Annotated in this window: 99 protein-coding genes, 1 tRNA gene, 2 pseudogenes and 2 riboswitches (1 of these 104 running past the window's edge); of the genes and pseudogenes, 37 read left to right on the top strand and 65 right to left on the bottom strand. The window is 63.2% G+C overall.

What is annotated here, in order from left to right:
• Nucleotides 1–813 carry the 3' portion of an AraC family transcriptional regulator gene (locus tag EN859_RS15140; RefSeq protein ID WP_127853699.1) on the top strand. 195 nt of this gene lie to the left of the window's left edge, so the window shows 813 of its 1,008 coding nt (coding positions 196–1,008); the start codon falls outside the window, past its left edge; it ends in the stop codon at nucleotides 811–813.
• 165 nt (nucleotides 814–978) lie between these two features.
• Here the strand turns inward: EN859_RS15140 and EN859_RS15145 are convergent, their stop codons facing one another.
• From EN859_RS15145 to EN859_RS15175, 7 genes are all read right to left on the bottom strand, one after another.
• The gene (locus tag EN859_RS15145) at nucleotides 979–1,764 is read right to left on the bottom strand and encodes an ABC transporter ATP-binding protein (protein WP_127853700.1); all 786 of its coding nucleotides are present in this window, start codon (nucleotides 1,762–1,764) and stop codon (nucleotides 979–981) included.
• Nucleotides 1,761–2,537, bottom strand: coding sequence for an ABC transporter permease (locus tag EN859_RS15150; RefSeq protein WP_127853794.1), 777 nt, complete (start codon nucleotides 2,535–2,537; stop codon nucleotides 1,761–1,763). Before EN859_RS15150 ends, EN859_RS15145 begins: the two co-directional genes overlap by 4 nt.
• A gap of 70 nt (nucleotides 2,538–2,607) precedes the next feature.
• Nucleotides 2,608–3,558 carry an ABC transporter substrate-binding protein gene (locus EN859_RS15155; protein WP_127853701.1) on the bottom strand — a complete coding sequence of 317 codons (951 nt, stop codon included), beginning with the start codon at nucleotides 3,556–3,558 and terminating at the stop codon, nucleotides 2,608–2,610.
• A 255-nt stretch (nucleotides 3,559–3,813) separates the two neighbouring features.
• Nucleotides 3,814–4,662 carry a DUF1194 domain-containing protein gene (locus EN859_RS15160; RefSeq protein ID WP_189501978.1) on the bottom strand — a complete coding sequence of 283 codons (849 nt, stop codon included), beginning with the start codon at nucleotides 4,660–4,662 and terminating at the stop codon, nucleotides 3,814–3,816.
• A 107-nt stretch (nucleotides 4,663–4,769) separates the two neighbouring features.
• Nucleotides 4,770–7,331, bottom strand: a complete 2,562-nt coding sequence (locus EN859_RS15165) for an FAD-dependent oxidoreductase (RefSeq protein ID WP_127853703.1) — start codon at nucleotides 7,329–7,331, stop codon at nucleotides 4,770–4,772.
• A 239-nt stretch (nucleotides 7,332–7,570) separates the two neighbouring features.
• Nucleotides 7,571–7,834: a hypothetical protein gene (locus EN859_RS15170; protein ID WP_189501986.1), complete on the bottom strand. Its 264-nt coding sequence runs from the start codon at nucleotides 7,832–7,834 to the stop codon at nucleotides 7,571–7,573.
• 155 nt (nucleotides 7,835–7,989) lie between these two features.
• Complete coding sequence (locus tag EN859_RS15175) at nucleotides 7,990–10,479, bottom strand: mechanosensitive ion channel family protein (RefSeq protein ID WP_127853705.1); 2,490 nt, start codon at nucleotides 10,477–10,479, stop codon at nucleotides 7,990–7,992.
• Between the two features lie 195 nt (nucleotides 10,480–10,674).
• On the opposite strand from EN859_RS15175, the gene EN859_RS15180 reads away from it, so the two are divergent.
• The 4 genes from EN859_RS15180 to EN859_RS15195 are packed head-to-tail and all read left to right on the top strand — an operon-like array spanning nucleotide 10,675 to nucleotide 15,856.
• Nucleotides 10,675–11,934, top strand: coding sequence for a sarcosine oxidase subunit beta (locus tag EN859_RS15180; protein ID WP_127853706.1), 1,260 nt, complete (start codon nucleotides 10,675–10,677; stop codon nucleotides 11,932–11,934).
• A gap of 10 nt (nucleotides 11,935–11,944) precedes the next feature.
• Nucleotides 11,945–12,241, top strand: coding sequence for a sarcosine oxidase subunit delta (locus tag EN859_RS15185; protein WP_127853707.1), 297 nt, complete (start codon nucleotides 11,945–11,947; stop codon nucleotides 12,239–12,241).
• Complete coding sequence (locus EN859_RS15190; protein WP_127853708.1) at nucleotides 12,238–15,231, top strand: sarcosine oxidase subunit alpha; 2,994 nt, start codon at nucleotides 12,238–12,240, stop codon at nucleotides 15,229–15,231. Before EN859_RS15185 ends, EN859_RS15190 begins: the two co-directional genes overlap by 4 nt.
• Nucleotides 15,224–15,856 (top strand): sarcosine oxidase subunit gamma, encoded by a 633-nt coding sequence (locus EN859_RS15195; RefSeq protein ID WP_127853709.1) that lies wholly within the window; start codon nucleotides 15,224–15,226, stop codon nucleotides 15,854–15,856. The genes EN859_RS15190 and EN859_RS15195 overlap by 8 nt, the downstream gene beginning before the upstream one ends.
• A gap of 53 nt (nucleotides 15,857–15,909) precedes the next feature.
• Here EN859_RS15195 and EN859_RS15200 read toward each other — a convergent pair whose 3' ends face one another.
• The gene (locus tag EN859_RS15200; RefSeq protein ID WP_127853710.1) at nucleotides 15,910–16,608 is read right to left on the bottom strand and encodes a nitroreductase; all 699 of its coding nucleotides are present in this window, start codon (nucleotides 16,606–16,608) and stop codon (nucleotides 15,910–15,912) included.
• A 285-nt stretch (nucleotides 16,609–16,893) separates the two neighbouring features.
• On the opposite strand from EN859_RS15200, the gene EN859_RS15205 reads away from it, so the two are divergent.
• From EN859_RS15205 to EN859_RS15220, 4 genes are all read left to right on the top strand, one after another.
• On the top strand, nucleotides 16,894–17,481 hold the full coding sequence (locus tag EN859_RS15205) for an XRE family transcriptional regulator (protein ID WP_127853711.1): 588 nt from the start codon (nucleotides 16,894–16,896) through the stop codon (nucleotides 17,479–17,481).
• Between the two features lie 121 nt (nucleotides 17,482–17,602).
• Complete coding sequence (locus EN859_RS15210) at nucleotides 17,603–20,056, top strand: FAD-dependent oxidoreductase (RefSeq protein WP_127853712.1); 2,454 nt, start codon at nucleotides 17,603–17,605, stop codon at nucleotides 20,054–20,056.
• A complete protein-coding gene (locus tag EN859_RS15215; protein WP_127853713.1) occupies nucleotides 20,056–21,237 on the top strand; it encodes a pyridoxal phosphate-dependent aminotransferase in 1,182 nt (393 codons plus the stop codon). Before EN859_RS15210 ends, EN859_RS15215 begins: the two co-directional genes overlap by 1 nt.
• Nucleotides 21,234–23,693, top strand: coding sequence for an FAD-dependent oxidoreductase (locus EN859_RS15220; RefSeq protein WP_189501988.1), 2,460 nt, complete (start codon nucleotides 21,234–21,236; stop codon nucleotides 23,691–23,693). The genes EN859_RS15215 and EN859_RS15220 overlap by 4 nt, the downstream gene beginning before the upstream one ends.
• Before the next feature lies 1 nt (nucleotide 23,694).
• Here EN859_RS15220 and EN859_RS15225 read toward each other — a convergent pair whose 3' ends face one another.
• Genes EN859_RS15225 through EN859_RS15255 form a run of 7 tightly spaced genes read right to left on the bottom strand, consistent with a single transcriptional unit; the run spans nucleotide 23,695 to nucleotide 30,291 of the window.
• Complete coding sequence (locus EN859_RS15225) at nucleotides 23,695–24,282, bottom strand: NAD(P)H-dependent oxidoreductase (protein ID WP_127853714.1); 588 nt, start codon at nucleotides 24,280–24,282, stop codon at nucleotides 23,695–23,697.
• Entirely contained in the window at nucleotides 24,282–24,863 is a 582-nt protein-coding gene (locus EN859_RS15230) for an NAD(P)H-dependent oxidoreductase (protein WP_127853715.1), read from the bottom strand. The genes EN859_RS15225 and EN859_RS15230 overlap by 1 nt, the downstream gene beginning before the upstream one ends.
• 9 nt (nucleotides 24,864–24,872) lie before the next feature.
• A complete protein-coding gene (locus EN859_RS15235; protein ID WP_127853796.1) occupies nucleotides 24,873–26,270 on the bottom strand; it encodes an FAD-binding oxidoreductase in 1,398 nt (465 codons plus the stop codon).
• Nucleotides 26,270–27,571 (bottom strand): cytosine deaminase, encoded by a 1,302-nt coding sequence (locus EN859_RS15240; RefSeq protein WP_127853716.1) that lies wholly within the window; start codon nucleotides 27,569–27,571, stop codon nucleotides 26,270–26,272. The genes EN859_RS15235 and EN859_RS15240 overlap by 1 nt, the downstream gene beginning before the upstream one ends.
• 34 nt (nucleotides 27,572–27,605) lie before the next feature.
• Nucleotides 27,606–28,457 carry an ABC transporter permease gene (locus EN859_RS15245; RefSeq protein ID WP_127853717.1) on the bottom strand — a complete coding sequence of 284 codons (852 nt, stop codon included), beginning with the start codon at nucleotides 28,455–28,457 and terminating at the stop codon, nucleotides 27,606–27,608.
• On the bottom strand, nucleotides 28,444–29,271 hold the full coding sequence (locus tag EN859_RS15250; protein ID WP_127853718.1) for an ABC transporter ATP-binding protein: 828 nt from the start codon (nucleotides 29,269–29,271) through the stop codon (nucleotides 28,444–28,446). The genes EN859_RS15245 and EN859_RS15250 overlap by 14 nt, the downstream gene beginning before the upstream one ends.
• Before the next feature lie 15 nt (nucleotides 29,272–29,286).
• Nucleotides 29,287–30,291: an ABC transporter substrate-binding protein gene (locus EN859_RS15255; RefSeq protein ID WP_127853719.1), complete on the bottom strand. Its 1,005-nt coding sequence runs from the start codon at nucleotides 30,289–30,291 to the stop codon at nucleotides 29,287–29,289.
• Between the two features lie 264 nt (nucleotides 30,292–30,555).
• On the opposite strand from EN859_RS15255, the gene EN859_RS15260 reads away from it, so the two are divergent.
• Nucleotides 30,556–30,939 (top strand): RidA family protein, encoded by a 384-nt coding sequence (locus EN859_RS15260; protein WP_127853720.1) that lies wholly within the window; start codon nucleotides 30,556–30,558, stop codon nucleotides 30,937–30,939.
• Between the two features lie 54 nt (nucleotides 30,940–30,993).
• Entirely contained in the window at nucleotides 30,994–31,797 is an 804-nt protein-coding gene (locus EN859_RS15265; protein WP_127853721.1) for a creatininase family protein, read from the top strand.
• On the opposite strand, the gene EN859_RS15270 is transcribed toward EN859_RS15265, so the two are convergent.
• Nucleotides 31,798–32,307 carry a tyrosine phosphatase family protein gene (locus EN859_RS15270; protein WP_127853722.1) on the bottom strand — a complete coding sequence of 170 codons (510 nt, stop codon included), beginning with the start codon at nucleotides 32,305–32,307 and terminating at the stop codon, nucleotides 31,798–31,800. It lies immediately after the preceding gene.
• Nucleotides 32,304–33,359, bottom strand: a complete 1,056-nt coding sequence (cobD, locus tag EN859_RS15275; RefSeq protein ID WP_127853723.1) for a threonine-phosphate decarboxylase CobD — start codon at nucleotides 33,357–33,359, stop codon at nucleotides 32,304–32,306. The genes EN859_RS15270 and cobD overlap by 4 nt, the downstream gene beginning before the upstream one ends.
• On the opposite strand from cobD, the gene cbiB reads away from it, so the two are divergent.
• Nucleotides 33,358–34,329 carry an adenosylcobinamide-phosphate synthase CbiB gene (cbiB, locus tag EN859_RS15280; RefSeq protein ID WP_127853724.1) on the top strand — a complete coding sequence of 324 codons (972 nt, stop codon included), beginning with the start codon at nucleotides 33,358–33,360 and terminating at the stop codon, nucleotides 34,327–34,329. The genes cobD and cbiB overlap by 2 nt on opposite strands.
• Before the next feature lie 16 nt (nucleotides 34,330–34,345).
• Here cbiB and cobO read toward each other — a convergent pair whose 3' ends face one another.
• The 6 genes from cobO to EN859_RS15310 form a co-directional block, all read right to left on the bottom strand.
• Nucleotides 34,346–34,969, bottom strand: a complete 624-nt coding sequence (gene cobO / locus EN859_RS15285) for a cob(I)yrinic acid a,c-diamide adenosyltransferase (protein WP_127853725.1) — start codon at nucleotides 34,967–34,969, stop codon at nucleotides 34,346–34,348.
• Between the two features lies 1 nt (nucleotide 34,970).
• Nucleotides 34,971–35,468, bottom strand: a complete 498-nt coding sequence (gene cobU, locus EN859_RS15290) for a bifunctional adenosylcobinamide kinase/adenosylcobinamide-phosphate guanylyltransferase (RefSeq protein WP_127853797.1) — start codon at nucleotides 35,466–35,468, stop codon at nucleotides 34,971–34,973.
• Between the two features lie 22 nt (nucleotides 35,469–35,490).
• Nucleotides 35,491–36,270 (bottom strand): CbtA family protein, encoded by a 780-nt coding sequence (locus EN859_RS15295; protein WP_127853726.1) that lies wholly within the window; start codon nucleotides 36,268–36,270, stop codon nucleotides 35,491–35,493.
• A 15-nt stretch (nucleotides 36,271–36,285) separates the two neighbouring features.
• Nucleotides 36,286–36,465, bottom strand: coding sequence for a CbtB domain-containing protein (locus EN859_RS15300; protein WP_127853727.1), 180 nt, complete (start codon nucleotides 36,463–36,465; stop codon nucleotides 36,286–36,288).
• A 36-nt stretch (nucleotides 36,466–36,501) separates the two neighbouring features.
• Nucleotides 36,502–36,701: riboswitch (cobalamin riboswitch) on the bottom strand.
• A gap of 68 nt (nucleotides 36,702–36,769) precedes the next feature.
• A complete protein-coding gene (locus tag EN859_RS15305) occupies nucleotides 36,770–37,462 on the bottom strand; it encodes a gamma-glutamylcyclotransferase (protein WP_127853728.1) in 693 nt (230 codons plus the stop codon).
• Between the two features lie 101 nt (nucleotides 37,463–37,563).
• Complete coding sequence (locus EN859_RS15310) at nucleotides 37,564–38,766, bottom strand: MFS transporter (RefSeq protein WP_127853729.1); 1,203 nt, start codon at nucleotides 38,764–38,766, stop codon at nucleotides 37,564–37,566.
• A 250-nt stretch (nucleotides 38,767–39,016) separates the two neighbouring features.
• On the opposite strand from EN859_RS15310, the gene EN859_RS15315 reads away from it, so the two are divergent.
• Both EN859_RS15315 and EN859_RS15320 read left to right on the top strand, forming a co-directional pair.
• Complete coding sequence (locus tag EN859_RS15315; RefSeq protein ID WP_127853730.1) at nucleotides 39,017–40,021, top strand: DUF1624 domain-containing protein; 1,005 nt, start codon at nucleotides 39,017–39,019, stop codon at nucleotides 40,019–40,021.
• Nucleotides 40,018–40,494: an isoprenylcysteine carboxylmethyltransferase family protein gene (locus EN859_RS15320; RefSeq protein ID WP_127853731.1), complete on the top strand. Its 477-nt coding sequence runs from the start codon at nucleotides 40,018–40,020 to the stop codon at nucleotides 40,492–40,494. Before EN859_RS15315 ends, EN859_RS15320 begins: the two co-directional genes overlap by 4 nt.
• A gap of 36 nt (nucleotides 40,495–40,530) precedes the next feature.
• Here EN859_RS15320 and EN859_RS15325 read toward each other — a convergent pair whose 3' ends face one another.
• The 5 genes from EN859_RS15325 to EN859_RS15345 form a co-directional block, all read right to left on the bottom strand.
• Complete coding sequence (locus EN859_RS15325) at nucleotides 40,531–40,917, bottom strand: MerR family DNA-binding transcriptional regulator (protein ID WP_127853732.1); 387 nt, start codon at nucleotides 40,915–40,917, stop codon at nucleotides 40,531–40,533.
• A gap of 159 nt (nucleotides 40,918–41,076) precedes the next feature.
• On the bottom strand, nucleotides 41,077–42,495 hold the full coding sequence (mgtE, locus tag EN859_RS15330) for a magnesium transporter (protein WP_127853733.1): 1,419 nt from the start codon (nucleotides 42,493–42,495) through the stop codon (nucleotides 41,077–41,079).
• A 284-nt stretch (nucleotides 42,496–42,779) separates the two neighbouring features.
• Nucleotides 42,780–44,330 (bottom strand): SpoVR family protein, encoded by a 1,551-nt coding sequence (locus tag EN859_RS15335; RefSeq protein WP_127853734.1) that lies wholly within the window; start codon nucleotides 44,328–44,330, stop codon nucleotides 42,780–42,782.
• Nucleotides 44,331–44,340: 10 nt separating this feature from the next.
• Nucleotides 44,341–45,651 carry a YeaH/YhbH family protein gene (locus tag EN859_RS15340; protein ID WP_127853735.1) on the bottom strand — a complete coding sequence of 437 codons (1,311 nt, stop codon included), beginning with the start codon at nucleotides 45,649–45,651 and terminating at the stop codon, nucleotides 44,341–44,343.
• 19 nt (nucleotides 45,652–45,670) lie between these two features.
• A complete protein-coding gene (locus EN859_RS15345) occupies nucleotides 45,671–47,620 on the bottom strand; it encodes a PrkA family serine protein kinase (protein ID WP_127853736.1) in 1,950 nt (649 codons plus the stop codon).
• A gap of 801 nt (nucleotides 47,621–48,421) precedes the next feature.
• Between EN859_RS15345 and EN859_RS15350 the strand changes: the two genes are divergently transcribed.
• The 7 genes and pseudogenes from EN859_RS15350 to EN859_RS15375 all read left to right on the top strand — a co-directional run bounded on the left by EN859_RS15350 (nucleotide 48,422) and on the right by EN859_RS15375 (nucleotide 55,031).
• Nucleotides 48,422–49,147, top strand: coding sequence for a GntR family transcriptional regulator (locus tag EN859_RS15350; RefSeq protein ID WP_127853737.1), 726 nt, complete (start codon nucleotides 48,422–48,424; stop codon nucleotides 49,145–49,147).
• 39 nt (nucleotides 49,148–49,186) lie between these two features.
• Nucleotides 49,187–50,065: pseudogene (locus EN859_RS15355) on the top strand (ADP-ribosylglycohydrolase family protein); the annotation flags it as partial.
• A gap of 87 nt (nucleotides 50,066–50,152) precedes the next feature.
• Nucleotides 50,153–51,181: a PfkB family carbohydrate kinase gene (locus EN859_RS39265; protein WP_348632925.1), complete on the top strand. Its 1,029-nt coding sequence runs from the start codon at nucleotides 50,153–50,155 to the stop codon at nucleotides 51,179–51,181.
• 40 nt (nucleotides 51,182–51,221) lie between these two features.
• Nucleotides 51,222–52,283, top strand: coding sequence for an ABC transporter substrate-binding protein (locus EN859_RS15360; RefSeq protein WP_127853738.1), 1,062 nt, complete (start codon nucleotides 51,222–51,224; stop codon nucleotides 52,281–52,283).
• A gap of 23 nt (nucleotides 52,284–52,306) precedes the next feature.
• Nucleotides 52,307–53,176, top strand: coding sequence for an ABC transporter permease (locus EN859_RS15365; protein WP_127853739.1), 870 nt, complete (start codon nucleotides 52,307–52,309; stop codon nucleotides 53,174–53,176).
• Complete coding sequence (locus EN859_RS15370; protein ID WP_127853798.1) at nucleotides 53,176–53,964, top strand: ABC transporter permease; 789 nt, start codon at nucleotides 53,176–53,178, stop codon at nucleotides 53,962–53,964. Before EN859_RS15365 ends, EN859_RS15370 begins: the two co-directional genes overlap by 1 nt.
• Nucleotides 53,964–55,031 carry an ABC transporter ATP-binding protein gene (locus EN859_RS15375; RefSeq protein ID WP_127853740.1) on the top strand — a complete coding sequence of 356 codons (1,068 nt, stop codon included), beginning with the start codon at nucleotides 53,964–53,966 and terminating at the stop codon, nucleotides 55,029–55,031. Before EN859_RS15370 ends, EN859_RS15375 begins: the two co-directional genes overlap by 1 nt.
• A gap of 57 nt (nucleotides 55,032–55,088) precedes the next feature.
• Here the strand turns inward: EN859_RS15375 and EN859_RS38115 are convergent, their stop codons facing one another.
• The 10 genes and pseudogenes from EN859_RS38115 to EN859_RS15425 form a co-directional block, all read right to left on the bottom strand.
• Nucleotides 55,089–55,241: a hypothetical protein gene (locus EN859_RS38115; protein WP_189501990.1), complete on the bottom strand. Its 153-nt coding sequence runs from the start codon at nucleotides 55,239–55,241 to the stop codon at nucleotides 55,089–55,091.
• Between the two features lie 321 nt (nucleotides 55,242–55,562).
• Nucleotides 55,563–56,279, bottom strand: a complete 717-nt coding sequence (locus tag EN859_RS15380; RefSeq protein WP_127853741.1) for an ABC transporter ATP-binding protein — start codon at nucleotides 56,277–56,279, stop codon at nucleotides 55,563–55,565.
• A complete protein-coding gene (locus EN859_RS15385) occupies nucleotides 56,276–57,022 on the bottom strand; it encodes an ABC transporter ATP-binding protein (protein ID WP_210237696.1) in 747 nt (248 codons plus the stop codon). Before EN859_RS15385 ends, EN859_RS15380 begins: the two co-directional genes overlap by 4 nt.
• Nucleotides 57,019–58,005, bottom strand: a complete 987-nt coding sequence (locus tag EN859_RS15390) for a branched-chain amino acid ABC transporter permease (RefSeq protein ID WP_127853742.1) — start codon at nucleotides 58,003–58,005, stop codon at nucleotides 57,019–57,021. Before EN859_RS15390 ends, EN859_RS15385 begins: the two co-directional genes overlap by 4 nt.
• A gap of 8 nt (nucleotides 58,006–58,013) precedes the next feature.
• The gene (locus EN859_RS15395) at nucleotides 58,014–58,886 is read right to left on the bottom strand and encodes a branched-chain amino acid ABC transporter permease (protein WP_127853743.1); all 873 of its coding nucleotides are present in this window, start codon (nucleotides 58,884–58,886) and stop codon (nucleotides 58,014–58,016) included.
• A 163-nt stretch (nucleotides 58,887–59,049) separates the two neighbouring features.
• Complete coding sequence (locus tag EN859_RS15400) at nucleotides 59,050–60,321, bottom strand: amino acid ABC transporter substrate-binding protein (RefSeq protein WP_127853744.1); 1,272 nt, start codon at nucleotides 60,319–60,321, stop codon at nucleotides 59,050–59,052.
• Nucleotides 60,322–60,673: 352 nt separating this feature from the next.
• On the bottom strand, nucleotides 60,674–61,015 hold the full coding sequence (locus EN859_RS15410; RefSeq protein WP_245525584.1) for an RES domain-containing protein: 342 nt from the start codon (nucleotides 61,013–61,015) through the stop codon (nucleotides 60,674–60,676).
• A pseudogene (locus tag EN859_RS15415) lies at nucleotides 61,016–61,589 on the bottom strand (XRE family transcriptional regulator). It lies immediately after the preceding gene.
• A gap of 270 nt (nucleotides 61,590–61,859) precedes the next feature.
• Nucleotides 61,860–63,242 carry a DUF6538 domain-containing protein gene (locus tag EN859_RS15420; RefSeq protein WP_127853746.1) on the bottom strand — a complete coding sequence of 461 codons (1,383 nt, stop codon included), beginning with the start codon at nucleotides 63,240–63,242 and terminating at the stop codon, nucleotides 61,860–61,862.
• Nucleotides 63,243–63,379: 137 nt separating this feature from the next.
• Nucleotides 63,380–63,464, bottom strand: a tRNA-Leu gene (locus tag EN859_RS15425).
• 283 nt (nucleotides 63,465–63,747) lie between these two features.
• Between EN859_RS15425 and lipB the strand changes: the two genes are divergently transcribed.
• Nucleotides 63,748–64,491: a lipoyl(octanoyl) transferase LipB gene (gene lipB, locus EN859_RS15430; protein WP_127853747.1), complete on the top strand. Its 744-nt coding sequence runs from the start codon at nucleotides 63,748–63,750 to the stop codon at nucleotides 64,489–64,491.
• 119 nt (nucleotides 64,492–64,610) lie between these two features.
• On the opposite strand, the gene EN859_RS15435 is transcribed toward lipB, so the two are convergent.
• The 24 genes from EN859_RS15435 to EN859_RS15550 form a co-directional block, all read right to left on the bottom strand.
• Nucleotides 64,611–65,861: a site-2 protease family protein gene (locus EN859_RS15435; protein WP_127853748.1), complete on the bottom strand. Its 1,251-nt coding sequence runs from the start codon at nucleotides 65,859–65,861 to the stop codon at nucleotides 64,611–64,613.
• Nucleotides 65,862–66,378: 517 nt separating this feature from the next.
• On the bottom strand, nucleotides 66,379–67,062 hold the full coding sequence (locus EN859_RS15440) for an ABC transporter ATP-binding protein (RefSeq protein WP_189501992.1): 684 nt from the start codon (nucleotides 67,060–67,062) through the stop codon (nucleotides 66,379–66,381).
• Nucleotides 67,059–68,345, bottom strand: a complete 1,287-nt coding sequence (locus EN859_RS15445; RefSeq protein WP_127853750.1) for a lipoprotein-releasing ABC transporter permease subunit — start codon at nucleotides 68,343–68,345, stop codon at nucleotides 67,059–67,061. The genes EN859_RS15440 and EN859_RS15445 overlap by 4 nt, the downstream gene beginning before the upstream one ends.
• Nucleotides 68,338–69,669 carry a proline--tRNA ligase gene (gene proS, locus EN859_RS15450; RefSeq protein WP_127853751.1) on the bottom strand — a complete coding sequence of 444 codons (1,332 nt, stop codon included), beginning with the start codon at nucleotides 69,667–69,669 and terminating at the stop codon, nucleotides 68,338–68,340. Before proS ends, EN859_RS15445 begins: the two co-directional genes overlap by 8 nt.
• Nucleotides 69,670–70,293: 624 nt before the next feature.
• A complete protein-coding gene (locus EN859_RS15455; protein ID WP_127853752.1) occupies nucleotides 70,294–70,578 on the bottom strand; it encodes a DUF1467 family protein in 285 nt (94 codons plus the stop codon).
• Nucleotides 70,575–70,979, bottom strand: coding sequence for a methylmalonyl-CoA epimerase (gene mce / locus EN859_RS15460; protein ID WP_127853753.1), 405 nt, complete (start codon nucleotides 70,977–70,979; stop codon nucleotides 70,575–70,577). The genes EN859_RS15455 and mce overlap by 4 nt, the downstream gene beginning before the upstream one ends.
• 18 nt (nucleotides 70,980–70,997) lie before the next feature.
• Entirely contained in the window at nucleotides 70,998–72,668 is a 1,671-nt protein-coding gene (locus EN859_RS15465) for a ribonuclease J (RefSeq protein ID WP_127853754.1), read from the bottom strand.
• A 30-nt stretch (nucleotides 72,669–72,698) separates the two neighbouring features.
• Nucleotides 72,699–73,520, bottom strand: a complete 822-nt coding sequence (locus EN859_RS15470; RefSeq protein WP_127853755.1) for a biotin--[acetyl-CoA-carboxylase] ligase — start codon at nucleotides 73,518–73,520, stop codon at nucleotides 72,699–72,701.
• A 3-nt stretch (nucleotides 73,521–73,523) separates the two neighbouring features.
• Nucleotides 73,524–74,957: an NADH-quinone oxidoreductase subunit NuoN gene (nuoN, locus tag EN859_RS15475; protein ID WP_127853756.1), complete on the bottom strand. Its 1,434-nt coding sequence runs from the start codon at nucleotides 74,955–74,957 to the stop codon at nucleotides 73,524–73,526.
• A 16-nt stretch (nucleotides 74,958–74,973) separates the two neighbouring features.
• Complete coding sequence (locus EN859_RS15480) at nucleotides 74,974–76,479, bottom strand: NADH-quinone oxidoreductase subunit M (RefSeq protein ID WP_127853757.1); 1,506 nt, start codon at nucleotides 76,477–76,479, stop codon at nucleotides 74,974–74,976.
• Entirely contained in the window at nucleotides 76,479–78,452 is a 1,974-nt protein-coding gene (nuoL, locus tag EN859_RS15485; RefSeq protein WP_127853758.1) for an NADH-quinone oxidoreductase subunit L, read from the bottom strand. The genes EN859_RS15480 and nuoL overlap by 1 nt, the downstream gene beginning before the upstream one ends.
• A gap of 10 nt (nucleotides 78,453–78,462) precedes the next feature.
• Nucleotides 78,463–78,771 carry an NADH-quinone oxidoreductase subunit NuoK gene (gene nuoK / locus EN859_RS15490; protein ID WP_023676620.1) on the bottom strand — a complete coding sequence of 103 codons (309 nt, stop codon included), beginning with the start codon at nucleotides 78,769–78,771 and terminating at the stop codon, nucleotides 78,463–78,465.
• A 1-nt stretch (nucleotide 78,772) separates the two neighbouring features.
• A complete protein-coding gene (locus EN859_RS15495; protein WP_127853759.1) occupies nucleotides 78,773–79,393 on the bottom strand; it encodes an NADH-quinone oxidoreductase subunit J in 621 nt (206 codons plus the stop codon).
• A gap of 127 nt (nucleotides 79,394–79,520) precedes the next feature.
• On the bottom strand, nucleotides 79,521–80,012 hold the full coding sequence (nuoI, locus tag EN859_RS15500; RefSeq protein WP_127853760.1) for an NADH-quinone oxidoreductase subunit NuoI: 492 nt from the start codon (nucleotides 80,010–80,012) through the stop codon (nucleotides 79,521–79,523).
• Nucleotides 80,012–81,055: an NADH-quinone oxidoreductase subunit NuoH gene (gene nuoH, locus EN859_RS15505; RefSeq protein ID WP_127853761.1), complete on the bottom strand. Its 1,044-nt coding sequence runs from the start codon at nucleotides 81,053–81,055 to the stop codon at nucleotides 80,012–80,014. Before nuoH ends, nuoI begins: the two co-directional genes overlap by 1 nt.
• Before the next feature lie 2 nt (nucleotides 81,056–81,057).
• Nucleotides 81,058–83,139 carry an NADH-quinone oxidoreductase subunit NuoG gene (gene nuoG, locus EN859_RS15510; protein WP_127853762.1) on the bottom strand — a complete coding sequence of 694 codons (2,082 nt, stop codon included), beginning with the start codon at nucleotides 83,137–83,139 and terminating at the stop codon, nucleotides 81,058–81,060.
• A gap of 74 nt (nucleotides 83,140–83,213) precedes the next feature.
• The gene (locus EN859_RS15515) at nucleotides 83,214–83,915 is read right to left on the bottom strand and encodes an NADH-ubiquinone dehydrogenase (protein ID WP_127853763.1); all 702 of its coding nucleotides are present in this window, start codon (nucleotides 83,913–83,915) and stop codon (nucleotides 83,214–83,216) included.
• An 82-nt stretch (nucleotides 83,916–83,997) separates the two neighbouring features.
• A complete protein-coding gene (nuoF, locus tag EN859_RS15520; RefSeq protein ID WP_127853764.1) occupies nucleotides 83,998–85,302 on the bottom strand; it encodes an NADH-quinone oxidoreductase subunit NuoF in 1,305 nt (434 codons plus the stop codon).
• 10 nt (nucleotides 85,303–85,312) lie between these two features.
• Entirely contained in the window at nucleotides 85,313–86,605 is a 1,293-nt protein-coding gene (locus EN859_RS15525; protein WP_127853765.1) for an NADH-quinone oxidoreductase subunit E, read from the bottom strand.
• On the bottom strand, nucleotides 86,606–87,796 hold the full coding sequence (locus EN859_RS15530) for an NADH-quinone oxidoreductase subunit D (RefSeq protein WP_127853766.1): 1,191 nt from the start codon (nucleotides 87,794–87,796) through the stop codon (nucleotides 86,606–86,608).
• 51 nt (nucleotides 87,797–87,847) lie between these two features.
• Nucleotides 87,848–88,243 (bottom strand): four helix bundle protein, encoded by a 396-nt coding sequence (locus tag EN859_RS15535; RefSeq protein ID WP_127853767.1) that lies wholly within the window; start codon nucleotides 88,241–88,243, stop codon nucleotides 87,848–87,850.
• A 17-nt stretch (nucleotides 88,244–88,260) separates the two neighbouring features.
• A complete protein-coding gene (locus tag EN859_RS15540) occupies nucleotides 88,261–88,860 on the bottom strand; it encodes an NADH-quinone oxidoreductase subunit C (RefSeq protein ID WP_127853768.1) in 600 nt (199 codons plus the stop codon).
• A gap of 5 nt (nucleotides 88,861–88,865) precedes the next feature.
• Nucleotides 88,866–89,447: an NADH-quinone oxidoreductase subunit B gene (locus EN859_RS15545; RefSeq protein WP_127853769.1), complete on the bottom strand. Its 582-nt coding sequence runs from the start codon at nucleotides 89,445–89,447 to the stop codon at nucleotides 88,866–88,868.
• Nucleotides 89,438–89,803 carry an NADH-quinone oxidoreductase subunit A gene (locus EN859_RS15550; protein ID WP_127853770.1) on the bottom strand — a complete coding sequence of 122 codons (366 nt, stop codon included), beginning with the start codon at nucleotides 89,801–89,803 and terminating at the stop codon, nucleotides 89,438–89,440. Before EN859_RS15550 ends, EN859_RS15545 begins: the two co-directional genes overlap by 10 nt.
• A gap of 324 nt (nucleotides 89,804–90,127) precedes the next feature.
• On the opposite strand from EN859_RS15550, the gene EN859_RS15555 reads away from it, so the two are divergent.
• The 8 genes from EN859_RS15555 (at nucleotide 90,128) to EN859_RS15590 (ending at nucleotide 100,241) form a co-directional block, all read left to right on the top strand.
• Nucleotides 90,128–91,327, top strand: a complete 1,200-nt coding sequence (locus EN859_RS15555; RefSeq protein ID WP_127853771.1) for a winged helix-turn-helix domain-containing protein — start codon at nucleotides 90,128–90,130, stop codon at nucleotides 91,325–91,327.
• A 29-nt stretch (nucleotides 91,328–91,356) separates the two neighbouring features.
• A riboswitch (cobalamin riboswitch) is annotated at nucleotides 91,357–91,563 on the top strand.
• A 37-nt stretch (nucleotides 91,564–91,600) separates the two neighbouring features.
• Nucleotides 91,601–92,035 (top strand): DUF1636 family protein, encoded by a 435-nt coding sequence (locus EN859_RS15560; protein WP_127853772.1) that lies wholly within the window; start codon nucleotides 91,601–91,603, stop codon nucleotides 92,033–92,035.
• Nucleotides 92,032–93,069, top strand: coding sequence for a cobalamin biosynthesis protein CobW (gene cobW / locus EN859_RS15565; protein WP_127853773.1), 1,038 nt, complete (start codon nucleotides 92,032–92,034; stop codon nucleotides 93,067–93,069). The genes EN859_RS15560 and cobW overlap by 4 nt, the downstream gene beginning before the upstream one ends.
• Nucleotides 93,070–93,084: 15 nt before the next feature.
• A complete protein-coding gene (gene cobN, locus EN859_RS15570) occupies nucleotides 93,085–96,756 on the top strand; it encodes a cobaltochelatase subunit CobN (protein WP_127853774.1) in 3,672 nt (1,223 codons plus the stop codon).
• Entirely contained in the window at nucleotides 96,753–98,078 is a 1,326-nt protein-coding gene (cobG, locus tag EN859_RS15575) for a precorrin-3B synthase (protein WP_127853775.1), read from the top strand. Before cobN ends, cobG begins: the two co-directional genes overlap by 4 nt.
• A gap of 2 nt (nucleotides 98,079–98,080) precedes the next feature.
• Nucleotides 98,081–98,713, top strand: coding sequence for a precorrin-8X methylmutase (locus EN859_RS15580; protein WP_127853776.1), 633 nt, complete (start codon nucleotides 98,081–98,083; stop codon nucleotides 98,711–98,713).
• Complete coding sequence (locus EN859_RS15585) at nucleotides 98,710–99,480, top strand: precorrin-2 C(20)-methyltransferase (protein ID WP_127853777.1); 771 nt, start codon at nucleotides 98,710–98,712, stop codon at nucleotides 99,478–99,480. Before EN859_RS15580 ends, EN859_RS15585 begins: the two co-directional genes overlap by 4 nt.
• A complete protein-coding gene (locus tag EN859_RS15590; RefSeq protein ID WP_127853778.1) occupies nucleotides 99,477–100,241 on the top strand; it encodes a precorrin-3B C(17)-methyltransferase in 765 nt (254 codons plus the stop codon). Before EN859_RS15585 ends, EN859_RS15590 begins: the two co-directional genes overlap by 4 nt.
• Here EN859_RS15590 and EN859_RS15595 read toward each other — a convergent pair.
• On the bottom strand, nucleotides 100,205–100,969 hold the full coding sequence (locus EN859_RS15595) for a cobalt-precorrin-6A reductase (protein WP_127853779.1): 765 nt from the start codon (nucleotides 100,967–100,969) through the stop codon (nucleotides 100,205–100,207). The two genes, EN859_RS15590 and EN859_RS15595, sit on opposite strands and share 37 nt — an antisense overlap.
• A 157-nt stretch (nucleotides 100,970–101,126) precedes the next feature.
• Between EN859_RS15595 and cbiE the strand changes: the two genes are divergently transcribed.
• Genes cbiE through cobT form a run of 7 tightly spaced genes read left to right on the top strand, consistent with a single transcriptional unit; the run spans nucleotide 101,127 to nucleotide 107,413 of the window.
• Nucleotides 101,127–102,353, top strand: a complete 1,227-nt coding sequence (gene cbiE, locus EN859_RS15600) for a precorrin-6y C5,15-methyltransferase (decarboxylating) subunit CbiE (RefSeq protein WP_127853780.1) — start codon at nucleotides 101,127–101,129, stop codon at nucleotides 102,351–102,353.
• Nucleotides 102,350–102,736: a cobalamin biosynthesis protein gene (locus EN859_RS15605; RefSeq protein ID WP_127853781.1), complete on the top strand. Its 387-nt coding sequence runs from the start codon at nucleotides 102,350–102,352 to the stop codon at nucleotides 102,734–102,736. The genes cbiE and EN859_RS15605 overlap by 4 nt, the downstream gene beginning before the upstream one ends.
• Nucleotides 102,733–103,497: a precorrin-4 C(11)-methyltransferase gene (gene cobM, locus EN859_RS15610; RefSeq protein ID WP_127853782.1), complete on the top strand. Its 765-nt coding sequence runs from the start codon at nucleotides 102,733–102,735 to the stop codon at nucleotides 103,495–103,497. Before EN859_RS15605 ends, cobM begins: the two co-directional genes overlap by 4 nt.
• Entirely contained in the window at nucleotides 103,494–104,312 is an 819-nt protein-coding gene (gene cobA / locus EN859_RS15615) for a uroporphyrinogen-III C-methyltransferase (protein WP_127853783.1), read from the top strand. The genes cobM and cobA overlap by 4 nt, the downstream gene beginning before the upstream one ends.
• Nucleotides 104,309–105,622 carry a cobyrinate a,c-diamide synthase gene (locus tag EN859_RS15620; RefSeq protein ID WP_127853784.1) on the top strand — a complete coding sequence of 438 codons (1,314 nt, stop codon included), beginning with the start codon at nucleotides 104,309–104,311 and terminating at the stop codon, nucleotides 105,620–105,622. Before cobA ends, EN859_RS15620 begins: the two co-directional genes overlap by 4 nt.
• Nucleotides 105,619–106,380, top strand: coding sequence for an adenosylcobinamide-GDP ribazoletransferase (gene cobS, locus EN859_RS15625; RefSeq protein WP_127853785.1), 762 nt, complete (start codon nucleotides 105,619–105,621; stop codon nucleotides 106,378–106,380). Before EN859_RS15620 ends, cobS begins: the two co-directional genes overlap by 4 nt.
• 22 nt (nucleotides 106,381–106,402) lie before the next feature.
• The gene (gene cobT, locus EN859_RS15630) at nucleotides 106,403–107,413 is read left to right on the top strand and encodes a nicotinate-nucleotide--dimethylbenzimidazole phosphoribosyltransferase (protein WP_127853786.1); all 1,011 of its coding nucleotides are present in this window, start codon (nucleotides 106,403–106,405) and stop codon (nucleotides 107,411–107,413) included.
• A 24-nt stretch (nucleotides 107,414–107,437) separates the two neighbouring features.
• Here the strand turns inward: cobT and EN859_RS15635 are convergent, their stop codons facing one another.
• Together EN859_RS15635 and EN859_RS15640 are read right to left on the bottom strand one after the other, a co-directional pair.
• Nucleotides 107,438–107,887: a hypothetical protein gene (locus EN859_RS15635; RefSeq protein WP_348632926.1), complete on the bottom strand. Its 450-nt coding sequence runs from the start codon at nucleotides 107,885–107,887 to the stop codon at nucleotides 107,438–107,440.
• A gap of 14 nt (nucleotides 107,888–107,901) precedes the next feature.
• The gene (locus tag EN859_RS15640; protein ID WP_127853788.1) at nucleotides 107,902–108,159 is read right to left on the bottom strand and encodes a glycosyltransferase family 25 protein; all 258 of its coding nucleotides are present in this window, start codon (nucleotides 108,157–108,159) and stop codon (nucleotides 107,902–107,904) included.
• Nucleotides 108,160–108,253: the final 94 nt, after the last annotated feature.

The following is a 108,253-nucleotide window of genomic DNA, read 5'->3' on the forward strand; positions in this document are numbered from 1 at the left end:
GACTCCGTGCCCCCAGTGCTCGTGAACGCCGGTGATGTCGTTGTCTTCCCCGGTGGTGTTCCGAATGTCTTGGGCTCCTCGCCCGGGGCGCGGGGCGAACCCAACATGGCAATGTATTATCGGCCGATAGACGAGCACCTGCCATTCGCGGTGATTCATGGTGGTGGGGGAGAGGAGCGGACCCGGTTCATTTGCGGGTACCTTGGTTGCGATGCGCGTCCCTTCAATCCCCTCCTTGCCACGTTGCCGGCCATACTATGCGCCCGCAAACCCGCCGATGGAAGCAGCTGGGTTATCGATCTCTTTCGGCTGGCGCTAGCAGAGGGTGGCAGCGGGCGGGCGGGCGGTGAAACGATCCTCGCCAAGCTGAGCGAGCTGATGTTTGTCGAAATTATCCGCAGACATCTCGAGACCCTCCCCCACGATTCGCGCGGGTGGCTATCAGGCCTTCGGGATCCACACGTCGGCGAAGCGCTCCGGCTCATTCATGCACGCCCCAGGGAGGAATGGACATTGGACCGACTCGCCCGCGAAGTAGGGCTCTCGCGCACCGCATTTGCGGGCCGCTTTACCCACTATGTCGAGGTCTCGCCGATGCACTATCTTGCTCGGTGGCGTCTGCAGCTGGCGGGACGCCTGCTCGAACGGCCCAATGTGAGCATCGCGCAAGCGGGTGCTGAGGTCGGCTATGAGTCGGAGGCCGCCTTCAATCGCGCCTTCAAGAAGTTTGTCGGCGTTCCACCTGGCACTTGGCGCAAGGGACGTTCGGCATTGCCGGAGGCCCAAAGGTTGCCCACTATCGTCGTCCAATAGGAAAAAAATGGCACCGGCGTTCACGCTTCAGTCTGCGTGCCGCGCCGACGTTGCCCAGAACTCGAAAGTCTGCTCCTGGCGTGCTCGTTGCCACCTACCGATTCAAACGGCAAGGTCCCACGTCTCTCGGCCGTTGGCGGCAGCCGGTCTGATAGAGTTCTGACCCTAATGCGCTTGCGCGGTGCGCATCGCCTCAACGCGGATATCTTCCGTCAGCTGCGCCTTCAGCGCCGAGAACTCCGGGCTGGTCTTCAGCGTGTAATGGCGCGGATGCGGCAGATCGACCGCCACGTCGGACTTGATGCGACCGGGCCGGGCCGTCATCACCACCACGCGCGAGGCCATGAAGATCGCCTCCTCGATGTCGTGGGTGACGAACAACACCGTCTTTTGCCGGCGTTCCCAGATGCCGAGAAGAAGCTCCTGCATCAGCCCGCGGGTCTGGTTATCGAGCGCGCCGAACGGTTCGTCGAGCAGCAGGATCTCCGGGTCGTTGGCCAGTGCCCTGGCGATCGCCGTGCGCTGCTGCATGCCGCCGGAAATCTGCTTCGGCCAATGGTTCTCGAAGCCTTTCAGCCCGACCAGATCGACATAGGAGGCGACGATCTCGTCCCGCTCCCGCTCGGCCATGCCCCGTTCGCGCAGGCCGAAGGCGATGTTCTCGGCGACGGTCAGCCACGGGAACAGCGTGTAGGACTGGAAGACCATGCCGCGATCGAGGCCTGGCCGGCTCACCGCCTTGCCGTCGAGCAGCACGCGGCCCTCGCTTGGCGCCTCCAGGCCGGCGACGATCCTGAGCAGTGTCGACTTTCCGCAGCCGGACGGCCCCAGGATGGTGATGAAATCGTTGGCGGCGACCGCCAGTTCGACCGGCATCAGAGCCTGGACAGGCTGCCCGCCCCTGACGCCGGCGAAAGTGCGAGAGACGTGCTCGATGAGAAGCTTGCTCACGCCTGGCTCCATGGAAAGAGCCAGCGGTTGAGCGCCTTGAAGGCGGAGTCCGACAGCAGGCCGATCAGCCCGATGACGATGATGCCAAAGATGATCTGCCCCGTCGCCAGCCGCGACTGGCTGTTGATGATCATGTAGCCGATGCCGGACGACGAGCCGATCAATTCGGCGACGATGACATAGGTCCAGGCCCAGCCGAGCACTAGGCGCAATGTTTCGGCGATCTCCGGCGCATTGGCCGGCATGATCACCCGCCGCACGATGCTGTTGTCCGACGAACCCAGCGTGTAGGCCGCTTCGACCAGGTCGCGCCGTGTGCTGCCGACCTTGACCGCGATGATCAGGATGATCTGGAACACCGAGCCGACGAAGATGACCAGCAGCTTCTCGAGCTCGCCAACGCCCGCCCATAGGATCAACAGCGGAATGAAGGCCGAGGCTGGGAGATAGCGGGCGAAGGAGACGAACGGCTCCAGGAACGCTTCCACCGGCTTCCAGGCGCCCATCACGATGCCAAGCGGCACGGCGACGACCGACGCCATCAGAAAGCCGCCGAAGACCCGCCAGATGGTGATGAGGATGTCGAGCCAGAAGCGGTCCTCGACCAGCAGCCGCCAGCCGTCCCCAACCATCGACAGCGGATCGGCAAGGAAGATGCGATTGACATGGCCGCCAAGCGTGATCCAGGCCCAGAACGCCACGAACAGCACGAAGAAGGAAATGCCGAGCACAGTTCGGATGCCCGGCGAGACCGGATGCAAGGGGCGCGGCATCTTGAAGTCCTTGGTCACGGAGGAAAATGGCGGCGCCTGGCGCCGCCGCGAAGCGTTGCAATCCTGCCGGTCAGTCGGATACGGCGCTGGTGTCGGCCAGCGTCGAGACATCAGGCGCCTCCTTGATCAGCCCCATCTGCAGCAGGAGCTCGCCGGCAGTCTTGGAAAACTCCTGGAATTCCTTGGTAAAGAACTGCTTGTTTTCGGCCTTGTCAGCCCACTTCAGATATTTGGCCGACTCTTCGAACTCCTTGGCCGACTGCTTCACGTCGGCGCCCATGGTTTCGTACGATTTCGCCGGATCGCTCTTGATCAGTTCGAGCGCCTCGAAATAGCTGTCGGCGAGCGCCTTGGCAGCATCGGGATTGGCCTTGAGGAAGTCCGGCGTGCAGCCGACCGTGTCGAGCACCATCGGGTAATCGAGAGTGGTCGCGAGGATGTGGCCCTGGTCGGACTTGCCGCGCACCGCCGAGATGAACGGCTCATAGGTGACCGCCGCATCGTTCTGGCCGGCTAGGAACGCCTGTGCGGCCGCATCCGGCTCCAGGTTGACGACCGTCACATCCTTGGTCGACATGCCGTTCTTGTTGAGCACCCAGGCGAGCATGAAATAGGGCGAGGTGCCCGGAGCCGACGACGCGACCGATTTGCCCTTGAGGTCGGCGACCGTCTTGATGTCGTTGCGGGCGACGATGCCGTCCGCACCATAGGATTTGTCGAGCTGGAATATCTGCTTCGTCGTCACGCCATTGGCGTTCCAGACAAGCCAGGTCTCGACGGTGGTTGCGGCGCATTGCAGATCGCCGCTGGCGATGGCAAGCGGCCGGCTCGCCTGCGGCACCTTCTTCAAGGTCACGTCGAGGCCGTGCTTTTCGAAAATGCCAGCCTGCTTGGCAAGTGTCAGCGGCGCGAAACCAGTCCATCCGCTGATGCCGATGGTGACCGATGTGGCGGCCATCGCCGGCGCGGACAATCCCGCCGCAAGCGTCAGTGCCGCGGCAAAAACGGTGGTCCTGTTCATGTCGGTTCCCCTTGTTTTTTCGGATGGGGAATTGTGTCACAGACGCCAATGGGCTTGTCAATGAAGCAGATGCTGCACTGCAATATTCGCCCAACTTTGGATCCTGTTCTTGACCTCAGTATCGGTCGCAATAGCATTCGGCCGAAGAGATACGATCGTTCCAGCCGCTGCCCTGAAAAATAGCGATCCTGCGCGCGGCAAGTAGGCGAGTGCTCGGCCCAAAGTCGGCCGACTGGGCGTATGAGGTCGTTGTTGCTAACGGCTGTCGAACATCCAGGTGCGGTCGCGCCACATTTTCTCGCCGACCTGGCAATCGGTGGCGGGCTTGTCCTGCGCCAGCACAACGAGCGGATGCGACACCTCCTCCGCCGCCCATTGCGGCGAAGCCGGACCAGCAAGCTCCAGCACAAGCTTGCGGCGGATCGCTTCGGGAAACTGCGTCCAGTCGTTGACCGGGATCATGAAGGCACCGGGTCCGCCGATGACGCAGTCGCTGTAGTACCGGTCAAGATAGTTGACGTCGTAAGCGCTGGTGAAGCCGCCCCGGGTCATCAGCGGCAGGCCATTGATGGTGATGCCTTGCTTCACCACCTGGTCGCGGATGAGGTCGACGGGCGCGCCCTGGTTGTTGGGCCCGTCGCCCGAAACATCGATGACGCGCTTGACGCCCTGGAAGCTGCTTTCGGCGAAGAGATCGCTGGCGAATCCCAGGACGCCTGAAATCGAGGTGCGCCTGGCGCTGCCCGGCGGCTGGGCGGAGAGTTGATTGACCACTCGCTCGGCGTCGGCGCGATCGGCGATCACCGTCCACGGCACGACGACGTGTTGGGTGCTCTGCCCCGCCCATTCGACGTAGGTGACGGCGATCTTGCCGTAAGCGCCGTCGGCGATCGCTTCCAGCACGCGATCATGCGTCAGCGCGGCGGCATAGCCCTGCCGCTGGATTTCCAGCTCGGCCGGGGACATGGAGAGCGACACATCGACGGCCAGCACCAGCTCGACATCGACGCGCTCGGCAGCGGTGGATCGCGGGGTCAGGCCGAGCAGGAGCGCGAGTGCGGCAGCGCCAGAAAACAAATGTCCTGCATGGCCAAGAGCAGACATGACACAACGGTAAGCGAGAATCGTCCTGCCACAAAGCGAAAAGCCCGGTGCCAGGCCGGGCCTTTGCATTCACATTTTTGCGAACCGGTCATTTAGAGCAAGGATGCTCAGCTGCGCGGATTGAGATTCTCCGGGTCGTAAAGCGGCTTGTAGCCGACAGCGGCCACTTCGACCGGGTACGTTTCGCCGAAATATTCGACGTTCAGCTTGCGGCCCTCCTGACAATACGCCCAGGGCAGGTAGGCGAGCGCGATGTTCTTGCCGATGGTCGGGCCATAGGCAACCGAAGTGGTGAAGGATCGGCGGCCGAGTTCGTCGACGAGCGTATCGCCCGTTTCCGGGTCCATCACCGGCATAATGCCGACCGGATAGCGGGCAATACCCCTCGAATCGATGTTGTCGGTCATGACGAGCGTGCAAAGCATGGCCGGCTGATGTGCGCGGGCGCGGTATTCCAGGTGCTTTGCCTTGCCGCTGAAATCAGCCTCCTTGACTTTCGGGCGGGCAAGATCGGCCTCCAGCAGATTGTACTCGGTGAAGAGATCCGCGTTCTGCAGGCGCAGGCTCTTCTCCATGCGGCGGCTGTTGGCATAGGTCTCGACGCCAAAGGCCATCACGCCGGTCGAACGCAACGCGTCCCAGACGGCCAGGCCGTCTTCGTATCGCATATGCAGTTCCCAGCCCTGCTCGCCGACATAGGAGATGCGGAAAGCGGTCACGTCCTTGCCGGCGATCCTGACTGGCTTGATTGCGGCGAAGGGAAAATTCTCCGGCGTCAGCCCGTCCGGGTCCTCCACGACCTTTTGCAATGTAGAGCGTGCGTTCGGACCCCAGATGCCGATGGTGACATACTTCTCGGTCACGTCAATGACGGTGACGTCGAAACCTTTGTCTTGTGCCGTCCGCCGCATGTATTGAAAGTCGCGCGGTCCGGCATCGGCGCCGTCGATGACGCGGCAGCGGTCGGCCATGCGGATGACGGTCAGGTCGGCGCGCACCATGCCCTCGTCGTCGAGAAAGTGGGTATAGATGCCTTTGCCGATATTGGTATCGCCACCGATCTTTGCCGCGCACAGCCATTCCATCAGCGCGACATGATCCGGACCTTCCACGTCGTACATGGCGAAATGCGACAGGTTGACGATACCGCAGTCCTCGCTCATGGCGAGATGCTCGGCATTGGAGACGCGCCAGAAATGGCGGTTGTCCCATTCGCCTTCGCGCACCGGCACCCGGTTTCCGTATTTCTCGAGCAGATGTTCGTTGGCGGCGTAGCCATGGGCGCGCTCCCAGCCGCCCAACTCCATGAAATAGCCGCCGAGTTCCTTCTCACGTTCCCAGAACGGCGAGCGGCGGACATTGCGGCCCTTGGAGAAAGGCTCGCGTGGATGGACCGCTGGATTGTAGACCTTCATCGCGGTTTCGGTGCAGCGGTCCCAGATGAACTGCTCTTTCGTCTGGTGCGGATAGAAGCGCGAGTAGTCTATGGCGTGGTGGTCGATCGATGTCCGGCCGTCCGTCATCCAGTCGGCGATGAGCTTGCCCATGCCGGGACCGTCCTTGACCCAGATCGCGACGGCATACCAGAGGCCCCTCACCTTCTGGCTTTCGCCCATCGAGGGGCCGCCGTCCGCTGTCACCTGCAGAAGCCCATTGAAGGAATGGCTCTCATTGTAGCCCAGTTCGCCCAGGATCGGCGTCAGTTCCATGGCGCGCTCGAGCGGCGCCAAGATCTGGTCCATGTCGAGGTCGCGCTGCGAGGGCGAGAGACGGGCCTGGTTCTTCTCCAAAAGGTCGCGCGGATGGCAAAGGCGCGGGTTGGTCTCTTCGTAATAGCCCCACTCGATCTGCCCGCCTTCGGCGGTCCTGGGATCGCCGGTGTCGCGCATATAGGCCGAATTGCCCTGGTCGCGCAGCAGCGGCCAGCCGATCTCCTTGCCGGTGCCGGCGAACTCCGTGTACGGTCCGAAGAAGGTGAGCGGATGGTCGATCGGCATGACCGGCAGGTCCTCGCCGACCATTTCAGCGATCAGCCGGCCCCATATCCCTGCGCAGACCACCACGTAGTCGGCTTCGATAGTGCCGCGGTCAGTCACCACGCCCGTGATGCGGCCGTCCTTGATGACGAGCGACCTGGCCGGCGTATTTGCGAACGCCCTGAGCTTGCCGGCAGCTTCCGCCTGGTCGACCAGCTTGCCGGCGACCGTCTGCGAGCGCGGGATGACGAGACCGGCATCGGGATCCCACAGGCCGCCCTGCACCATATTCTCTTCGATCAGCGGGAACTTCTCCTTGATCTCGGCGGGCTCGATCAGGCGAGCGCGCGTGCCAAAGGCCTTTGCCGAGGCGATCTTGCGCTTGATTTCCGCCATGCGGCCGTCGTCGCCGACGCGGGCGACCTCAAGGCCGCCGATGCGCGCGTAGTGGCCCATCTTCTCGTAGAAATCGATGGAGTAGAGCGTCGTCCAACAGGACAGGAAGTCATGACTGGTCGTGTAGCAGAAGTCGGATGCGTGCGCCGTCGAGCCGATGTCGGTCGGGATACCGGACTTGTCTATGCCGACGATATCGTCCCATCCACGCTCGATCAGGTGATGGGCGACCGATGCGCCGACAATACCGCCCAGCCCGACGATGACGACCTTCGCCTTTTCCGGAAATCCTGCCATTACCCGCGACTCCAAGTGGTATTGCGGGCGCGCCTGGCGCCCGTCTGATCGGCGCACAATATGCAGGCGATGGCGAGCGCGCTACCGCCTGTTTGCGACACGCTGCAGGTACGGCGCGACCCCCCGGCGCATGACCCCGAAAATAGGCTTGGCTAGGCCCTGCGTGGCAGTTAACAATTCTACCAGAAACAATAAAAGGCCGGGCAGTTGCCCGGCCTCCGGAAATCATGTCGCCGACTTTACTTGATACGGCCGACGCCGCCCGAAATCTCCACCGTTTCCGATCCGGTCAGGGCCTCGAGGTCACCATTGGGCAAGGTGACGAAACAGCCATTCGGGCAGAATTCCACGGTTTCGCCGGCAGCCAGCGCCAGTTCCGTCTTGCCGCCGCCTTCCGTCACGATCAGCGTGCGGGTCTCGGTGTCCTTGTTGACCGCGCTGGCGGCAAAAGCCGAACCACCCACGGCAAGAAAAGTGATGGCGGCGACGAGAGACTTCCACATTTGCAATATCGGTGTTTCACACCGCCTCTGTTGCATTTCGCAAGGCATTCTCGCCCTTTGCATGTGAGCTTATATGACATGGAAGCTGAACCGCAACTGAATGCCGCATTCATGCCGCAATTGGCCTTCGCGCGACAAAGCTTGCCTCAAGGCGCCTAATCCGGGTCGGGCTTGCGGGCCTTGCGTCCGGATTTGGCCAGGCGTTTCTTCTCGACTGCGGCTTCAGCCTCCGCCAGTTCGCGCTCGGCGAATTCGGCTTCGATCTTGTCGTCGTCGATCGGCCATGCCTCATGCTTCTTGGTTTCGACGACGGCGCGCGGCGTCGACGGAATCTCAATGTGCTCGCTGCTGAAAATATCAAGGATGGCGAACCGTATGTCGTTCTGCACGACGTTGCCGTTCAGCACATCGGCGAGGAACACGCGGATTTCGAAATCAAGCGCCGCTGCTCCGAAATTGGCGAACAGCACGAAGGGTTCGGGGTTCTTCAGCACCAGGGGGTGGCTGCGCGCGATCTCCAGCAGGAGCGCATGCACCCGCTTGACGTCGCTGCCATAGGCAACGCCGACCTTGATATCGACGCGACCAAGCTTGTTGCGGTGGGTCCAGTTGCCGACGGCGTTGTTGATCAGGTTTGAATTGGGCAGGATCACCGATTGCCGCTGGAAAGTCTCGATCTCGGTGGCGCGCACGCTGATCTTCTTAACGGTGCCGGTGGTATCGCCGGCGACGATCCAGTCGCCGACCTTGAACGGCCGCTCGGCCAGCAGGATCAGGCCCGAGACGAAGTTGGAGACAACGTTCTGCAGGCCAAAGCCGATACCGAGGGAAAGAGCGCCGGCGACGAGCGCCAGGTTGGAAAGATCGATGCCGGCGGCCGAGACGCCGACCAGCGCGGCAACCGCAACGCCGGCATAGCCGACCGCCAGCCGGATCGAGTTGCGCACGCCGGTGTCGACCTTGCCGCGCGCCATGACCGAGCCATCGAGCCAGCCCTGGAACCAGCGCGTCAGGAAATAGCCGATGATGAAGACGACGACACCGGTGAGGATGCCGGTAACCGAGATGGTGACCGAGCCGATCGTTAGGCCGGTTGCCAGCTTGTAGCCCCAAGCCTGGATGTCGCCGGGCTGGAACCCCCACATCAACAGGATCAGCGGCAGGAACACCAGGACGATCATCAGGTTGATGGCGACGCCGACGACCAGTCCGAGCTGGTCGAGCGCAGTCTCGTCATAGCTTGAATTGGCCGACAGCCAGCGCCCGATCGAGGTATCGGCAAAGCCGCCTTCCTCGCCGATCGCCCGCGCCGACAGGAAGCCGATATAGGCGGTGACCAGAATAGTGCCGGTGACCACGACCTGCAGCGAGACGAAAATGGCAAGGCCGATATAGCCGAGCAACGCCGCTGCGATGGTGAAGAGGCCTAGCGCGACCGAGGTGTAGCGCAGCCATGTCGGCCACGGGCGCCAGGTTCCGTCGGAGGCCTTGAACGGTTTCAGCAGCCCCATCAGGATCAGGATGACGCCGACGACGATGGTGGCGACAAAACTTCTGGCGATGGTCACCGACAGTGGCGAGCCCATCTTGTCGTTGACGACCGACAGGAAATTGTTGACGCCGATGACGACAGCCATGGCGGTAGTCAGCCGCACCAGCCAGCGTGCCGGGCCCGTTTCGACGGGAATGAGACGCCAGTTCGGCAGCTGCGGCTCCAGCGCCGCATTGGTCAGCCGATTGACGCAGAACACCACTGCGATGACGGCAACCAGAGCGTTAAGAAAGACGCCGATGTCGCCGCGCAAAACGTTGTAATAGTTGAAAAAGAAAACGGTCGAGACAAGGAAGGCACCGACCGCCAGCGTCGGCAGCAATGTCGACCAGAACGCCACCGACAGCCGGCTGAGATAGGACGGGTCCTCGACGCCAGGGTCGGCCTCGAACACACGCCCAAACAGGCGCCGGCCGCCGACCAAAAGCACCGCTGCCAGAACGAGCGCCATCAGGGTCGCGGCGAGCACGGCCTGGAATTTGAATTTGAAGGCGAAGATCAGCCAGGATGACACGGCCTTGTAGAAACCGGTGAACTCCTCGTGGGCATCGGAGACGACCTCGGGGCTCAGCGCGTCGGATAGCACGTAGCGCTTGGTGAGCAGATTGCGAAACAGCTCGCTGCGCATGTTGCCGATCCGGTCGATCAGGCCGCTGACGCGGATCGACAGGTTTTGCGCCGTGGCAATGACCGCATTGATCTCGGCCTTTTCGGATGCCAGCGCCTGGCGTTCGGCGGTTACGATATCGGGCTCCGGCGGCTGGCCCGCAGCCGGCGGCGCACCGAGTTGGTCGAGCCTTGCATTGATCTCAGCAAGGCGCGGACGGAAAGCTAACGCGCTGTTCAGCGAGTTCCGTGACAACTCCTCGAGCTGCAGGCGGATATCGACAAGGCTGGCGTCGTCCTCGCTGTCCTGCTGGATTTTCTTCTCGAGATTGTCGGTCTTTGTCGTCAGGTCCTGCAGGATTTTCTGCTGATCGGCGACCAACCCGGCGGGGGCCTGGGCGAGCCCTTGCGCGGCGGCGCCGAACGACAGCGGCGCCGAGACGACAAGCGCCAGGAGCAGGACGAGACGGAGCAAGCGGAAGAACATGATGTGTCTGACGACTCGCGGACAGCTAAGGCGGGTTCTAGCCTGTCCTTGATAAAGACGCTCATACCACGGGGCAAGCCGTCCCGAGCGGCCGGCTTTCAGCGTCGGCCAGTCGAAAAGCGATGGCGCAATATTGGCTTTGGGGCGGCAGCCTGCTCTATAGTCTGCCGCATCGCCCGCAACGGATGGCAATACATGGCGGAATATTCGGCCTTTTCGCTTCTCAAAAACGCGTTCAACGGCAACAAGGACTGGAAGCCGGCCTGGCGCAAGCCGGACCCCAAGGCCTCCTATGATGTGATCATCATCGGCGGTGGCGGACACGGGCTGTCGACCGCCTATTATCTCGCCAAGGAGCACGGCATCACCAACGTCGCGGTGCTGGAGAAAGGCTGGCTGGGCTCCGGCAATGTCGGCCGCAACACCACCGCTGTCCGCTCCAACTACCTTCTGCCTGCCAACACGCGCTTCTACGAACATTCGATGAAGCTGTGGGAGAACCTTTCGCACGATCTCAACTACAACGTCATGTTCTCGCAGCGCGGCTGCCTGAACCTTGCGCACACGCCCGCCCAGTTGGACGATTATGCCCGGCGCGGCAACGCCATGCGCCATCTTGGCGTCGACGCCGAACTGATGACGACGGCCGAGATCGCGCGCCTGGTGCCGACGCTGGACGTCTCAGGCAACGCACGCTTCCCGATTGTCGGCGGCCTAATGCAACGGCGCGCCGGCACCGCCCGCCACGACGCCGTAGCCTGGGGTTATGCGCGCGGCGCCGATCGCCGCGGCGTCGACATCATCGAGAACTGCGAGGTCACCGGCTTCCTGCGCGACGGCGACCGCATCACCGGCGTGTCGACGACGCGCGGCGAGATCCGCGCCAGGAAGGTGGCGGTCGCCGTGGCCGGCAGCACCGGGCAGGTGATGCAGCTTGCCGGCATCGAGACGATGCCGATCGAGAGCTATGTGCTGCAGGCCTTCGTCACGGAATCGCTGAAACCGTTCATCGATACCGTCCTGACCTTCGGCATGGGTCATTTCTACATGTCGCAGTCGGACAAGGGCGGCCTTGTCTATGGCGGCGATCTCGACGGTTACAACAGCTACGCCCAGCGCGGCAGCCTGCCGATCGTCGATGAAGTGATGAGCGAGATGCTGGCGCTGTTTCCGGGCCTCGCCCGTGTCCGAATGCTGCGCTCATGGGGCGGTGTCTGCGACATGTCGATGGATGGCTCACCGATCATAACCACCGGCCCGCTGCCGGGCATGTATCTCAACTGCGGCTGGTGCTACGGCGGCTTCAAGGCGACGCCAGCCTCCGGCTGGTGCTTTGCCTGGACCATCGCCAAGGACGAGCCACACGATCTCAACGCGCCCTTCACGCTCGACCGCTTCTACAGTGGCCTGTTGATCGACGACAAGGGCCAGGGCGCGACCCCGCGGCTGCATTAGGTAGGATACCATGCTCATCACCTGCCCCTATTGCGGCCCGCGCGACGTCATCGAGTTCACCTATCAGGGCGACGGCAACCGCCAGCGCCCTCAACCTGCCTCACAGGACCTCGACGCCTGGAACGCCTATGTCTACGAGCGGCTAAACCCGGCCGGCGACCACAACGAGATCTGGCAGCATTCCGGCGGCTGCCGCGCCCATCTCAAGGTCGTGCGCAACACGCTGACGCACGAGATTTCCAGCGCCGCCTTCGCGCGCGGCGACCATAAATCCGGTGCGCGCCACAAGGCGGAGGGCAAGTCGTGAGCCCGCGCCGCACCGAGACCGGCGGCCGGATCGATCGGCTGCGAACCATTCGCTTCACCTTCGATGGCGCGTCCTATACCGGCCATGCCGGCGACACGCTTGCTTCGGCGCTGCTCGCTAGCGGCGTCACCCTGTTCGGACGCTCGTTCAAGTATCACCGGCCGCGCGGTCTGCTGACCGCAGGCGTCGAGGAGCCGAACGCCCTGGTGACGGTACTGCGGGGCGAAGTTCGCGAACCGAACATCCCCGCGACCATGGTGGAAATCTATGACGGGCTGACGGCTGTCAGCCAGAATCGTTTCCCGTCGCTTGCCTGGGATGTCAGCGCCGTCAACCAGCTCGGCGGCAAGCTGCTGTCGGCCGGCTTCTACTACAAGACCTTCATGGGGCCGGCGATCGGGCCGCTGAAGGGCACACGCTTCTGGATGTTCTGCGAGCATTTCATCCGCCGCGCCGCCGGACTTGGCAGGGCCGGGCTCGCTCCCGACACGGCACGCTACGGGCGCATGAACGCCTTTTGCGACGTGCTGGTTGTGGGCTCCGGTCCGGCCGGGCTGATGGCCGCCAAGGCTGCCGCCGATCAGGGTGCCCGCGTCATCCTTGCCGAGCTCGAACCGCATTTCGGCGGCTCGGCCAACTGGTCAGGCGAGACGATCGACGGCATGCCGGCCGCCGACTGGGCAGCACGCACCGCCGGCCAGTTCGAAGGTCATGACAATGTCCGCCTGCTGCCGCGCACCACGGTGTGGGGCTATTATGACGGCAACACCCTTGCCGCGCTCGAGCGGGTCACCGACCACAAGGAAATTCCAGGCAGGGGCGAACCGCGCCATCGCTATTGGGCCATTCGCGCCAAGTCGGTGGTGCTGGCCACCGGCTCCTTCGAGCGGCCATTGGTGTTCCCGGGCAATGACCGGCCGGGTGTCATGCTGGCGCATGCCGCCGAACGCTATGCCAACGAATATGGCGTGCTGCCAGGCGAGCGGATCGCGCTGTTCACCAACAATGACAGCGCCTATCGCTCAGCCGTTGCATTGAAGAAGGCGGGCGCCGCCATCGTCGCGATCATCGACGTGCGCCCGGAGCTTTCGAGCGAGATGCGCAAGCTGGCCACTAAGGCCGAAGCGGAGATTTTCTCTGGTCACGCCGTGGTCGCCACCGAAGGGGGTAAAGCGCTTTCCGGCATCAAGCTGCAACGCTTCGACATGACCAGCGGCGCACTGAGCGGCGAGGCGCGCAGCGTCCATGCCGACTGCCTACTGATGTCGGGCGGCTGGTCGCCGACCATCCACCTGGCCAGCCAGGCCGGCGCCAGGGCGGTATGGGATGCCGCCCGCCAGGCCTTCCTGCCACCCAAGCCGACGCAGCGCTGGATCGGCGCTGGCGCCTTCACCGGCAGTTTTTCCACGACCGAGGCAATTGCCGAAGGCCGTGCAGCCGGTCTTTCCGCAGCAGGTGGGACAAACACCCAGTCTACTGTGCCGGTCGTCGAGGCAGCACCTGGCGATCCTGATCCGGCGCCAGTGTTCGAGATCAAGGCTAGTGGCAAAAGCTTCGTCGACTTCCAGCACGACGTGACGGCGGAGGATGTGCGGCTTGCCCATCGCGAAGGCTTCGTCTCGGTCGAGCACCTGAAGCGCTACACCACGCTCGGCATGGCGACCGACCAGGGCAAGAGTTCCAATATACCGGGCCTCGCAATCATGGCCGAGGCGCTGGGCAAGCCGATCCCGGAAGTCGGCACGACGCGCTTTCGCCCGCCGTTCACGGCAGTGTCAATCGGCTCGCTGGCGGCCGAGCGCTTCGGCGACCTGAAGCCGGAGCGGCTGACGCCGATGCACGACTGGCACGTTGCCAACGGCGCGACCATGTATTCCGCCGGGCTCTGGTATCGGCCGATGATCTACGGCCTGGCCGGCGAGACCATCGAGCAGGCTTATGTGCGCGAAGCCAAAGCGACGCGCGAGAGCGCCGGCATTGTCGATGTCTCGACGCTGGGCAAGATCGCCGTGCAGGGTCCGGACGCGGCGGAATTCCTCGACCGGGTCTACACCAACATGTTTTCGACACTGCCCGTCGGCAAGGCGCGCTACGGGCTGATGCTGCGTGAGGACGGTATCGCTTTCGACGACGGCACCACCTGGCGGCTTGGCGAACAGGATTTCCTGATGACCACCACCACGGCCAATGCCGGCAAGGTGATGCAGCATCTGGAATATTTCCTCGACGTCATCTGGCCAGAGCTGAAGGTCCATGTCACCTCGGTGACCGATCAATGGGCCGGGGCGGCGATCGGCGGGCCGAAGGCCAGGGCAATTCTTGCCACCTGCGTCACCGGCACGGCCGTCGACAACGCCGCACTGCCGTTCATGGGCATCGTGCACGGCAAGGTCGCCGGCGTGCCGGTGATGATCTGCCGGCTCTCCTTCTCAGGCGAAATGGCCTTCGAGGTCTATTGCGGCGCCGGCTACGGTACCCATGTCTGGGAAGCGCTGATCGATGCCGGCAAACCGTTCGGGTTGGTGACCTACGGCCTTGAGGCGTTAGGTACCCTGCGCATCGAGAAGGGCCATGTCACCGGCGCCGAGATCGACGGCCGCACCACGGCGCGCGACCTCCATCTCGACTGGATGCTGTCCAAGAAAAAACCCTTCATCGGCTCGGCGATGATGGATCGCGAGGGCCTGATTGCCCCCGACCGCCTGCAGCTCGTCGGTCTGATTTCGCTGGACAACCGGCCGCCCAGCGGCGGCGCGCATGTCGTCGAGCAGCTTGATGAGGCCAATCCGCACGATTCCATCGGCCATATCACCGCCTGCTGCTATTCGCCGGCGCTCGGCAAGTACATCGCGCTTGCCTTGGTCAAGGGCGGCAAGCAGCGGCACGGCACACGCGCCTATGTCTCCGACCCGCTGCGCAACCGGTTCGGGCCGATCGAGATCGTCTCCAACCACTTCTTCGACCCAGACGGGAGCCGTATGCATGGCTGAACGCCAATCACCTGAACGCCAATCACCTGAGCGCCAGTTACCTGAGCATTTATCACCGCTTGAGCCGGCACTGCATCCCGGCTCGCATGGCAATTTCGAGCACGGCGTCGACGTGATCCTCTCCGAAACCAAGCCGGGGTCGATCCTGCAGCTTGCCGCTTGGCCGGGCGAAGAGAAGCAGCTGATATCTGGCATCCGCACCGTTACCGGTCTCACCTTGCCCGATGGCGCCGGCGGCGGCAGCACCAACGGCGTTAGATCGGTATTTGGCTTTGCGCCGGGAAAATTCACCGTAGTCGATGAGGCCGAGGGCCTTGCCTTGGCCTTTGCCGATGTCGTCACCCCGGCTATCGGCACCCTCACCGACCTTTCGCATGGACGCACCGCGATCCGCATCGCCGGGCCAAAAGCCGAATGGGTGTTGGCAAAGTTCTTCGCCATAGATTTTGCGCTGCCGGCCTTCCCGTTGGGCGCGGGCCGCTCCACCAATCATCACGACATTTTCGCCCAAATCCAGCGCACCGGCGCCGATCAGTTCGATATCTACGTGTTCCGCTCGTTTGCACGCTCGTTCTGGAAGGCGCTCTGCCATGCCAGCGAGGAAGTCGGCTACGAAGTGCAATAGACGGCAGACGATTGGTAGCACAGGACAGAGGCAGTTGACTGGCCGCGGTTGCCTCACTTGGCGAACGTCACCCACTCTTCCAGCGGCGCGCGGTCGGTGCGGAACTCGTTTTCCGGCTTGGACGTGTCCTCATGGCCGAGCGCCATGCCGCAGACGACGATCTCCTCGTCGGGGATGTTGAGCACCGGCCTTATCTGCCGGTGATAGGGTGCGAAGGCGGCCTGCGGGCAGGTATGCAGGCCCCTGCCCCGCGCCGCCACCATGATGTTCTGCAGGAACATGCCGTAGTCGATCCACGACCCCTTGTTCAGCCGCCGGTCGACGGTGAAGATCATGCCGACCGGCGCGTCGAAGAAGACGAAGTTGCGGTCGTGCTGGGCGCGCATCCTGTCGACCTCACGCCGGCCGATGCCGAGCACGCCGTAGAGGCCGAAGCCGTTCGCCCGCCGCCGGGTGAGATAGGGCTCGAAGAACTGGTCGGGGTAGTAGCGATACTCGTCCCACTCTGCCTTTTCGGCGCGAATGCCGGAGTTGAGGATGGCGTCGGTGATCCGCTGCTTGACCTCGCCCTTGGTCACGTAGACCCGCCAGGGCTGCATGTTGGTGCCCGAAGGTGCACGCGCGGCAACAGAAAGAATGGCGCGGATCGTGTCGTCGTCGACCATGTCGGGCAGGAAGGCCCGCACCGAACGGCGCGACGTGATCGCCTCCTCGACGATCGCCGTGGCTATCCGGGAGTTGTTGTCCAGCATGGGGTTGTCCCTTGGCGCGATCCCTGAAACCGGAATCGGTTCCGGGAAGGGATCATGGCGCGGATTCTAGCGTGATAGAGCGTGCTTTGCGCGTCCGATTGTGCGCGCCGCACTCTATCGTGGGTGTCGACCGGACGCCCCCACTCGCCGTTCGTGGCCGAGCCTTTGCATCAACCATCAAAACGGCGCAAGCAAATCTTGTGGTCGCATGAAAATCCTCTTGATTTTTTCACGAGCCTGGCATCTCATGAAATTTATCTGAGATTTTTCATCGAGAAAAAGGGCATGCCCTCAACCGCTATCAGGTCGGAGCAGGAAAACGGTGAACGGCTGCTGGCCGGCGATATCAGGGCGCTGCGCAAGGCTCGCGGATTGACGCTTGCCGAAATCGGTCTGAAGCTCGGCCGCTCGGTCGGCTGGGTCAGCCAGGTCGAGCGCGGCCTGTCGATACCATCGCTCGGCGATCTCAGAGCCTTCGCTGAATTGTTCGGCGTGCCGGTCAGCCTGTTCTTTAGCCACGACGTGCCGGTCGAGAAGGAGCGCGGCGTGGTCGTGCGCGCCGGCAGCCGCCGCTCGCTTGGCACAAGCGAATCCGGACTGGTGGAGGAGCTTCTGTCGCCCGATCTCGGCGGTAGCTTCGAGATGCTACGTTCGGTCTTTGCACCGGGCGCGGAGCTGAAGACCGAAGCGCAACGGCCAACGGAGGAAGCCGGATATGTCGCTTCCGGTACCTTCGACATCGAGATATCGGGCATCTGGCACCGGCTTGGCGAAGGCGACAGTTTTCGCTTCGAAGGCAAGCCGTTCCGCTGGCGCAATCCGGGCGCCGAGCCGGCGGTCGTCATCTGGGTGGTTTCGCCGCCTGTTTATTGAACGAATGCATGTCGCCCAAAAGTGCGCTGCGGTTTGGGACAACGACATGCATCAAAACAAAATTTGAAGCGCGTCGCATGAACCTCATTGATGCAACGCGCTTCAAGGGCTGGAGAAGAACATGGCCGGTTTGCCGACCGCGGCACGCGTGGTGATCATCGGAGGCGGTGTCGTCGGCGCCTCCTCGCTCTACCATCTCGCCAAGGCGGGCTGGACCGACTGCGTGCTTCTGGAAAAGAACGAGCTGACCTCCGGTTCGACCTGGCATGCGGCCGGCAACGTGCCGACCTTCTCCTCATCATGGTCGCTGATGAACATGCAGCGCTATTCGACCGAGCTCTATCGCGGGCTGGCCGACGAGGTCGGCTACCCCATGAACTACCACGTCACAGGTTCGCTCAGGCTCGCCCATACGGCCGAGCGGATGCAGGAGTTCCAGCGCGCCAAGGGCATGGGCCGCTACCAGGGCATGGATATCGACGTGGTCGGGCTCGACGAGATCAAGCGTCGCTACCCGTTCATCGAGACACACGACCTCAAGGGTGCGCTCTACGATCCGAGCGACGGCGACATCGACCCGGCGCAGCTGACCCAGGCGCTGGCCAAGGGCGCCCGCGATAGGGGTGCGAAGATCATCCGTTTCTGCCCGGTTACCGGTGTGCGCTGCGACAACGACGAGTGGGTGGTCGAGACGGCGCAAGGCGAGATCCGCTGCGAGATCGTCGTCAACGCCGCCGGCTACCGCGCCGCCGAAGTCGGCAAGATGTTCGGTCGTGACGTGCCGATGGTGGTGATGAGCCACCAATACATCCTGTTCGAGGAAATCCCCGAACTGGCCGCATGGTCGAAAGAGCATGGCAGCAAGCTGCCGCTGCTGCGCGATGTCGATACCTCCTACTATCTGCGTCAGGAAAAGAACGGCATGAATCTCGGCCCCTATGAACGCAATTGCCGCGCCCACTGGGTCGGCCACAACGACCCGATGCCGGACGATTTTTCATTCCAGCTGTTCCCCGACGATCTCGACCGGCTGGAGCACTATCTGGCGGATGCCGTCGCCCGCGTGCCGATCCTCGGCACCGCCGGACTGTCCAAAGTCATCAACGGACCGATCCCCTATGCGCCGGACGGCAACCCGCTGATCGGGCCGATGCCCGGCGTGCCGAACGCCTTCGAGGCCTGCGTCTTCACCTTTGGCATCGCCCAGGGCGGCGGCGCCGGCAAGGTGCTGGCCGAATGGGTGACGCAAGGCCAGACCGAATGGGACATGTGGTCCTGCGATCCGCGCCGCTTCACCGCCTTTGCCTCGGCCCCGGATTACTGTGTCGCCAAGGGCATGGAAATCTACGGCAACGAATACGCAATCCAGTTTCCGCGCCATGCCTGGCCCGCTGGGCGCGACCGCAAACTGTCGCCGATCCATGATCGCATCAAGGCGCTCGGCGCCCGCTTCGATGCCTATAATGGCTGGGAGCGTGCGACTTGGTATGCGCAAGCCGGCGACGATGTGTCCGAACAGTCCACTTTGACCTTCCGCCGCGACGGGCCGTGGCAGCATCGTGTCCGCGAGGAGTGCCTCGCGGTGCGCGACGCCGCCGGCATTCTCGACCTGCCGGGTTTTTCCCGCTTCAACCTCGACGGTCCGAATGCTGCCGAATGGCTGAGCCGGCAGGTCACCGGTCTGGTGCCGAAACCCGGCCGCATCGGCCTCGTCTACTTTGCCGACGACAAAGGCCGCATCGTCACCGAAATGTCGGTGGTGCGCCACGACGAGAACCTGATGACGTTGATCACTGCCGCAGTGGCGCAATGGCACGATTTCGAGTGGCTGCAATCGCGCATACCCAAGGACGCGACTTTCAAGCTGATCGACCGGACGGAGGAATACTCCACCCAGATCCTTGCCGGACCCAATTCGCGAAAGATCCTCGCCGAACTTTGCAACGCCGATCTCGCTTTGCCCTGGCTGACGCATCAGGAGACGGCAATCGCCGGCCGCTGGGCGAAACTGGTGCGCGTATCCTTCGCCGGCGAGCTTGGCTGGGAAATCCACAGCAAGGTCGAAGACACCGCCGCCATCTTCGATGCCATCTGGGCGGCCGGCCAGAAGCACGGACTGAAGCCGTTCGGCATGTTCGCGCTGGACTCGCTCCGGCTCGAAAAAGGCTACCGCGCCTGGAAGGGCGACCTTTCGACCGACTACTCGATCCTGCAGGGCGGGCTCGAGCGTTTCGTCAAATGGGACAAGCCCGATTTCCGCGGCAAGGCGGCGCTGCAGAACGAGAAGCAGCAGGGCGTGAAGAAACGCTTCGTCACGTTGACCGTCGAAAACCCCGGCGATTGCGACGCGCCTTACATGTCGACGCTGTGGCATGACGGCCAGATCGTCGGCGAGACGACGTCCGGTGGCTGGGGTCACCGCATCGACAAGTCGATCGCGCTAGGCATGCTGCGCGCCGACCTCACCGAGCCGGGAACCGCGGTCGAAATCGAGATCTTCGGCGACCGCTTCAAGGCGGTCGTACAGAAAGACGAACCCCTGTGGGATCCGAAGAACGAGAGGCTAAGAGCATAATGCCCCAACCATCATCGCGCATTTCCGGCATCGTGCCTTCGGGCAAGGACGGCTGGGAGGTTCATTTCGCTGCCTGGACACGCAGGGAGGCCGGCGAGGACATCATCCTGCTGTCGGTCGGCGACCATGATTTCGATACGCCGACGCAGACGATCGAGGCCTGCGTGACGGCGGTTCGCGCCAGCAATCACCACTACACCCCGCTTCCCGGCATTCCGCGCCTGCGCAAGGCGATGGCAGCAGCTTCCACTGCATGCACCGGCATTGCGACAAATCCCGATCAGGTCATCGCCACACCGGGCGGCCAGGCAGCACTCTATGCGGCGGTGCAAGCCGTTCTCGACCAAGGCGACCATGCAATCGTGGTCGCGCCTTACTACGCGACCTATCCCAACACGTTCAGTGCAGCGGGCGCCGATTTCACCATCGTCGAGACACCCGCCGAGGACAGCTTCCAGCCGCGAGCCGCCGACATCCGCGCCGCACTTCGACCCAATACGCGCGCCATCCTCATCAACACGCCGAACAACCCGACGGGTGCGGTCTATTCGCGCCAGCGGCTGGAAGAGTTGGCGCAGATCTGCAGGGAGCATGACCTCTGGCTGTTGACGGACGAGGTCTACTGGACGCTGGGCGGCGGCGAGCACATTTCGCCGCGTTCACTGCCTGGCATGGCGGAACGCACGCTGGTCATCAATTCGATGTCGAAGAGCCACGGCATGACCGGCTGGCGCATGGGCTGGCTGACCGGGCCCGAGGAGATGATGTCGCTGCTGGTCAACCTCAATCTGGTGACGACCTACGGCCTGCCCGCCTTCATCAGCCTCGCTTGCGCAGAGGCGCTCGAAAACGGTTACGGCGTCAAGGAGATCGCCGAACGCTATGCCGCGCGGCGCACCGTCCTGCTCGATGCCATGCGCGGCATGAACAACGTCACCGTGCGCGGTTCCGAAGGCGGCATGTATGTCATGCTCGACATATCAGCCATCGAGCCGGACGACGAGAAATTCGCCTGGGCCTTCCTCGACAAGGAAAAGGTCGGCGTCATGCCTGGTTCCAGCTTCGGCGAGGCCGCCGCCGGCCACATCCGCGTCAGCCTCTGCCAGCCCGAGCCGGTGCTGACGGAAGCAGCCCTTCGCTTGCGCCGCTTCGCGTCCAACTATCGCCGCGAGGCCGCATGAGCGCCCTGCCCGCAAAAGCCATTCCTACCAAGGCAAGGGCGGTCATCATCGGCGGCGGCGTCTCCGGCTGCTCGGTCGCCTACCATCTGGCCAAGCTCGGCTGGACCGACATCGTGCTGCTCGAGCGCAAGCAGTTGACCTCAGGCACGACATGGCACGCCGCCGGCCTGATCGGCCAGTTGCGCGGCTCACAGAACATGACGCGGCTGGCCAAATATTCGGCCGACCTCTACGTCAAGCTCGAAGCCGAGACCGGTGTCGGCACTGGCATGCGGCAGGTCGGCTCGATCACCGTGGCGCTGACCGAGGAGCGCAAGCACGAGATTTATAGGCAGGCGTCTCTCGCCCGCGCGTTCGATGTCGACGTGCGTGAGATTTCGCCTTGGGAAGTCAAGGAGATGTATCCGCATCTCAATGTTTCCGACGTTGTCGGTGCAGTGCATCTGCCGCTCGACGGCCAGTGCGACCCAGCCAACATCGCCATGGCGCTGGCCAAGGGTGCCCGCCAGCGTGGCGCGACGATCATCGAGAATGTGAAGGTCACCAAGGTCCACACCAAGAATGGCCGCGTCACCGGCGTTTCCTGGGTACAGGGCGAAGCACAAGGCACGATCGATACCGAAATCGTCGTCAATTGCGCCGGCATGTGGGCGCGTGAGCTCGGGGCACAGAACGGCGTCACCATTCCCCTGCATGCCTGCGAGCATTTTTATCTCGTCACCGAGCCGATCCCAGGGCTGACCCGCCTGCCGGTGCTGCGCGTGCCGGACGAGTGCGCCTACTACAAGGAAGACGCCGGCAAGATGATGCTTGGCGCCTTCGAGCCGGTGGCAAAACCCTGGGGCATGAACGGCATCCGCGAGGACTTCTGCTTCGACCAGTTGCCGGAGGACATGGACCACTTCGAGCCAATCCTCGAAATGGGCGTCAACCGCATGCCGATGCTGGCGACGGCGGGCATCCACACCTTCTTTAACGGCCCCGAAAGCTTCACGCCGGACGACCGCTACTATCTCGGCGAGGCGCCGGAGCTTTCCGGCTACTGGATAGCGACCGGCTACAATTCGATCGGCATCGTTTCTTCCGGTGGCGCCGGCATGGCGCTGGCGCAATGGATCAACGATGGCGAAGCGCCTTTCGATCTCTGGGAGGTCGACATTCGCCGTGCCCAGCCGTTCCAGAAGAACCGCCGCTATCTCAAGGAGCGTGTCTCCGAAACGCTCGGCCTGCTCTATGCCGATCATTTCCCCTACCGCCAGATGGCGACCTCGCGAAACGTCAGGCGTTCGCCGCTGCACGAACATCTGAAGGCGCGCGGCGCCGTATTCGGCGAAGTCGCCGGCTGGGAGCGTGCCAACTGGTTCGCCCGTGACGGCCAGGAGCGCGAATACCGCTATTCGTGGAAGCGGCAGAACTGGTTCGACAACCAGCGCGAGGAACATCTGGCGGTCAGGAACGGCGTCGGCCTGTTCGACATGACCTCGTTCGGCAAGATCCGTGTCGAGGGCCGCGACGCCTGTGCCTTCCTGCAGAGGCTCTGCGCCAACGACATGGACGTGGCGCCGGGCAAGATCGTCTACACGCAGATGCTCAACGCCAGGGGCGGTATCGAGAGCGACCTCACCGTCTCGCGGCTGTCGGAAACGGCCTTCTTCCTTGTCGTGCCCGGGGCGACGTTGCAGCGCGATCTGGCCTGGCTGAGAAAACATCTCGCCGACGAGTTCGTCGTCATCACCGACGTCACCGCTGCTGAGGCCGTGCTTTGCCTGATGGGACCGGATGCGAGGACGCTGATTCAGAAGGTGAGTCCCAACGATTTCTCCAACGAAGCCAACCCTTTCGGTACCTTTCAGGAGATAGAAATCGGCATGGGGCTGGCCCGCGCCCACCGCGTTACCTATGTCGGCGAGCTCGGCTGGGAGCTTTATGTCTCGACCGACCAGGCCGCCCATATCTTCGAGGTGATCGACGAGGCCGGGACGGAAACTGGCCTAAAGCTGTGCGGTCTGCATACGCTGGATTCCTGCCGCATCGAAAAGGCCTTCCGCCATTTCGGCCATGACATCACCGACGAGGACAATGTGCTGGAAGCAGGATTGGGCTTCGCGGTGAAGACGGCAAAAGGCAGCTTCGTCGGCCGCGATGCCGTCCTGAGGAAGAAAGAAACCGGATTGGACCGGCGGCTGGTCCAGTTCCGCCTGAAAGACCCGCAACCGTTGCTGTTCCACAATGAGGCGATCCTGCGCGACGGCAAGATCGTCGGCCCGATCACATCAGGCAATTACGGCCACCACCTGGGCGGCGCGATCGGGCTCGGCTACGTGCCGTGCAAAGGCGAAAGCGAGGCTGACGTACTGTCTTCGTCCTACGAAATCGAGATCGCCGGCGAACGCTTCGCCGCCGAAGCATCGCTGAAGCCGATGTATGATCCGAAGTCGGAACGGGTGCGGATGTAACTCAAAACCGCTCCAGCGTCCTCCGCACCCTCTCCAGAAACGCTGCCCTCGTCTTCGGAGTGGACGAATCCATCAGATAGTGCGCCAGGAAGAACGTCCTGCAGCGGGTGGCGCAGAGCGCCCGCATGCCGCGCAGGATGGTCTTGCGGCCGGGCTGGCCGACGACGACGCTCCACCAGGTCGGCGCGCCGCAGGTCGTGATCACGCCGAGCCTCGTCACATGCGTCATCAGCGATTTGATCCGCCCCTTGCCCGCCGGCAGCCGGAAGGCGACATCCGTTGCCCACACCCGGTCGAGCCAGCCTTTCAGCATCGCTGGCAGCCCGTACCACCATGTCGGATAGATGAAGAGGATCGCCTGGGCCCAGGCGAGGTGATCGAAATGCGGCTTGAGCGCCGGATCCTGCGGCGCGCTGCCATTGTACGAGCGTCGCTCGTCGCAGCTCATCACCGGATTGAAATTTTCCGCATAGAGGTCGAGCAGCCGCACTTCCCAGCCCCGCGCCTTCAATACCTCGACGGCACTATCGCGGATCGCCGCGCAAAAGCTATCGGGCACTGGATGGCAATAGACCACCAGGACCCGCATCAGAATGCGTCCATCCTGGCTGCGACCTTCGCCATGAATGCCTTCCGTGCTTCGTCGGTCGACAGGTTCATCGAATAATGCGCGAGGTAGGACACGGATGCACCGGGCTTTATGGTGGCGCGCAACACGCGGTTGACCAGCTTGCGCGGCGGGTCGCCCATCAGCACGGCACGGAACCGGCTGCCGCCATAGGTGGTGACCGCCGCCAGCTTGCGAATATTGTGCAACGACGGCTGCACCTTGCCGTCGACCAGCTTGAACGATACGCCGGGCAGGAAGACGCGATCGAAAAAGCCCTTCAGGATCGCCGGATAGCCGAAATTCCACACCGGGAACGACAGCACCAGCGCCTCGGCCCTTTGCAGCCTCGCGACATAAGCGGCTGCTGCATCATCGGCCCTGCGCTCATCGTGATAGCCAAGCCGTTCGCCCCGCGTCAGCCGCGGATCGAAATCCTCGGCATAGAGATCGCAGTCATCGACAGCGTGGCCGGCTGTCGTCAGTCGCTCGACGATCGTCCGGTGCAGACCGGCGTTGAAGCTGGTCTCGACCGGGTGAGCGTAGAGGACGAGGATGTCCATGGGAGGTCTTCAGCTCACCCTCTCCAGCCCCTTGAACAGGAACGACTTGTCCGAGCGATAGTCGTAGTCCGGATTTTCCCAGGCGATCATCTTGCCGGGATTGAGCAGTCCTTGCGGATCGGTCTCTCGCTTGAACGCGAGCTGCACTTCGTCCGTCCGCTTCATGCCGCCTTCTTCCAGCGTGTAGCGGTGCGGGTTGAAGATCCAACAGCCATTGTCCTCATGGATGCGGATGATCTCATCAAGCCGCTCCGCTGTGGTGAAGCGGACCAGCGGCAATCCGGCCACGCCGATCGCGCCGTCGAAGCGGATGAATTCGAGATGCGCCGGCACTTCGTCACCGAAGCGGTCGACCATCGCCTTGACGTGAGCGAGATGATCCGGCGACGGGTAGCGGGTCTGCAGGTAAGTTATCGTCGGATCGACCCTGATGGCGCGCAGTGTCGTGTGGTTCCAGGTCAGCTCGTAGGCCGGCGGCAGGCCCTTGAGATCGGCTTCCTTGTCGGCGCGGAAGACGATCTCGCCCTTGCTGTGCGCGGTGAAGGCAACAAATGCATCCATCGCGTGCGGCGCGATCATCAGGACGACGATGCTTTGCTCGCGCCGGAAGAATTTCTGATGGCGCTTGAAATAGTCGTAAGGGATGGGAGCAGCGATCGGCGTGATCAGTTTCGCCAGAATGCCGTCCTGGACGGCAAGGTCGTTGCCGAAGCCGGCCGCGTCCATGAAGTCGTCGAAGCCGACGATGACGTCGACCCAGTCATAGCTGGCGGTCAGCGGCATCTCGACCTCGGTGATGATGCCGTTGGTGCCGTAGGCGTGCATGACCTTCAGCACGTCTTCGCCGGTGAGTTCCATGACTCGAGGTTGTGCCTCCATCGTCACGGTCCTGAGCCGGATGACGTTGCCGAGGTCGCGCAAGCCACCCCAGCGGATCGAGCCAATGCCGCCCGAGCCGCCGGCGACAAAACCGCCGATCGATGCCGTGTTGTAGGTCGATGGCGACATCCGGAGCTCCTGGCCGGAATGCGCGCGTGTCGCTCTGTCGATGTCGGCAAGCACGGCACCCGGACCGGTAACGACCCGGCCGGGCGCGATCGTCTTGACCGCGTTCATCTCGGCGAGGTTGAGCACCACGCCACCCGACAGAGGCATCGCCTGTCCGTAATTGCCGGTGCCGCTGCCGCGCGGTGTCACCGGCACGCCGTGCCGATGGCAAGCGGCGAGCACGCGGATCACCTCGTCTTCGGTTTTCGGCGTCACGATCAGGTCGCCGGTGACGTGGTCGAGCTGCTGCTTCAGCACCGGGCTGTACCAGTAGAAGTCGCGGCTCTTCTGCTGGACGATCGCCGGATGGTCGTCGATCTTCAGACCGTCGAGATCGCGCTTGAGGCCAACCAGATCCATCATTTCACCATCAGGTCGTCGAGTTCGGCATAGTCGGGCAGTTGGCGGTCGATCGCCCGCCCGTCGCGCACGACGATGCGATCCGATTCGGGCCGCGACAGCAATTCGGTCCAGCTCCGGCCTTTGAAGACGATGAAATCGGCGGCACCGCCTGCGGCAAGCGCGCCGAAGCCGTCGAGTCGCATCACTTTGGCCGGCGTTGCCGCCACCGCTTGCGGCCAGTCGCCAACCGGATGGTCGAAATGCAGGATGCGAGTCGCCATGCGGTAGACCTCCAGCATGTCGAGATCGCCATAGGCATAGAACGGATCACGCGTGTTGTCTGAAGCAACGGCCACCGGAATGCCGCGCGCCTTCATCTCGTGCAGCAGCGTCACGCCGCGCCAGCGCGGTGTCGTATTGTCGCCGCGCCGGTCCTGCAGATAGAGGTTGCACATCGGCAGCGACACCACCGCCAGCCCCGCCTTCGCCACCTTGTCCAGCGTGTCGAGCACATCGAGATCCGGCTGGCGCGCCAGCGAACAGCAGTGACCGACCAGGATGTTTCCCTCAAAACCGTTCCACAACGCCGCCTCGGCGATCTTCTTCAGCGAGATCGCCGAAACGGCGTCGGTCTCGTCGGCATGGAAATCGAGGTCGAGGCCGTGCTTGATCGCCTGCGCAAACACTTGGTCGAGAAGCTCTTCCAGGTCCGGCACCATGTAGGTGACGACGCCCAGCACGCCCTTGGCGGCAGCCACCCGTCTGGCCAGCTTCTCGAACCATTTCTTGTCGCGCACGTTTTCGATGCCGAGCAGGCAGGCAGCCTGCAGCTCGATGCGGCCGCGCCATTTTTCCCGCATCGTCTCGAACACCGGCCAGGAGATCTCTTCCTGCGGCGCGACGCTGTCGAGATGGGTGCGCAGGGCTTTGGTGCCGTGCACATAGGCCGAGCACAGCGAAAAATCCATGCGGCGGGCGACGTCGTCGGCGCTCCAGCGGGCGGTACGGTCGGCGCCGGTGGCGTTCAAGGCGCCTATGAAAGTGCCGTCGGGATTGGGTTTTCGAGGCCAGATATGACCCTTGTCAATATGCGTATGGCAGTCGACGAAGCACGGCAGCACTATGCGGCCGCCAAGGTCGATGGCGTCTGCCGGCGCCTTGGATCGACCATGCGCGGCGATGCTGGAAATCCTGCCGTCGGCCACAGCGATGTCGGCAAGCGCAAATCCGTCGGCATCGAAGGAAGCAGCAAGCCCCGGCGCCAGGGATGCGTGAAGCCGGACGTTGGTGAGGTGATAAGAGGCAGAGTCCGGGATCAAATTCCACCCCCTTGGGCGATAAGAACGACCACCATCACCGCTCCTGCTTCAGCGCGCTTTCGTGCCAGCGCCGCAGGATGAGATGCGAAATCAGCGACAGCACCAGGAAGATCAAAATGCCGGTGAGCGAGATCAGGATCAGCGCCGCGAACAGCCGCGGCGCGTTGAGCCGGTAGCCGGCCTCGATGATGCGCGAGGCGAGCCCCGACGACTGTCCCTGTGCACCGGCGACGAATTCGGCCACCACCGCGCCGATCAGCGACAGGCCACCGGCGATCTTCAGCCCGCCTAGGAAATATGGCATCGCCGCCGGCAGGCGCAGATAGCGCAATTGCTGCCAGCGGGTCGCGCCGTTGAGCTTGAACATGTCACGCAGATTGCGGTCGACGGAATTGAGGCCGAGCGTGGTGTTGGACAGGATCGGAAAGAACGCGACGATCCAGGCGCAAAGCAGGAGTTTTGTCGTCTGGTTGTCGACATAGATGTTGATCAGCGGGAAGATCGCGACGATCGGCGTCACCTGCAGCACGATGGCAAAGGGAAAGAACGACATCTCCACCCATTTCGACTGCGCGAACAGCACCGCCAGCCCGACACCGCCAACCACCGCGAGAAGCAGGCTGAGGAAGGTGACCCTGAGCGTCACCAGCAGCGAGGAGAACAGCAGCCCGGCATCATCATGAAGCGTCTGCAGCACCACGCCGGGGCGCGGCAGGATGTATTTCGGGATCTCGTTCCAGACACAGATGCGGTCCCACAGCCAGATCGCCAGGATCATGATCGCCAGCGGCAATACCCATTTGCCGATCCGCTCGAGCCGTTCCTGGCGCACGCGGCGCGCCTCCTCGGCATCGAGCCTCAGTGTGTGCTCTTCAATGGCCGTCATGATGCGGTCCGGCGGTCGAGTTGATGGCACCGATCAGCACATCGGACGCCTGGCGGCAGAGCGCGGCATAAACGGGCGAGGTGCGAAACGCCTCGTCGCGCGGATAGGGTGCTGCGACGGCAAATTCGCTGAACACCCTGCCCGGCCGCGCCGCCATGACGACGACGCGGTTAGAAAGAAAAACACTTTCGAAGACGCTGTGGGTGACGAAGACGACGGTGAAGCGCTCGCCCTGCCACAGTTCCAGAAGATCGTTGTTGAGCTTGAAGCGGGTGATCTCGTCCAGCGCCGCGAACGGCTCGTCCATCAAGAGAACGCGCGGCTTTGTCACCATGGCGCGGGCGATCGAGACGCGCATCTTCATGCCGCCGGAGAGCTCGCGCGGCACGGCGTTCTCGAAGCCGGTCAGGTGAACCCGCGCCAGCATCTCCATCACCGCCGGCGCCGCCTTGGCTCGCGACACACCCTTCAGCCGCAGCGGCAGCCAGACATTGTCGAAGACATCGGCCCAGGGCAACAGCGTCGGCTCCTGGAAGACGAAGCCGATATTGGAGCGATCGAAGCCGCTGCCGCGCCAGTCGAGCAGCCCGGAGGTCGGCGTCGACAGGCCGGCAATCAACCGCAGCGCCGTCGACTTGCCGCAACCCGAGGGTCCGAGAAGGCTAAGGAAATCGCCGTCCCGGATCGTCAGATTGACGTCGCTGAGCGCCGCCACGCCGTTGGAAAACACCTTGCCTACACCGCGCAGCGCCAGCAGCATCGGGCCTTCGCCCGATGCACTTCCCGGCGCTTGCGCCACTTTCTCCTGCATCATCTCAGGCAGACCGGCCTATTTCTTCAGATCCAGCCCGACACCCTTGTTGATGAAGGCAAGCGTATAGGCCTTCTTGATGTCGATGTCAGCCTGCGCAACCTTGGCCTTGACCATCTTGTCATAGAAGCTCTGGATGCGCGCTTCGGTCATCGCGCCGATGCCGAGCTTTTCGGTGTCGCCGGAATCGACGACACCGAATTTCTTCAGCTGGTCGATCGAGAAGGCGATCTGCTCATCCGTCATATCCGGATTTTCCTTCTTGATCATCTCGTTGGCGGCCTTGTTGTCACCATAGAGGTAGTTGTACCAACCCTTGGCCGAACCATCGACGAAGCACTGTACGACCTCGGGCCGCTTGTCGATCGTCTCCTGCATGGTCTCGATCGTGGTCGCATATGTGTCCCAGCCATAGTCGGCCAGCAGGAACTGGTTCGGCATGAACCCGCCCTGCTTCTGGACGGCGAACGGTTCCGAGGTGACATAACCCTGCTGGATCGACTTCTTGTTGGCGATGAAGGGCGCTGGATTGAAGGTATAGGGCACGCGTTTGCCGGCATCGAAGCCGAGCTCGGTGACCATCCACTGGAAGAATGTCTGCGTACCTTCGTCGCCGAGGATATACTGATCGGCGTTCTTCAGATCCTCCCATTTGTCCAGCCCCTGGCCGGGCTGGGACATGATGACCTGCGGGTCCTTCTGGAAGTCCGCGGCCACGACGCGCAGCGGAATGCCCTGCTGCACGGCGTCGAAGGCCGAAAGCAGGTTGCCGCCCATGTAGAAATCGATCTTGCCGGCGAGCAACAGCGGTCGGCCGCTGACCTGCGGGCCACCCTGCATGATCGTCACATCGACACCGCAAGCCGCATAGGTGCCGTCTGCCACTGCCTGGTAGTAGCCGCCATGCTCCGGTTCCGCCAACCAGTTGGTGCCGAAGGTGACTTTTTCGTTCGCCGCCGCACCAAGCGTGCCTGCGGCAAGCAGCACGATCGCGCCCGCCGAGAGCTTCCGTTTTCCGTACATCCACACCACCCTTTGTTTGCTCCGGACCGCCACGCGCCGGGCTCGACACCATTGTTTCAAGAAGCAAGACACATGCCACCGGCTCCTTGCGCCGGGACCGCCCGCTTGTGCAATAGCCGATACGAAGACCGGACGGGTCATGCTGTATGGAAGGCATCGTGCCTATTTTTTGAACGCCTGTCCACAATCGCCCTGATGGCGTGCACCGCGATCTTGAAGGCTCCGCCATTTGCGCCGTAAGCTGGCCGTAGACCGGAGATTGCAATGTTCAGATTCCTCACGCCGAAGTCGATCAAGCCGCCTTTTGCCCGCTACAGCCATGGCGTCGAGGTGCCGGCCGGCAAGCGGCTGGTGCTGTGTTCGGGCCAGGTCGCCATCACGCCGGACGATCAGATCCCGGAGGATGCCGGCGCACAGGCCGAACTCTGTTTTCAGAACATATCAGCGATTCTCGGCGAGGCCGGGCTCGAACTTTCCGACATCGTGCGCATCAACGCCTATGTCACCGACCGTGCCTTCCTGCGGCCCTATATGGATGTCCGCGACCGGCTGTTCGCCAGCCCGGCACCGGCCTCGACGCTGATGATCGTGTCAGGCTTTGCCCGGCCGGAGTTCAAGGTCGAGATCGAGGTCATCGCGGCTGCATGATCGACAGGCGATGCGCGTCGCGCTAGGTCTGGCCATCCATCGAAGAGGCATGACATGACCGTTGCAAAAAGACGCGTGTGGTGGGGTGATTACCGGACCACCGAATACGCCGCGATCGACCCGGAGGCGACGATCGCGGTGCTGCCGGTGGCGGCGATCGAGCAACACGGCCCGCATCTGCCGGTTTCGACCGACACCTCGATCATGAATGGCATGCTTGAAACGGTGATCGACCGCCTGCCCGGCGATCTCGACATTCGCATTCTGCCTGTTCAGGCGGTGGGCAAGTCGAACGAACATTTGCATGCGCCGGGAACCCTGACATTGCCGGCCGCGACCTTGATCGAGGCCTGGACCGAGCTTGGCCTGTCGATCGCGCGGGCCGGTGTGAGAAAGGTGATCGTCGTCAACTCGCACGGTGGCAACGAGGAGATCATGGGCATCGTCACGCGCGAATTGCGCGTGCGCGCGAAAATGCTGGCGGTGAAGACGAGTTGGCAGCGCTTCGGCCGGCCGGCCGGTATGTACACCGAGCTTGAGGACCGCCAGGGCATCCACGGCGGCGATGTCGAGACGTCTCTGATGCTGCATTTCCGGCCGGAGCTCGTCGACATGGGTAAAGCCGACAATTTCGTTTCCAACGTCGCCCGCGCCGAAAAGGAATTCTCGCTGCTGCGCCACACCGGAACGCATGCCTTTGCCTGGATCGCCACCGATCTCAACCCGAACGGCGTGGTCGGCGACGCCAGCATTGCAACGGCAGAAAAGGGCCGGCTGACCGCCGAACATCAGGCCGACGGTTTCATCAACCTGCTGAAAGATGTGCAGAAGGCAAAGCTCGCCGACTGGCTGGCATAGTCAGGCGTCGATCTTCAACGCGAAGGGCGTGCCTTCGAAGGCATCCGCGCCGCGCCCGATCGCCTGGATCGCTTCGATCATCCGGCCGTTGCGATCGAGCAGCGCGTCGGCGACCGCGATCAGCCGCGGGTTGGGCGTCGCCATGGGCGACAGCGAGCGCAGCGTTTTGGCCAGTTCGACCTCATTGCGCCTCGGCGCCAGCGCCGCAGCGATGATGTAGGCGGAGGCGGTGGAACGGCTGATGCCGGCATAGCAATGCACGACCAGCGGCCGTGCGCGATCCCATTGGCGCGCGAAATCGAGCAAGCTGCGGACATGCTCCTCGCCCGGCATGGTCATGCCCTCTTGGGCCACCGCAATGTCATGCATGACGAGATGCAGATGGTTTTCCCTGGCGATCGAGGCCGGGCGCGTCACGTCCGTGCCGGCAGCGAGCAGGGAAAGCAGCCGCTCGGCGCCGGTCTTTGCCACCGTTTCTTCGACTTTTGCCAACGAACAGACATGGATCATTGGATCGTTTCCTTTGCCTGATCGTCGCGCCGCGAAGCCCAGTCGGCAAGGGCCGATTCGAGCCGCTGCCATTCCTCGTCCGGGCCCGGCAACCCGGCGCGCAGCACATGCGGCCGGTCGGAGAAATGGCGAAGCAGGATGCCGCGCTCGCCGAGCGCCGAAAACAGTCCGGTGGCATCCGTCAGCCTGATATAGCGAAACAGCGTCGTGCCGCCGGCAACAGGGACGCCGAAGCGGTCGAACAGTGCGTCGAGCCGCGCGGCATCTTCGACCAGCCGGCGTCGCATGTCGGCCTGCCAGCCGGTATCGGCAAGCGCGCGAACGCCATATTCGAGCGCTGGACCGGCGACCGCCCACGGCCCGAATTGCGCTTCCAGCCGTTCGACGGTCAGCGCATCGGCCAGCGCAAAACCGAGCCGCAGGCCGGCCAGTCCGAAGAACTTGCCGAAGGAGCGCAGCACGACGATGCCGCCTCGGTCGATGTCGCCGGCCAAGCTTTCCGCGCGCGGACCGACATCCATGAAGGCCTCGTCGACGACCAGCAGGCCGCCTTTGGCGCGCAACTTTCCGGCAAGCAAAAGCAGCCTTTCGCGTTCGACGACGCGTCCATCCGGATTGTTGGGGTTGACGACGATGGCAAGGTCAGCGGCTGCCAGAGCCTCGAAGTCGTCGGCCTCTGTCGCCGCATGGCCGGCGACCGCAGCTGCCCGCTGATGTTCGGCGTAGGTCGGCCCGAGCACTAGCGCCTTGCCGGGGCTCACCAGCGAAGCGACGCGCGGCAGGAGGATTTGCGTTCCGGGCGCTGCTGCCACATTCGCTGCCGATGGCGCACCATAGGCTCTCGCCGCGACGTCAGCCAGCTCGCGGGTGCGCGCAGCTTCCGGCAACCGTGACAGAGCGGTGGCGGGCAACTCAAAAAGCGGATAGGAGTGCGGATTGATCCCGGTCGAGAGGTCGACGAAAGGCTGCGGCGCGTGCGGGAAAAGCGCCCGCGCCCGGCCAAGACTTCCGCCGTGGTCCACCACTGCTCCCGCTCCATCAAGAAGCTTCATGTCGATCCTGATTGCCTTCCTGTCACTGATTATTGAATTCGCCCTCGGCTACCCGGCCTGGCTGTTTGGTGCCATCGGTCACCCTGTCACCTGGTTCGGCAGCCTGATATCCTTTCTCGATCGCAGGCTCAACCGCGCCACTGATCCCGACGAGCAGCGTCGTTCTTCGGGCGTTGTCGCGCTGCTGATCATCGTGCTGGTGCCGGCCGCCGTTGCCTTCGCGGTGGAAACCGCGCTCTGGCAGGTCCTGCCCGCCGGATTGTTGATCACGGCGCTTCTGGCGACATCGCTGCTGTCGCAGAAGAGCCTGGCCGAGCATGTCGAGGCGGTGGCCGACGCACTCGACACCGGCGGGCTCGCCATCGGCCGTGCTGCCGTCTCGCGGATCGTCGGCCGCGATCCGGAAAAGCTCGACAGGGCCGGCGTCGCGCGCGCGGCGATCGAAAGCCTGGCCGAGAATTTTTCCGACGGCATCGTTGCACCCGTCTTCTGGATCGGCGTCGGCGGGCTGGCCGGCGGTGTCGCCTACAAGGCTGCCAACACTGCCGATTCGATGATCGGCCATCGCACCCCGCGCCATGAGGCCTTCGGCTGGGCAGCCGCGCGCTTCGACGACCTGATCAACCTGCCTGCGTCGCGGCTGACCGCGCTGCTGATCGTGCTTGCCGCTTTCCTCGTAAAAGGCGCCGATGCAAAAGGTGCCTGGCGCGCTGTACGGCGCGACGCGAAAAAACACCGCTCGCCCAATGCCGGCTGGCCGGAGGCGGCGATGGCCGGTGCGCTCGGGCTGGCGCTTGCCGGGCCGCGCAGCTACGGCGGCGTCGCGGTCGATGATGCGTTTATGGGCGAAGGCGGCCGGCGTGAGGCGGAAAGCACCGACATCAGGCGAGCGCTGAAGCTCTACCAGGTCGCCGATTTTCTGCTGATAGGCCTGTTCGGCATAATCTCGGCGATCGTCATCGTCGCGTGAGGGTAGCAGCAAACCCTTAGAACTCTATCCCTTGCTGCGCCTTCACGCCGGCGGAAAAATGGTGCTTGGTCATGCCCATCTCGGTGACCAGATCGGCCGCCTCGACCAGCGCCGGCTTGGCGTTGCGGCCTGTGACGACGACATGCAGACCTTCGCGCCTGACCTTCAGCGCAGCGACCACCTTTTCGAGATCGAGATAGTCGTAGCGTAGCGCGATGTTCAGCTCGTCGAGCACCAGAAGGCTGATCGACGGATCGGCCATCAGATCGAGCGCCTTGGCCCAGGCCGCCTCGGCCGCAGCAATGTCGCGCTTCAGATCCTGCGTCTCCCAGGTGAAGCCTTCGCCCATCGCATGCCAGACGACGCGATCGCCAAAAGTGGCAAAGGCGTCTTTCTCGCCGGTGTGCCATTTGCCCTTGATGAACTGGACGACGCCGACGCGCTTGCCGTAGCCGAGCATTCTCAGCGCCAACCCGAAGGCGGCCGTGGTCTTGCCCTTGCCGGGACCGGTGTTGACGATCAGCAGCCCCTTCTCGACCGTCTTGGCTGCAACCTCGGCATCCTGGACAGCCTTGCGCTTGGCCATTTTGGCGCGATGGCGTTCCTCATCCTTACCGTCTATCTGCTTGCCATCAGCCATTTCATTTCACCTTGAGCGGCAGCCCTGCCACCATCAGCAGCACGGTATCGGCTACGGCCGCGACCTGCTGGTTGAGCCGGCCGGCGGCGTCGCGAAAACGTCTTGCCAGGGCATTGTCCGGCACGATGCCCTGACCAACGTCGTTGGAAACCACGAACCATGGTCCGCGCGGCCGCGACAGCACATCAGCCAGCTTTCGGCATTCGGCCTCGATGTCATGTTCGGCCAGCATATGGTTGGTCAGCCACAGCGTCAGGCAGTCGATCAAGACAGCCCGGTTATCAGGTAGCGCCCCGATCGCGCCGGCAAGATCGAGCGGCGCATCTATGGTCGTCCAGCCCTCGTCACGACGCGACCGGTGCAGTGTGATGCGATCGCGCATTTCGTCGTCATAGGCTTGCGCCGTGGCGATATAGCTCCACGGTGCCGGACAGGCCGTCACCAGTTTTTCGGCATGCGCGCTCTTGCCGGAGCGTGCACCGCCGATGATGAAGGTCAGCGCCCTATCACGTGCAACGCGATCAGACAAAGCTGTCGCGCAGGCTGGCCGCCGTGCCGGTGAAACGTCCGCGCACCACGCCGACAACCGCCCCAAGCACCAGCCAGAACACCAGATTGGTCAGCGTCACCGCTACCACGAACTGATGGTGCAGGCCCTCGGGAATGGCTGTCCCGAAACTGTCGGGCTGCGGCGCGCCGACAATGTGCGGTGCCACGAGCAACGCCACGGCAAGCAGCGCCAGCGGCAGCGATTTGCGGAAGGCGATCAGGCCAAGACCGGCAGCTGTCGCAACCATCGTTGCCGTCCACCAGATCTGGCGCTGAGTGAGATCGGCCGCCGGCATAGCCGGCAGTTCGGGCGGCAGGCCAAGGCCCGGCGCCAGCGTGAACACGGCAAAGCCGGCAAGGCCCCAGAACAGGCCCTGACGCCAATTGCCGATACCGCCGGCGAATTCCGAAGCTGCGACCAGGATCAGCGCAAAGCCGATGCCGGTGACGATGTTCGAGACGACGCTGAAGGCGAAGCGCTCGAAGCCGTCAGCCGGCGCCCAGCCTTCATCCTCAGCCGGAGCGGCTATCTCGGCCGGCGCCGGCGCGGCGGTGCTCATGGCATTGGCGTCCGTGGCGTTGGCGGCCGGCGCGGCGGCGTGGTCATGCTGGTGGCCGCCTCCCGCCTGTTCGTAGACTTCCGCCTTGAGAATGAGCGGCACGGTGGCATAGGCCTGCATGCAGGCGAGAACGACGCCGGCCACAAGCCCTGCAATCGCCGCGATGAACACGACGTTGCGAAACAGTGTCATGATGTCAGTTCCTCGTCAGTGGCAGGGAAACGCCATCGAATGGCGATAGTCGTGAGCGGCATTGTGGACCGCATCGATATGCGAGAAACCGACGAAGCCGATGACGAAGATGCCGAGAAATGCAGCGAGCGCGAGCTGCATGAAGCGCGACTGGGAGGAGACGGAAGTGCCGAGCGAGACGGAAGCGGTATTCATGTCTTGTCCTTTCGCCCTCCACCCGAGGGCATAGAAGTCAGTTTTCCTGTCGCCGGCAGGTCTCCTGGCTCGCGGAATAGCGCCCTTCTCCACCTTCCCGAAGAAAAATCTTCAGTGGCATATGGAGAGGACTACCGCACACAGTTGCGGGGGCAGCCACGGCATTGGGCAAAAGAATTCACCCTCACCGCATTCCCTCTTGGTCCCAAAACGGAACCGACGACATCGGCGACTATAGGCAGAATCGCCGCGCCCGGCAAACCAAATTCCGCCGGAACCCAGCGGGAATGCGCCATACCTGGCCTCAGCGCCCGGACGCGGTGATCCGCTCGGCAACGAGGTGCTGCAGGCGCCACAGATGGCGGTCGTGAATGCCGCGTTCCTCAAGGTTTTTCACCGTGTTGTAGAGGTAGTCGGCGCCTGATCCCCAGTGCCCGCAGGACGTCGCCAGTCTTTCGACAACCTGCTCTTCGCCGAGCGATCCGGCATAGGTGGTGCCGTTGCGGTTGATGACGAAAGCCAGCGCCTTCAACGGACCACTGTCGCTTGCGAGCCTGAGAACGCGCGGCTGGTAGCTTGTCGGCTTCAGCGTCATTTCGCGCCTGAAAAGCCTGTCCAACTGCTGCCGCCGGTTATCGTCGCTCAGTCGAAAGGCGACGCCCTTGCATTGTCCGCCGCGGTCCAGCGCCATCATCAGGCCGGGACTATCCTTGGTGCCCCGCCAGCGCTTCATGTTCATGCAAAAAGACCGGTGCCAGCCAGGCGCCACGGCGACACGTTCCCCGACATGGTCGATTTCGGGTTTCCAGATCAGCGAACCGTATCCAAACAGCCAGAGCGGTTCACCGGCAGGGAGTTCAGCCTGCAATTGGTCCAGCATCGTGTCATAATCGCCGTCGTCCAGATGCGCGGCATCCGGGTCAGGTCCGGCATCTTCGACCTGGCGAAAGCACCGGGCGACCAATTCCTGTGTGAGCGACATTGTTCGCGCGGACATGGCTTATAACCTTGCATGGCCGGCAGGAAGCCGGCTTGATGGGTCGATCTTAAAGTCCGCGACAGCGCGCCACAATCCACACAGCCCTTTCAGCCTGAGCGTCAAAGAGATTTCGGCAGATATCGCCACGTCACGAAACCACAGATCGCCGCCAGCAGGCCGAGGGTGGCGAAGACCGAGCCCAGCCCGAAAAACGCCAGCACCACCGAATAGACCAGCGGCGGCGTCAGCTCGGAAAAGTCGAGATAAGTGCGATAGACCGCCGCCATCTGCGCCCGCTCATAGAACCGCACTGAACGCATGAAGGCGGTCGAGCCGAGCGCATCAAGCGCAATGGTGAAGAACGCGCCGCAGAGCAGGAAAGCGCCGGTGAGCAGCGGCACGGCTTCGCCGACGGCGCCAGCCGCCAGCAGCATCGCCGACATTGCGAGAAAAGCAAACGTCATGGTTCGTCGGCCGCCGAAGCGCTTTCCCGCCTTGCCCCAAAAGATGGCCATGAACAGCAGCGCGTTGCCTGCGGAAACCAGGAGGCCGCCGGCGAGCTTGCCCTCGCCGGTGACCACCATGAACAGTGGCCCGTAGACGAAGAACGTCGTCCAGAAGCAGGAGCGGCCGAAGGCGATCAGCCATGCCAGCCTGAGCCGCGGCTGCGCGACGAAGCGGCCGATATTGGCCAGGGGGTTGGCCGGCCGCGTCTTGCCTGGACGGATCGACTGGTTGTCGCCGAGCCGGTAGGTCCAGAACAGCGCCAGCAGGATCATGGCGAAGACGACAACCGCGCCATGCGCGGCATAGATACCGAAGCGGGTGTAGAGAAAGATGCCGAGCGTCGGCCCGCCGGTCCAGGCGAACATCGACCATGCCATGCGCTGCGATTCGGCCTGCATGAAATCGGTCTTGCGGATGTGGTCCATAATGTAGAGGTTGAGCGTGATCGACAACGCGCTGGCGCCCATGACACGACAGAGCATGCCGGCCAGTTGCCCCGCAAGCGTGTGCGTGACGAACAACATCGAGCCGACGGCGAGCAGGCAGGCCCCGGCAGTGTAAACCCAGCGCCGGGCAAAGCGCCGGATCAGCAGCGGCATGAACAGTGTCACCGACAGGCCGAGAAGCGCAACGATGGTATAGAGGATCGAGACGATCTGCTCGTCGTGGAGGATTTCGTAGGCCTGGATCGGAATGACGCTCGATATGGTGGCGCGCGCGAAGGACTCAACCGCATAGAGCGAGGAGAAGGTGCGCGCATCCGCCGGCCGCAAGGCCGGAAGCCAGACCGGATGGCGCACGTGAGTGGCGGCCATTGGCCCTCCGACAGTGGAATCGCCGGCCAAATCTGGCCTCGCGAGCAGGCGGTCAGTAGCAGGAAATCGCGCGCTCAAGCCGAAAAGCGAAGCCGGTCAAAGGCTTTCCGCCGTTGGCCTAAAGCGCCATGATGTAAACAGGCCCCGCACAGTGGCGGGCCGGCACCAAATGCCACGCATGGCCAGCTTCTTTTGTCGGGTGCAACCGTGATAGTCGTCTTGCAGGGGGCTGAATCAGAATTGCGAGACCATGAGCATTCACGCGCCAACCGAGCCCGTTCAGCAACAGCCTAAGCCCAAGCGCATCATTGCCATCGACGTGGCACGCGGCATCGCCCTGCTCGCCATGGCAAGCTACCATTTCACATGGGATCTCGAGAATTTCCACTACGCCGACCCCGGCCTGACAGCCTTTGGCTGGTGGAAGTTCTACGCGCGCTGCATCGCTTCGACCTTCCTGTTCCTGGTCGGCGTCAGCCTGTTCCTTGCCCATGGCAAAGAAATCCGCTGGAACAGCTTCTGGAAGCGTTTCGCCATGGTCGCCGGGGCGGCGCTCGCCATATCGGCCGTCACCTGGTTCGCCACACCCGATGGCTTCATCTTCTTCGGCATACTACACGAAATCGCGTTGGCCAGCCTGCTCGGCCTGCTGTTCCTGCGGCTGCCGGCGCTGCTGACGCTTGTTGTAGCGGCGAGCGTGATCGCTGCGCCCATTTACCTCAGGTCCGTGACTTTCGACCAGCCTGCCCTGTGGTGGGTCGGCCTGTCGTCGACCAATCCGCGCTCCAACGACTATGTTCCGCTGCTGCCCTGGTTCGGCGCCGTGCTGCTCGGCATCGCGGCGGCGAAACTCGCCTCCGCCTCCGGCATGCTGACGTGGCTGGCGAACCTCACGCCTGGCCGCTGGACAAACCCGCTGGTCTTCATCGGCCGGCACAGCCTCGCCTTCTACCTGATCCACCAGCCGGTACTGTTCGGCTCGGTCTGGCTGTTTTCGCAATTCATGCCGGCGCCGATCGAGACCAGGGAGGTGAGCTTCCTGAAATCGTGCCAGATATCCTGCGAGCAAACACGCGACACGGAATTCTGCTCAAGCTATTGTGTGTGCATGCTCGATACGCTGCAGGCCGAAGCCACGCTTGATCGGCTCTACAGCGGCGACCAGACTGCGGAGTGGAAGGCGCATATCGCCGGTCTCGCCAACACGTGCACCGCCAGGACCGACAGCACCATGATGGAGGGAGGGCAACAATGACCGACAGCCAGCCGAAACCCGGGCGCATACCATGGCCGCCGCTGATCTATGTCGCGGCTATCGCCATCAGCATAGCGCTCGGCCTTCTCTATCCGCTGCCGTGGATCGGCGATCTTCTGGGCGACATCCTCTTCGCCGCCGGCTGGGTGGCTTTGTTCGGCGTCGCCGCGCTCTGGTTCACGGCGATCCGCACCATGGTTCGCGCCAAAACGACGCTCGACCCGAACGCCGTGCCTGATCATCTGGTCACCTCTGGCCCCTTCGCCGTCAGCCGCAATCCGATATACCTGGCCAATACGCTGCTGTTGATCGGCGTCGCCTTTGTCTCGGGGATTGCATGGTTCCTGCCGCTGGCGATCATCGCGGCCTTCGCAACGCAAAAGCTGGCGATCGAAAAAGAGGAAAAGGTGCTGGCGACGAAGTTCGGCAAGAAATACCGGGACTACGCGAAAAGGGTCCGGCGCTGGATTTGAGCAGTCGGCCTCCACAAGGCCTTTTCAAGAGGCCGCTCAGGTGTTGACGCCGAGCTCGGCCAGTCTCTCGACGCAGGACTCCTCGGCCTGATCGAGTTCGGCCAAGGTCTCCTCGAGGTCCCGGCGCTTCTGGCGCAGATCCTCGCGCTTTTCCTCGATGCGCTTGATCATCAGCTTGAGCTGGCCGACCTCGCCGGGCGGCTCCTTGTACATCTGGATGATTTCGCGGATCTCGTTGATCGAAAAGCCGAGCCTTTTGCCGCGCATGATCTGCCGGATGAGATGCCGATCAGAGGGGCGAAACAGCCGGGTGCGACCGCGCCGCACCGGCTGCACCAGCCCTTCGTCCTCGTAGAAGCGCAGCGTCCGCGTCGATACGTCGAATTCGCGGGTCAGTTCGGTGATCGAGTAATATTCCCGCATTGTCGCTCCACATGCCGGAATCAGGTGCGATTGCCCTTCATTCGGCTCCGCCCTTCGTCCCCAAAGAGGCTCATCACGTGCCGGAATCGGCCCGATAGCCCTCTTCCGACAAGCCTCGCACGGCATTTACGTAAAAGTCAATTGAAGGCGGAGCTTCGCTTAGCGTACGGCGAACCACCATGTGGCGAGGCCAAGGAAGGCAAAGAACCCGACGACATCGGTGACCGTGGTGACGAAAACCGCGGATGCCACAGCAGGGTCAACCTTGAACCGGTCGAGCAGCAGCGGGATCAGGATGCCGGCCAGTGCGGCCACGAACATGTTGATGATCATCGCCGCCGCAATGATGCCGCCCAGATTGGGGTCGCGGAACCAGGCCGCAGCGACGAAACCGATGAGGATGGCGAAGACGATGCCGTTGATGAAGCCCACCCCCATCTCGCGGCGGATGATGCGGCCGGCATTGTAGATGTCCAGGTCCCTCGTTGCCAGCGCCCGCACCGTGACGGTCATGGTCTGCGAGCCAGCATTGCCGCCCATGCCGGCGACGATCGGCATCAGTACGGCCAGCGCCACGATATGTTCGATCGTGCGGTCGAACAGGCCGATCACCGAAGCCGCCAGGAACGCCGTCAGCAGGTTGACGAGCAGCCACGGGACGCGCGAGCGCGAGGTCGAAAAAATGCTGTCCGACAATTCTTCGTCGCCGACACCGCCCATGCGCAGCAGATCTTCCTCGGCCTCCTGCTGGATGACGTCGACAACGTCGTCGATGGTCAGCACGCCGACGAGGCGTTCGTTCTCATCGACGACGGCGGCGGAGAGAAGGTCGTATTGTTCGAATTCGCGCGCGGCCTCTTCCTGGTCCATGGTGGCCGGAATGGCATGCCTTGTCTCATGCATGACCTCTTCGACCTTTACTGAGCGCTTGGTGCGCAGGATCTGGTCGAGGTCGATGGCACCGAGCAGCTTGAAGCTCGGATCGATGACGAAGATCTGGCTGAACCGGTCCGGGAGGTTCTTGTCCTCGCGCATGTAGTCGATGGTCTGGCCGATCGTCCAGAATGGCGGCACCGCGACAAACTCTGTCTGCATGCGGCGGCCGGCGGTCTCTTCCGGATAGTCGAGCGAGCGGCGCAGCCTTATCCGTTCGGTGAACGGCAGTTGCGACAGGATCTCATCCTGGTCTTCCTTTTCGAGATCTTCGAGAATGTAGACCGCGTCGTCGGAATCGAGTTCCTGCACCGCCTGGGCGATCTGCGCGTTGGGCAAATTGTCGACGATGTCGCGGCGGATCGCCTCATCGACCTCGGTCAGCGCGGAAAAGTCGAAGTCGGCGCCCAGCAGCTCGACCAGCGCACGGCGCTGTTCCGGATGGAGCGCTTCGAGCAGGTCGCCGAGTTCCGACTGGTGCCGGTCGCCGACTTCACGCTTCAGCGCCAGCGTGTCGCGATCGGCGATCGCCGCGCCGATCTGGGCCAGGAACGACGACAGAATGGCGCCGTCCTCGCCGTAGATATCGGCGTGGCTGTCTTCAGCGGCCCTGACGCCGATCATGTGTTCGTCCTGGCCTTCCACCAGCGCCTCCCGCCATCAGAATTCCGGAAAAGGTGCGTGTCAGGTCTAGAGCATCGAACCCAAAAGTGGAAACCGGTTTTGGGAAAATCTGATGCTCAAACGCAAAGATCGAGCGGCGCCACGATTCGACCTGAGAGGCCGCCGCTCCATGGCGCAACGCACGGGAATATCAAATGAAATGCGCCCTGTCCTGGATGCGGAGTGAACGCTGCCAAAAGGGAAGACCGTGGAGACTCTGGTCCGTGCCAATCGGTGCGGAAGCGATTGGCTTCGGAACGACGACGTCATCCCCCGATTTGGCTGGTCGAACGTTCGTGGATTGTCGCGCCTGATTGAGCATCGACTGCGGCTAGGCTGACCTCATAACCCCATAGGCTGCGGACATGGCGCAAAGTGGCGTCGCGGCTGCTGTCCTCCAGCATGATGCCGTCCTTGACATTGTGATGCAGTCGCAAATGCCGGTCGCCGAGCAAATCCACATCCACCACCTGGATATCCGGCCGGCTGGCGCCGATGTCGTAGCTGTGAGCGAGCGCGGCGCGTATTTTTTCGTAGCCACGCTCATTGTGTATCGACTGGACTTCGTAATGCGGTTCGCTGGCCGTGTCGGCGAGGACAAAGAACCGCCATTTTCGAATCAGCGCCGGGCTCAGATACTGGCGGATAAACGACTCGTCGCGATGGTTCCTCCACGCGTCGAGCAGTGTTTCACGCCAGTCGCCGTTGCCAGCGATATCCGGGAACCAATCGCGGTCCTCAGCGGTCGGCTCAGTCGATATGCGCTGGATATCCTGCATCATATCAAGGCCCAGGGCATAGGGATTGATGCCGGAAAAACGCGGATCGTCGAAGGCCGGCTGGAAGATCACGTTCGAATGGTTTCGCAGGATCTCCAACATCGCGCCTTCGCTGATCCGGCCCCGATCGAACAGCATGTTCATGAGTGTGTAGTGCACGAAGGTGGCGCAGCCTTCGTTCATCACCTGCGTCTGCCGCTGCGGATAGAAATATTGCGCGATGATGCGCACGATCCTGATGATTTCGCGTTGCCAAGGCTCCAGGATCAGGCTGTTCTTTTCCAGGAAGTAGAGCAGGTTTTCCTCGGGCAGGTTAAGCGTTTTCTTCCGCTCCGCCATGCCGAGGTTCTCTACGCCAGCCTTGTTCTCGCCCTTTGAAGGTGGCAGCGTGCGCCACAGATCGTTGTAGGAACGCTCTTCGTACTCCAGGCGCTCGCGAACACCGTCACGCTGCTTCTCCGACGACAGCTTCGGTGGCCGGTGATACCTGAATACGCCCTGTTCCATCAGCGCGTGGGCCGCATCGAGGATTGCCTCCACCGCAGTCACGCCGTGCCGCTCCTCGCAATGGGCAATGTAGCCCTTGGCAAAGTCCAGGTAGCTCAGGATAGCGCCGGCGTCGGTCCATTGCTGAAACAGATGATTGTTCTTGAAAAAATGATTGTGGCCGAGTGCCGCATGGGCTGTCACCAGGGCCTGCAGGGCCATGGTGTTTTCCTCCATCAGGTAAACGATGCAGGGGTTGGAATTGATGACCAGTTCATAGGCGAGCCCCCGCCCGGCTTTGCGATAAAGCAGTTCCTGGTAGAGGAAATGCTTGCCGAAAGACCAGTGACGATACATCAGCGGCATGCCGACCGAGGAGTAGGCGTCGAGCATCTGCTCGGATGAGATGATCTCCATCTGCACCGGATAGACGTCGAGGTGAAGCTCTTCGACCGCGATCGCCTCGATGGCTTCGTAGGCCCGCGACAGCGTCTTGAAATCCCAGTCGGACCCCGAAAAGAGCAAACCGGATTTGCTCGCTTGATTGGCCATCAGCACCCTCTCAAGCACTCTTCTGCAAGGCCGGTTGCCTGGCAAAAAGCTGGCGAAAGACCGGATAGATGTCGGCCGCGTTGGCGATGCGGCTCATCTGGAAGTTCGGCCATTTCTGGTTGACCACGCTGTAGGCTCGCCACAGCGATGTCCCGTTGTCGGTGGTGCCGAATATGTGGCTCTCGCGTTCATCAATGATCTCAACATAAGCGAAATATTGGCAGAGCCGCATGATCTGGCCGTCGAGGAGGGCTATGCAGCGCTCGGAATCGGTGGCGAAATTGTCGCCGTCCGACGCCTGGGCGGCATAGATGTTCCACTCGTTGCTGGGATAACGCTCCTCGATGATGCGGTGCATCTCCTCGAGCGCCGTGGAAACGACCGTGCCGCCGCTTTGCGTATGGTAGAAGAAAGTTTCCTCATCCACCTCGTGCGCCTCGTGCGTATGGCGGATGAAAACGATTTCGGTGCGGTCGTAGCGCCGTTTCAGGAACAGGTGCAGCAGCACGAAGAAGCGCTTGGCCAGATCCTTCTCTCGTTCGCCCATCGAACCGGACACGTCCATGAGGCAGAACATGACCGCATTGGCATTCGGTACGGGTCGGTGGTCGAAGCGGTTGAAGCGGATGTCGACCGGGTCGACAAAGGCGATCCGCCTGCGGCGGCGCTCCAACCACTCAAGCTCTTCCTGCAACGCCGTGATGCGCTGGCGTGCGGCCGCACTCGGCGGCTCTGCCTCCAGCGTTGCGAGTTCTTTCGAAATCGCATCAAGCTCTTCCTGCTTGGGACGCCTGAGCGCTATGCGGCGGCCATGACTGTTTCGCATCGTGCGTCCGACATTGATGTTGGTTGGCGAGCCGGTCGCAGCGAAGCCGGCGCGGCGCGGCTTGAAGGCGACTATCTCCTTGAGATTGAGCTTGACCATGTCGGGAAGCTCGAGGTCCTCGAAAAAAAGATCGAGCACCTCCTCGCGCGAAAGCACGAAGCGAAAATCGTCCTCCGATATCGTCGTCCCTGGAGACGACCCTGCGCCGCCGCCCTGTCCGGGCCTGGGGATTCGGTCTCCCGGAGCGAAATGCCTATTTCCCGGCAGGACGTGCTGACGCCTGCCGCTGTCCCTCGCATCGTTGAAGCGCGGCTCGTCTGTGCCCCTCGCCGGCATCGACACGATATGCTCGCTATCCACGTCGGCGATCCTGCCGGTGCGGATCTGATCCCGGATGCTTCGCTTCAGCTCCTCGCGCGCACGCCGAAGGAAGCGCTGGCGATTGCCGAGGCTCTTGTCCTTCGGGTTCAGTCGGCGATCGATAAAGATCGGCATGGAAACATCCTGGCTGGCCTCAGCCCGCCTTGTTCACACGCATGTACCAGTCCACCAACCGGCGGACCTGACGTTCGGTGTAGCCGCGTTCGACCATCCGCTGCACGAATTCGTTATGCCGTTTCTCCGTTACACTGTCCTGCTTGGAGCCGAAGCTGATCACTGGGAGCAGGTCCTCGACCTGTCCGAACATCCGCTTCTCGATGACTTCACGCAACTTTTCATAGCTTGTCCATGACGGGTTGCGGCCATGGTTTCTCGCCCGGGCGCGCAGCGTGAATTTCACGACCTCGTTGCGGAAGTCCTTGGGATTGGCGATGCCTGCCGGCTTTTCGACCTGCGACAGTTCGTTGTCCAACACCTCGCGGTTGAGGATCTGGCCCGTATCGGGGTCCTTGTAGTCCTGGTCCTCGATCCAGGCATCGGCGTAGGCGATGTAACGGTCGAACAGGTTCTGGCCATATTCGCTATAGGATTCCAGATAGGCCTTCTGGATTTCATGGCCGATGAATTCGGCATAGCGCGTGGCGAGCTCCGACTTTATGAAGTCGAGATAGGCCGCCTCCGCTTCCTTCGGGAACTGCTCGCGCTTGATCGCCTGCTCCAGGATGTACATCAGATGCACGGGATCGGCGGCCACCTCCTTGGTGTCGTAGTTGAACGTCTGCGACAGGATCTTGAAGGCGAAGCGCGTGCTGACGCCGGTCATGCCTTCATCGACCCCGGCGGCATCGCGATACTCCTGAACCGACTTCGCCTTAGGATCTATCTCCTTGAGGTTCTCGCCGTCATAGACGCGCAACTTGGTATAGAGCGGCGAATTGTCGTGCTCGGCAAGTCGGGTCGAGACGGTGAACCGGCTGAGAATGTCCAGCACTTCCGGAGCACAGGGGCTGGCGGCCAATTCGCTTTCGCGCAGCAGTTTTTCGTAGATCTGCTTCTCTTCGGTGACCTGCAGGCAATATGGCACCTTGACCACAAGGATACGATCGAGAAAAGCTTCGTTGTTCTTGTTGTTCTTGAACTGCAGCCATTCCGATTCGTTGGAGTGGGCCACGACGATGCCCTGGTAAGGGAAGCTCCCGAAATTTTCGGTGCCGTTATAGCTACCTTCCTGGGTCGCGGTCAGCAGCGGATGCAGCACCTTGATCGGCGCCTTGAACATCTCGACGAACTCGAGCAACCCTTGCGTCGTCCGGTTTAGTCCGCCGCTATAGGAATAAGCGTCCGGATCGGACTGGCTGAAATTCTCCAGCTGCCTTATGTCGACCTTGCCGACCAGGGCCGAAACGTCCTGGTTGTTTTCATCACCCGGCTCGGTCTTGGCGATGCAAATCTGGCGCAGCCGCGAGGGCATCAGCCTGACGACGCTGAACTTGGAGATGTCGCCGGACAATTCGTCGAGCCGCTTGGCCGCCCAGGGCGAGATCAGGCCATTCAACCGGCGCCGTGCGATCCCGTATTTATCCTCCAGGAGGTCGCCCATACGATCGGGATGGAAGAGCCCGAGCGGCGATTCAAAAACCGGGCTGATCTCGCTGCCGACCTTCAGCGTGTAGATCGGGCGCTGCTCCATAAGGTTCTTCAACCGCTCCGCCAGGGAGGACTTGCCGCCACCAACCGGGCCGAGGAGATAGAGTATCTGCTTGCGCTCTTCGAGCCCTTGCGAGGCATAGCGGAAATAACCGGCGATGCGCTCGATCGTATCCTCCATACCGTAGAAATCGGCGAAAGAGGAATACACCTTGACGGTCCGGTTGGAGAAAATGCGGCCCAGCCGCTCGTCCTTGCTGGTGTCGACCAGAGTGGGCTCGCCAATCGCCTCGACCATCCGTTCGGGCGCCGAGGCATACATCGACTTGTCCTCGCGACAGGCAAGGAGATATTGCTGGAGGCTCATCTCCTCCTGAGCCGCACTGGTGTAAATCTCCGAAAACAGATCGAAGACGTCGGACTGGTTCTCTCGCATGGTGTTCTCGCCCCGAGGCCGGTCTGGGTGGTTGCGGCCTCTTTGCGTATTCAACTGTCGGAAAGCGTTGTTGTTCCCTTCACATAGCAGAGAGCTGCCTAAGCCTCTTTGCCCGCGTCGGTTTCGATCCTCTGCCTCGAACCGCCGCGATGCGACCTACTGCCCACATGGGGCGGCCTTCAAGCTTAAAAGGCAGCTATTGGACGGCAAACGCTTTTGCGGATGTGAACGTATAGCATCTTTGCGCCTTGGCTTGAAGCCAGAACCGCGTCACATCAGTTGAAAACATGAGCGGGTTACTCGGGAAGCGACAGCCAAGCGCTCTTTTGTCGCAATTCTGCATAGCCGAGGTTGCGGCGGTGCTGGCGGTGTTGGCATCATTGCCCGCCGTATTGCACCGATTACTCATGCCGTCTGAGCCAAGCATGCAGACATCGTCGTCATGCTGCTGCGGACGACAGTGCATATACCACGATCCTGACGCGCCGGCAGCCTGCCGCCGTGCTCGCTTCCGTCAAGGGCAAGGCTTCGCCGGCCGGATTTGCTTGCCGCAAATTGCGCCGCGATGAGCGTAGGCAGCCATTGGCAAGCGTCCGGCCGCCCTTGACCTTCGCTGCGCGCGGCGGCCACCTTACGGGCGATCGGTCGAAGGGCTTGACCGGCGCCCGATCGATCAAAGGGCTTGACGCAGCAAGACAGCTGAAGCGCAGTCGGAGCATCCGATCAGCCTCGTTCATTTGACAAGGCCATCGCGTCCAGATATCGAACAGGATTATACAGGTTCACTGAACAGGTACCCATATGAAGCGGCGCTCGGTTCAACTCTCTCCCGGCACGGGCAAACCCGAGCAGATCGCCACCGTTCTCGAACATGAAATCCGCTCCGGCGTACTCGGTTTCGGCGACCGCCTGCAAAGCGAGAGCGAGCTCGTCCAGCGCTTTTCCGTCAGCCGCAATACGGTCCGCAAGGGCCTCGAGGAGCTGTCCAGCCGCGGGCTTATCACCACCAAGGTCGGCATCGGTTCTTTCGTCACCTTCGACGGCAAGCCGGTTGATGACTCCATCGGCTGGTCGCGGGCGCTCGCCAACGCCGGCGCCAATGCCGAGACGCGGACGCTGCGACTGGAGGTGATCGAGGACGCCGATCTTGCCGCGCTGCTAGGCATAGAGAGCTCGTTTTTCATCGCTGTCGACCGGGTGCGCACCAATGCCAGCGACGGCCACGCTATCTCCATCGAGCGCAGCCGCCTGCCGCTGTCACCCGAACTGGAGGACGTGCCGTTGCGCGGGCTACGTGAAGGCTCGCTGCACCAGACGCTGCGCGGCGCCGGCCTCATTCCCGACCATGGCGAGGAATGGGTCGGCATCGAGATGCTCAACGCCGAGGACGCAGCCATCCTGGGCTGCCCGCAAGGCACACCCTTCCTGCGCGGACGCCGGCTGACGCGTGCTGCCGATGACCGGCCGATCGAATATGTGACCAGTCTGCTCAACCCGGCGCATTTCGCGCTGCATATGAGGTTCTGAGCGATGCCGGACCACACCAAGGACACGCTCGATCGCGCCATGGGAGCACTTGTCGGCGGGGCGCTGGGAGATGCGCTGGGCATGCCGACGCAGCTTTTGTCGCCGGCCCGGATCGCCGAACTCTACGGCCATGTCGAGGGCTTCATTGCTCCTTTCGCCGACCATCCGGTGTCGAAGGGGCTCCCCGCCGGAGCGATCACCGACGACACCGAACAGGCGCTACTGCTTGGCCGTATCCTGGTCGAATCCGGCAACCGCTTCGACCATACGCGATGGGTCAATGCGCTGCTCGACTGGGAGCGCGAGGTCAAGGCGCGCGGTAGCTACGATCTGCTGGGGCCATCGACCAAGCGCGCCATAGATGCCATCAACAATGGCGTGCCGGCGGAAGAGGCCGGGCGCAACGGCGACACCAATGGTGCGGCCATGCGCATCGCGCCTGTCGGCATTATGATGCCGCTGGAGCCGCTCGACGCGCTGGTTGCCAAGGTGGCTGAAACCTGCCGGGCGACGCACAACACCTCGATCGCCATTGCGTCCGCAGCCGCCGTTGCGGCCGCCGTCAGCTGTGGCGTTACCGGCGGTGACTGGCGCACCGCTTCCGACAGCGCCATCGCGGCCGCGAAGCGAGGGGCGACGCTCGGCCACTGGGTGACCGGCGGTGACATCGCCGCGCGCATCGCCTGGGCGCAGGATATTGTGCGTGGCAAGGCCACGAAGGAAGCGATCGGGCTGATCACCGATCTGGTCGGCACTGGCGTCGCCAGCCAAGAATCCGTTCCGGCCGCCTTTGCGGTGCTGGAAGTCGCTGGTGGCGATCCATGGCAAGCGGCGGTCATCAGCGCCAATCTCGGCGGCGACACCGACACGATTGGCGCCATCGCGGCCGGCATGGCCGGCGCCTGCACCGGCTTTTTGCGATTGCCTCAGGACCGCATTGCGGACCTCAAGGGCATCCACATAGCGGAAGTTAGGGCGCTCGCCGCCGACCTTGTTGCGGCGCGAATGTCCAAGGGTTGTGCGGACAAGACCAGTACCGGCAAGGACGCTGCGGCATGCGGGCGTCTTGTCCACGTCGGCAGCGCGGTGGTCGACTATGTCTACCGCATCGACGCCTTGCCGGCGCCTGGCACCGAGAAGACCGCTTCGAGTTATGCGCATTTTGCCGGCGGCGGCTTCAACATGATGGTCGCGGCCACCCGCACCGGCATGACCGTGGTGTTTGGCGGGCAGCTTGGCAGCGGACCCAATGGCGACTTCCTGCGCGCCGCCTTCGCCACTGAGGGCATCGAGACGCTGACGCCGCCATCGCCTGTCATGGACAGCGGCAACTGCGTCGCCATGATCAGCAGCAATGCCGAGCGCACCTTCGTCTCGTGGCCTGGCGCCGAAAGCCTGCTCAGCCTCGACATGATGGCGCCCGTTGTGGTCGCGCCGGGGGATTGGGTGTTCGCTTCCGGCTACACGCTGAGCTATCCCAAGAGCCGCGACGCGCTCACCGACTGGATCAAGGCGCTCCCGGCCGAGACACCGTTGGTCTTCGACCCGACACCTGTCATCATAGACATTCCGCGCCCTGTCCTGTCGCGGGTGCTCGCCCGCACCACCTGGTTGAGCTGCAACACGGCAGAGGCCGCCGAGATCGCCGGTCCGGGCGAAGTTGCAGCGGTCGCGGCGCTGCTTCTGGAAGCCCATTGCCCGAAGGCTGATGGCGTCGTCATTCGCGCCGGCGCCATAGGCTGTCACGTGCGGCTGGCCGACGGCACCGCGCAAACCATTGCCGGTTTCAAGGTCGAAGCTATCGACACCAACGGCGCCGGCGACACCCATATCGGCGCCTTCGTCAGCGCGCTGGCGCGCGGCGTGCAGCCCTTCGAGGCAGCGCGCTATGCCAATGCGGCGGCGGCCCTATCGGTCACTCGCCACGGCGGCTCGTCGGCGCCAACCGATCAAGAAATCCAGATATTCCTGAACCATGACGCGGCCGCGCATGGCGGAACCAGAAGGCTCATGCCTACCAGCCTGAAAGTCTGACAAGCCCGGGAACCGGGCCAACAAAGAGAGGAACGAAACCATGCGAATGCCTGCACTGACTGCTCTCTTGACGGCGACCGCCGTCTTTACCTTCGCACTTGCGTTCGCCGCCGAGGCCGATGAGGTGCACGTGCTCAACTGGAAGGGCTACGGGGCGGATGAGCCCTGGGCCATCGCGGTCTTTGAGAAGGCGACCGGCAACAAGGTCGTCAACGACTTCTTCAATTCCGAACAGGAAATGCTGACCAAGCTCAGGACCAACCCCGGCCTCTACGACGTCGTCATGATCAACGCCGCCTTCAACGACCAGGCGATGGCGGAAAAGCTGATCCAGCCGATCGACGTCTCGAAGATTCCCAACTATGCCGACATCAGCCCGGACAAGTCGGGGTCGCCGATGCTCGACCATGACGGCAAGGTCTATGGCGTGCCATGGGTGTGGGGTCTGACTGCGCTCGCCATCAACGAGAAATCCTTCGACACGCCGCCGACCAGCATCACCGAAATGTGGAACGAGGCGCACAAGGGCCGCGTGGTCATTCGCGACGACGCTGTCGAAGCGATCCAGTTCGGGGCCATCGCCACCGGCCAGAACATCAACGACATCAAAGACATGGACGCAGTCAAGGCGAAGCTCACCTCGCTGATGCCGCAGATCAAGACGTTCTGGAGCTCGGAGAACGACTGGAACCAGATGGTCGCCTCCAACCAGATCGACATCGGCACCTACTGGAGCGGCTCGGCCGACCGTGCCAAGACGCATTTCAAGCTGCCGGTCTCGCTGGTCATTCCGCAGGAGGGTGCCGTAGCCTGGCTCGACGCCTTTTCCATTCCGGCCGGCTCCAAGAATGTCGCCGGCGCCCAAGCCTTCATCAACTACATGATCGACCCAACCTTCTATGTCGAATGGGTCACCAAGGTCGGCGCGCCGGTGTCGGCCAACACCAAGGCGGTTGCGGCGCTTCCCGAAGATGCCTTCAACCGCAAGGTGATGGGTGATCCGGCAGTCGCCAAGCGTATCCAGTTCCAGGCGCCGATCACCGATGCACAACGCGAGAAGTATTTGGCGCTGTGGCAGGAGCTGAAGGTCAACGTGAAGTAGCGGCTTCGGGGAGGAGGAGCATCATGGCAGGACAGGTTGCGATCGGTTCGCGAAGCGGACTGAGATCGGCGTTGCCCTTGCTCCTCCCCGCCTATCTGTGGCTGACGGTGGCAATCTTCCTGCCGCTGTCGGCCATGGTGTTCTTCTCCTTCATGACCGAGCTGCCGCTGTCGGGCAAGGCGTGGTCGTTCACGCTGGACAACTACACCGCCTTCCTTTCGCAAGGACTCTATCCCACGCTGCTATTGGCCTCGCTCAGGCTAGGGCTTGAGGTGACGCTGTGGTGCGTCGTCGTCGGCTATCCGGCGGCCTATGTGCTGGCCAAGGTGCTGAAGGGGCGCAGCCGCGAGGCGATCTTCCTGCTCGTCATCCTGCCATTCTGGAGTAACGGGCTGGTGCGCATCTTCTCGTGGGCGATGGTGCTGCGCGAAGGCGGCATCCTCGACACGGCGCTCAACGCGGTGCTGCCGATCAAGATCAACATCGACCTGATGTATTCCTACCCGGCGGTCATCATCGGGCTGGTGCATTCCTACGTGCCCTATATGGTGCTGACCTGCTATCTCACCCTGCAAGCCATCGATGGTTCCCTCATCGAGGCAGGGCGTTCGCTCGGCGCCTCGCGGCTGCAGGTGCTGAAACGCATAGTGATCCCGCTGTCCATGCCGGGGCTGGTCGCCGGCGCAGCGCTGATCTTCGTTCCCGTCGTCGGTTCGTTTATGGAACCGCGCATCCTCGGCGGCCGCACCGGAACCTTCTACGGCACGGTCATCGAGGACCAGTTCGTCGCTGTGTTCAACTGGCCGCTGGGCGCTGCACTTTCCTTTATCCTGCTGGCTGTGGTGCTGGTCATCCTGGCAGTGGCATCGCCGATACTCAGGAGGGCCGCGTGATGCGGACGACCCGCATCCTCGAATGGCTCGGCCGCCTCTACATCTGGCTGCTGCTCGCCTTCCTTTATCTGCCCATCATCATCATGGCGCTGATGTCGTTCAACGTCTCGCCCTTCTACCAATTGCCGTTCGAGTGGACGACGGAGTGGTATGCCTCGCTATGGCAGAACGACCAGCTAATCTCCGCCACCTGGAACAGCGTCGAGATCGCCGTCATCACGACAATCATCTGCGTGTTGCTCGGCTCGGCGGCGTCACTGGCACTCTACCGCTATGAATTCCGCGGCAGGAAATTCCTGCAGGCACTGCTGTTTCCGCCGATCGCCATTCCATGGCTGATCACCGGCACGGCGATGCTGATCTTCTTCTTCGGCGTCGGCATCGGGCGCGGTCTGTTCGCCATCCTGCTCGGCCATGTGGCGCTGGCGCTGCCCTATGTCATCGTCGTCGTGTCGGCCCGGTTGCAGACCTTCGCGCCGGAGCTGGAAGAGGCGGCGCGCTCACTCGGCGCCAACCAGTGGCAAGTGACGGACCGCGTCACGCTGCCATGGATCATGCCGGGCGTCATAGCCGGCGGGCTGTTCGCGTTTGCCGTGTCATTCGACCAGTTCGTCGTCTCCTACTTCCTGTCGACGCCGGGGCAGACGACGCTGCCGGTCGAAATCTACGCTGCGATCCGCAAGGGTTTCACGCCCGAGATCAACGCGGTCTCGACCATCATCATTGTCGTATCGATGGCGCTCATGCTACTCACGGCGCGCTTCTTCAAATTCGGCGGAGCGAAATAATGGCTGGCGTGCAGGTATCGAACCTGTCGCGCAGTTTCGGCGCGCACAAGGCACTGGACGACGTCTCCATCGATTTCGCCGATGGCGGCTTCTATGCGCTGCTCGGGCCGTCAGGCAGCGGCAAGACCACGCTGCTGCGGCAGATCGCAGGCTTCGACTTTCCCGATTTCGGCCGCATCGCCATCGGCGGCGAGAGCGTCGAGCGGGTGCCGATCGAAAAGCGCCGTATCGGCATGGTGTTCCAGAATTATGCGCTGTTTCCCAATATGAGCGTTGCCGACAATGTTGCCTTCGGCCTGTCGGTGCGCGGCGAGCCCAAGGCTGTGATTGCCGCCGAGGTACAACGCGCGCTCGATCTGGTTCAGTTGGGTAAGCTAGGCAGCCGTCGTCCGCATCAGCTCTCCGGCGGCCAGCGCCAGCGCGTTGCGCTGGCTCGCGCCATCGTTACCAAGCCACGCGTACTGCTGCTCGACGAGCCGCTCGGCGCGCTCGACAAGGCGCTGCGCGTCGACATGCAGATCGAATTGAAGCGCATACAGCGCGAGATCGGCATCACCACCATCTTCGTCACCCACGACCAGGAAGAAGCGCTGACGATGAGCGATCGCATCGGCATATTGCGCGACGGCAGGCTGGTGCAGGAAGGGCCGCCGGAGGAGATCTACGACCGGCCGAAGAGCGAATTCGCCGCCACCTTCCTCGGCGACGCCAACATCTTTCGCGGTGACAGCACGGGCAACGGCATCCGGCTGCAGGACGGCACGGCGATCGCCGCTGGCGCGGGTGCCAAGCTTGCCGCCGGCGCGAAGGCCAGCTGCGCGGTACGCCCCGAACGCATCCGCATTGCCACGGATACCGGAACTCCGAATGCGCCCAATGCGAACGTGCTGCGGGGCCAGGTCTCCAAACGCATCTTCGCCGGCAACAACAGCACATACTTCGTCGAGCGTGCCGGCCAGACGCTGAAGGTGATCGTGCAGAACACCGGCGCTGAGAGGCTGGCGGAAGGTCAGGATGTCGTACTGCGATGGTCGCCGGAGAGTACTGTTCTGATCGCGGCGGGTTAGCGCGCGGCCTCCGTGCCAACATGCCCGAGCAGTTCGAGCAGTTGGACGAGCTTCTCGTCACGCTGGGTGCGAGCGTGGGTCGATCATGAAGTCATCAATCTCGCGGTCGGCCGCCTGGCTCTTTACTACGCGGAAGAGAACCCCGACGAGGTCGTCGTCGTCCTCGACGACAAGACCGAGGCTCTGATCCGCGAGCTCGAGGCCCAGCATGGCCACCTTCGGCACGCCATACTACGCTGCAACTTGATGGTGGATCGGCGGGATTTAACGCATACGCCGAAATAACTGCTGGCACTCGGACATGTCATAGGCGCTGTCCGCTCTTGGAGATCGGCGAATGCAGCTTTGACGACCGAGATCTTGCCATTAACTGCCAAGCGACTAGTCCGCGACAGTCCGGCCTGTGGGCCGAAGATCACTTCCTGGCGGCAAAGCCAGACTGGGCGGCGATCGATCGCACTAGAAAATGTTGGCACTTGCAACTCGCGCTGGGGATATTCATGGTCGACCGCAAGAATTGCAAATGTTCTCTCACGCTCCGCCCATATAGATATCCATGATCTGCCGGTCGTCGCGCACGTCCCGAGGCGTTCCCTCGAAGCGCTTTTCGCCGGCCGCCAGGATGTAAAGCTTGTCCGCAATTGGCATCGCCTCGCGGATGTTCTGCTCCACCATCACAATGCCGATGCCGTGCGCGATGAGGGTGGTAATGCGTTCGAGCGTCTCGATGACCATGGCCGGCGATAACCCGGCGGAAGGCTCGTCGAGCAGAATGAAGCGCGGTTCCGAAACCAGCGCTCGCGCCAGCGCAAGCATTGCCTGCTCGCCGCCCGAAAGCGAACCGGCCGCGGTGCGCCGCCGCCGTGCCAAAGAGGGATATTGCTCGATCAACGCCTCGATGCGCTGCTCGACTAGCCGCCGGTCCGCGATGGCGTAGCCACCCATGCGCAAATTCTCCATCACTGTCAGGCGCGGAAACACACCGCCGCCCTGCGGCATCAGCACCAACCCCTGGCGCACCACCTCATGGACGGCAAGGTTGGAGAGCGTTGCATCGCCCAGGCTCGCCGTGCCGCTCCACACCGGCAGCGCGCCGACAATGGCCTTGAGCAGGGTCGACTTGCCACTGCCGTTCGGCCCGAAGATGCAGGTGATCTTGCCAGCCTCCGCGCTCAGCGAGACGCCATGGACGATCTCCTGCTTGCCGTAGCCAGTGACGATGTTGTCGGCAGTGAGCGTGGTGCTCATTGCGGCCGCCCCAGATAGGTCTGCATAACCTCCGAATTGCGAACGATGTCGTTGAAAGAGCCGTTGGCCACGACACGGCCTGCATCCATGACGATGATGCGGTCGCACACATTGCGCACCATCTCCATGTCGTGCTCGATGACCAGGAAGGTGATGCCGCGCTCGCGCAGCCGCGCGATGGCCTCCAGGATGATCTTGCGGATGTTGGGATGCACGCCCGCTGTCACCTCGTCGAGCAGAATGAGCGAGGCTTGGCGCATGATGACGCGCCCGAACTCCAGCAGTTTCTGCTGGCCGCCCGAAAGATCGGAGGCGCGATTGTCGGAGACATGCTCCAGCTTGAGCAGCGCCAGCGTATCGGCTGCCCGTTCACGCGCGCCCCGCCAATGGCCCTCGGCCGCTGCCACCAGCAGGTTTTCGGTGACGCTCATATTGTCGAACATGGCCGGAATCTGGAAGGTGCGGGCAAGCCCCAGCCGCGCGATCGCGTGAGCCTTTCGGCCGCCGATTTCGTGACCGTCGAAGCGAATCTGGCCACGATCCGGCATCACCGTGCCCGATACCAGGTTGAACAGAGTCGACTTGCCGGACCCGTTAGGCCCGATCAGGCCGGCGATCTCGCGCCGACCGACGTCCAGGGAGACACCGTTTACGGCCTTGATGCCGCCGAAATGGCGGTAGAGTTCGCGCACGACGAGAATAGGGTCGCCGGCTCCAGCCGTTTTGCCCTCGGCGGCGCTCAACTGGGCCCTCCCTGGCCGTCGCCGGCAAGATTGCCGACCGCCTTGTCCAGCACGGCGCCAGACTTGGCCCCGCGCCTCGAAAACAGGCCGGCGATGCCGTTCGGCAGGAACAGCACCACCAGCACGATGGCCGCGCCTAATATGGCGATATAGAAGGCGGTGTCGCCCCAGTACATCCAGATGATGCGGTTGACGACGAACAGCGCCACACCGCCCAGTGCCGGCCCCCACAGGCTGCCCAGCCCGCCCAGCAGCACCATTACCACCATCTGGTCGGTGATGTCGCCGCCGAAGACGCTGTTCGGATTGATGAAGGTGACCCAGTAGGCGAAGATCGCGCCGAATACCGAGGCGGTGACGGCGCTGAGCACGAAGGTCTGCAGCTTGACCAGCGAAGTGTTGATACCCATTGCCTCTGCCGCCGGTTCGTGGTCGCGCAGCGCCTTGACCTTCAGGCCGAAACGCGAGCGCTCGAACAGCGCCCAGGTGATGAGATAGGTCAGCGCAGCCGCGCCGAACATGGCGAAGTAAAAGAAGCGCTCATCGAGAAAGGGCGGCAGCCCAATTCCGCCGATGCCGCCGGTGAAATCCATCACCGAGGCGAACTGGATGAGCACCTCGGCGAAGGCCCAGGTGGCTATGGCGAAATAGGCGCCGCGCAGGCGCAGCGTCGGCGCGCCGATGATGATGGCAAACAGCGCCGTCACCACGATACCAGCCGGGAGGGTGGCGAAGAAGGGCCAGGCGAGCTTGTCGCCCATCAGCAGCGCCGTGACATAGGCGCCGAGCCCGAAGAAGGCCGAATGGCCGAAATTGATGTAGCCGGCATAGCCGCCGAGTATGTTCCAGGAGCAGGCCAGCCCCGCCCACATCAGCGCGCCGGTGGCGATGCGCAGCCAGAAGTTGTTGACCAGCATCGGCAGGAGCGCCAGCACAACGATCACCGCGATCAGCAGGAGGAGGCCGGTCCAGCGTGGCTTCATGTCCGGCCTCACAAGCCGTGCCGCAGGATCCCGCGCGGGGATACGAGCAGGACGAGGAACAGCGTGGCGAAGATCGCCAGCAGCGAATAGCTCGACCCGACATAGGTCGCGACGAAGGCTTCGATGACGCCGAGCAGCAGGGCGGCGACAAGGGCACCGCCGACGGAACCCAAGCCGGCAAGCACAGCCACGAAGAATGCGAACAGCGTATAGCGCAGGCCGACCTCCGGATTGACTGAAAAAATTGCGCCCATCAGCACGCCGGCCATGGCGGTGATGCCTGCGTAGAGCCCGTAAACATTGGCGCTGAGGCGGCGGATGTTGACGCCCATCAGCGCGGCGTTCTGCCGGTTTTCAGCCGTCGCTCGGATCGCCAGCCCATAGCGGGTGCGGTAGAGGAACAGGAACAGTCCGCCGGCGATGGCGATCGCGAACACCGCCGCCGCCACGCGGATCAGCGGCACCGTCACCGGCCCGACGGCGAGGCTCTCGCCGCTCAACGCCGTCGGCACGCTGTGGGTATTGAAGCCCCACGCGGTCAGCATGCCGCCGCGCAGCAGCGTGAACAGGCCGAAGGTCAGCGCCAGCGCCATCAATTCCGGCCGCGCCGTGCGGCTGTTGCGGACATTGTAGAGGATCGGCCCGATCAGATAACCGATGGCGCCGAACAGCACGAAAGCCACCGGGATCGCCAGGAATCCGTCGACGCCCAGTCCGGCGGCCATATAGTAGCCGAGATAGCCACCTAACACGACCCAGCCGCCCACGGCGAAATCGATGACGTGCAGCACGCCGAAAGCGAGCTGGAATCCGATCGTAAAGGTGCCGATGACGCCGCCGATCAGAAGGCCGTTCAGCAAGGTCTGTAGGAAAAGATCCAAGGCGGGAACCATCCGTCAGTCATGCAAACTAAAGTGCGGGCCGCCGCGGCAAGGCGACCGCACTCCATGGCATGGTCCGTCATTTTCCGAGCACGCGCAACCGTCGTTGTTCCGCCGGGCAGGGTGATGGCGACGAGGCCGCCCGCACCCTGTCCGAAACCACCTATTTCCAGGCCGGCAGCGGGTAGGTGAGGTCTGCCGCCGCGGCCTCCTTCGGGCCCACTGCCACCGTCTTGCCGCCCTGAATCTGGATCAGCACCGGCACCGGCTGGACGTTGTCATGGTAGTGGTTGCCTTCCTTCTCGAACTTGATCGGCCCGTAGAAGGTTTGGATGTCGGTCTCGGCGATCGCGTCCTTCAACGCCACCCTGTCTTCGGGCGTAAGCACCGGCTTCTTGCCGAGCCGCTTGACGGCATCGCCGAAAACGAGACCGCTGGCCGCGCAGGCCGCTTCGGTATAGTCGGGCTCGTGCCCGGACTTCTTTTGCGCCATCTCGGCAAACTCCCTTGCGGTGCCGAAGACGTCGTCCTTGTATGGAACCGATGGCAGCCACACGGAGACGCCGCAGGTGCCGTCGGCGTCCGCGGCGAGCGCCTGGGCGAAGGCCGGGTCGGTGACGCCATAGTGCATTATCAGCGCCTTAGGCCGGAAGTTCAGCGACTTCGAGGTCTTGACGACGTTGATCAGCGGCTCCTCATGGCCGCCGACGGCGACGATGTCGGGATTGAGCGCTGCGATCTTAGAGATGACCGGGGTAAGGTCGCCCGAGGCCGGCACCAATTCGTAGGCGACGACTTCCAGTCCGGCCTCCTTGGCCCCGTCGCGAAAACCTTCGCCGGTTTCCTTCGAGAAGGGCTCGTTGACGCCGATCACCGCAATCGTCTTGGCCATGGGGTTAGACAGTTTCGCCAGCACGGCCAGCGACTTACCCGCAGTGGTGTCCACGGCCGGGATGATGCCGAAGTTGAATTCCGGCTTGGCCTTCCAGACGTTTGGCGATTCCGCGGAGCCGGAAATCATCGGCACCTGGTACTTCTGGCAGATCGGCTGCACGGCGATGGTCGAGCCGCTGGTGTAGGGGCCGAATAGCACGTCGACCTCGTTCTGGACGATCAGGCGCTCGGCGGCGTCGGCGCCGGTCGCCGGGTTGCTCTGGTCGTCACCGTAGAACATGTCGACCTTGAAAAGCTCGCCGGCGACCTCGACACCGCCCTTGGCGTTGATGGCCTCCGCCCACAGATCGTAGCCACGTTTGGTCAGGTTGCCGCCGAGGATGTTCTCGCCCGACAGCGAGGTGATAACGCCCGCCTTGAAGGTCGCCACCTGCGCTCGTGCCGTTCGTACGAACGGCATTCCCAACGGGCCGGCCGCGAAGGCGACAGCGCTGACGCTGAGGAACCGGCGGCGCGAAAAACCTTTGCTGTTCGTGGACATCACTCAACTCCCTTCATCCGGTTATCAGATTGGAAACCGACGATATCTCTTGTTTATACCACTGTATGCCTTTTGTGCGGACAAGGAAGATTTGCCGGCGTCAACAGGGGACGGTTTCGGTGGCGCGGCCTTTCTCGCAAAGAACGTCGGCCGTCACGTGATGAAGGCGCTCAAAGAAATGATCGTCCTCAACGGTCGCCTTCAGGAACAGCTTGACGCGCGCTCGGAACCGCGTCCGCTAGGAGGAACGGCGGTGAAAACATGCTCCGCCGCTGTCACGCCAGAACGAGGCCTTCGACCGCAAACTCGCGGAGCCGCGCTCGCTGGCCGATTCGGCAAAGCCCCGCCGTGTCTATTTCGAGCTGTAGCAGATGATCCGTGACGAGTGCCGGACCATCATTCCGGCCTTTGCCAGCTGGATCGACGCGGCGCGCCAGGAGGTTAATCCCTCCCGCCGGTCGCGCAGCACGGTCTCGAGGAAGCACACCTTCAGGGAGTCACCGAGGTAAAGAACGCCAAACCGATTGACGTCAACACGGGGTCGAGGATCGCTGAATCGGCTCGGCGACTTCCCGTATCCCAACGGAACGGGATACGGGCTCCAGTAGATCCGGCCGAATGTCCGTCCCCGCAGTATGGTCTCGATTTCGAGCTTTGCGCGCCCGAAATCAGGTGGTGGCAAAACGCCAGGCATTCAGTCGAAATCGCCCTTGGCCATACCTTCCGCAACGGCCAACACCGAGGCATCATCGCCTTGCTGAAGGGCTCGGAGGCCGGTCCGCCCATCGAGCGCGCCGTGACGCGACACCAAAAACCGGTAGACCGCCCAGGCATTATTGCCCAACGTCGCATGGAGTGCCGGCAATGCCCCGAACGGCCGGCCGTCCTTGTCGAGTTGCCAGACAGGAAAGCGGAAGCCGCGCTTGGCGCCGTCGACCCCGAGCACCTGCCCGCTCTGCCGCCTGGCGTTGACCGTCACCCGCGATGTGCCGAGCAACTTGGCAAAGGCTTCCGCACTCAGCATGTCCTCGCCGGCGACAATTTCGGCGACACGCTTGCGGCCACGCTCGCGCGCCGCGGCGAGCGCCGCTTCAAGTTCAGCATCGGGCTTGCCCGCTTTCTCGACGGGAAACATGTCATCCGAAGCGATCGGCTGTTCCTCGACCGGCGTGATCGTCTGCGCGCCGGCCGCCGGATCGACCTCTTTTCCGATTTCTACGTCGAAGCACCTCCGCCGTACGATCCTAGAGGCGAGCCGCTTTTCTCACCTGCGCCTGCTGCCATTATCTCCTCTGTGTCATCGTCGAACAGGAAACAGACGTGGGAACAGCAGACGAACTGTGTTCTGCCACAGGTCAGCACAGTTCCTGAGCCTGTGACCTTGGAGAGAATTGACCGCGCTCTTGATACGATCGCCCTAGCCATCCACAAGGCCGGCAATAACGGACGAGCGTATCTTCCGATTTACGAGCGTCTTGAATGCGAAAAGAAGAAATTAATGGCAGAGACGAGCGCAATGTTGCGCGTCCAGGAGCGGCTCAAACAATCTCGGGATCGAACGGCAAAGCAATCTTTTTGAGTTCGTCGTGACGCCATTGCAGCGATCCGCCCGAACCATACTCTACACGCTCGATCGTGTGGCCCATCAAGATCTTGCGAAGCTCACTGTCGATGCCTGCCTCTTTCATGCGATCCTCAAAACTGTGTCGGAGGGAGTAAATCTTGTGCTTTGGCGTGGGGAAAAGTTTATTGGTTTTGAAAAACTTATTTAGGTTTGCAGAAAGCGCCTCTTCGCGATTGCGGTAACGCGGAAAGCCCCGCGGATTTTTCCTGAAAACTTCCAGCGCGATGCCGACCAGCGGTACATCGCGCACGGACCATTCGGTCTTGATTTCGCGCGGATCATCGGCATCCTCCCGTGGGGTGATGCGAATATACGGAACCGGCGTATCGATGAAGATCACTGTCTCGTCGAGATTGCATATCTCGCTTGGCCGCGCGCCTGTCTCGATCAGAGCCAGAACGCAGCGACGCGCTTGAGGATCCAGGGATGCTAAGGCGTCCGGCCTCATGATTTGATCGGATATCCATTGGGTTTCGAATGATGGCCGTTTCCGACGGCGCTTGCCGCGCTCCGAAAAGCGGAGGTCATCGAATGGGGTGCCTTTTTGTTCCTCGCCCAGATGAGCGAAATAGCGCCTGTAGAGATCCCGCATATTGCCGAGATCTCGATTGCCGGCCGACGCGGAATGTGTGGCGGGTCCGACTTCTGGCGGCGGTGCAACGCGCCTGAGCCAGAACCGGTAGAAGGTCAATCCGTCCTCGCGCGTGATTTCACCGATGGGCTTGTCGCCGACAAGGGCAACAAAATTGTTGATGGCTCTCTGCTTTACCTTCTTCCACATTCGGCGCTGCGACTGGCTCTTGCCTACCACTTCATGTGCCATGATCTCATCGGCATAGACATCAAAGGCTTCGGAGATTTTGACGGGCGGCACTCGCACACCGCCGAGAAGAGCGTCGGCCACGGCCGGGGCCGCTTGAACGCGCTCCAGCGCCTCGACACGCTTTAAAATTGAATCGACATTCTGAAAGCCTGCCACCTGTCCGTTCGAAAGATAGGAAACGCCCATGGCTTCAGCCCGGCGAACGGCGTCGCGATACTGATCGAGTGCCGACCTTGTTTCGCCGCCGGAAAGAAGTATGGCCCACAGGGTCTTATCCGCGTCTTCGAGCTTGTCGCGCATAGCACGTGCAAGGCGGCGCTCATCCGTTTCCAGGGATTTGCGAATGAACCTGCCGCGATCGTCTATGCCGACCATCTTGGCAGGCATTCGCCGATGATAATAGAAAACCCCGTCACGCTGAACGAGGTAGCGATCCGGGTCTCTGGCGGGCTCTGCGACGGCCTCTTTTCGCATGGGCCAAACTCGCGATGTATCTCAGTTTGTATCGCAGTTTGTATCGCAGCAAGGCGAAAAAGCCAAGCGCCCCCACACAAGGGGCCACTACCATCCTGACATTTCAATGAGTTAGAGGTGCTGCTTCCAAAATTTAATGGTGCGGTCGAGAAGACTCGAACTTCCACGGGTTGCCCCACAGCGACCTCAACGCTGCGCGTCTACCAATTCCGCCACGACCGCACGTGGTAGGAGCCGGAATGGGCCGGCCCGCGGCGTGTAGCAAATCGTTTCCGGCGAAACAAGTGCGCGCTGAGCAATAATCGCCTCACGATTGGCATAATGGTCCAAAGGCTTGAAACGCGGTCCGAACTGGACGTTTCTGCCAATTGCCGCCATATGAAGGACTAATGCATGTCGCCCAAAGCGCGCAGCGGTTTTGGGATCAACGATATGCCTGAAACAAACATCTAAAGTGTGCCGTATGAATCCCTTCAAACGCGACGCGCTTTAGGCGAGACACACTATGCCAGAACGCAGCCGGTTCGCCACGTCGTTCCTACCCTTGCCCGGTTCGGCGCCGGTCGAATGGCGAATCGAACCTGGCCTCACCGCCTACCCGGATGCGCTGGCGGTGATGGAGGCGCGCGCTGAAGCGATCAGGAGTGGCGCCGCCGGGGAAATGGTCTGGCTAGTCGAGCATCCGCCGCTTTACACGACCGGCACCAGCGCCCGCACCGAGGACCTGATCGAGCCCGACCGTTTCCCGGTGTTTGCGGCCGGGCGTGGCGGCGAATACACATATCACGGACCGGGCCAGCGGGTCGCCTATGTAATGCTCGACCTTAAGCGGCGGCGCGAAGACGTCCGTGCCTTCGTCGCTGCGCTCGAACAATGGATCATCGGCACGCTTGCCGCCTTCAACGTGCGCGGTGAGCGCCGCGAGGACCGCGTTGGCGTCTGGGTGGTGCGGCCGGACCGTCCGCCACTGCCCGATGGATCACCGGCCGAGGACAAGATCGCCGCAATCGGCATCAGGCTGAGACGCTGGGTGAGCTTTCATGGCATTGCCATCAATGTCGAGCCGGATCTCAGCCATTTCAGCGGCATCGTGCCGTGCGGCGTGCAGGACCATGGCGTCACCAGCCTTGTCGATCTCGGCATTCCCCTGATGATGGACGACCTCGACCTCGCGCTGAAATCCGCGTTTGAGGACGTCTTCGGCCCTGCCGCTGCCTCGCCTGTCGAAGCGGCCCGCAAGGCCGGCTGAAGTCTCGTCTAATGCATGTCGCCCAAAAGCTTGCCCACGGGCCTGGCCCAAGGCTTGTCCCGAGGGTGCGCAGCGGTTTTGGACAACGACATGCAAAAACAGAGATTTAGAACAGCGGCTCAGAGCAGCCGGGCGGATGCCCACAAAACCCCATAACCGTGGATGGCGAACACCGCCAGCAGAGCGCCTGCCATGGCGAGCCGGTCGACGGTGCGGATCGGCTTCAGTTCATGGCGCGGCTTCACCGCGCTGCCCATGGTCAGCAGGCTGAGGGCCGCAAAGATTGCGCCGGCGGCCAGCAGGAAGCCGGACGAAAAGCCGGCCTGCCAGCCAAGCGCCAGCAAGGCGGAGAGCAGGAAGAACGAAGCAAATGCCAGCGCAACCGGACCCGGGCAAAGCTGGCGCAGCACCTGGCCGCCGTCGAATTTCCACACCGGCACCAGATTGGCGATGTTGAACAATGCGGCACAGCCGGTCAGCGTCGCCAGCAGCGCAGCGGCAAGCCCATGCCCTTCGCCGCTCGCAAGCGCGCTGGCGGCAATCAGCAGCGGCACGAGGAAAGCGGAAAAGCCGGCACCCATCAGAGCCACGAAGGCCACTTCAAAGCGGCTGTCATAGGGCCGCCCGCCAATGGCGATGCCGCCGAGCAACGGGATGAAGATCATCCGCGCCTTGCGATGTCCGGTCAGCCGGAACGCCGCCATATGCCCGAGCTCATGCAGGGCCACCACCGACGTCAGGATCGCGGCCAGTGCCAGCCCGCCAAGGTTCAGCCCGAAGAACGGCCACAGGATGAACGCCGAAAGAACAGCGAAGCCGATCTGGCTGAGCGGGTGCTCGAACCAGCCGCCTTTGCGATAACGTCCGGTTCTGACCCAAATCTCCAGCTTGTCGAGCTCACGCCGCATGGCGAAACAGCGGAAAACCAGAAAAGCGACGCCGCGATAGCGATCGGTCCGGCTGAGGATTATCCGCGTCGCGGAGCCCTCTGGTATGAGCTCAGTGGCTTCGCGATAGTCGGCCCAGAAGGAAGCGTCGAGCGACGTGTCGTCGAGGACGCGCATAGAAAAGCGGCTGTCTTCCACCACATCCTCGAGCCGAACCTTGTGCTCGATCGGTTGGCCATCTCGCCCTTCCCAGGACAGCCTGATCCGGGTTGTGCCCTGATCGTCGATCGCTTTCGCGGAAAGGATCTCGCCCGACCAACCGGCATCACTTCCAAGCGGCCACAGCGCCTGCCAGAGCCGGTGCCGGTCCGCCGCCACCAACCGGCTGAGCCGGACCGTGCGCAAACCGAGCGGCACGGTCATCAGCAGAAAAATCAGCCCGAGATTGCAGGCCACGAGGATGGCCGTCACGATGGGCGACACTTGGCAGCACTCCCTGCGTTTCAGGGAACCCTAGCGCCACGGCGGCAAGAAAAGCTTAACGGCAGAATCTCCTCGCGGCTGCCGAAAGAGAGCCGCGGCAGGGCGCCGATCCTCACATCGCTCCGATCCAGATCGCCATGGAAACGAGGAACGCGCTCATGCACACCAGCGACACGACATCCTGAACAAGATCGGTCATAACTCTCTCCTGTTGTTGCTATGTTCGTATTTTGTTCTAATTTTGTTCGAATGTCAACGACCGCCATCGGGCGCGCTCCGAAATTTCGGGCGCTCAATTCGGCAGGGTTAAGGAAAGGTTGACGGGGCAAAAAATGACCGGCTGCTCTCTGTGAACAGGCGGTGCAGGCCGTCAGCCGTTAGGGACGTCGAGATTCAGGTCAGGCCGCGCCGAGAATGGTGGATTCCGAGAACCGGAACGCAGCGTACGTTTGGTGCAGTACTGGAAGCGCAGGAAACCACCGTTCGCAGGCCGGCATCACCTGAATATCGATGTGCCCTACAGCGGAACAACCTTGCCCTCGGCCAAAGTCACGCGACGATCCATGCGCGAGGCCAGCTGGTGATTGTGGGTAGCGATCAGCGCTGCCAGGCCAGACTGCCTGACCAGCGCCTCAAGCGCCTCGAACACATAGGAGGCGGTGACCGGGTCAAGGTTGCCGGTCGGCTCGTCGGCCAGCAGCACCAGCGGTGCATTGGCCACGGCGCGCGCGATAGCGACACGCTGCTGCTCGCCGCCGGACAGTTCGGATGGGCGATGATGCGCGCGCTTGCCGATCTGCATATAGTCGAGCAGTTGCGCTGCCCGCTCGGCAGCCTCCTTGCGCGCCAGCCCTTTTATCAGCTGCGGCATCATGATGTTTTCCAGCGCCGAGAACTCCGGCAGCAGATGATGGAACTGGTAGACGAAACCGACATCGTTGCGGCGGATCGCCGTGCGCTCCTCGTCGGAAAGCCGGCCGCAGGCACGGCCAGCCAGGATCACATCGCCAGCGTCGGGCCGCTCCAGCAGCCCGGCGGTGTGCAGCAGTGTCGACTTGCCGGTGCCTGAAGGCGCCACCAGCGCCACCATCTCGCCGCGCCTGAGCGAAAAATCGGCACCGTTGAGAATGGTGAGCTTGCGCGGTCCCTGGACATAATGCCGCTCGACGCTCTTCAACTCGATAATGGCCTCGGCCATCACTCGTACCTCAGCGCTTCGACCGGATCGAGCCTGGCCGCGCGCCACGCAGGAAACAGCGTGGCCAGGAACGACAGAGCCAGCGCCATGAGAACCACCGAAATCGTCTCGCTGGCGTCCATCCGGGCAGGCAACTCGCTCAGGAAATAAAGCTCGGGGTTGAACAGCCTTTCGTTGGCAAGCCAGGAGAAGAACTGGCGGATGTGCTCGACGTTCAGGCAGATTATGACGCCGAGGACAACGCCGGCCAGAGTGCCTACCACGCCGATCGCCGCTCCTGTCATCAGGAAGATGCGCAGGATGGCGCCCCGTGAAGCGCCCATGGTGCGCAGGATGGCGATGTCATGGCCTTTGTCCTTCACCAGCATGACCAGACCGGAGATGATGTTGAGCGCCGCCACCAGTACGATCAGCGTCAGGATCATGAACATGACGTTGCGCTCGACTTGCAGGGCGGAGAAAAATGTCTCGTTGCGCTGGCGCCAGTCGACCATGTCGATCGGCCGCTGCGCCGCCTCCTCGACCTTCGGCTTCAGCGCGTCGACATTATCGGGATTGTCGACATAGATCTCGATCGTCTGCGCCCGGCCGTCCATGTTGAAATAGAGCTGCGCTTCCGAAAATGGCATGTAGACGATGGAGCTGTCATATTCGGACATGCCGACCTCGAAGATCGCCGTGACCGGATAGCCCTTCATCCGCGGCGTCGTGCCGAGCGGGCTGATATCGCCTTCCGGCGAGATCAGCGTGATGGTGTCGCCGAGCACAAGGCCGAGATTCTCGGCCATGCGCTTGCCGATGGCGACGCCCTCGCCGGTATCGAAGCCGACAATCGAGCCCTGCTTGATGTTCCCGGCGATGATCGAGATCTTGCCGAGATCCTCGCCGCGTATGCCGCGCACCAGCGCCCCGGTGCCGCCGCCGACATTGCCTTGCGCCAGCACCTGCCCGTCGATCAGCGGAATGGCGTATTTGACGCCGGGCACGCCGTTGATGCGGCTGGCGACCTGCGCATAGTCCTCCAGCGGCGAATCCAGCGGCTGCACGATCAGATGGCCGTTGACGCCGAGGATGCGGGTCAAAAGTTCGGCGCGAAACCCGTTCATGACCGCCATGACGACGATCAGCGTGGCAACACCCAGCATGATGCCGAGGAAGGAGATCGAGGCGATGACCGAGATCACCGTCTCCTTGCGCCGCGAGCGCAGATAGCGCCACGCGACCATGCGTTCGAACATGGAAAACGGACCGGCGACCGAGGGCTTCGCTGCTGCCGCCTCATTCATGGGCAACACCGAAGCGCTTTTTCATGTCTGCGATCGGCAGCGTCTCGCGCTCGCCGGTCTTGCGGTTCTTGATCTCGACCTCGCCTGTCGCCACGCCGCGCGGCCCGACGATCACCTGCCACGGCAGGCCGATCAGGTCGGCGGTGGCGAACTTGCCGCCCGGCCGCTGGTCGGTGTCGTCGTAGAGCACCTCTTTGCCGGCGGCGACAAATGCCGCATGAAGTTCGCCGCAGACGCGGTCGCATTCGGCGTCGCCGGCCTTCATGTTGATCAGGCCGATGTCGAACGGCGCCACCGCCTCCGGCCAGATGATGCCGTTGTCATCATGGCTGGCCTCGATGATCGCCGCGACCAGCCGGGTCGGGCCGATGCCGTAGGAGCCGCCCGAGACGAAATGATCCTTGCCGTCGGGCCCGGTCACCTTGGCGCCCATCGGCTTCGAATATTTGTCGCCAAAATGGAAGATGTGGCCGACTTCGATGCCGCGCGCCGAGACCCGGTCGCCATCGGCGACCTTTTCCCAGGCAGCCTCGTCATGCATCTCGTCGGTGGCGGCGTAGGGCGTCGTCCATTTCTTGACGATGCCGCCGATCTCGGCGTCATTGGTGAAGTCGGTGTCTGCCCCGGGCACGGCCAGCGAAAGATAGTCGCGATGGCAATAGACCTGGCTCTCGCCAGTGTCGGCCAGGATGATGAATTCGTGGCTGAGGTCGCCGCCGATCGGTCCGGTGTCGGCCCGCATCGGGATCGCCTGCAGCCCCATGCGTGTGAACGTCCTGAGATAGGACACGAACATGCGGTTGTAGGCTGCCTTGGCGCCTTCAAAGTCGAGGTCGAAGGAATAGGCATCCTTCATCAGAAACTCTCGGCTGCGCATAACGCCAAAGCGCGGCCGCACCTCGTCGCGGAACTTCCACTGGATGTGATAGAGGTTGAGCGGCAAATCCTTGTAGGACTTCACATAGGCGCGGAAAATCTCGGTGACCACCTCCTCGTTGGTCGGCCCGTAGAGCATATCGCGGTCCTGCCGGTCCTTGATGCGCAGCATCTCTTTGCCGTAGTCGTCATAGCGGCCGCTTTCGCGCCACAGCTCGGCGGACTGTATTGTCGGCATCAGGATTTCGAGCGCCCCTGCCCGGTCCTGTTCCTCGCGAACGATCCGGCAGACCTTGTCCAGCACTCTTTTGCCGAGCGGCAGCCAGGAAAAGCTGCCTTGCCCCTGCTGGCGGATCATCCCGGCGCGCAGCATCAGCCTGTGCGACACAATCTCGGCCTCACGCGGGTTTTCTTTGAGGATAGGCAGGAAATAGCGCGACAAACGCATGGACTGATCCGTGAGAGAGGATTGCCACACCGGAATCGGCATGGCGCTGGCTTGCTTGCCCCGGCTTCATAGCCATTTCATGACAGAATGGAAACCCGACCTGCCGCATCGCCCGAAAATCGGAAATCGATTTTCGGAAAGCACGATGCGTGGATTCAAAGCGTTTGAGCGTCCTTTGCGCGTCCAAGGACGCGCGGCGCTCTAAGCCGCAGAAGTGCCGTACGCGCAGCGTTGATCGTTTCACAGGCAACCCCTGCCGTACTATTGTGCACTGCAGCACGATATTGCCTGTTTCGGTGCAAAATTCTGCGTGACATTTTCATCCGCCTTAGGCTAGTGTGCCTCGATAACCGAGAGGGTAGAGAAAAATCTGCTCTCCTACGCGGTCAAAGTCTTGGGAGGATGCGATCTAGGCGCGGTTACTCGCTGCCGCCGGACACCGGAAACAGATCGGACGCGTTTAAATTGCAAGGCCTCGTGCCTTGCATTTTTTTTTGTGCAATCATCTGGTTAGCACGACAGATTGCCAAACTACATTACGCGACGTCAGCACAACGTGTCCGACAGCCGTGCGGCAGGACCAGCGCTGACGTTCAGGGTGTCAGAATGGCATTGGGCGCAGTGCTAATGCCCCGGGCTCTGGTTGAAATCCGGCACGATGTGCGGGATGTCGTCGATGCCGAGACCCAGCCCCCTGGTAATTCCGTAAAAGATGCCGAGAAGGACCATCGTGGCGATCGTCGTCCGCAGCACCGCGCGCAGCATATGCGGTCCGCGCGGCGCACTCGGAACCGTGCCCAGCGTCACATCCTCATCCTCGTCCTGCGTCCTCATGCTGAACGGCAGGACGGCAAACAGCACGACCCACCATGTGGCGAAGAATAGGGCAATGAACGACACCCAACTCATGCTTGCTCCAGTTCGACCAGCGTGCCGAAGAAGTCCTTGGGATGCAGGAACAGCACCGGCTTGCCATGCGCACCGGTCCTGGGGTTGCCGTCGCCCAGCACGCGTGCGCCGCTGGCCTTGAGCCTGTCCCGCGCCGCCAGGATGTCGTCGACCTCATAGCAGACATGATGCATGCCGCCCGAAGGGTTCTTCTCGAGGAATGCCGTAATCGGCGAGCCTTCGCCCAGCGGCTCCAGCAGTTCGATCCTGGTGTTGCCGACATCGATGAACACCACCGTCACGCCATGCTCCGGCAGCGCCTGCTGCGCAGTCACCCGGGCGCCGAGCGTATCGCGATAGGCCGCCGTCGCTGCGGCCAGATCCGGCACGGCAAGCGCAACATGGTTCAGGCGTCCAAGCATGTCCTGTCCTTCGAAACCCTACCTGGTGACGAACACCGTCACCAACGGCTTCTTGCCCCACGCTTCATTGGCGGCGCCACGCACGGCGCGGCGCACCGCCTCCTGCACGAGGTCCAGGTCTTTTCGGCGTTGACGGGGGATGGAGTCCACCGCGCCGATTGCCGCATCGATCATCAGGTCTTCCAGGGTCTCGCCGCTGGCATCGACCTCGGCGACGCCGACGGCCACAAGATCCGGATCGCCGGCAAGTTCGTACTTGTCATCGAGCACGACATTGACCGCGACATGGCCGGCAAAGGACAGCTTGCGACGGTCGCGAATGCCCATCGCTTGGTCGCTGCCGATCAGCCTGCCGTCCTTGAAGATGCGGCCGAACGGCACCTGGTCGATGATCGTCGCTGCGCCGGGATAAAGCCGCAGCATGTCGCCATCGCGGACCTGCGCCACCTGGCCGATGCCGGACACCGACATCAGCGACCCCTGCGCCACCAGATGCGCCGCCTCGCCGTGCACCGGAACGCCGATCTGTGGGCGCACCCATTCGTACATCTTGCGCAATTCGCTGCGCCGCGGATGGCCGGAGACATGCACCAGCGCGTCGCCATCCTCGATGATCTTCATGCCGAGATCGATCAGCCGGTTCTTGATCTCGAGGATCGCCTTCTCGTTACCGGGGATGGTGCGCGAGGAAAACACCACAGTGTCGCCGGCTGTCAGCGCCACCGATTTCATCTCGTCGCGCGACAGCTTGGCAAGCGCCGCAAGTGGCTCGCCCTGGCTGCCGGTGCAGATGATGACGAGATTTTCACGCGGTATGAAACCATAATCCTCCTCGGCGATGAATTCCGGCAGCCCGTCCATATAGCCGAGCTCGCCTGCCACATCGATGACGCGCTTCAACGAGCGGCCAAGCACCAGGCACTGCCGGCCGGCATTCCGCGCCGCCTTGGCAATGGAAACGATGCGCCCGACATTGGAGGAGAATGTGGTGACGGCGACGCGGCCCTTGGCGTTCTGGATGACGCCCTTGAGACCCTCGCCCACAGCTACTTCCGACGGCGACTCGCCTTCCCTCAGCGCATTGGTCGAATCGCAGATCAGCGCCAATACGCCCTTGTCGCCATAGGCCCGGAAGCGCGCCTCGTCGGTCTTCGGCCCGATCGTCGGCGCCGGGTCGATCTTCCAGTCGCCGGTATGGATGACGGTACCGGCCGCCGAGGTGATCGCCAGCGACACCGGTTCGGGGATCGAATGCGCGACAGGGATGGCCTCGATCTCGAACGGGCCGACGCTGAACGTCTCGCCGGCCCGGTAGATCGTCATCGGGATTTTCGGCGCCCCTTGCTCGCCCTGCCGCTTGGCTTCCAACAATCCGGCGCCGAACGGCGTCATCCAGACCGGCGCCTTGAGCTTCGGCCAGATGTCGTGCAGCGCGCCGTAATGGTCTTCATGCGCATGGGTGATGACAATGCCGCGCAGATTGGCGAGGTTCTCCTCGATGAAGCGCGTGTCGGGCAAGATCAGGTCGACGCCCGGATACGCCGCATCGGGAAAGGTCACGCCGACATCGACGACGATCCACTCGCGCGCATTCGCCGGCCCGTAGCCATAGAGGGCGAAGTTCATGCCGATCTCGCCGACGCCGCCGAGCGGCACGAAGACGAGTTCGGCGTTTTCCGCTTTCGCCATGATCTTCCCTTTCCCAGTCGGCCGAGCCGGTCAAATCCCGGCGGACGCGACCGCGCCGAAATGCACATCGCCGGCGGCGATTTTCAGAACCAAACCGTCATCGTCGCGGATCACGAAACGGCAGTCCTCGTCAATGGTCTCGAAGGTGCCGCGCACCACATTACCGTCAATTCTGACAGCAACCTGCCCGCCTAGCCCCGCCGCACGCGCCAGCCAGCGCCGCCTGACGGCTCCAAGCCCGCGCCCTTCGTTCCACAACCGGGCGTTCTCGCTCCAGGCATCCGACAGTGCCAGAAACAATGTCTCGGCATCGCAAGCAGCGCCCAGCGCACGCAGTGACGTTGCCGGATAAGGCAAATCCTCGGGATAAGCCACAACATTGACGCCGATGCCGACCGCCACTGCGAAGCGGCCGCCTTCGAGTATCGCCGATTCCAGCAAGATTCCGGCAAGCTTGGCGCCGGAGACGAGCACGTCGTTCGGCCATTTCAACTCGAAACGGTTCTTTCCCGCGCTGCCGCCGTCGAGGCCGATCGAGATCTTGCCCTTCGGCACGACGGCGTCGAGCGCATCGGCCAGTGCCAGTCCGGCAACGAAGCCCAGCGTCGCGGCAAGCCGAAGCTCGGCATTGGTGATGACGAGCAGCGTCGCCGCCAGATTGCCCTCGGGTGTTGCCCAGACTCGGCCGCGCCGGCCGCGTCCGCTCTCCTGCTTTTTAGAAACGACCCAGAGCTTTCCCGGATCGCCCGCCCGCGCATGGTCCAGTGCCAGCGCATTGGTGGAGCCGATCGTGTCGTGGGCTTCGAGCCGGAACCCTTCCGACGCTGCGGTTGGAGCCAGCCGAAATGCCATACCTTAGAAAAATGTCTTCGCGGCGGCTTCGGCGTAGGTGCCGATCGGTCCGCCGATCAGCACATAAAACAGCACGAAGGCACCGGATACGCCAAGCACAAGACGCAGTTCGCTCGCCATCGGCAAGAAGCCGCCGACCGGTTCGTCGAACCACATGATCTTGATGATGCGCAGATAATAGTAGGCGCCCACCACCGAGGCCAGCACGCCGATGATCGCCAGCGCGTAGAGGTTGGCGTTGATGGCGGCGAGGAACACGTACCACTTCCCCCAGAAGCCGGCGAGCGGCGGGATGCCGGCCAGCGAGAACATCAGGATGGTCAGGATCGTCGCCATGATCGGATTGGTCGACGACAGGCCGGCGAGATCGCTGATTTGCTCGACATTGCCCTCCTTGCGCCGCATGGCGAGGATGAAGGCGAAGGTGCCGAGCGTCATCACCAGATAGATCAGCATGTAGATGGCGACGCCGCGCACGCCGGCCTGGCTGTTGGCGGCGAGACCGACCAACGCATAGCCCATATGGCCGATCGAGGAATACGCCATCAGCCGCTTGATGTTGGTCTGGCCGATGGCGGCGAAGGCGCCGAGCACCATCGAGGCGATCGAAATGAAGACGATGATCTGCTGCCAGTCGGAAGCAATCGGCTTGAACGCGCCCATGGTAACGCGCACCATCAGCGCCATCGCCGCCATCTTCGGCGCCGCCGCCAGGAAGGCCGTTACCGGGGTTGGCGCGCCTTCATAGACGTCCGGCGTCCACATATGGAACGGCACCGCCGATATCTTGAAGGCGAGGCCGGCCAGCACGAAGACCAGCCCAAAAACCAGGCCAAGCTGCCGTTCGCTGCCCAGCGCCGTTGCGATCTCCTGGAAACCAGTGTTGCCGGTGTAGCCATAGATCAGCGAGATGCCGTAGAGCAGCATGCCCGACGACAGCGCGCCGAGCACGAAATACTTCAACCCCGCCTCGGTCGAGCGCAGATTGTCGCGGTTGATCGCCGCCAGCACGTAGATCGCCAACGATTGCAGTTCGAGGCCGAGATAGAGCCCGATCATGCCATTGGCCGAGATCATCAGCATCATGCCGAGCGTGCAGAGCAGGATCAGCACCGGATACTCGAACTTGTCGAAATGCTCCACCCTGGCGAAGCGCACCGACATGACCAGCGTCACCGCCGACCCGATCAGCGCCAGCATCTTCATGAAGTGGGCGAAGGGATCCTGGATGAAGGCACTGCCGTAGGCGGTGCCCTGCCCGCTGGAAGAGACCATCCAGATGCCGGCAATCACCAGTATGGCGACGGCTAGACCGGTCACCGTGACGTTGCGGCTTTCGCGCGAATAGGCGCCCAGCATCAACAGCGCCAAAGCGCCGATGGCAAGGATCAGCTCTGGTGTCGAGAGCGACAGGCTGGAGAGAAGGTCAGGCGTCATGGTTCGCAAACCCCAGTCAGTTCGCCGCCGCGGTCTGCGCGGCGCCGATGGATGCGGTGACATTGGTGACGAGCGCCTTGACCGATTCGGCCGTCGCGTCGAAGACCGGCGCCGGGTAGACGCCGAAGAAGATAACGAGTGCGACAAGCGGATAGATGATCACCTTCTCGCGCGCCGACAGGTCAAGCAGGCCCTTCAGGCTCTCCTTGGTCAGCGCGCCGAAGATCACCCGGCGGTAGAGCCATAGCGCATAGGCAGCCGACAGGATGACTCCAGTGGCAGCGAAGAACGCCACCCAGGTGTTGACCCGGAACACGCCGAGCATGGTCAGGAACTCGCCGACGAAGCCGCTGGTGCCCGGCAGGCCGACATTGGCCATGGTGAAAATCATGAACGCGGTCGCGTATTTCGGCATGTTGTTGACCAGCCCGCCATAGGCATCGATGTCGCGCGTGTGCATGCGGTCGTAGACGACGCCGACGCAGAGGAACAGTGCGCCGGAAACCAAGCCGTGCGACAGCATCTGGAAGATCGCGCCTTGCACGCCTTCCTGGTTCATCGCGAAGATGCCCATGGTGACGAAGCCCATATGGGCGACCGACGAATAGGCGATCAGCTTCTTCATGTCCTCCTGCATCAGCGCCACCAGCGAGGTGTAGATGATGGCGACGACGGACAGCGAGAAGATCAGCGGCGCGAACATCTCGGAGGCGATCGGAAACATCGGCAGCGAAAAACGCAGGAACCCGTATCCGCCCATCTTCAGCAGGATGGCGGCTAGGATCACCGAACCGGCCGTCGGCGCCTCGACATGGGCGTCGGGCAGCCAGGTGTGCACCGGCCACATCGGCATCTTGACGGCGAAGGACGCGAAGAAGGCGAGCCACAGCCAGGTCTGCATGCTGGCCGGGAAGCTGTGCGTCAAAAGCGTCGGGATGTCGGTGGTGCCGGACTGGAAGAACATCGCCATGACGGCGAGCAGCATCAGCACCGAGCCGGCCAGCGTATAGAGGAAGAACTTGAACGAAGCGTAGACGCGCCGCTTGCCGCCCCACACGCCGATGATGATGAACATCGGGATCAGGCCCGCCTCGAAGAAGACGTAGAACAGTACGATGTCCAGCGCGCAGAAGACGCCAATCATCAGCGTTTCGAGCAGCAGGAAGGCGATCATGTAGGCCTTGACGCGCTTTTCGATCGATTCCCAGGAAGCCAGGATGCAGAGCGGCATCAGGAAGGTAGTCAGGATAACGAATAGCATCGAGATGCCGTCGACGCCCATATGGTAGGAGATGCCGGAATCCAGCCAGGCAAACTTCTCGACGAACTGGAAGCCGGGCTGGGAATTGTCGAAGCCGGTCCAGATGAACAGCGAAATCACGAAAGTGAACGTCGTCGTCAACAGCGCGATGGCGCGAATGTTGCGGCGTGCATTCTCGCTGTCGTCGTTGATCAGCAGAATGAGCAGCACACCAACCAGCGGCAGGAAGGTGACCAGCGAGAGGATTGGCCAGTCGGTCATCAGAGCATCATCCAGGTGACGAGTGCGGCAACGCCGATCAGCATGGCGAAGGCATAGTGGTAGAGGTAGCCGGTCTGCAGCTTGACGACGCGGTTGGTGACATCGACGACGCGCGCCGAAACGCCGTCCGGCCCGAGACCGTCGATGATTGCGCCGTCGCCTGTCTTCCACAGGAAGCGGCCAAGGCGTTTGGCCGGCCGCACGAACAGGAAGTCGTAGAGCTCGTCGAAATACCACTTGTTGAGCAGGAACGCGTAGAGGCCGCGATGATGCGCCGCCAGATTCCTCGGCATTTCCGGCGCGCGGATATAGAATTGCCAGGCAATCGCAAAGCCGATCAGCATGGCGATGAACGGCGCCAGTTCCACCCACAGCGGCAGTTCGTGGATTTCATGCAGGATGCGGTTTTCCGGCAGCGTGAACAGCGACGCCTTCCAGAACTCGGCATAGCCCTCGCCGATGAAGGCGCCGTGGAAGATCACGCCTGCGAACAGCGCTCCCGCGGCCAGGATGAACAGCGGCACCAGCATGACCGGCGGCGATTCATGGACATGGTGCATGACTTCATGGCTCGCCCGCGGCTGGCCGTGGAAAGTCATGAAGATCAGGCGCCAGGAATAGAAGCTGGTGAAACAGGCGGCGACGACCAGCAGCACGAAGGCGGTGGCGGCGACCGAATTGTGGCTGGCAAAGGCGGCTTCGATGATCGCATCCTTGGAGAAGAAGCCGGCGGTGCCGATGATTGTCACCGGAATGCCGACGCCGGTCAGCGCCAGCGTGCCGATCACCATCATCCAGTAGGTTTTCGGAATGAGCGTCCTCAGACCGCCCATGTTGCGCATGTCCTGCTCGTCCGAGACCGCGTGGATGACCGAGCCGGAGCCTAGGAACAGCAGCGCCTTGAAGAAGGCGTGCGTGAACAGGTGGAAGATCGCCGCGCCATAGGCACCGACGCCGAGCGCCACGAACATGTAGCCGAGCTGCGAGCAGGTCGAATAGGCGATGACGCGCTTGATGTCGTTCTGAACCAGGCCGACGGTCGCCGCGAAGAAGGCGGTAAAGGCGCCGATGAATGTCACCACCGTCAGCGCCGATTGCGACACCTCGAACAGAGGCGACAGCCTCGCCAGCATGAACACCCCGGCCGTCACCATGGTCGCAGCATGGATCAGCGCGGAGACCGGCGTCGGGCCTTCCATGGCGTCCGGCAGCCAGGTGTGCAACGGCACCTGCGCCGACTTGCCCATGGCGCCCATGAACAGCAGCAGGCAGACAACGGTCATCGCCGACTGCTTGTCGAGCACATAGCCGAGGAAGGTCAGCACCGCTGCGCCCTCGGCCGCGCCTTCGGCCGGAATGAACGTCGCTGCATTGGCGAAGATGGTGCCGAGATTGACCGACCCGAACAGCACGAAGACGCCGAAGATGCCGAGCGCGAAGCCAAAATCGCCGACGCGGTTGACGATGAAGGCCTTGATCGCGGCGGCATTTGCCGACGGCTTCTTGTACCAGAAGCCGATCAGCAGGTAGGAGGCGAGACCGACGCCTTCCCAGCCGAAGTACATCTGCACCAGATTATCCGCCGTCACCAGCATCAGCATGGCGAAGGTGAACAGCGACAGATAGGCGAAGAACCGCGGCCGGTCCGGGTCGTGGTGCATGTAGCCGATCGAGTAGATGTGGACTAGCGCCGACACCGTGTTGACCACCACGAGCATGACCACGGTCAGCGTGTCGATCCGGAGTGCCCACGATGCCTCAAGACCGCCCGACTGGATCCAGCGCAGCACCGGCACAGTGAACACCTCGCCGTCGCCGAAGCCGACGGAGAAGAAGGCGACCCACGACAGAACCGCCGCGATTACCACGAAGCCGGAGGTGATGTATTCGGACGCCTTGGCGCCGAGCGAAGTGCCGAACAGGCCGACGATCAGGAAGCCGAGCAGCGGAAGGAAGACGATCGCTTGATACATGAGTGCCCTGTCAACCCTTCATCATGTTCACGTCTTCGACCGCTATCGAACCGCGGTTGCGAAAGAAAACGACGAGAATGGCGAGACCGATCGCCGCCTCTGCCGCCGCCACCGTCAGCACGAACAGCGCGAACACCTGGCCGACGAGGTCGCCGAGTGCCGCCGAGAAGGCGACGAAATTGATGTTCACGGCAAGCAGGATCAGCTCGATCGACATCAGGATGACGATGACGTTCCTGCGGTTCAGGAAGATGCCGAACACACCGAGCGTGAACAGGATCGCCGATACGGTCAGGTAATGTGCAATGCCGACGACCATCTTAGATTCCTTCGCCCGTCTTGACCTTGCGGATTTCCACCCCGGTCGCCGCGGTACGGCCGACCTGGGCGGCGATCGACTGCCGCTTGACTCCCGGCTTGTGGCGCAGCGTCAGCACGATGGCGCCGATCATGGCGACCAGCAGCACGAGGCCTGCAATCTGGAAGTAGTAGAGGTAGTCGGTGTAGAGGATGTCGCCGAGCGCTGCCGTGTTCGAGCGTACGGCAAGATCCGGGATGGGCTTCGAAACCGTCGCAGCCAGTTGCGGCGAGAATGTATAGCCGCCAAGCACGACGATCAGCTCCGCTGCCAAGATCAGCCCGACCAGCGCGCCGATCGGCGCATATTGCAGGGCGCCTTCCTTCATCTCGGCAAAGTCGACGTCGAGCATCATAACCACGAACAGGAACAGCACCAGCACCGCGCCGACATAGACGACAAGCAGGATCACCGCCAGGAACTCGGCGCCAGTCAGCATGAACAGGCCGGCAGCGTTGAAGAAGGTCAGGATCAGGAACAGCACCGAATGCACGGGGTTGCGCGACGAAATGACCATGAACGCCGACGCCACCGCGACAAAGGCGAAGAGGTAGAAAAAGACCGCCTCTAGTCCACTCAGCATGGGTTCCCCCGGGTTCCTGTCGGACCGGCGTCTCGCCCTGTCCGTTCTCTGTGGCTTCGTTCCGCCTCCGGCGCCGAAGCCGCGTTTTCCTTAAACGAGGCCCCTCGCCCCGTCCATGCGTCAAATGTCAGCGGTACGGCGCATCGAGCGCAATGTTGCGCGCCAGCTCGCGCTCCCAGCGGTCGCCATTCGCCAACAGTCTCTCCTTGTCGTAGTAGAGCTCCTCGCGCGTTTCCGTCGCGAATTCGAAATTCGGCCCCTCGACGATGGCGTCGACCGGGCAAGCTTCCTGGCAGTAGCCGCAATAAATGCACTTCACCATGTCAATGTCGTAGCGCACGGTGCGGCGCGTGCCGTCATTGCGGCGCGGGCCGGCCTCGATGGTGATCGCCTGCGCCGGGCAGATCGCCTCGCACAGCTTGCAGGCGATGCAGCGTTCCTCGCCGTTCGGATAGCGGCGCAGTGCGTGCTCGCCGCGAAAGCGCGGGCTGGTCGGCCCCTTTTCGTGCGGATAGTTGATCGTCTCCTTCGGCGCGAAGAACTGGCGCATCGACAGGAAGAAGGCGCTGACGAAATCCTGCAGCAGCAGGGATTTTGCGGCCTGGGAAAGAGCGGACATCACGCGAACCCTGTGATCTTGAGGAAGGCGGCGGTCGCGACCACCATGAACAGCGAGATCGGCAGGAAGACTTTCCAGCCGAGCCGCATCAGCTGGTCGTAGCGGTAGCGCGGCACGAACGCCTTCACCATGGAGAACATGAAGAACACCAGGCAGACCTTGAGCACGAACCAGATCAGCCCTGGCACCCAGGTGAAGGGCGCGAAATCGAAGGGCGGCAGCCAGCCGCCAAGGAACAATATGGTGGCCAGCGCGCACATCAAGACGACGGCGACATATTCGCCGAGGAAGAACAGCAGGAACGGCGTCGACGAATATTCGACCATGTGGCCGGCGACGAGTTCCGATTCGGCTTCCACCAGGTCGAAGGGCGGCCGGTTCGTCTCGGCCAGCGCCGAGATGAAGAAAACGATGAACATCGGGAACAGCGACAGCCAGTGCCAGTCGAGGAAGGTGTTGGGCAGGCCGAGCCGTGTGCCGAGCCCGTCCTGCTGCGACAAGACGATGTCGGACAGGTTGAGCGAGCCGACGCAAAGCAGCACGGTGACGATGACGAAGCCGATCGAGACCTCGTAGGACACCATTTGCGCGGCCGAGCGCAGCGCGCCGAGGAACGGATATTTCGAATTGGACGCCCAGCCGCCCATGATCACGCCGTAGACCTCGAGCGAGGAGATGGCGAAGACATAGAGGATGCCGACATTGACGTTGGCGATGGCCCAGCCCTGGTTGACCGGGATAACCGCCCAGGCCGAGATCGCCAGCACCGCCGACACCAAAGGCGCCAGCAGGAACACGCCCTTGTTGGCGCCGGACGGAATCACCGGTTCCTTGAATACGAACTTCAACAGGTCGGCGAAAGCCTGCAGCGTGCCCCATGGGCCGACAACATTCGGGCCGCGACGCAACTGCACCGCCGCCCAGATCTTGCGGTCCGCGTAAAGCACATAGGCGACGAAGATCAGAAGCACGACGATCAGCACGACCGACTTCAACAGGATCAGCAGCGCCGGCAGCACGTAGAAGGAGAAGAAGGTGTCCATGTCTACTCCGCCGCCTGCTTGAAGCCGTTTTTCGCCAGCGCCGAGCATTCCGCCATCACCGCCGACGCCCGCGCGATCGGATTGGTCAGGTAGAAATCCTTCACCGGCGAGGTGAAGGCGCCCTTGTTCAGCCGCCCGCCGAGCTTCGCCACCCTGGCGATGTCATCGGCGTTGCCTGCCGCGACCTGGTCGATGCGGGCAAGATGCGGATATTCTGCGTAAAGCTTGGCGCGAAGCTGCGGCAGCGAATCGAACGGCAGCTTGTTGCCCAGCACATCCGAAAGCGCCCTGAGGATCGCCCAGTCCTCGCGCGCCTCACCGGGCGCGAAGCCGGCGCGGTTCGTCTGCTGCACGCGCCCCTCGGTGTTGATAAAGGTGCCCGACTTTTCGGTGTAGGCGGCGCCCGGCAAGATGACGTTGGCGCGGTGTGCGCCCTGGTCGCCATGCGTGCCGATATAGACGACGAAAGCGCCCCCGGTCTTTGCCATGTCGATTTCGTCGGCGCCGAGCAGGAATAGCACGTCCATCTCGCCCAGCATGCCGGCGACGTTCTTGCCGCCCGCGCCGGGCACGAAGCCGACATCGAGGCCGCCGACGCGTGCCGCCGCGGTGTGCAGCACGGCAAAACCGTTCCAGTCGGCCCGGGCGGCATTGACGGCGACGGCGAGCTTCGCCGCCTGGCCGAGCACAGCCGCACCATCCGGCCGCGCCAATGCGCCCTGGCCAACGATGATCAGCGGATGCGTTGCGTTCTTCAGCACCTGGAAGAACTTGCCGTTGCCGTCGGCCAGATCCTTCAGCGATTCCGGACCGGCGCCCAGCTGTTCGTATTCGTAGCGCGTATCGCCGACATCGCCGATGACGGCGATCGGCAGCTTGCCGCCCCGCCAGGCCTTGCGGATGCGGGTGTTGAGCACAGATGCCTCGAAGCGCGGATTGGCGCCGATGATCAGCACCGCGTCGGCCTGCTCGATGCCCTCGATGGTCGGATTGAAGATATAGCTTGCCCGGCCGAGCGACGGATCAAGCGCAGCACCATCCTGGCGGCAATCGGTGTTCTTGGAGCCGAGCGAGGCCATCAGCAGCTTCAGCGCGAAGATTTCCTCGACGGCGGCGAGATCGCCGGCAATGGCACCGATTTTTTCCGGTGCCGTCTGCGACACCTGCTCCTTGATCGCCGAAAAAGCTTCGGCCCAGCTAGCCGGCACCAGCTTGCCATTCTTACGCACATAGGGCCGGTCAAGGCGCTGGGTGCGCAGCCCGTCCCAGATGAAGCGGGTCTTGTCGGAAATCCACTCCTCGTTCACCGCCTCGTTGACGCGTGGCAGGATGCGCATCACTTCGCGGCCTCGGCTATCGACGCGGATCGCCGAGCCGACGGCGTCCATCACGTCGATGGACTCGGTCTTGGTCAGTTCCCATGGCCGCGCCTGGAACGCGTAGGGTTTGGAGGTCAGTGCGCCGACCGGGCAAAGGTCGATGACGTTGCCCTGCAATTCCGAGGTCATCGCGCTTTCGAGATAGGTGGTGATCTCGGCGTCCTCGCCGCGGCCGATCAGGCCGAGTTCGGAAATGCCGGCAACCTCCGTGGTGAAGCGGACGCAGCGCGTGCAATGGATGCAGCGGTTCATCACCGTCTTGACCAGCGGCCCGATATACTTGTCTTCGACCGCCCGCTTGTTCTCGTGATAGCGCGAGGAATCGACGCCGAAAGCCATCGCCTGATCCTGCAGGTCGCATTCGCCGCCCTGGTCGCAGATCGGGCAATCGAGCGGGTGGTTGATCAGTAGGAATTCCATCACGCCTTCCCTGGCCTTCTTGACCATCGGCGTGTTGGTGAAGATTTCCGGCGGCTCGCCATTCGGGCCGGGACGCAGGTCGCGCACACCCATGGCACAGGACGCCTGCGGCTTGGGCGGCCCACCCTTCACCTCGATCAGGCACATGCGGCAATTGCCGGCGATCGACAGCCGCTCATGGAAGCAGAAGCGCGGCACTTCCGCGCCGGCGTCCTCGGCCGCCTGCAGCAGCGTGTAATGGTCGGGTACAGTGATCTCTTTCCCGTCGACCTTGAGCTTTGCCATGTCGCCTCAAACCCCTGCGGACGTTCCGCAATCTTTACTTCCGGGCGCAGCCGAAACCGCGCACGACATCGAATTCAATGTTTAGCCTCGGCCAGCGCCGCCGCCTGACTGATCCAGTCGTCGCGACCGATACGGCCCTTCAACGAAAGGTAATCCTCAACCCAGGCGATCTCTTCGGGCGTCCACGCCGCGATCTGGCCGTACGTCCAGATGCCCAAGCCGTTCAGCACCTTTTCCAGCTTCGGCCCGATGCCCGATATCGCCTTGAGGTCTGCCGGCCTTGCCGGCCGGTCCACGGCCTTGGGCTGCCTGAAATCCTCCGGCATCAGCCCGGTCGCCGCGTCGCTTACAACAGCGTCGGCATCGATTGCGCCCTGCGCCTCGTCGGCCGTGTGCGCGGCGATATCGGTCACGTCGTTGGCGAAGGTCTGCGCCTCGGCGATCAAGGTCCTGGTCGCCGCGCGCGCCTTCGTCGAGGAGCTTTTCGTGGTTTCCGAAAAGCGTTCCGTCCTTGCCTCGAAATCCTCGACGATCGGCTGGAAAAGCCGTTGCGAGGCTTCGGCCGCGCCGGAGAGCGCCCCCATCCAGACGCCGAAGGCGTGATTGGCAAGCCCGATACCGAGCGCCGACATCGCCGCCGCACCGGCGACTGGATGCGCCAGAAGGTTGACGGCGCTCGCCATCTCCTTCGGCATCATCCTGGTCAAATCCCTGTTCATCTTCTCGAACTGGTCCAAATCGGGCGTCAAATGATCGGGTAGCGAAAATAGCGACATAGGTAGTCTCCTGGTCGTTTCTTCCGTATGCCCCGAGCCTGCTTCCTCATTTCGGGCATTCGCCCGCATTTCGAATTCTTCTCTATTCCGCCGCCACCATCACCGGCTCAACCCGATGCGCATTGCGCGAAAACTCGTCGATGCGCCGCTCCACCTCGCCGCGGAAATGCCGCATCAGGCCCTGGATCGGCCACGCCGCCGCATCGCCCAGCGCGCAGATCGTGTGGCCTTCGACCTGCTTGGTCACGTCGAGCAGCATGTCGATCTCGCGCTTCTGCGCTTCGCCGCGTACCAGCCGCTCCATCACCCGCCACATCCAGCCGGTGCCTTCGCGGCACGGGGTGCACTGGCCGCAGCTCTCATGCTTGTAGAAGTAGGAAAGCCGCGCGATCGCTTTCACGATATCGGTCGATTTGTCCATGACGATGACAGCCGCCGTGCCAAGGCCCGACTTGAGGTCGCGCAGCCCATCGAAATCCATCGGTGCGTCGATGATCTGCTCCGCCGGCACCAGCGGCACTGAAGCGCCGCCCGGGATGACCGCGAGCAGATTGTCCCAGCCGCCGCGAACGCCGCCGCAATGCGTCTCGATCAGTTCGCGGAACGGGATCGACATCGCCTCTTCGACGGTGCAGGGATTGTTGACGTGGCCGGAGATGCAGAACAGCTTGGTGCCGGAATTGTTGGGCCGGCCGAAGGACGAAAACCAGGCAGCACCACGACGCAGGATGGTCGGCGCCACGGCGATTGATTCGACATTGTTGACCGTCGTCGGACAGCCATAGAGGCCGACATTGGCCGGGAATGGCGGCTTCAGCCGCGGCTGGCCCTTCTTGCCTTCGAGGCTTTCGAGCAGCGCCGTTTCCTCGCCGCAGATATAGGCGCCGGCGCCATGATGCATGTAGATGTCGAAGTCGTAGCCCGAAGTGTTGTTCTTGCCGATCAGCTTGGCCTCATAGGCCTCGTCGATGGCGCGCTGCAGCGCCTCGCGCTCGCGGACGAACTCGCCGCGCACGTAGATGTAGGCGGCGACTGCGCCCATGGCGAAGCCGGCGATCAGCGAACCCTCGACCAGCGTATGCGGGTCATGGCGCAATATGTCGCGGTCCTTGCATGTGCCGGGCTCGGATTCGTCGGCATTGACGACCAGATAGCTCGGCCGGCCGTCGCTCTGCTTGGGCATGAACGACCATTTCAGCCCGGTCGGGAAGCCGGCGCCGCCGCGTCCGCGCAGGCCGCTGGCCTTCATCTCGTTGACGATCCACTCGCGCCCCTTGGCGATGATGCCGGGCGTGTTGTCCCAGGCGCCACGCGCCATGGCGCCGGCCAGCGACTTGTCGAAACGGCCGTAGATATTGTTGAAGATGCGGTCTCTGTCCTCAAGCATCGTTCGTCCCTCAGACCGGCTTCTTGCCGAAGACGCGGATGTATTCGGCAACACCGCCCTTGGCCAGCGCCTTGGCCTGCCTGACCCAATCGTCGCGCTCGATGCGGCCGTGGAAGCTCAGATAGGCATCGACCCACTCGCGCTCGGCCTTCTTCCACGAAGCGACCTGCGCGAAGGTGTAGATGCCCAGCGAATGCAGGATGCCCTCGATTTTCGGGCCGACGCCCGAGATCAGCTTGAGATCGTCGACCAGCGCCGGTTTTTCGATGCCGGCCGGACGGTTCTTGTCCTCGAGCGATGGCTTGGCCGGCTTGGCGACAGCTTTCGCCGCTGGCACCTTGGCTTCCGGCGATTTGAAGGCCGCCGCTGGCTCGGCCTTGGTCTTCGGTCCGCTGCGTTGTTTCGAAACTTTCTCGACTTCCGGCGAGGCCTTGTTGGCATTGGCGGCCGAGTGTAGCGGCGCCGTGACGCTCGCTGCCTTTTCCGCGGCTGGTGCGACCTTGACCGGCGAAGGCGACTTCAGCGCCGGGCTGGTTTCGGGCGCATCGGTCTTCGGCTTGCTCGCCTTCGACGGCGCAACAGGGGCGGCGGCGGGCTGTTGCACGACCGTGGCGACTATTGCCTCCGGCGCCGCCTTGGCGGCCTTGGTCGCCGCCTTGGCTTCCTTGTCGCGGGTCGACTTGAGGATCGCCTTTTCGCTCCTCAGCGTCGTAAGACCCGTGAGCGGTTCGGAGGTGATGCGGCCATTCTGCGGCCCCGGCTTCACCTGCGCGCCCCTGTCGGCATCATAGAGGTCGACGATCTCCGCAAGCCGTTCCGGCGTCAGGTCCTCGTACGTGTCCTTGAAGATCATCACCATCGGCGCGTTGACGCAGGCGCCGAGACACTCGACCTCCTCCCACGACAGCGTGCCCTTGTCATTGGTGTGGAACTGGTCGTGATGGATCTTGGAGCGGCACACATCCATCAATGCTTCCGAGCCGCGCAGCATGCAGGGTGTGGTGCCGCAGACCTGGATATGCGCCCGGGTGCCTACGGGATTAAGCTGATACTGCGTGTAGAAGGTGGCGACCTCGAGCCCTCTGATGTAGGGCATGCCGAGCATGTCGGAGATCGTCTCGATCGCCGCCTTGGTCACCCAACCTTCCTGTTCCTGCGCCAGCATCAGCAGCGGGATGATCGCGGAATGCTCGCGGCCCTTGGGATATTTCTTGATCCATTGCTTCGCCGCAGCCGCATTCGCCCGGTTGAAGGCGAAGGAGGCTGGCTGGACGCTGGCTTCTGCGAGACGGCGGACTGACATTTAGCGATCGACCTCACCAAACACGATGTCGAGGGAGCCGAGAACGGCAGTGACGTCGGCCAGCATGTGGCCGCGGCAGAGAAAGTCCATCGCCTGCAGATGCGCGAAGCCGGGCGCGCGCAGCTTGCAGCGATAGGGCTTGTTGGTGCCGTCGGAGACCAGATAGACGCCGAACTCGCCTTTCGGCGCCTCGACCGCCGCATAGACCTCGCCGGCCGGCACGCGGTAGCCCTCGGTGTAGAGCTTGAAGTGATGGATCAGCGCTTCCATCGAGCGCTTCATCGCCGCGCGCTTCGGCGGCACCACCTTGCCGTCGAGGTTCGACACCGGCCCACTGCCTTCCTTGCCAAGCAGCAGGTCGACACATTGGCGCATGATCCTGGCGGACTGTCGCATCTCTTCCATGCGCACGAGATAACGGTCGAAGCAGTCGCCGTTCTTGCCGACCGGAATGTCGAAATCCATCTCGGCATAGCATTCGTAAGGCTGCGACTTGCGCAGGTCCCAGGCAACACCCGAACCGCGCACCATGACGCCCGAAAAGCCCCAGGCCCAGGCGTCGGCCAGCGAGACGGTGCCGATGTCGACATTGCGCTGCTTGAAGATGCGGTTGCCGGTCAGCAGCGCGTCGAGGTCGTCGATCGACTTCAGGAACGGATCGATCCACTTGCCGATGTCCTCGACCAGCTTCTGCGGCAGGTCCTGATGCACGCCACCGGGGCGGAAATAGGCCGCATGCATGCGCGAACCGCTGGCGCGCTCGTAGAACACCATCAGCTTTTCGCGCTCGACGAAGCCCCACAGAGGCGGGGTCAGCGCGCCAACGTCCAGCGCCTGCGTCGTCACATTGAGGATGTGCGACATGATGCGGCCGAGCTCGGAATAGAGCACGCGGATCAACTGCCCACGTTTCGGCACCTCGATGCCAAGCAGCCGCTCGGCGGCCAGCGCAAAGGCATGTTCCTGGTTCATCGGCGCGCAATAATCGAGCCGGTCGAGATAAGGCACCGCCTGCAGGTAGGTCTTGGCCTCGATCAGCTTTTCCGTGCCGCGGTGCAACAGCCCGATATGCGGGTCGACGCGATCGACGACTTCGCCATCCAGTTCCAGCACGAGACGTAGCACGCCGTGCGCCGCCGGATGCTGCGGGCCGAAATTGATGTTGAAATTGCGGACGGAGGTTTCAGCCATGAGCGTGCCGCTCGCGCACCAAGTGAATGGTGAATGGTGAATGGTGAATGGTCATTGGCCTGCCCCGACCTCCAGGGATCGAATGAACGAACGCATCATCTTTCCCAATTTTTCGAATCTCACAGACAACAGTCCTGCACTCTTCTCGTCCAACAGCCCTATGCGCATCGAAAGAAGTGTATGGGTTCCCAATTCTTTCAGCGAACCCTGCGCGACACGGAGAAACTGAACGAACGGCTTTCGCTGACCGCGTCCGAAACCCTCGGCGATGTTTGCCGGGATCGAGGATGCCGCTCGCCGCATCTGAGATGTCATGCCGAACATTTCCTCTCGCGGGAATGCCTTCGTCGCGAGGTAGATGTCTGCAGCCAATTCCATCGAGTCTTTCCATACATTCAGGTCCCGATAGTCGTTGATTTTCCCAGACGTCTCATCCCGCCTTTCCATTCACTATTCACTATTCACTATTTCGCTTTTTCGTCGCCCGGCAGCACGTAATCCGTACCTTCCCACGGGGACAAAAAATCGAAATTGCGGAATTCCTGCTTCAATTCCACCGGCTCGTAGATGACGCGCTTGGCCTCGTCGTCGTAGCGCACCTCGACGAAGCCGGTCAGCGGAAAGTCCTTGCGCAGCGGATGGCCTTCGAAGCCATAGTCGGTCAGAATGCGCCGCAGATCGGGATGGCCCGAGAACAGCACGCCATAGAGATCATAGGTCTCGCGTTCGAACCAGTCGGCGCCGGGATAAACACCGGTGATCGACGGCACCAATATCTCTTCGTCTGCCTGGACCTTGATGCGGATGCGAAAATTCTGCTTCGGCGACAACAGATGATAGACGACGTCGAAGCGCTTTGCCCGCGACGGGTAGTCGGCGCCGCAGACGTCGATGATCGAGATGAACTGGCAGCGCACGTCATCGCGCAGGAAGGTCACCACCTCGATCAGGTCGTGCGGCTCGACAGAAAGGGTAAGCTCGCCATAGGCAAGCACGGCATCGCCGATCCGGCCGCACAGCTTCTCGTCCAGATAGGCCGAGAGTTCATTCAACGACTGGCTCATGCCGCTCACCGTTCGATCGTGCCGGTGCGGCGGATCTTCTTCTGCAGCAGAAGAATGCCGTAGAGCAGCGCTTCCGCGCTTGGCGGGCAGCCGGGCACATAGATATCGACCGGTACGATGCGGTCGCAGCCGCGCACTACCGAATAGGAATAGTGATAGTAGCCGCCGCCATTGGCACAGGAACCCATCGAGATGACGTAGCGCGGCTCCGGCATCTGGTCGTAGACCTTGCGCAGGGCCGGCGCCATCTTGTTGGTCAGCGTGCCGGCGACGATCATGATGTCGGACTGACGCGGCGAGGCACGCGGCGCGACGCCGAAGCGCTCGCTATCGTAGCGCGGCATCGAGGTGTGGATCATCTCGACTGCGCAGCAGGCAAGACCGAAGGTCATGAACATCAGCGAGCCGCTGCGGGCCCAGGTGATCAGCGCCTCGGTGGAGGTGACGAGAAAACCCTTGTCGGCGAGCTCGTCATTGATCTCCAGGAAGAACGGGTCGTCGGACCCAACCGGCCTGCCGGTGTTCGGGTCTATCAACCCCTTGGGCTTCGGCGCGACGAGCGTGCCGGAACTGTCGTTCAATCCCATTCCAGCGCTCCTTTTTTCCATTCATAGGCAAAGCCGATGGTCAGCACCGCCAAAAACACCATCATCGACCAGAAACCGAGCATGCCGATCTTGCTGAAGGACACAGCCCACGGAAACAGGAAGGCCACCTCCAGATCGAAGATGATGAACAGGATCGACACCAGATAGAAGCGGATGTCGAACTTCATGCGGGCGTCGTCGAACGAGTTGAAACCGCATTCATAGGCGGAAAGCTTTTCCGGATCGGGGTTGCGGTAGGCCACCAGGAACGGCGCCGCAAGCAGCGCCAGGCCGACGACCAGCGCGACGGCGATGAAGAGGACGATAGGCAGGTACGAACTCAAAAGTGCGTTCATGCTGCGGCTTTCCGTTGGCGGCCAATCCACTTTGATTACAGCACCGGACCCACTTGCGGAAGCGTGACAGATTAACCGCTGAAGCGTTTTAGGGGGGCCTATGCTGCAACGCGGCGAGGGTTAGCGCAGCGCTTTCGGCGAAGCAAGTCAAACCTTGTTCAAAATGCAGTGCCGGACGGCATATCAGGAAAAACTGGTCCGATCCGCTCCTGTTTGATTTCCTTCACCTTCTACTCCTCTTTTCTCTCCTGACATAGATCCCGCCAAAACCCTGTTAGCATGGCGCGGAATCATTGGTCCGAACACCGCCAGGGTCCCGCCCGCATGAAGGAAAAAATCTCGCTCGCCACGGCCCGGCGCGTTGCACTCGCCGCCCAGGGTTTTACCGATCCCCGTCCCAATGGCACGCCCGGTCGCCGCCATCTGGCCCGGGTGCTGGCCCGTACCGGGCTGCTGCAGATCGATTCCGTCAGCGCAGTGGTGCGCGCCCATTACATGCCGCTCTATTCACGGCTTGGCCCCTACAGGCTGTCTCTGCTCGATGACGCCGCCGCGACGCGCAAGCGCATGGTCTTCGAATATTGGGCGCACGAAGCCTCCTTCCTGCCGGTCGAGACCTATCCGCTGATGCGCTGGCGCATGGAGCGGGCAGAGCGCGGCAACGAAATGTATAACGGGTTGGCGAAATGGGGGCGCGAGCACACCATCTACATCGAAGACATCTACCGCGAGGTCATCGACCGGGGCCCGATCGCCGCATCAGCTCTCGAAGGCCAGAAAGGCTCTGGCGGCTGGTGGGGCTGGAGCGACGCCAAGTACGCCTTCGAATGGCTGTTCTGGGCCGGCCGCATCACCACGGCCTCGCGCCGCGGCTTCGAGCGGCTTTACGATCTGCCGGAACGCGTGCTGCCACGGGCAATACTTGGCCTGCCGGTACCGTCGCCTGAAGATGCACACCGCGAATTGCTGCGCATCTCCGCCCGCGCCCACGGCGTAGCGACAGCGGGCGACCTGCGCGACTATTTCCGGCTCTCGCCCGCCGACATCAAGGGGCGCATCGAGGAACTGGTCGAGGCAGGCGAGCTTTTGCCGGTGCGTGTCGAAGGCTGGGACAAACCCGCCTACCTCCACAAGGACGCCCGTTTTCCGCGCAGGATCGAGGCGCGCGCCCTGTTCGCCCCGTTCGATCCCGTCGTCTTCGAACGGGCGCGCACAGAAAGGCTTTTCAACTTCCGCTATCGCATCGAGATCTACACGCCGGCTGAAAAGCGCCAGTACGGCTACTATGTGCTGCCGTTCCTGCTCGGCGACAGGATCGTGGCGCGCGTCGACCTCAAGGCCGACCGCCCCACCGGAGTGTTGCGCGTCCATGCCGCCTATGCAGAGCCCGCCGCCCCGGCCGAAACCGCCGCCGAACTCTTCGAGGAGTTGAAGCTGATGCGGGGCTGGCTCGGCCTGGAGCGCATCGAAGTGACGCCGGCCGGCGATCTGGGGCCTGCACTTGTCGACATCGCGGCGTCGTAGACGTGCGTTGACACAACTGCCTCCACAAGCCTAAATCCCGCTCAGACGGTCTCCTCTCGGCAAAGGGAGGAGCCAAGAGGGAATGCGGTGCGAGATCGCAAGATTTCAAATCCGCGGCTGTCCCCGCAACTGTAAGCGACGAGCCTGGGCCGAAAACCACTGGGATGTTCCTGGGAAGGCGGCACCGAGGCGATGACCCGCGAGCCAGGAGACCTGCCGTCTAGGACATAAGAATCCGATCGCCTGGCGGGTTTTCCGGGCAAGGAGCCTGATTTGGAGCGCAACAGCAGTTCTTCGGCTGAGACAGCGGACGTATTGTCCGGCCATGGCGACGCTTTTGACGGCGTCACCGTGATCGTCTGCGCCTCCTGCCGCGACGAGACCGGTTCGGATGCGCATCCCCGCGCCGGCGAACTTCTCGCTGATGACACACGCCGCGCCGCATGGGGCGAAGATATCCGCATCCGCGCTGTCGACTGCCTCGGCAACTGCAAGCGCCGGCTCAGCGCCGCGATCCTGCGCGATGGCTGCTGGAGCTACGTCTTCGGCGACCTGACCGCCACAAGCGGCGCCGACCTCGTCACCGGCGCAAGACTTTTCGCCACCTCGACGGACGGTCTCATTCCATGGCGCGGCCGCCCCGATTGCCTGAAGCGCGGCCTGGTTGCCCGCATCCCTCCCCTCGACCTCTTGAAGGACTTGACATGACCGCTTCCGTCTCGCGCGTTCCTTGCACTGTCGTCACCGGTTTCCTCGGCGCCGGCAAGACGACGCTGATCCGCCATCTGCTCGAGAACGCTCATGACAAGCGGCTGGCCATCATCGTCAACGAGTTCGGCGATATCGGCATCGACGGTGAGATCCTCAGGGGATGCGGCATCGATTCTTGCCCGGAGGAGAACATTGTCGAACTGGCCAATGGCTGCATCTGCTGCACAGTCGCCGACGACTTTGTCCCGGCGCTGGACCAGATCCTGTCGCGTACGCCGAAGGTCGACCATATCCTGATCGAAACCTCCGGCCTTGCCCTGCCCAAGCCGCTGGTCCAGGCCTTCCAGTGGCCGTCGGTCAAAAGCCGGGTGACGGTCGACAGCGTCATCGCCGTAGTCGATGGACCGGCGCTCGCAGACGGCCGCGTTGCCTCCGACATGGACGCTCTGCAGGCGCAGCGCGCTGGAGATATGACGCTCGAGCATGATGATCCGGTCGAGGAGGTGTTCGAGGATCAGCTCGCCTGTGCCGATCTGATCATTCTGTCGAAGAGCGACCTGATGGACGCCGTTGGCTCGGCCCGCGCCAACGCCGTCATCGGCGCACATGTCGCGCCTGCGGTGAAGATCGTGCCGACATCGCACGGCAAGATCGATCCATCGGTGCTGCTCGGTCTCGGTCTCGCCGTCGAGGACGACATCGAGAACCGCAAGACCCACCATGACGACGAGCTCGATCATGAGCATGACGACTTCGATTCGTTTGTCATCGACATCCCGTCGATCGCCAATCCGGATGAACTGGCTTTGCGCGTCGCCACCGCGGCGGAGGAAGAAAACGTGTTGCGCGTCAAGGGTTTCGTCGAGGTCGGCGGCAAGCCGATGCGGCTCTTGCTGCAAGCCGTCGGGCCGCGCGTCAATCACTATTACGACCGAGCCTGGACCGCTGAAGACGACCGCCGCTCCCGCCTCGTCGTCATCGGCCTCAAGGGGCTGAACCGCCCGGCGATCGAACGTATCCTGGCCGGCTGACGCAAGCACGAAGCGATGCACATCCTCACCACAACATCCGCCTCGCTCGACGATCTCGCCGAGCCGGTCGATCTGCGGCAAACACCGGCGGATGTCGTGGCGCTGTCCTTAACCGACAGCGACCTGGCCGGGCTGGCGGCAGCGTGGAAGACCGACGCGGATCGGTTGCCATCGATGCGGCTGGCGGCGCTGCGCGACCTGCGCCATCCGATGTCGGTCGACCTCTGGATCGACAGCGTCGCCCGGCACGCCAAGGTCATCTTGGTCCGCATTCTCGGCGGCTATGACTGGTGGCGTTATGGCTGCGACCAGCTTGCCTCGACCGCCCGGGCCCGCGGCATAAAACTGGCGCTGCTGCCCGGCGAATGCCGCGACGAGGATCTGCGGCTGATCGAATGCTCGACGCTGCCGAGAGAGGAGTTGGACGGCCTGCTCGACTATTTCCGCGAAGGCGGCCCGGCGAATATGACGGCGCTGGTGCATCGGCTGGCGCGGCTGGCGGGGGCGGAAGCGGCTGTCGCCGAGCCAGTTGTCGTACCTAAAGCCGGATACTACGAGCCCCGGCGCGGAGTGGTCGAGCGCGATCTACCCCTCCCCCTCGAGGGAAGGGTCCGGCTGCAGGCCGGGGGTGGGGTCCTCTCTGAGGCGCGCCAACAGAAGCGCCAACAGAAAGAGACGTCAAGCACTGCCGCGGCGACCCCACCCGGCCCTGCGGGCCACCCTCCCCTCAAGGGGGAGGGAGAGGTCGCCCCCGTCATCCCCATCCTGTTCTACCGCTCGATGCTGCTTGCTGCCGATGTCGCGCCCATCGATGCGCTGGTCGAGGCGCTCAAAGAGCGCGGCATGGCCCCAGTCCCCATCTTCGTCTCCAGCCTCAAAGACCCAGCCTCTTTGGCCTTCGTCGAAACCGCGCTTGCATCGCTCAAGCCGGCGGCGATCATCACCGCAACCGCCTTCGCCTCCGGCGCCGAACCCGGCATCGAAACCCTGTTCGACCGCGCCGGCGTGCCGGTGTTCCAGGTCATCGTCGCGACGACCCGTCACGACATCTGGCAGAACAACCAGCGCGGGCTGGCGCCCGCCGACCTCGCCATGCATGTCGTCTTGCCCGAACTCGACGGCCGTATCCTCGCCGGTGCGATTTCCTTCAAGGGGGAAATCGAGACCGACCCGGCGCTGGCCTTCCGCGCCTTCGCCAACCGGCCAGAGCCCGACCGTGTGGCGCAGGTGGCAAACCGCATCGAGGCCTTCATCCGCCTGCAGCAGACGCCGCGCGCGAAGCGCAAGCTCGCCATCCTGATCCCCGACTATCCGAGCGCGCCCGGCCGCACCGGCTATGCCGTCGGTCTCGACGCGCCGTCGAGCGTGCTCGCCATGCTGCGCGACCTGAGAGAACACGGCTACGCCGTTGAAGGGATTCCCCAGTCGGCTCGTGAGTTGCTGGATGCGCTGGAGGCCGGCGGGCACAGATTGAACCTAGACGACTACCTCTCCTTCGCAACTGAATTGCCGACGGCGGCTATAAATGCGGTTAAGGCCGCATGGGGTAAGGCAGAAGACGAGATAGAGTTGCGCGAGGCACCCCCCTCTGTCCTGCCGGACATCTCCCCCTCAAGGGGGGAGATTGCGCCCTCATCTCTGCCTTCGCCAATCTCCAACGTTGTAGGGGCGGACGGAGCGCCGGAGCTGCCAATCTCCCCCCTTGAGGGGGAGATGTCCGGCAGGACAGAGGGGGGTATTCAAGCGCCTGCGTCTGCGAAGTTCCCCTTCTGCGCTGCGACCTTCGGCAACGTCACCGTGGCGCTGGCGCCGGATCGCGGGCGCTCGGCCGACCGCCGCGCCGACTACCACGACCCGACATTGCCGCCGCGCCATGCGCTGATCGCCTTCGGCCTGTGGCTGCGCAGGTCACTCGGCGTCCATGCCCTTGTCCATGTTGGCGCGCACGGCACACTGGAATGGCTGCCAGGCAAGACCGTTGCGCTCAGCGAAAACTGCTTTCCCGAGATCGTCACTGGCTCACTGCCTGTGATCTATCCCTTCATTGTCTCCAACCCCGGTGAGGCAGCGCAGGCCAAGCGGCGCATCGCCGCCGTCACGCTTGGCCACCTGCCGCCGCCGCTGACCAGCGCCGGGCTGGACGAAAACCAGCATCGGCTGGAACGGCTGGTCGACGAATACGCCCAGGCAGACGGGCTCGACCGCCGCCGCCGCGACCGCCTGGCGACGCTGATCGTCGAGACCGCACAAAAAACCGGCCTCGCATCCGAAGCCGGCGTTGCCAGAACCGACGCACCTGACCAAGCGCTGCGCCGCATCGACGCCTGGCTTTGCGACCTGAAGGATTTCGCCATCAAGGACGGCCTGCATATTTACGGCCGCTCGTCCGAGGGCGAGGCCGATCCGTTGCGCGAGCAAAGTGCGGCGGCCGAGAAGGCGGCGCTGCTCGCAGCCCTGGACGGCCGCCATATCGCTGCCGGTCCTGCAGGCGCGCCGGCGCGCGGCCGGCGCGATGTCCTGCCCACCGGCCGTAATCTGTTCACCGCTGACCCGCGCACCATGCCAACGCCGACATCCTTCGATCTCGGTCGGGCGGCCGCCGACGAAGTATTGCGCAGCTACACGCAAACGCATGGCGACTGGCCGCGTTCGCTGGTCATCGACCTCTGGGGCTCGGCCTCGCTGCGCACCGGCGGCGAGGAAATCGCGCAAGGCCTGGCGCTGATCGGCTGCCGGCCGCAATGGGATTCTGCCACCGGCCGCATCACCGGCATCGAGGTGCTGCCGCCGGCAGCGCTCGGCCGTCCGCGCGTCGACGTTACCTGGCGTATTTCAGGCCTGTTCCGCGACATGTTCCCGACCCAGATCGCGCTGATCGATGCCGCCGCCAATGCTGTTGCCGCCCGCGACGAGGACGCTTCGGAAAACCCGCTCGCGGCCAGGACCCGTGCCGACGGAAAGATCAGCCCGCGTATTTTCGGCACCTCGCCCGGCACCTATGGCGCCGGCGTCGAGGATTTGCTGTCGAACGGCGACTGGGGCACGCGGGAAGAGATCGGCCGCGCCTATCTCGACGCCACCTCGCATGCCTATGGCGGCGCCGGCGGCGAAGCTGTCTCGGCGCCCGGCGCCTTCGAAGGCCGCATCGCCGAGGCCGACCTCCTCGTCCACACCGGCGACGACCCCGGCCGCGACATCCTCGAAGGTTCCGCCGATGTCGCCTTCATCGGCGGTTTTTCGGCAGCGCTTGCAGCGCTCGGCAAGAATGCCGATGTCATCGTGCTCGACACCACGGACCCGCAAAAGCCAAAGCCGCGCTCGGTCGGCGAGGCCGTGTCCCGCGTCGTGCGGGCGCGTGCCATCAATCCCCGCTTCATCGCCGGCCAGATGCGCCATGGCCCGCGCGGCGCCTCCGAATTCGCCGAGACGGCCGACCGGCTGATTGGTTTCGCCGAAACCACCCATGCCATATCAGGCACGCTGATCGAAGACTTGCACGACGCCTATCTCGGCGACCCCGTGGTTCGCGCCTTCATCCTGCGCGAGAACCCGGCTGCAGCGAAAGTCATCGCCGAGCGTTTCCTGTCGGCGCGCCGGCGCGGCCTCTGGCACCCGCTGCGCAACTCCATCGACGACGACCTGGCGGCATTGATTGCCGAAGCCCAAGCGCATGGGGCGGCAACATGAGCGCCTTCTCTCGCCGCGGCGCCTGCCCTGCTTTGTCCGCGCCCATGCAAACCGGCGACGGCCTTCTGGTGCGGGTCAACCCGCTCGCTGGAGGCTCAACTGCTGGAGGCCCGATTTCTGGAGGATTGCCGCCGAAGTCCCTGATCGGACTCTGCGAATCCGCATTGCGGCACGGTAACGGCATCATGGAAGTGACCGCGCGTGGCAGCCTGCAAATCCGGGGCCTCACTGCGGACAGCGCGCGGCTGCTTGCGGCGGAGGTCGACGCGCTGGGCATCACTGTCCGCACCGGCCTGCCGGTCGAGACCGGACCACTGGCGGGACTCGACCCGCAAGAGATCGCCGACCCGCGCCCCCTGACGGAGCAGATTCGGAATGCCGTCGAAGAAGCCGGCCTGACGCAGCGCCTAGGTCCGAAGGTTTCGGTCGTTGTCGATGGCGGCGGACGGCTTGGCGTGGATGCCGTGACGGCCGATGTGCGGTTGGCCGCGGTGCGGAGCGGTGCGGGAACGCGGTGGCGGATAGCTATTGCCGGGGATGCACGGAGTGCCGCACCGCTTGCGGTTGTCGCTGAAGATGCGGCCTGCGACATCACCATCGGTATTCTGCAGGCGATTGCCGAATTGGGTATCGAAGCCCGTGCAAGGGATTTGGTGGCGGAACGATTTGAAATATCGCCCCACCCGGTTCCGTCGCCGATCGGCCTATTGCCTCTCGCCGAGGATCGCTATGCCCTCGGCATCGGCCTGCCATTCGGCAGCATGCCGGCGGAAAAGCTCATCGCACTCACCCGACATGCCCTTGCCCTCGACGCCACGGAAATCCGCCTTGCGCCGGGCCGCGCACTGCTTTGCCTCGGCCTTTCGCCATCCGCCTGTGCTTCGTTGCGAGATACCGCAGCCAGCGTCGGCTTCGTTACCGACGCCACCGACCCGCGCCTCAGAATCGCCGTCTGCCCCGGCGCGCCGGCCTGCGCCTCCGGCCGCATCGCGACGCGCGATATCGCCGAGACCATTGCAGCCGAAAGCAGCGACCTGCTGGACGCATCGCTTGCGCTGCACATTTCCGGTTGCGCCAAGGGCTGCGCGCATCCCGGCCCGGCGGCGCTGACCCTGGTCGGCGGCGATAACGGAGCCGGACTTGTCGTCAACGGGACGGCAAAAGCTCTTCCTGCCGGATACAGGCCGGGCTATGACGCCGCGCGCGGCATCGGCCGCGTCGCAGCGGCAATCCGCAACGCACGACATCCCGGCGAAACCGCCGTCGCCCGCCTGGCAAGGCTTGGCACGGCCGGCGTCACCGAAGCTTACCAACAGGAATGAGCATGGCCGCCTACGACTACATTCACGACGGTACCGCGATCTATGAGCGCTCCTTCGCCATCATCCGCGCCGAAGCCGACCTGTCGCGCTTTTCCGAGGCCGAGGCCGATGTCGCCATCCGCATGATCCACGCTTGCGGACAGGTCGAGGCCGCGCGGCACTTCGTTTTCTCCGGGGATTTCGTTGCCGCCGCACGCAGCGCACTAGCAGCCGGCGCGCCGATCTTCTGCGACGCGGAGATGGTCTCGCATGGCATCACGCGTGCCCGCTTGCCGGCCGCCAACGAGGTGATCTGCACGCTGCGCGACCCGCAGACTGCTGAGATCGCCAAGCAGATCGGCAATACCCGCTCGGCTGCGGCAATCGACCTGTGGGGCGAGCGTATGGCCGGTTCGGTTGTCGCCATCGGCAATGCGCCGACAGCGCTTTTCTACCTGCTGGAAAGATTGCGCGACGGCGCGCCGAAGCCGGCAGCGATCATCGGCATGCCGGTCGGCTTCGTCGGCGCCGCCGAATCGAAGGATGCACTGGCCGAAAACTCCTACGGCGTGTCCTACGCCATCGTGCGCGGCAGGCTGGGCGGCAGCGCCATGACGGCAGCTGCACTCAACGCACTGGCGAGGCCGGGCCTGTGAACGCGATTGCAAACGACCGGCCAAAGGGTCGACTTGTCGGGGTTGGTACCGGTCCCGGCGACCCCGAGCTCTTGACGCTGAAAGCCGTGCGCGCACTGGCCGAGGCTGACGTCGTCGCGCATTTCGCCAAGCGCGGTAACAACAGCAATGCACGGACCATTGTCGGCGCTCATTTCCGCCCCGACCTGATAGAACTGCCGTTGCTCTATCCCGTGACCACCGAAATCGACAAGGATCACAACGATTACCGGTCGCAGATAACTGACTTCTATGAAGAGTCGGCGGAGAAGGTCGCCGAGCACCTCAATGCCGGCAGGATGGTCGCGGTGCTGTCCGAAGGCGACCCGCTCTTCTACGGCTCCTACATGCACCTGCATGTCAGGCTGGCGCATCGCTTTCCGACCGAGGTCATTCCCGGCGTGACCGCCATGTCTGGCTGCTGGTCGGCGACTGGGCTGCCGATCGTCCAGGGCGACGATGTGCTGACTGTGCTGCCCGGCACGATGAGCGAATTCGAGCTGACGCGGCGCCTCGCCGACACCGACGCCGCAGTCATCATGAAAGTCGGCCGCAACCTGCCCAAGATCAGGCGAGCGCTGGAAGCGACCGGCAAGGCCGCGAACGCTGTCTATGTCGAGCGCGGCACCATGCCGGGCGGCGTCTCGATGCGGCTGGTCGACAAGCTGGACGACAAGGCGCCCTACTTCGCCATCGTGCTGGTCGCCGGCTGGTCCTGCCGGCCCGCTGCATTGGGAGCCGAAGCATGAGCGGCCGCCTGACCGTCATCGGCCTTGGACCCGGCAATGTCGACCAGATCACGCCGGAAGCGAGCCGCGCCGTGGCAGAAGCAAAATTCTTCTACGGCTACAAACCCTATCTCGACCGGCTCGACCTGCGCCCCGATCAGACTCGCGTCGCTTCCGACAATCGCGAGGAGTTAGCCCGCTCCAACGACGCACTGGCAAAGGCCGCCGAAGGTCACAACGTCGCCATCGTCTCCGGCGGCGATCCCGGCGTCTTTGCCATGGCCGCCGCCGTCTGTGAGGCGATCGAGGCCGGGCCGGCCGAATGGCGCGCCGTCGACGTCGCCATCGTGCCCGGCATCACTGCCATGCTCGCGGTCGCCGCCCGTATCGGCGCGCCGCTCGGCCATGATTTCTGCGCCATCTCTCTATCCGACAATCTGAAGCCGTGGGAGCTGATCGAGCTGCGCCTGCTTGCGGCCGCTGGCGCCGGCTTCGTCATCGCGCTCTACAACCCGATCAGCAAAGCGCGCCCCTGGCAGCTCGGCCGCGCCTTCGAATGCCTGACCGCCATCCTGCCGGGCACCACGCCTGTCATTTTCGGCCGCGCCGCCGGCCGGCCGGACGAACGCATCGAGGTCTGCCTGCTGGCCGACGCCGATGCTGAAAAGGCCGACATGGCGACCTGCATCATCATCGGCTCGCCAGAAACCCGGATCATCAGGCGCGGTGACAAGTCCGCGCTCGTCTACACGCCGCGTTCGGCAGCGGGCTCGAGAAGATGATCGACCATAACGGCAAGCGCTTCGACGGTTTCGGCCGACGCCACCTCCGGCAGCGCCGGCCTGCGGATCATCACCACCTCGGTTCCCAACGCCCGCGCCGCGGCGATCTTGCCGTAGGTCGCCTCACCGCCGCTGTTCTTGGAAACGACGACGTCGATGTGGTGTTGCCGAAGCAGGGCGTTTTCGTCGGATTCGAGGAATGGCCCGCGCGCCAGCAGATAGGTTGCATCGGGAACGCCAAGTCTTGGTTCGACCGGGTCGACGCTGCGGATCAGGTAATGGTGCTGGGGGGCGGCCTCGAAGGCCGTGACCTCCTGCCGGCCGAGTGCCAGGAAAACGTGGCGCGGCGCCGATCCCAATGCCTTCACCGCCCCGGCAACGGTATCGACCAGCGTCCAGCGGTCGCCTTCGGCAGGCATCCAGCCGGGGCGCCGCAGCGCGACGATCGGCACGTCGCTCCTGCGCGCCGCTTCCGCCGCATTGGCGGAGATTTGCGCCGCATAGGGATGGGTGGCGTCGATCAGCAGGTCTGTGATCGTCTCCTGCAGATAGGCAGCCAGTCCATCGGCGCCGCCAAATCCTCCTATGCGAATGGGCACACCTTGCGCAGCCGGATTTTCGGTGCGGCCGGCCAGCGACAGCGTGACCGAAAGACCAGCGCGCGCAGCCAGCTTTCCAGCCAGTTGCCGGGCTTCGGTGGTTCCGCCGAGGATCAGAATGTTCTTCATTGGCATCATGATGGGTCGTCGCGTTCGATTGCCCCTCACCCTTACCCTCTCTCCGTGAAGAACGGGGAGAGGGATTCGCCAGCGTTGCCCCCAAGTCCCTTCTCCCCGTCACTATACGGGGAGAGGGTGCCGGCCGGCGAATAAGGGGCAGCGCGGCATGTCAAACAAACAGCCAACGCAGAAATGGCTCACAATCATCGGTATCGGTGAGGACGGTGTAGCGGGTCTCGGCGACGAGGCCAAGCGGCGCATTGCCGAGGCTGAGTTCATCTTCGGCGGCAGCCGCCACCTTGCTCTCGTTGCATCGCTCGCCAAGGGCGAGGCACGCGCCTGGCCAGCTCCTTTCGATACCGGGATGCGCGATGTGCTGGCGCTCGGCGGCAAAAAAGTCTGCGTGCTGGCGTCCGGCGACCCATTCTTCCACGGCGTGGGCGTCACCCTGGCCCGCAAGATCCCTTCCCAGGACATGCATGTGATTCCCGCGCCTTCGGCCTTCTCGCTGGCTGCCGCTCGCCTCGGTTGGGCGCTGCAGGATGTCGAAACCGTGTCGCTGCATGGCCGCTCGCTCGACCTGATCCGGCCGCTGTTGCACACCGGCACCCGCATTCTCGTCCTGACATCGGACGGCGATGCACCTGCAGCGATTGCGCGCTTGCTGACCGAACTCGGCTTCGGCGCCTCGCAACTAACGGTTCTAGAGGCCTTGGGTGGCCCGAACGAAAAGCTACGCTCGGCGCGGGCCCACGCCTTCGACCTGGAGAACATCAATCCGCTCAATGTGCTGGCGCTCGAAATTGAATCATCGCCGCAAGCACGTATCCTGCCGCTGACGACAGGTCTTGCCGACAACCTGTTCGAGCATGACGGCCAGATCACCAAGCGCGAAATCCGCGCCATCACCCTGTCCACCCTCGCCCCCAGGCGCGGCGAATTGCTGTGGGACATCGGCGCCGGATCGGGCTCGGTCGGCATCGAATGGATGCTGGCCCACCCGTCGATGCGCGCCGTTGCCGTCGAGGCCGACCCGGCCCGCGCTGCCCGCATCCGCCGCAACGCTGCTGCTTGCGGTGTTCCCGGCCTGGTGATCGTCGAAGGTGCCGCTCCGCAGGCCCTAGCCGGCCTCGAAACGCCGCAGGCGATCTTCATCGGCGGTGGCGGCAGCGATGCCGGTGTGCTGGAAACGGCGATGGATGCCCTGCCCGCCGCAGGCCGGCTCGTCGCCAATGCCGTAACGCTGGAGATGGAGGCGCTGCTTCTCGCCCGTCACGCCTCGCTCGGCGGCGATCTCACCCGCATCGCATTGTCGCGCGCGGCGCCGGTCGGATCGATGCAGGCCTGGCGGTCGGCCATGCCGGTCACCCAATGGAGCTGGGTGAAGCCATGATGGTCGCGGGCATCGGCAGCCGCAAAGGCATCAGCGCAAGGGATGTGCTTGCGGCGGTGGAGACAGCATTGGAAACGCATGGACTGGCAGTGACAGCACTTTCGGCGCTCGCAACCGCTTCTCTCAAACGGGACGAAGACGCAATCTTCTCGGCAGGACGCGAACTCGCCCTTCCGGTCATCGTCGTCGAGGGCGAAGCGCTCAAGTCCGCGTCGCCCGGCACGATCAGCCGCTCCGATCTGTCGCAGGAGCATGCCGGTTCGCCATCGGTTTCGGAAGCGTCCGCCCTTGCCGCCGCAGGCAGAGGCGCGAAACTGCTTGGCCCGCGCACCGTGCTCGGCCCGGTCACTTGCGCCATCGCCATCAGTGGAGATGCAGCATGACCGTCCATTTCATTGGCGCGGGCCCCGGTGCCGCCGACCTCATCACCTTGCGCGGCAGCAGGCTGCTGGCAAGCTGCCCGGTCTGCCTCTATGCCGGCTCGATTGTCGCCCCTGAGCTGTTGCAGCACTGCGCGCCAGGCACCAAGCTGATCGACACCGCGCCGATGTCGCTCGACGAGATCGAGGCGGAGTATTTAGCGGCCCACAAAGCCGGCCATGATGTGGCTCGCCTTCACTCCGGCGATCTCTCCGTGTGGAGTGCCGTTGCCGAGCAGATCCGCCGGCTGGACAAGCACGGCATCCCCTACACGCTGACGCCTGGCGTGCCGTCCTTCGCCGCCGCCGCGGCAGCGCTTCGCCGCGAGCTGACCATTCCCGAGGTTGCGCAAAGCCTGGTGCTGACCCGCATCTCCGGCCGCGCCTCGAAAATGCCGCGCGGCGAAACGTTGGCCGGCTTCGGCCGCACCGGTGCCACGCTCGCCATCCACCTCGCCATCCATGCCATCGACCGCGTCGTCGCCGAACTGACGCCGTTCTATGGCGCCGACTGTCCTGTGGCGGTCGTCTTCCGCGCCTCCTGGCCGGATGAACGCGTGCTGACCGGGACGCTGGCGACCATCGAGGCGCAACTGGCTGCTGACCCGATGGAGCGCACGGCGATCATCTTCATCGGCAGCTCGCTGGCGGCGGAAGGTTTTGGCGAGAGTTCACTTTACGACGCCCACTACCAGCGGCGTTTTCGCGGACGGGACGGATTGTGAGCGGCAGCCCCAAAAACAACAGCGGAAACGCCAGGGTCGAGCAGGCGCTCGCGCGGCTGAACTTCAAGCCGCGCCAGCTGGACACCGGCCATGTCTGGTTGGCAGGTGCCGGCCCCGGCGATCCCGGTTGCCTGACGCTGGAAGTGCTGGCCGCGCTTGGGCAGTGCGACGCGCTCGTCTACGACGCGCTGGTCTCGGCTGACTTAGTAGCGGTCGCCGAGGGCGCAGAACTGTTCTATGTCGGCAAGCGTGGCGGCCAGCCGTCGATGAAGCAGGGCGACATCACCGCTTTGCTGGTGCGTTTGGCACGGCAAGGCCGCCGTGTCGTCAGGCTGAAAGGCGGCGATCCCTATCTCTTCGGGCGCGGTGGCGAGGAGGCATTGGCGCTGGCGCGCGAAAACATCCCGTTCCGCGTCCTGCCCGGCCTCACGTCGGGGCTCAGCGCGCTTGCGGCAACCGGCATACCGGCGACCATGCGCGGCATCAACAAGGCGATGATCCTGGCGACCGGCCATGCCGCCGGCACCGATGACGATCTCGACTGGGCGGCGATCGCCCGCACCGGCCAGCCTGTCGTCGTCTATATGGGCATGGCCAATCTGCCGCTGATTGCGGCCTCCCTGCTCGAGGGTGGGATGGCACCCTCGACGCCGGCGGCAGTGATCGTCGCCGCAACGACGCCGCAGGAGCGCATCGTCGTCGCCACGCTCGCCACCATCGCCGAGGCAGCGGCCGCAGCCGGGTTGACCTCGCCGGCGCTGATCGTCGTCGGCGGCATCGTCGCGATGCGCGCGGCATTGGCGGGCGAGCCATGACCCGCGCCATCATCATCGGCGCGCCGCGCTCGGGCTCTGGCAAGACCAGCGTCACCATCGGCATTTTGCGCGGGCTTGCGCGGCGCGGCCTGAAGGTGCGCGGCGCCAAGTCCGGACCAGATTATATCGACCCCGGCTTCCACACCGCCGCTACGGGCTTGTCCGGGGTCAATCTCGACAGTTGGGCGATGCCACCTGCCCTGCTCAATGCGCTGGCCGGCGAAGCAACGGAGGACGCCGATTTCGTCTTCCTCGAAAGTGCCATGGGCCTGTTCGATGGCATTCCGGCGCCCGAAGGCCGTTCCGGCTCGGCTGCCGACCTCGCGCGGCTCTACGGCCTGCCGGTCCTGCTGGTGCTCGACGTTTCGGGCCAGTCGACCACGGCAGCCGCCGTCGCCAAGGGCTTTGCCACCTATGATCCGGACGTGCGCATGGCCGGAGTCGTTCTCAACCGGTTGGGCAGCGAGCGCCACCGCCGGCTCTGCGGCGATGCCATCGAAGCGCTCGGCCTGCCGGTCGTCGGCGCCATCCTGCGCGACCCGACGCTCAACCTGCCGGAGCGCCATCTCGGCCTCGTCCAGGCCGGCGAATACGAAAATTTGATGGCGCATCTCGACCACCTGGCCGACATGGTCGAACGCTCGCTCGACCTCGATGCCATCATGGCGCTGGCGGCGCCGTTTACACCCGCGCCGGGCGATTTCGGCGATGCCCTGCCGCCGCCCGGCCAACGCATCGCACTGGCCGAGGATGCCGCCTTCACCTTCCTCTATCCGCATGTCGCCATGCACTGGCGCAAGGCCGGCGCCGAGATCATCCCTTTCTCACCACTCGCCGACGAAGCACCCGCCGACAATTGCGATGTCTGCTGGCTGCCCGGCGGCTATCCCGAGCTTCATGCCGGCCGCCTTGCCGCCGCCGCGAATTTCAGGGCGGGCATGGCTGGATTTGCCGAGACGCGTCCCGTGCATGGCGAGTGCGGCGGCTTCATGATGCTGGGCGAGGCGCTGGAAGACGCGTCAGGCGAGACACACAGGATGCTTGGCCTGCTTGGCCATTCGACCAGCTTTGCCAGGCGGAAGATGAACCTTGGCTACCGCGAGGCACGGCTGCGCGCTGGATGCCCTCTGGGGGCCCAGGGCACACTGATCCGCGGCCATGAATTCCACTATGCGCAGATGATTTCGACCGGCAATGACGAGCCGCTGGCCGACCTTGCCGACGGCCAAGGCAATCCGCTCGGCGCGTCGGGCTACCGGCGCCGCAACGTCAGCGGCACTTTTTTCCATGCCATTGCGAGAGGCGAATGACCCTTTCGCCACGACAAATCCTCGACGACATCTCGCTCTGCCTCGTCTTCTTCACCCGGCTGCCGCTGCCCGGCGCCGACTTTCGCGGCCGCAGCCTTGCCGGCGCGATCTGGGCAGCACCCGTAGCCGGTATTGCCGTCGCCCTGATCAGCGCCGTGCTCTATGCGGTCGGCACCAGGCTTGGCCTCGCCGCCGGCCCGGCAGCAGCACTCGCGCTTGCCGCAGCCCTGCTCGCCACCGGCTGCCTGCATGAGGACGGGCTTTCGGACGTCGCCGACGGCTTTGGAGGCGGCAAGACGCGCGAGAAGAAACTGGAGATCATGCGCGACAGCCGCATCGGCGCCTATGGCGCCTGCGCGCTCGGCATCTCGCTGCTGATCCGCTGGAGCGTGCTTTCGCAATTCGCCACTCCGGCGCAAGTCCTCTTCGGTCTGATTGCCGCGCATGCCGCCTCGCGCGGCTTGCTCGGCGCCTTGATGCATCTGCTTCCGCCGGCCCGCAGCGACGGCCTTTCGGCTGGCGCGGGCGCTGTTTCGGCTGAAACCGCTGTTCTCGGCGGCGTGCTCGGCGCCGTCGCGTTGCTGGCGCTTGGTCCCGGCGGTGCCGTTTTCGCTTTCGCCCTGCTCGGCTTGCTGTTTTTCGCCTTCCGCACGCTGTGCCTCAACCAGATCGGCGGCCAGACCGGTGACACGGTCGGTGCCCTGCAGCAGCTTGGCGAGATCGCAATCCTGCTCGTCGCTTCCGTTTCCCTTTCCTGACTCTTTCGGAGATTTTGCCCCCATGCCCTTCAAATCGCTTGATGAACTGCGCGCCGCCTGCCTTCACCTTCCCGCCGGCAGCGACGCCGCGGCAAATGCCGTCGCCCGCCGCCAGGACACGCTGACCAAGCCGCAAGGCAGCCTTGGCCGGCTGGAAAGCATCGCCGCCTGGCTGGCGCGCTGGCAGGGCCGCGACATGCCGCAGCTCGACCGCGTCAAGGTCTTCGTTTTCGCCGGCAATCACGGCGTTACCGCACAGGGCGTGTCGGCCTATCCGTCGGAAGTCACCGTGCAGATGGTGGCGAATTTCGCCGGTGGCGGTGCCGCCATAAACCAGCTGGCCCGCATCGCCGGCGCGGAGCTGGACGTCATCCCGCTTGATCTCGATCACCCGACCGGCGACTTCACGCAAGAGCCGGCGATGGACGATCACGCCTTCCTCGCCGCTGTCTCGGCCGGCTACGACGCGGTGACGAATGATCTCGACCTCGTCTGTTTCGGCGAAATGGGCATAGGCAACACCACGCCGGCCGCAGCCATCTCGGCTGCCTTGTTTGGCGGTGGCGCAGAAAAATGGACCGGGCGCGGCACCGGCGTCGATGATGCCGGCCTGAAGCGCAAGATCGTCGCCATAGAGGCCGGGCTCGAGCGCCACGCCGGGGCGCTCGCCGATCCGCTGAAGATGGCGGCAGCCCTTGGCGGCCGCGAACTCGCCGCTATCTTCGGCGCGACGCTGGCCGCCCGCCATAATAGCGTGCCGGTGCTGCTCGACGGCTTCGTCTGTACCGCCGCCGCCGCACCGCTTGCGAGACTGCACCCGGCCGGCCTTGCCCACACGCTGGCCGCCCATGTCTCGGCCGAATCCGGCCACCGCCGTCTGCTCGGGGCGCTCGACCTGCCGCCGCTGCTCGATCTCGGCATGCGGCTCGGCGAAGGCTCCGGCGCCTGCCTAGCCGTCAACGTCGTCCGCTCGGCGCTCGAATGCCATGCCCGCATGGCAAGCTTTGCTGAGGCCGGCGTGTCGGAGAAGTAAAAAGCGCCGACAAATTGTTGTGTGTTATTTGATCTTGAGAACAATGAGCGTGGGGCGGCGAAGCCTCAAAGAGCGGACGATGAAGGAAGCCAGCCTATCGTAGATTCTTGCTGCCTCCCGCAACACCTTTGCAGGAGTGAGAACACGTCTTGGCCTCTTAGGGCGCACGATCACCGATGCGAAACGTGGGATGCCTGTGAACCGGTCCTGTTTGCATAGCGCGGGACCGATTTTGTAAACCCTCAAACCGGGCATCCCGTCATTGAACAGGTGCTGATCGAACTCGCGATTGATCTCCGTGAAAGTGGTGTACAGCTCCGCGGCACATTCGCGGGAAATGATATAGCCCGCTGTTCCTGCGTACTGGGAGATCGCCTGATACAGCGTTCTGTCCAAGGCTTTCTGTCCGGTATGGACGCCGACAAACCTTTTTCCCAACTTTTCCAGATGAACAATGTCGGCATCAGCCGGTATCCACGACGTACTATTTAAAAATTTGGCAGATCAGCGCAAAAATGTGCATCGTCTTCAAAAATTGCCGCGAACTTGTCAGACCCATTAGCGATTTCCTTCCAAATCGAGCGATGACTGAAAAAACAGGCAACTGCTTCCTTCGAGACGTTGAACTGAGTAGCCACGCTGTCCGTAATCGAAGTGTTGCTCACCGCTTCAATTCGTTCAATGTGTAAACCTAGTGGTTCCTGCCTGACATAAGAGTCCTCTCTGATTGGGGTCGTCGTGGTCAAGGTGCTCCTGCACTTTTTCTCGGACCGTTCCGCGGGTCACTCGCTTCTCTTCGCGGTCGGCGCTTGGGCCGCCGCATGATGGGATCAGGAGAGC

The sequence above is a fragment of the Mesorhizobium sp. M00.F.Ca.ET.216.01.1.1 genome, assembly GCF_004010325.2.
Classification (GTDB): domain Bacteria; phylum Pseudomonadota; class Alphaproteobacteria; order Rhizobiales; family Rhizobiaceae; genus Mesorhizobium.

Excerpts from the sequence above, each read along its gene's own strand:
- EN859_RS15150 (WP_127853794.1), bottom strand. The coding sequence starts at position 2,537 with ATGCCGCGCCCCTTGCATCCGGTCTCGCCGGGCATCCGAACTGTGCTC.
- EN859_RS15155 (WP_127853701.1), bottom strand. The coding sequence starts at position 3,558 with ATGAACAGGACCACCGTTTTTGCCGCGGCACTGACGCTTGCGGCGGGA.
- EN859_RS15160 (WP_189501978.1), bottom strand. The coding sequence starts at position 4,662 with ATGTCTGCTCTTGGCCATGCAGGACATTTGTTTTCTGGCGCTGCCGCA.
- EN859_RS15165 (WP_127853703.1), bottom strand. The coding sequence starts at position 7,331 with ATGGCAGGATTTCCGGAAAAGGCGAAGGTCGTCATCGTCGGGCTGGGC.
- EN859_RS15170 (WP_189501986.1), bottom strand. The coding sequence starts at position 7,834 with ATGTGGAAGTCTCTCGTCGCCGCCATCACTTTTCTTGCCGTGGGTGGT.
- EN859_RS15175 (WP_127853705.1), bottom strand. The coding sequence starts at position 10,479 with ATGTTCTTCCGCTTGCTCCGTCTCGTCCTGCTCCTGGCGCTTGTCGTC.
- EN859_RS15180 (WP_127853706.1), top strand. The coding sequence starts at position 10,675 with ATGGCGGAATATTCGGCCTTTTCGCTTCTCAAAAACGCGTTCAACGGC.
- EN859_RS15185 (WP_127853707.1), top strand. The coding sequence starts at position 11,945 with ATGCTCATCACCTGCCCCTATTGCGGCCCGCGCGACGTCATCGAGTTC.
- EN859_RS15195 (WP_127853709.1), top strand. The coding sequence starts at position 15,224 with ATGGCTGAACGCCAATCACCTGAACGCCAATCACCTGAGCGCCAGTTA.
- EN859_RS15200 (WP_127853710.1), bottom strand. The coding sequence starts at position 16,608 with ATGCTGGACAACAACTCCCGGATAGCCACGGCGATCGTCGAGGAGGCG.
- EN859_RS15205 (WP_127853711.1), top strand. The coding sequence starts at position 16,894 with ATGCCCTCAACCGCTATCAGGTCGGAGCAGGAAAACGGTGAACGGCTG.
- EN859_RS15210 (WP_127853712.1), top strand. The coding sequence starts at position 17,603 with ATGGCCGGTTTGCCGACCGCGGCACGCGTGGTGATCATCGGAGGCGGT.
- EN859_RS15215 (WP_127853713.1), top strand. The coding sequence starts at position 20,056 with ATGCCCCAACCATCATCGCGCATTTCCGGCATCGTGCCTTCGGGCAAG.
- EN859_RS15220 (WP_189501988.1), top strand. The coding sequence starts at position 21,234 with ATGAGCGCCCTGCCCGCAAAAGCCATTCCTACCAAGGCAAGGGCGGTC.
- EN859_RS15225 (WP_127853714.1), bottom strand. The coding sequence starts at position 24,282 with ATGCGGGTCCTGGTGGTCTATTGCCATCCAGTGCCCGATAGCTTTTGC.
- EN859_RS15230 (WP_127853715.1), bottom strand. The coding sequence starts at position 24,863 with ATGGACATCCTCGTCCTCTACGCTCACCCGGTCGAGACCAGCTTCAAC.
- EN859_RS15235 (WP_127853796.1), bottom strand. The coding sequence starts at position 26,270 with ATGGATCTGGTTGGCCTCAAGCGCGATCTCGACGGTCTGAAGATCGAC.
- EN859_RS15245 (WP_127853717.1), bottom strand. The coding sequence starts at position 28,457 with ATGACGGCCATTGAAGAGCACACACTGAGGCTCGATGCCGAGGAGGCG.
- EN859_RS15250 (WP_127853718.1), bottom strand. The coding sequence starts at position 29,271 with ATGATGCAGGAGAAAGTGGCGCAAGCGCCGGGAAGTGCATCGGGCGAA.
- EN859_RS15255 (WP_127853719.1), bottom strand. The coding sequence starts at position 30,291 with ATGTACGGAAAACGGAAGCTCTCGGCGGGCGCGATCGTGCTGCTTGCC.
- EN859_RS15260 (WP_127853720.1), top strand. The coding sequence starts at position 30,556 with ATGTTCAGATTCCTCACGCCGAAGTCGATCAAGCCGCCTTTTGCCCGC.
- EN859_RS15265 (WP_127853721.1), top strand. The coding sequence starts at position 30,994 with ATGACCGTTGCAAAAAGACGCGTGTGGTGGGGTGATTACCGGACCACC.
- EN859_RS15270 (WP_127853722.1), bottom strand. The coding sequence starts at position 32,307 with ATGATCCATGTCTGTTCGTTGGCAAAAGTCGAAGAAACGGTGGCAAAG.
- cbiB (WP_127853724.1), top strand. The coding sequence starts at position 33,358 with ATGTCGATCCTGATTGCCTTCCTGTCACTGATTATTGAATTCGCCCTC.
- cobD (WP_127853723.1), bottom strand. The coding sequence starts at position 33,359 with ATGAAGCTTCTTGATGGAGCGGGAGCAGTGGTGGACCACGGCGGAAGT.
- cobO (WP_127853725.1), bottom strand. The coding sequence starts at position 34,969 with ATGGCTGATGGCAAGCAGATAGACGGTAAGGATGAGGAACGCCATCGC.
- EN859_RS15295 (WP_127853726.1), bottom strand. The coding sequence starts at position 36,270 with ATGACACTGTTTCGCAACGTCGTGTTCATCGCGGCGATTGCAGGGCTT.
- EN859_RS15300 (WP_127853727.1), bottom strand. The coding sequence starts at position 36,465 with ATGAATACCGCTTCCGTCTCGCTCGGCACTTCCGTCTCCTCCCAGTCG.
- EN859_RS15305 (WP_127853728.1), bottom strand. The coding sequence starts at position 37,462 with ATGTCCGCGCGAACAATGTCGCTCACACAGGAATTGGTCGCCCGGTGC.
- EN859_RS15310 (WP_127853729.1), bottom strand. The coding sequence starts at position 38,766 with ATGGCCGCCACTCACGTGCGCCATCCGGTCTGGCTTCCGGCCTTGCGG.
- EN859_RS15315 (WP_127853730.1), top strand. The coding sequence starts at position 39,017 with ATGAGCATTCACGCGCCAACCGAGCCCGTTCAGCAACAGCCTAAGCCC.
- EN859_RS15320 (WP_127853731.1), top strand. The coding sequence starts at position 40,018 with ATGACCGACAGCCAGCCGAAACCCGGGCGCATACCATGGCCGCCGCTG.
- EN859_RS15325 (WP_127853732.1), bottom strand. The coding sequence starts at position 40,917 with ATGCGGGAATATTACTCGATCACCGAACTGACCCGCGAATTCGACGTA.
- EN859_RS15335 (WP_127853734.1), bottom strand. The coding sequence starts at position 44,330 with ATGGCCAATCAAGCGAGCAAATCCGGTTTGCTCTTTTCGGGGTCCGAC.
- EN859_RS15340 (WP_127853735.1), bottom strand. The coding sequence starts at position 45,651 with ATGCCGATCTTTATCGATCGCCGACTGAACCCGAAGGACAAGAGCCTC.
- EN859_RS15345 (WP_127853736.1), bottom strand. The coding sequence starts at position 47,620 with ATGCGAGAGAACCAGTCCGACGTCTTCGATCTGTTTTCGGAGATTTAC.
- EN859_RS15350 (WP_127853737.1), top strand. The coding sequence starts at position 48,422 with ATGAAGCGGCGCTCGGTTCAACTCTCTCCCGGCACGGGCAAACCCGAG.
- EN859_RS39265 (WP_348632925.1), top strand. The coding sequence starts at position 50,153 with ATGTCCAAGGGTTGTGCGGACAAGACCAGTACCGGCAAGGACGCTGCG.
- EN859_RS15360 (WP_127853738.1), top strand. The coding sequence starts at position 51,222 with ATGCGAATGCCTGCACTGACTGCTCTCTTGACGGCGACCGCCGTCTTT.
- EN859_RS15365 (WP_127853739.1), top strand. The coding sequence starts at position 52,307 with ATGGCAGGACAGGTTGCGATCGGTTCGCGAAGCGGACTGAGATCGGCG.
- EN859_RS15370 (WP_127853798.1), top strand. The coding sequence starts at position 53,176 with ATGCGGACGACCCGCATCCTCGAATGGCTCGGCCGCCTCTACATCTGG.
- EN859_RS15375 (WP_127853740.1), top strand. The coding sequence starts at position 53,964 with ATGGCTGGCGTGCAGGTATCGAACCTGTCGCGCAGTTTCGGCGCGCAC.
- EN859_RS38115 (WP_189501990.1), bottom strand. The coding sequence starts at position 55,241 with ATGCTGGGCCTCGAGCTCGCGGATCAGAGCCTCGGTCTTGTCGTCGAG.
- EN859_RS15380 (WP_127853741.1), bottom strand. The coding sequence starts at position 56,279 with ATGAGCACCACGCTCACTGCCGACAACATCGTCACTGGCTACGGCAAG.
- EN859_RS15390 (WP_127853742.1), bottom strand. The coding sequence starts at position 58,005 with ATGAAGCCACGCTGGACCGGCCTCCTCCTGCTGATCGCGGTGATCGTT.
- EN859_RS15400 (WP_127853744.1), bottom strand. The coding sequence starts at position 60,321 with ATGTCCACGAACAGCAAAGGTTTTTCGCGCCGCCGGTTCCTCAGCGTC.
- EN859_RS15410 (WP_245525584.1), bottom strand. The coding sequence starts at position 61,015 with ATGCCTGGCGTTTTGCCACCACCTGATTTCGGGCGCGCAAAGCTCGAA.
- EN859_RS15420 (WP_127853746.1), bottom strand. The coding sequence starts at position 63,242 with ATGCGAAAAGAGGCCGTCGCAGAGCCCGCCAGAGACCCGGATCGCTAC.
- lipB (WP_127853747.1), top strand. The coding sequence starts at position 63,748 with ATGCCAGAACGCAGCCGGTTCGCCACGTCGTTCCTACCCTTGCCCGGT.
- EN859_RS15445 (WP_127853750.1), bottom strand. The coding sequence starts at position 68,345 with ATGAATGAGGCGGCAGCAGCGAAGCCCTCGGTCGCCGGTCCGTTTTCC.
- proS (WP_127853751.1), bottom strand. The coding sequence starts at position 69,669 with ATGCGTTTGTCGCGCTATTTCCTGCCTATCCTCAAAGAAAACCCGCGT.
- EN859_RS15455 (WP_127853752.1), bottom strand. The coding sequence starts at position 70,578 with ATGAGTTGGGTGTCGTTCATTGCCCTATTCTTCGCCACATGGTGGGTC.
- mce (WP_127853753.1), bottom strand. The coding sequence starts at position 70,979 with ATGCTTGGACGCCTGAACCATGTTGCGCTTGCCGTGCCGGATCTGGCC.
- EN859_RS15465 (WP_127853754.1), bottom strand. The coding sequence starts at position 72,668 with ATGGCGAAAGCGGAAAACGCCGAACTCGTCTTCGTGCCGCTCGGCGGC.
- EN859_RS15470 (WP_127853755.1), bottom strand. The coding sequence starts at position 73,520 with ATGGCATTTCGGCTGGCTCCAACCGCAGCGTCGGAAGGGTTCCGGCTC.
- nuoN (WP_127853756.1), bottom strand. The coding sequence starts at position 74,957 with ATGACGCCTGACCTTCTCTCCAGCCTGTCGCTCTCGACACCAGAGCTG.
- EN859_RS15480 (WP_127853757.1), bottom strand. The coding sequence starts at position 76,479 with ATGACCGACTGGCCAATCCTCTCGCTGGTCACCTTCCTGCCGCTGGTT.
- nuoL (WP_127853758.1), bottom strand. The coding sequence starts at position 78,452 with ATGTATCAAGCGATCGTCTTCCTTCCGCTGCTCGGCTTCCTGATCGTC.
- nuoK (WP_023676620.1), bottom strand. The coding sequence starts at position 78,771 with ATGGTCGTCGGCATTGCACATTACCTGACCGTATCGGCGATCCTGTTC.
- EN859_RS15495 (WP_127853759.1), bottom strand. The coding sequence starts at position 79,393 with ATGCTGAGTGGACTAGAGGCGGTCTTTTTCTACCTCTTCGCCTTTGTC.
- nuoI (WP_127853760.1), bottom strand. The coding sequence starts at position 80,012 with ATGTCCGCTCTTTCCCAGGCCGCAAAATCCCTGCTGCTGCAGGATTTC.
- nuoH (WP_127853761.1), bottom strand. The coding sequence starts at position 81,055 with ATGGACACCTTCTTCTCCTTCTACGTGCTGCCGGCGCTGCTGATCCTG.
- nuoG (WP_127853762.1), bottom strand. The coding sequence starts at position 83,139 with ATGGCAAAGCTCAAGGTCGACGGGAAAGAGATCACTGTACCCGACCAT.
- EN859_RS15515 (WP_127853763.1), bottom strand. The coding sequence starts at position 83,915 with ATGTCGCTATTTTCGCTACCCGATCATTTGACGCCCGATTTGGACCAG.
- nuoF (WP_127853764.1), bottom strand. The coding sequence starts at position 85,302 with ATGCTTGAGGACAGAGACCGCATCTTCAACAATATCTACGGCCGTTTC.
- EN859_RS15525 (WP_127853765.1), bottom strand. The coding sequence starts at position 86,605 with ATGTCAGTCCGCCGTCTCGCAGAAGCCAGCGTCCAGCCAGCCTCCTTC.
- EN859_RS15530 (WP_127853766.1), bottom strand. The coding sequence starts at position 87,796 with ATGGCTGAAACCTCCGTCCGCAATTTCAACATCAATTTCGGCCCGCAG.
- EN859_RS15535 (WP_127853767.1), bottom strand. The coding sequence starts at position 88,243 with ATGGAAAGGCGGGATGAGACGTCTGGGAAAATCAACGACTATCGGGAC.
- EN859_RS15540 (WP_127853768.1), bottom strand. The coding sequence starts at position 88,860 with ATGAGCCAGTCGTTGAATGAACTCTCGGCCTATCTGGACGAGAAGCTG.
- EN859_RS15545 (WP_127853769.1), bottom strand. The coding sequence starts at position 89,447 with ATGGGATTGAACGACAGTTCCGGCACGCTCGTCGCGCCGAAGCCCAAG.
- EN859_RS15550 (WP_127853770.1), bottom strand. The coding sequence starts at position 89,803 with ATGAACGCACTTTTGAGTTCGTACCTGCCTATCGTCCTCTTCATCGCC.
- EN859_RS15555 (WP_127853771.1), top strand. The coding sequence starts at position 90,128 with ATGAAGGAAAAAATCTCGCTCGCCACGGCCCGGCGCGTTGCACTCGCC.
- cobW (WP_127853773.1), top strand. The coding sequence starts at position 92,032 with ATGACCGCTTCCGTCTCGCGCGTTCCTTGCACTGTCGTCACCGGTTTC.
- cobN (WP_127853774.1), top strand. The coding sequence starts at position 93,085 with ATGCACATCCTCACCACAACATCCGCCTCGCTCGACGATCTCGCCGAG.
- cobG (WP_127853775.1), top strand. The coding sequence starts at position 96,753 with ATGAGCGCCTTCTCTCGCCGCGGCGCCTGCCCTGCTTTGTCCGCGCCC.
- EN859_RS15580 (WP_127853776.1), top strand. The coding sequence starts at position 98,081 with ATGGCCGCCTACGACTACATTCACGACGGTACCGCGATCTATGAGCGC.
- EN859_RS15590 (WP_127853778.1), top strand. The coding sequence starts at position 99,477 with ATGAGCGGCCGCCTGACCGTCATCGGCCTTGGACCCGGCAATGTCGAC.
- EN859_RS15595 (WP_127853779.1), bottom strand. The coding sequence starts at position 100,969 with ATGAAGAACATTCTGATCCTCGGCGGAACCACCGAAGCCCGGCAACTG.
- cbiE (WP_127853780.1), top strand. The coding sequence starts at position 101,127 with ATGTCAAACAAACAGCCAACGCAGAAATGGCTCACAATCATCGGTATC.
- EN859_RS15605 (WP_127853781.1), top strand. The coding sequence starts at position 102,350 with ATGATGGTCGCGGGCATCGGCAGCCGCAAAGGCATCAGCGCAAGGGAT.
- cobM (WP_127853782.1), top strand. The coding sequence starts at position 102,733 with ATGACCGTCCATTTCATTGGCGCGGGCCCCGGTGCCGCCGACCTCATC.
- EN859_RS15620 (WP_127853784.1), top strand. The coding sequence starts at position 104,309 with ATGACCCGCGCCATCATCATCGGCGCGCCGCGCTCGGGCTCTGGCAAG.
- cobS (WP_127853785.1), top strand. The coding sequence starts at position 105,619 with ATGACCCTTTCGCCACGACAAATCCTCGACGACATCTCGCTCTGCCTC.
- cobT (WP_127853786.1), top strand. The coding sequence starts at position 106,403 with ATGCCCTTCAAATCGCTTGATGAACTGCGCGCCGCCTGCCTTCACCTT.